Source organism: Flavobacterium gelidicaeli, from assembly GCF_013294005.1.
Classification (GTDB): Bacteria; Bacteroidota; Bacteroidia; order Flavobacteriales; family Flavobacteriaceae; genus Flavobacterium.
The window spans coordinates 230,687-346,029 of sequence record NZ_JABSNK010000002.1 but is presented as its reverse complement, the minus strand read 5'-3'; the positions used below and the strand labels follow the sequence as shown (position 1 = coordinate 346,029).

99 protein-coding genes and 1 tRNA gene (2 of these 100 running past the window's edge) are annotated in these 115,343 nt (G+C 32.5%); 59 read left to right on the top strand and 41 right to left on the bottom strand.

Translation table 11 applies throughout. The features are described from left to right. The 3 genes from HNP99_RS04200 to HNP99_RS04190 form a co-directional block, all read right to left on the bottom strand. Window positions 1–9,145 carry the 5' portion of a T9SS type B sorting domain-containing protein gene (locus HNP99_RS04200; protein WP_173851596.1) on the bottom strand. 8,540 nt of this gene lie to the left of the window's left edge, so 9,145 of the gene's 17,685 nt are visible here — the first part of the coding sequence; the start codon lies at window positions 9,143–9,145; the stop codon falls past the left edge of the window. A 119-nt stretch (window positions 9,146–9,264) separates the two neighbouring features. Next, window positions 9,265–13,056 (bottom strand): PorP/SprF family type IX secretion system membrane protein, encoded by a 3,792-nt coding sequence (locus tag HNP99_RS04195; protein ID WP_173851594.1) that lies wholly within the window; start codon window positions 13,054–13,056, stop codon window positions 9,265–9,267. 1 nt (window position 13,057) lies between these two features. Next, window positions 13,058–14,539, bottom strand: coding sequence for a gliding motility-associated C-terminal domain-containing protein (locus HNP99_RS04190; protein ID WP_173851592.1), 1,482 nt, complete (start codon window positions 14,537–14,539; stop codon window positions 13,058–13,060). Between HNP99_RS04190 and HNP99_RS17765 the strand changes: the two genes are divergently transcribed. Then, complete coding sequence (locus HNP99_RS17765; RefSeq protein ID WP_256434525.1) at window positions 14,527–14,655, top strand: hypothetical protein; 129 nt, start codon at window positions 14,527–14,529, stop codon at window positions 14,653–14,655. The two genes, HNP99_RS04190 and HNP99_RS17765, sit on opposite strands and share 13 nt — an antisense overlap. A 28-nt stretch (window positions 14,656–14,683) precedes the next feature. On the opposite strand, the gene HNP99_RS04185 is transcribed toward HNP99_RS17765, so the two are convergent. Both HNP99_RS04185 and HNP99_RS04180 read right to left on the bottom strand, forming a co-directional pair. Further along, window positions 14,684–15,976 (bottom strand): hypothetical protein, encoded by a 1,293-nt coding sequence (locus HNP99_RS04185; protein WP_173851590.1) that lies wholly within the window; start codon window positions 15,974–15,976, stop codon window positions 14,684–14,686. Between the two features lie 130 nt (window positions 15,977–16,106). After that, entirely contained in the window at window positions 16,107–16,553 is a 447-nt protein-coding gene (locus HNP99_RS04180) for a hypothetical protein (RefSeq protein ID WP_173851588.1), read from the bottom strand. Between the two features lie 512 nt (window positions 16,554–17,065). Here HNP99_RS04180 and HNP99_RS04175 point away from each other — a divergent pair. From HNP99_RS04175 to HNP99_RS04140, 8 genes are all read left to right on the top strand, one after another. Beyond that, on the top strand, window positions 17,066–18,214 hold the full coding sequence (locus HNP99_RS04175; RefSeq protein ID WP_173851586.1) for a DNA polymerase III subunit: 1,149 nt from the start codon (window positions 17,066–17,068) through the stop codon (window positions 18,212–18,214). 4 nt (window positions 18,215–18,218) lie between these two features. Next, window positions 18,219–18,602, top strand: a complete 384-nt coding sequence (locus HNP99_RS04170) for a DoxX family membrane protein (protein ID WP_173851583.1) — start codon at window positions 18,219–18,221, stop codon at window positions 18,600–18,602. Window positions 18,603–18,635: 33 nt separating this feature from the next. Next, complete coding sequence (locus HNP99_RS04165) at window positions 18,636–19,145, top strand: acyl-CoA thioesterase (RefSeq protein WP_173851581.1); 510 nt, start codon at window positions 18,636–18,638, stop codon at window positions 19,143–19,145. A 185-nt stretch (window positions 19,146–19,330) separates the two neighbouring features. Further along, entirely contained in the window at window positions 19,331–20,338 is a 1,008-nt protein-coding gene (gene recA / locus HNP99_RS04160) for a recombinase RecA (RefSeq protein ID WP_173851825.1), read from the top strand. A gap of 132 nt (window positions 20,339–20,470) precedes the next feature. After that, window positions 20,471–20,878, top strand: a complete 408-nt coding sequence (locus tag HNP99_RS04155; protein ID WP_173851579.1) for a hypothetical protein — start codon at window positions 20,471–20,473, stop codon at window positions 20,876–20,878. 164 nt (window positions 20,879–21,042) lie between these two features. After that, entirely contained in the window at window positions 21,043–21,462 is a 420-nt protein-coding gene (locus tag HNP99_RS04150) for a hypothetical protein (RefSeq protein ID WP_173851577.1), read from the top strand. Between the two features lie 5 nt (window positions 21,463–21,467). After that, complete coding sequence (locus HNP99_RS04145; RefSeq protein WP_173851575.1) at window positions 21,468–22,010, top strand: RNA polymerase sigma factor; 543 nt, start codon at window positions 21,468–21,470, stop codon at window positions 22,008–22,010. Next, entirely contained in the window at window positions 22,007–23,635 is a 1,629-nt protein-coding gene (locus HNP99_RS04140; RefSeq protein WP_173851573.1) for a porin family protein, read from the top strand. The genes HNP99_RS04145 and HNP99_RS04140 overlap by 4 nt, the downstream gene beginning before the upstream one ends. Here the strand turns inward: HNP99_RS04140 and HNP99_RS04135 are convergent. Then, a complete protein-coding gene (locus HNP99_RS04135) occupies window positions 23,619–24,365 on the bottom strand; it encodes a lysophospholipid acyltransferase family protein (protein WP_173851571.1) in 747 nt (248 codons plus the stop codon). The two genes, HNP99_RS04140 and HNP99_RS04135, sit on opposite strands and share 17 nt — an antisense overlap. Before the next feature lie 436 nt (window positions 24,366–24,801). Between HNP99_RS04135 and trpS the strand changes: the two genes are divergently transcribed. Next, complete coding sequence (trpS, locus tag HNP99_RS04130) at window positions 24,802–25,779, top strand: tryptophan--tRNA ligase (protein WP_173851569.1); 978 nt, start codon at window positions 24,802–24,804, stop codon at window positions 25,777–25,779. Window positions 25,780–25,835: 56 nt separating this feature from the next. On the opposite strand, the gene dprA is transcribed toward trpS, so the two are convergent. Next, window positions 25,836–26,936 (bottom strand): DNA-processing protein DprA, encoded by a 1,101-nt coding sequence (gene dprA / locus HNP99_RS04125; RefSeq protein WP_173851567.1) that lies wholly within the window; start codon window positions 26,934–26,936, stop codon window positions 25,836–25,838. 103 nt (window positions 26,937–27,039) lie between these two features. Between dprA and HNP99_RS04120 the strand changes: the two genes are divergently transcribed. Next, entirely contained in the window at window positions 27,040–27,984 is a 945-nt protein-coding gene (locus tag HNP99_RS04120) for an HU domain-containing protein (protein WP_173851565.1), read from the top strand. A 256-nt stretch (window positions 27,985–28,240) separates the two neighbouring features. On the opposite strand, the gene HNP99_RS04115 is transcribed toward HNP99_RS04120, so the two are convergent. The 6 genes from HNP99_RS04115 to HNP99_RS04090 all read right to left on the bottom strand — a co-directional run bounded on the left by HNP99_RS04115 (window position 28,241) and on the right by HNP99_RS04090 (window position 32,725). After that, window positions 28,241–28,909: a hypothetical protein gene (locus HNP99_RS04115; RefSeq protein WP_173851563.1), complete on the bottom strand. Its 669-nt coding sequence runs from the start codon at window positions 28,907–28,909 to the stop codon at window positions 28,241–28,243. Between the two features lie 39 nt (window positions 28,910–28,948). Further along, the gene (locus HNP99_RS04110) at window positions 28,949–29,263 is read right to left on the bottom strand and encodes an EthD family reductase (RefSeq protein ID WP_173839004.1); all 315 of its coding nucleotides are present in this window, start codon (window positions 29,261–29,263) and stop codon (window positions 28,949–28,951) included. Window positions 29,264–29,460: 197 nt separating this feature from the next. Continuing rightward, on the bottom strand, window positions 29,461–30,012 hold the full coding sequence (locus HNP99_RS04105) for a carboxymuconolactone decarboxylase family protein (protein WP_173851561.1): 552 nt from the start codon (window positions 30,010–30,012) through the stop codon (window positions 29,461–29,463). Between the two features lie 75 nt (window positions 30,013–30,087). Beyond that, a complete protein-coding gene (locus HNP99_RS04100; RefSeq protein WP_173851559.1) occupies window positions 30,088–30,651 on the bottom strand; it encodes a TetR/AcrR family transcriptional regulator in 564 nt (187 codons plus the stop codon). Between the two features lie 167 nt (window positions 30,652–30,818). After that, window positions 30,819–31,688 (bottom strand): nuclear transport factor 2 family protein, encoded by an 870-nt coding sequence (locus tag HNP99_RS04095; RefSeq protein WP_173851557.1) that lies wholly within the window; start codon window positions 31,686–31,688, stop codon window positions 30,819–30,821. Between the two features lie 101 nt (window positions 31,689–31,789). Continuing rightward, window positions 31,790–32,725 (bottom strand): helix-turn-helix transcriptional regulator, encoded by a 936-nt coding sequence (locus HNP99_RS04090; protein ID WP_254596819.1) that lies wholly within the window; start codon window positions 32,723–32,725, stop codon window positions 31,790–31,792. Between the two features lie 175 nt (window positions 32,726–32,900). On the opposite strand from HNP99_RS04090, the gene HNP99_RS04085 reads away from it, so the two are divergent. After that, complete coding sequence (locus tag HNP99_RS04085) at window positions 32,901–33,533, top strand: SDR family oxidoreductase (RefSeq protein ID WP_173839008.1); 633 nt, start codon at window positions 32,901–32,903, stop codon at window positions 33,531–33,533. A gap of 143 nt (window positions 33,534–33,676) precedes the next feature. Here the strand turns inward: HNP99_RS04085 and HNP99_RS04080 are convergent, their stop codons facing one another. The 9 genes from HNP99_RS04080 to HNP99_RS04040 all read right to left on the bottom strand — a co-directional run bounded on the left by HNP99_RS04080 (window position 33,677) and on the right by HNP99_RS04040 (window position 46,323). Continuing rightward, entirely contained in the window at window positions 33,677–34,873 is a 1,197-nt protein-coding gene (locus tag HNP99_RS04080; protein ID WP_173851555.1) for a multidrug effflux MFS transporter, read from the bottom strand. A 125-nt stretch (window positions 34,874–34,998) separates the two neighbouring features. Continuing rightward, on the bottom strand, window positions 34,999–35,403 hold the full coding sequence (locus tag HNP99_RS04075) for an OsmC family protein (RefSeq protein ID WP_173851553.1): 405 nt from the start codon (window positions 35,401–35,403) through the stop codon (window positions 34,999–35,001). Window positions 35,404–35,525: 122 nt separating this feature from the next. Next, the gene (locus HNP99_RS04070) at window positions 35,526–36,050 is read right to left on the bottom strand and encodes a hypothetical protein (RefSeq protein ID WP_173851551.1); all 525 of its coding nucleotides are present in this window, start codon (window positions 36,048–36,050) and stop codon (window positions 35,526–35,528) included. Window positions 36,051–36,067: 17 nt separating this feature from the next. Beyond that, on the bottom strand, window positions 36,068–38,338 hold the full coding sequence (locus HNP99_RS04065) for a helix-turn-helix domain-containing protein (RefSeq protein ID WP_173851549.1): 2,271 nt from the start codon (window positions 38,336–38,338) through the stop codon (window positions 36,068–36,070). A gap of 181 nt (window positions 38,339–38,519) precedes the next feature. Then, complete coding sequence (locus HNP99_RS04060) at window positions 38,520–39,101, bottom strand: OmpH/Skp family outer membrane protein (protein WP_173851547.1); 582 nt, start codon at window positions 39,099–39,101, stop codon at window positions 38,520–38,522. 245 nt (window positions 39,102–39,346) lie between these two features. Further along, window positions 39,347–40,195, bottom strand: a complete 849-nt coding sequence (locus tag HNP99_RS04055; RefSeq protein ID WP_173851545.1) for a class I SAM-dependent methyltransferase — start codon at window positions 40,193–40,195, stop codon at window positions 39,347–39,349. 307 nt (window positions 40,196–40,502) lie between these two features. Further along, window positions 40,503–42,374, bottom strand: a complete 1,872-nt coding sequence (gene mnmG, locus HNP99_RS04050) for a tRNA uridine-5-carboxymethylaminomethyl(34) synthesis enzyme MnmG (protein WP_173851543.1) — start codon at window positions 42,372–42,374, stop codon at window positions 40,503–40,505. Window positions 42,375–42,625: 251 nt separating this feature from the next. Then, complete coding sequence (gene ybeY, locus HNP99_RS04045; RefSeq protein WP_173851541.1) at window positions 42,626–43,045, bottom strand: rRNA maturation RNase YbeY; 420 nt, start codon at window positions 43,043–43,045, stop codon at window positions 42,626–42,628. Beyond that, window positions 43,042–46,323, bottom strand: a complete 3,282-nt coding sequence (locus tag HNP99_RS04040) for a DUF4175 family protein (protein ID WP_173851539.1) — start codon at window positions 46,321–46,323, stop codon at window positions 43,042–43,044. The genes ybeY and HNP99_RS04040 overlap by 4 nt, the downstream gene beginning before the upstream one ends. 156 nt (window positions 46,324–46,479) lie before the next feature. Between HNP99_RS04040 and gltX the strand changes: the two genes are divergently transcribed. Then, complete coding sequence (gene gltX, locus HNP99_RS04035; RefSeq protein ID WP_173851537.1) at window positions 46,480–47,985, top strand: glutamate--tRNA ligase; 1,506 nt, start codon at window positions 46,480–46,482, stop codon at window positions 47,983–47,985. 203 nt (window positions 47,986–48,188) lie between these two features. After that, entirely contained in the window at window positions 48,189–49,187 is a 999-nt protein-coding gene (locus HNP99_RS04030; protein ID WP_173851535.1) for an SPFH domain-containing protein, read from the top strand. A gap of 28 nt (window positions 49,188–49,215) precedes the next feature. On the opposite strand, the gene HNP99_RS04025 is transcribed toward HNP99_RS04030, so the two are convergent. From HNP99_RS04025 to HNP99_RS04010, 4 genes are all read right to left on the bottom strand, one after another. Then, entirely contained in the window at window positions 49,216–49,470 is a 255-nt protein-coding gene (locus tag HNP99_RS04025; protein WP_173851533.1) for a DUF6327 family protein, read from the bottom strand. Window positions 49,471–49,476: 6 nt separating this feature from the next. Continuing rightward, a complete protein-coding gene (locus HNP99_RS04020; RefSeq protein WP_173851531.1) occupies window positions 49,477–49,824 on the bottom strand; it encodes a phage holin family protein in 348 nt (115 codons plus the stop codon). A 38-nt stretch (window positions 49,825–49,862) separates the two neighbouring features. Then, window positions 49,863–50,192 carry a YtxH domain-containing protein gene (locus tag HNP99_RS04015; protein WP_173851530.1) on the bottom strand — a complete coding sequence of 110 codons (330 nt, stop codon included), beginning with the start codon at window positions 50,190–50,192 and terminating at the stop codon, window positions 49,863–49,865. A 290-nt stretch (window positions 50,193–50,482) separates the two neighbouring features. Continuing rightward, window positions 50,483–52,585, bottom strand: a complete 2,103-nt coding sequence (locus HNP99_RS04010; RefSeq protein ID WP_173851528.1) for a glutamine--tRNA ligase/YqeY domain fusion protein — start codon at window positions 52,583–52,585, stop codon at window positions 50,483–50,485. Between the two features lie 146 nt (window positions 52,586–52,731). Here HNP99_RS04010 and folB point away from each other — a divergent pair, with 146 nt between their 5' ends. Continuing rightward, window positions 52,732–53,091: a dihydroneopterin aldolase gene (gene folB / locus HNP99_RS04005; RefSeq protein WP_173851526.1), complete on the top strand. Its 360-nt coding sequence runs from the start codon at window positions 52,732–52,734 to the stop codon at window positions 53,089–53,091. A gap of 125 nt (window positions 53,092–53,216) precedes the next feature. Beyond that, window positions 53,217–53,287: transfer RNA gene (locus HNP99_RS04000), tRNA-Cys, on the top strand. Window positions 53,288–53,820: 533 nt separating this feature from the next. Here the strand turns inward: HNP99_RS04000 and HNP99_RS03995 are convergent. From HNP99_RS03995 to rnr, 3 genes are read right to left on the bottom strand one after another with little or no spacing between them, the layout of a single operon-like run. Continuing rightward, window positions 53,821–54,504: a LysE family translocator gene (locus HNP99_RS03995; protein ID WP_173851524.1), complete on the bottom strand. Its 684-nt coding sequence runs from the start codon at window positions 54,502–54,504 to the stop codon at window positions 53,821–53,823. A 37-nt stretch (window positions 54,505–54,541) separates the two neighbouring features. Continuing rightward, the gene (locus HNP99_RS03990) at window positions 54,542–55,210 is read right to left on the bottom strand and encodes a head GIN domain-containing protein (RefSeq protein WP_173851522.1); all 669 of its coding nucleotides are present in this window, start codon (window positions 55,208–55,210) and stop codon (window positions 54,542–54,544) included. A gap of 6 nt (window positions 55,211–55,216) precedes the next feature. Then, window positions 55,217–57,406, bottom strand: coding sequence for a ribonuclease R (gene rnr, locus HNP99_RS03985; protein ID WP_173851520.1), 2,190 nt, complete (start codon window positions 57,404–57,406; stop codon window positions 55,217–55,219). A 123-nt stretch (window positions 57,407–57,529) separates the two neighbouring features. Here rnr and HNP99_RS03980 point away from each other — a divergent pair, with 123 nt between their 5' ends. The 4 genes from HNP99_RS03980 (at window position 57,530) to HNP99_RS03965 (ending at window position 62,932) form a co-directional block, all read left to right on the top strand. Continuing rightward, a complete protein-coding gene (locus HNP99_RS03980; protein WP_173851518.1) occupies window positions 57,530–57,769 on the top strand; it encodes a DUF2007 domain-containing protein in 240 nt (79 codons plus the stop codon). A gap of 693 nt (window positions 57,770–58,462) precedes the next feature. Beyond that, the gene (rpiB, locus tag HNP99_RS03975; protein WP_173851516.1) at window positions 58,463–58,894 is read left to right on the top strand and encodes a ribose 5-phosphate isomerase B; all 432 of its coding nucleotides are present in this window, start codon (window positions 58,463–58,465) and stop codon (window positions 58,892–58,894) included. Window positions 58,895–59,162: 268 nt separating this feature from the next. After that, window positions 59,163–61,025, top strand: a complete 1,863-nt coding sequence (locus HNP99_RS03970) for a DUF3857 domain-containing protein (protein WP_173851514.1) — start codon at window positions 59,163–59,165, stop codon at window positions 61,023–61,025. Beyond that, window positions 61,022–62,932 carry a DUF3857 domain-containing protein gene (locus tag HNP99_RS03965; RefSeq protein WP_173851512.1) on the top strand — a complete coding sequence of 637 codons (1,911 nt, stop codon included), beginning with the start codon at window positions 61,022–61,024 and terminating at the stop codon, window positions 62,930–62,932. Before HNP99_RS03970 ends, HNP99_RS03965 begins: the two co-directional genes overlap by 4 nt. Before the next feature lie 63 nt (window positions 62,933–62,995). Here the strand turns inward: HNP99_RS03965 and HNP99_RS03960 are convergent, their stop codons facing one another. Next, complete coding sequence (locus HNP99_RS03960) at window positions 62,996–63,265, bottom strand: DUF1294 domain-containing protein (protein WP_173851510.1); 270 nt, start codon at window positions 63,263–63,265, stop codon at window positions 62,996–62,998. A 54-nt stretch (window positions 63,266–63,319) separates the two neighbouring features. On the opposite strand from HNP99_RS03960, the gene HNP99_RS03955 reads away from it, so the two are divergent. Beyond that, window positions 63,320–65,443, top strand: coding sequence for a Tex family protein (locus HNP99_RS03955; RefSeq protein ID WP_173851508.1), 2,124 nt, complete (start codon window positions 63,320–63,322; stop codon window positions 65,441–65,443). A gap of 78 nt (window positions 65,444–65,521) precedes the next feature. Here the strand turns inward: HNP99_RS03955 and HNP99_RS03950 are convergent, their stop codons facing one another. The 4 genes from HNP99_RS03950 to HNP99_RS03935 all read right to left on the bottom strand — a co-directional run bounded on the left by HNP99_RS03950 (window position 65,522) and on the right by HNP99_RS03935 (window position 68,563). Next, window positions 65,522–66,037: a PepSY domain-containing protein gene (locus HNP99_RS03950; RefSeq protein ID WP_173851506.1), complete on the bottom strand. Its 516-nt coding sequence runs from the start codon at window positions 66,035–66,037 to the stop codon at window positions 65,522–65,524. A gap of 219 nt (window positions 66,038–66,256) precedes the next feature. Next, window positions 66,257–67,600: an alpha/beta hydrolase family protein gene (locus tag HNP99_RS03945; protein WP_173851504.1), complete on the bottom strand. Its 1,344-nt coding sequence runs from the start codon at window positions 67,598–67,600 to the stop codon at window positions 66,257–66,259. A 106-nt stretch (window positions 67,601–67,706) separates the two neighbouring features. After that, entirely contained in the window at window positions 67,707–68,294 is a 588-nt protein-coding gene (locus tag HNP99_RS03940; protein WP_173851502.1) for a YIP1 family protein, read from the bottom strand. 2 nt (window positions 68,295–68,296) lie between these two features. Next, window positions 68,297–68,563 (bottom strand): DUF2089 family protein, encoded by a 267-nt coding sequence (locus tag HNP99_RS03935; RefSeq protein ID WP_173851500.1) that lies wholly within the window; start codon window positions 68,561–68,563, stop codon window positions 68,297–68,299. A 163-nt stretch (window positions 68,564–68,726) separates the two neighbouring features. Between HNP99_RS03935 and HNP99_RS03930 the strand changes: the two genes are divergently transcribed. Beyond that, on the top strand, window positions 68,727–69,353 hold the full coding sequence (locus HNP99_RS03930) for a hypothetical protein (protein ID WP_173851498.1): 627 nt from the start codon (window positions 68,727–68,729) through the stop codon (window positions 69,351–69,353). Between the two features lie 71 nt (window positions 69,354–69,424). Here the strand turns inward: HNP99_RS03930 and HNP99_RS03925 are convergent, their stop codons facing one another. Beyond that, the gene (locus tag HNP99_RS03925) at window positions 69,425–70,819 is read right to left on the bottom strand and encodes a glycosyl hydrolase family 8 (RefSeq protein WP_173851496.1); all 1,395 of its coding nucleotides are present in this window, start codon (window positions 70,817–70,819) and stop codon (window positions 69,425–69,427) included. 134 nt (window positions 70,820–70,953) lie between these two features. Next, complete coding sequence (gene tatA, locus HNP99_RS03920; RefSeq protein ID WP_173851494.1) at window positions 70,954–71,127, bottom strand: twin-arginine translocase TatA/TatE family subunit; 174 nt, start codon at window positions 71,125–71,127, stop codon at window positions 70,954–70,956. Between the two features lie 216 nt (window positions 71,128–71,343). Between tatA and HNP99_RS03915 the strand changes: the two genes are divergently transcribed. From HNP99_RS03915 to HNP99_RS03880, 8 genes are all read left to right on the top strand, one after another. After that, window positions 71,344–71,835, top strand: coding sequence for a peptidase (locus HNP99_RS03915; RefSeq protein WP_173851492.1), 492 nt, complete (start codon window positions 71,344–71,346; stop codon window positions 71,833–71,835). 37 nt (window positions 71,836–71,872) lie between these two features. Next, entirely contained in the window at window positions 71,873–73,360 is a 1,488-nt protein-coding gene (locus HNP99_RS03910; protein ID WP_173851490.1) for a GH3 family acyl-acid amido synthetase, read from the top strand. A gap of 35 nt (window positions 73,361–73,395) precedes the next feature. Continuing rightward, window positions 73,396–75,075, top strand: coding sequence for a DUF6909 family protein (locus HNP99_RS03905; RefSeq protein ID WP_173851488.1), 1,680 nt, complete (start codon window positions 73,396–73,398; stop codon window positions 75,073–75,075). Window positions 75,076–75,082: 7 nt separating this feature from the next. Continuing rightward, the gene (locus tag HNP99_RS03900; protein WP_173851486.1) at window positions 75,083–76,072 is read left to right on the top strand and encodes a hypothetical protein; all 990 of its coding nucleotides are present in this window, start codon (window positions 75,083–75,085) and stop codon (window positions 76,070–76,072) included. 74 nt (window positions 76,073–76,146) lie between these two features. Continuing rightward, the gene (locus HNP99_RS03895; RefSeq protein ID WP_173851484.1) at window positions 76,147–77,457 is read left to right on the top strand and encodes an MATE family efflux transporter; all 1,311 of its coding nucleotides are present in this window, start codon (window positions 76,147–76,149) and stop codon (window positions 77,455–77,457) included. A gap of 10 nt (window positions 77,458–77,467) precedes the next feature. Then, on the top strand, window positions 77,468–78,490 hold the full coding sequence (locus HNP99_RS03890; RefSeq protein ID WP_173851482.1) for a glycosyltransferase family 2 protein: 1,023 nt from the start codon (window positions 77,468–77,470) through the stop codon (window positions 78,488–78,490). Between the two features lie 34 nt (window positions 78,491–78,524). Then, window positions 78,525–79,583, top strand: a complete 1,059-nt coding sequence (locus HNP99_RS03885; RefSeq protein ID WP_173851480.1) for a hypothetical protein — start codon at window positions 78,525–78,527, stop codon at window positions 79,581–79,583. 109 nt (window positions 79,584–79,692) lie between these two features. Beyond that, complete coding sequence (locus HNP99_RS03880) at window positions 79,693–80,859, top strand: O-antigen ligase family protein (protein WP_254596818.1); 1,167 nt, start codon at window positions 79,693–79,695, stop codon at window positions 80,857–80,859. On the opposite strand, the gene HNP99_RS03875 is transcribed toward HNP99_RS03880, so the two are convergent. After that, the gene (locus HNP99_RS03875; RefSeq protein WP_371810430.1) at window positions 80,828–81,925 is read right to left on the bottom strand and encodes a glycosyltransferase; all 1,098 of its coding nucleotides are present in this window, start codon (window positions 81,923–81,925) and stop codon (window positions 80,828–80,830) included. The two genes, HNP99_RS03880 and HNP99_RS03875, sit on opposite strands and share 32 nt — an antisense overlap. A gap of 147 nt (window positions 81,926–82,072) precedes the next feature. On the opposite strand from HNP99_RS03875, the gene HNP99_RS03870 reads away from it, so the two are divergent. From HNP99_RS03870 to HNP99_RS03860, 3 genes are read left to right on the top strand one after another with little or no spacing between them, the layout of a single operon-like run. Next, the gene (locus HNP99_RS03870) at window positions 82,073–83,056 is read left to right on the top strand and encodes a UDP-glucuronic acid decarboxylase family protein (protein WP_173851476.1); all 984 of its coding nucleotides are present in this window, start codon (window positions 82,073–82,075) and stop codon (window positions 83,054–83,056) included. A 33-nt stretch (window positions 83,057–83,089) separates the two neighbouring features. Then, complete coding sequence (locus tag HNP99_RS03865; protein ID WP_173851474.1) at window positions 83,090–84,457, top strand: undecaprenyl-phosphate glucose phosphotransferase; 1,368 nt, start codon at window positions 83,090–83,092, stop codon at window positions 84,455–84,457. A gap of 1 nt (window position 84,458) precedes the next feature. Continuing rightward, a complete protein-coding gene (locus HNP99_RS03860) occupies window positions 84,459–85,241 on the top strand; it encodes a glycosyltransferase family 2 protein (RefSeq protein ID WP_173851472.1) in 783 nt (260 codons plus the stop codon). Here HNP99_RS03860 and HNP99_RS03855 read toward each other — a convergent pair. Next, window positions 85,225–86,532 carry a phenylacetate--CoA ligase family protein gene (locus HNP99_RS03855; protein ID WP_173851470.1) on the bottom strand — a complete coding sequence of 436 codons (1,308 nt, stop codon included), beginning with the start codon at window positions 86,530–86,532 and terminating at the stop codon, window positions 85,225–85,227. The two genes, HNP99_RS03860 and HNP99_RS03855, sit on opposite strands and share 17 nt — an antisense overlap. Window positions 86,533–86,664: 132 nt before the next feature. Between HNP99_RS03855 and purD the strand changes: the two genes are divergently transcribed. Beyond that, a complete protein-coding gene (gene purD, locus HNP99_RS03850; protein ID WP_173851468.1) occupies window positions 86,665–87,939 on the top strand; it encodes a phosphoribosylamine--glycine ligase in 1,275 nt (424 codons plus the stop codon). Window positions 87,940–87,985: 46 nt separating this feature from the next. Here purD and HNP99_RS03845 read toward each other — a convergent pair whose 3' ends face one another. Further along, window positions 87,986–88,216, bottom strand: a complete 231-nt coding sequence (locus tag HNP99_RS03845) for a DUF6341 family protein (protein WP_173851466.1) — start codon at window positions 88,214–88,216, stop codon at window positions 87,986–87,988. Between the two features lie 134 nt (window positions 88,217–88,350). Here HNP99_RS03845 and HNP99_RS03840 point away from each other — a divergent pair, with 134 nt between their 5' ends. Next, the gene (locus HNP99_RS03840) at window positions 88,351–89,280 is read left to right on the top strand and encodes a DUF6427 family protein (protein ID WP_173851464.1); all 930 of its coding nucleotides are present in this window, start codon (window positions 88,351–88,353) and stop codon (window positions 89,278–89,280) included. Here the strand turns inward: HNP99_RS03840 and upp are convergent. Then, window positions 89,275–89,928 (bottom strand): uracil phosphoribosyltransferase, encoded by a 654-nt coding sequence (upp, locus tag HNP99_RS03835; protein WP_173851463.1) that lies wholly within the window; start codon window positions 89,926–89,928, stop codon window positions 89,275–89,277. The genes HNP99_RS03840 and upp overlap by 6 nt on opposite strands. 134 nt (window positions 89,929–90,062) lie before the next feature. Here upp and HNP99_RS03830 point away from each other — a divergent pair, with 134 nt between their 5' ends. The 4 genes from HNP99_RS03830 to HNP99_RS03815 all read left to right on the top strand — a co-directional run bounded on the left by HNP99_RS03830 (window position 90,063) and on the right by HNP99_RS03815 (window position 95,549). After that, entirely contained in the window at window positions 90,063–90,668 is a 606-nt protein-coding gene (locus tag HNP99_RS03830; protein ID WP_173851461.1) for a DUF4254 domain-containing protein, read from the top strand. A gap of 70 nt (window positions 90,669–90,738) precedes the next feature. Beyond that, window positions 90,739–91,746 carry a glycosyltransferase family 9 protein gene (locus tag HNP99_RS03825; RefSeq protein ID WP_173851458.1) on the top strand — a complete coding sequence of 336 codons (1,008 nt, stop codon included), beginning with the start codon at window positions 90,739–90,741 and terminating at the stop codon, window positions 91,744–91,746. A 191-nt stretch (window positions 91,747–91,937) separates the two neighbouring features. Beyond that, window positions 91,938–94,697, top strand: a complete 2,760-nt coding sequence (locus HNP99_RS03820) for an outer membrane beta-barrel protein (protein ID WP_173851456.1) — start codon at window positions 91,938–91,940, stop codon at window positions 94,695–94,697. An 87-nt stretch (window positions 94,698–94,784) separates the two neighbouring features. Beyond that, window positions 94,785–95,549, top strand: a complete 765-nt coding sequence (locus tag HNP99_RS03815) for a GLPGLI family protein (protein ID WP_173851454.1) — start codon at window positions 94,785–94,787, stop codon at window positions 95,547–95,549. Window positions 95,550–95,727: 178 nt separating this feature from the next. Here HNP99_RS03815 and HNP99_RS03810 read toward each other — a convergent pair whose 3' ends face one another. Beyond that, window positions 95,728–96,780, bottom strand: coding sequence for a ferredoxin--NADP reductase (locus tag HNP99_RS03810; RefSeq protein ID WP_173851452.1), 1,053 nt, complete (start codon window positions 96,778–96,780; stop codon window positions 95,728–95,730). A gap of 128 nt (window positions 96,781–96,908) precedes the next feature. On the opposite strand from HNP99_RS03810, the gene HNP99_RS03805 reads away from it, so the two are divergent. The 20 genes from HNP99_RS03805 to HNP99_RS03710 form a co-directional block, all read left to right on the top strand. Then, window positions 96,909–97,250 (top strand): PadR family transcriptional regulator, encoded by a 342-nt coding sequence (locus HNP99_RS03805; protein WP_173838208.1) that lies wholly within the window; start codon window positions 96,909–96,911, stop codon window positions 97,248–97,250. A gap of 10 nt (window positions 97,251–97,260) precedes the next feature. Continuing rightward, window positions 97,261–97,914 carry a hypothetical protein gene (locus tag HNP99_RS03800; protein ID WP_173851450.1) on the top strand — a complete coding sequence of 218 codons (654 nt, stop codon included), beginning with the start codon at window positions 97,261–97,263 and terminating at the stop codon, window positions 97,912–97,914. A gap of 3 nt (window positions 97,915–97,917) precedes the next feature. Next, window positions 97,918–98,586, top strand: a complete 669-nt coding sequence (locus HNP99_RS03795; RefSeq protein ID WP_173851448.1) for a hypothetical protein — start codon at window positions 97,918–97,920, stop codon at window positions 98,584–98,586. A gap of 10 nt (window positions 98,587–98,596) precedes the next feature. Beyond that, entirely contained in the window at window positions 98,597–99,268 is a 672-nt protein-coding gene (locus HNP99_RS03790) for a hypothetical protein (RefSeq protein WP_173851044.1), read from the top strand. Between the two features lie 2 nt (window positions 99,269–99,270). Beyond that, the gene (locus HNP99_RS03785; RefSeq protein WP_173851446.1) at window positions 99,271–99,978 is read left to right on the top strand and encodes a hypothetical protein; all 708 of its coding nucleotides are present in this window, start codon (window positions 99,271–99,273) and stop codon (window positions 99,976–99,978) included. Window positions 99,979–100,027: 49 nt separating this feature from the next. Further along, window positions 100,028–101,491 carry a DUF5687 family protein gene (locus HNP99_RS03780; RefSeq protein ID WP_173851444.1) on the top strand — a complete coding sequence of 488 codons (1,464 nt, stop codon included), beginning with the start codon at window positions 100,028–100,030 and terminating at the stop codon, window positions 101,489–101,491. 44 nt (window positions 101,492–101,535) lie between these two features. Beyond that, complete coding sequence (locus HNP99_RS03775) at window positions 101,536–102,231, top strand: ABC transporter ATP-binding protein (RefSeq protein ID WP_173838191.1); 696 nt, start codon at window positions 101,536–101,538, stop codon at window positions 102,229–102,231. 311 nt (window positions 102,232–102,542) lie between these two features. Next, window positions 102,543–105,167 carry a type IX secretion system periplasmic lipoprotein PorW/SprE gene (gene porW / locus HNP99_RS03770; RefSeq protein ID WP_371810429.1) on the top strand — a complete coding sequence of 875 codons (2,625 nt, stop codon included), beginning with the start codon at window positions 102,543–102,545 and terminating at the stop codon, window positions 105,165–105,167. Window positions 105,168–105,170: 3 nt separating this feature from the next. After that, complete coding sequence (locus HNP99_RS03765; RefSeq protein ID WP_173851443.1) at window positions 105,171–105,578, top strand: bactofilin family protein; 408 nt, start codon at window positions 105,171–105,173, stop codon at window positions 105,576–105,578. 13 nt (window positions 105,579–105,591) lie between these two features. After that, entirely contained in the window at window positions 105,592–105,771 is a 180-nt protein-coding gene (locus HNP99_RS03760; protein WP_370566985.1) for an AtpZ/AtpI family protein, read from the top strand. 518 nt (window positions 105,772–106,289) lie between these two features. Then, window positions 106,290–107,432 carry a F0F1 ATP synthase subunit A gene (gene atpB, locus HNP99_RS03755; protein WP_173851438.1) on the top strand — a complete coding sequence of 381 codons (1,143 nt, stop codon included), beginning with the start codon at window positions 106,290–106,292 and terminating at the stop codon, window positions 107,430–107,432. A 40-nt stretch (window positions 107,433–107,472) separates the two neighbouring features. Next, window positions 107,473–107,673: an ATP synthase F0 subunit C gene (atpE, locus tag HNP99_RS03750; protein WP_031453874.1), complete on the top strand. Its 201-nt coding sequence runs from the start codon at window positions 107,473–107,475 to the stop codon at window positions 107,671–107,673. 83 nt (window positions 107,674–107,756) lie between these two features. Beyond that, window positions 107,757–108,248, top strand: coding sequence for a F0F1 ATP synthase subunit B (locus HNP99_RS03745; protein ID WP_173851436.1), 492 nt, complete (start codon window positions 107,757–107,759; stop codon window positions 108,246–108,248). 4 nt (window positions 108,249–108,252) lie between these two features. Beyond that, window positions 108,253–108,786 carry an ATP synthase F1 subunit delta gene (gene atpH / locus HNP99_RS03740; RefSeq protein ID WP_173851434.1) on the top strand — a complete coding sequence of 178 codons (534 nt, stop codon included), beginning with the start codon at window positions 108,253–108,255 and terminating at the stop codon, window positions 108,784–108,786. Window positions 108,787–108,824: 38 nt separating this feature from the next. Further along, window positions 108,825–110,402 (top strand): F0F1 ATP synthase subunit alpha, encoded by a 1,578-nt coding sequence (gene atpA / locus HNP99_RS03735; protein ID WP_173851432.1) that lies wholly within the window; start codon window positions 108,825–108,827, stop codon window positions 110,400–110,402. 85 nt (window positions 110,403–110,487) lie between these two features. Continuing rightward, window positions 110,488–111,348 (top strand): ATP synthase F1 subunit gamma, encoded by an 861-nt coding sequence (atpG, locus tag HNP99_RS03730; RefSeq protein ID WP_173851430.1) that lies wholly within the window; start codon window positions 110,488–110,490, stop codon window positions 111,346–111,348. Between the two features lie 129 nt (window positions 111,349–111,477). Then, window positions 111,478–111,882: a GNAT family N-acetyltransferase gene (locus HNP99_RS03725; protein ID WP_173851817.1), complete on the top strand. Its 405-nt coding sequence runs from the start codon at window positions 111,478–111,480 to the stop codon at window positions 111,880–111,882. 293 nt (window positions 111,883–112,175) lie between these two features. Then, a complete protein-coding gene (locus HNP99_RS03720) occupies window positions 112,176–113,642 on the top strand; it encodes a lipopolysaccharide biosynthesis protein (protein WP_173851428.1) in 1,467 nt (488 codons plus the stop codon). A 150-nt stretch (window positions 113,643–113,792) separates the two neighbouring features. Continuing rightward, entirely contained in the window at window positions 113,793–114,227 is a 435-nt protein-coding gene (gene dut / locus HNP99_RS03715) for a dUTP diphosphatase (RefSeq protein WP_173851426.1), read from the top strand. Window positions 114,228–114,334: 107 nt separating this feature from the next. Further along, window positions 114,335–115,343, top strand: partial view of a sugar phosphate nucleotidyltransferase gene (locus tag HNP99_RS03710; RefSeq protein ID WP_173851424.1) — the 5' portion only. It continues 8 nt past the right edge of the window; only the first 1,009 of its 1,017 coding nucleotides appear in the window; its start codon is at window positions 114,335–114,337; its stop codon lies off the right edge, out of view.

The window sequence follows — 115,343 nt, the reverse complement described above, 5'->3', positions numbered from 1 at the left end:
CTTTTAAAGTCACTGTATATGTTCCTGCCGCTAAACCTGTAAACGTATTTGATGTTTGGAAAGTGGTACCACCATCAATACTATAAGTAAATGGTGCTTGTCCCTTTGTAGCGTCAATTTGAACACTAAATGCTCCAGTTGTATCACCATTACATTTAATAGTTTGTGTTGGTGTAGTTCCAGTTATCAAAGGATTTACAGCTGCTACAATAACAATTGCTGTAGTTGTAGTAGCAGTACAGCCGCTAGCACTAGTATCAGTAACTGTAAAAGTGTAACTACCTGGAGTACTTGTAGTAAATACATTAGCTACAAAAGTTCCTGTATTAGGTGTTGCAGTATAGGTATAAGTACCGTTACCTCCATTTGTTGTCAATGTAATTTTAGCATCAGCAGGTAAAGTACACGTAATATTCTTATCTAATTTAGCACTAAGTGTAAGGATTGGGTTTACGGTAATCGTATTACTTATAGCAATACAACCGTTTCCATCTTTCATTCTAATGATATAATCACCAGCTGCTGTAACTGTAAAAGTATTCCCAGATTGATACGTACCATTGTTGATACTGTATGTAATAGGGCTTACAATACCTGTTGCTGGAGTCGTTGTATTTAATGCAGTAATAGTATAGGTTCCTGAACCCAAACATTGACTTGTAGCAGAAGCTGAAACTGTAGGTACAGGATCAAAAGCTATAGTAACATCTACTCGAAAAGTACAACCATTAGCGTCTTTAGCCCAAACGTCCCATTCTGTGTTTGTTGCTGGATCTAAATTAGCTGTTTTAACAGTACTATAATTTGCTGCAACTGGTACAACATTATTTTGTACAAAGGCATAAGTATATGTTGCAGTACCTCCTGATGCACTTACTGTAACCGTAGAAGTAGCAACATTACAATTTGCATTACTATTTGAAATAATACTTGCTGTTAAGCCACTTGCAGGTTGGTTAATTGTAACCGTTGCTGTTGCAGTACAGCCTGTAGCTTCGTCAGTAACCACAACTGCATAATTTCCAGCAGCTAACGCTGTCAAATTAATTGTTTTTGCACTTTTCCCTGTAATTGCAGTTCCTGCATTAACTGTATAACTATAAGTTGTAGCAAAACCACCTACTGTATAGTTAGCACTTCCTGTACTGTCACCAAAACATTTTACATCCGTTAATTTATTTCCTGAAAGCGTTATTGGTGTTGCTGGTTTAACTTCAAATGATTCAGTGTAGAAACATCCGTTAGCATCCGTTACTTTAAAGTTGTACGTATTTGGCGCAAGCCCAGCAAAAATACCATCTGTATTCGTTGCACTAGCAGTTGGAGAAGTGATTTGATATGTTAAAGGAGTTTTTAAAGTCCCTGAAGCAACTGTTGCCGTAGCAGTAACTGTTGTTGTAGTAGCTGTACATGTAACTGCCGCTGCTGCAAAAGTTAAATCTGTTGGCGGATTAAGTGCTTTTAGTACAAGTGATCCCGTAACGATACAACCATTTTTATCTTTAATGGCATAATTAACAGTTTGATCAGCACCAGTATCAGTATATGTTTGAGTATTTCCTGGAAGATAATTTAAACCATTATCAAAACTATACGTATAAGGAGATGTTCCTGTTCCTGCATTAGCAGTTAGAGTAACAGTTGCTATTTGTTTAACATTTGTAGTACTACAAGTAAATCCAGTAACATTTGCGGTTACTGCTAAACTATTAGGCTCTACAATTGTTACCACAAACGATTCTGTACATTCTTTACTGTCTTTTACATAAAAAGTATAAGATCCAGCTGCTAAACCTGTAAAAGTAGCATTAACACCATAAGTTGTTCCGTCATTACTATACGTATATCCAGTTCCTGAACCACCTGACCCAATAAGAGTAACAGATCCAGTTGCAAGTCCGTTACATGTTACATCAGTTTGAGAGGCTATCGCCAAGGTTGGATTTGTACGTGCATCGATTGTTGCTGTAACGGTAGATTTACAACCGTTAGCATCAGTAATTACAAACGTATAAGAACCTGCATTTGCAACAAGTACAGGGTATGTAAATGTTGGCCCTGTAACTCCTGTAATTGGAGCACTAGCTGTTGCAGTACCTTTTTTAACAGTATAGCTATAATTTGCTTTTCCGCCCGCAATGGTCACTGTAATTGATCCATCAGGAGTAGTAGAACAATCTAATTGTTTAGTTGTAGCCGCCGTTGTTAATTTAGGATAAACAGTAATTGGAGCCGCTGTATTTGTACAACCGTTTTTATCCTTAATTGTTACTGTATAAGTTCCTGGAGCCACATTGAATGTGTTTCCTGTTTTAAAGTTAGTTCCATCAATACTGTAAGTAAATGGAGTAACTCCTGTAGTTCCTGCAGTTGCAGTAATTGTAAAGTTAGTTCCAGTTGCTGTACACTGGTTGCTTACCACAGCAGTTACAGTAGGTGTCGCATCAAGAACAATAGTAATCGTTCTAAATGTTGTACAACCATTTGCATCTTTAGTATAAACATCCCACACTAGGTCAGCTCCAGAGTTAGTATCAACAATTACAGGATTTGTACCATAAGTAGTAGGTGCTGTAGTAGTTGTTTTTACTGCTGCATACTCATAATTAGCTGTTCCGCCTCCAGCAGTAGCTGTAATTTGAGACAAGAAGTTATTACAGTTTACATTAGTTCCTACAGCTGTAAGTGTTAATGCCGCTGGTTGTGCAATAACTACAGTTGTTGTAGCGATACATCCTGTAGCGTCATCTTTTACATCAATTTTATAAGAACCTGCAATTAATCCTTTTACATTAATCGTATTATTTGTTTTTACAGCAACTCCTGTTGCTGGTGTAATGGTATAAGTATATGCTCCTACAGTTGCATTTCCTGAAACTGTGAAGTTGATTTCTCCATTTGCATCTCCGTTACATTTTACATCACTTACTTTATTTCCTATAACAGCAATAGGAGTAACTGCTTTAATTTCGTATGATTCAGTGTAGAAACATCCGTTAGCATCGGTTACTTTAAAGTTGTAGGTATTTGGCGTAAGCCCAGCAAAAACACCTGTTGTATTTGTTGCTATAGCAGCCGTTGGAGCCGTAATTTCATAAGTTAATGCACCCACACCATTAGTAGCCGTTGCTGTAACAGTAGTCGTTGTAGCGTCACAAGTTACTGCCGCTGCTGCAAAAGTTAAATCCGTTGGTGTATTTAATGCTTTAAGTGTAAGTGTTCCTGTAGCTATACAACCATTCTTATCTTGTACGGCATATTGAATTACTTGATCGGTACCGTTATCAGTATATGTTTTAGTATTTCCTGCTAAATAAGGAGTGGCGCCGTTATCAAAACTATAGGTATAAGGAGTTGTTCCTGTTGTAGGCACAGCAATGGTAACTGTTGCGGTTTGTTTTACATTAGTTGCACTACAAGTAAAAGTTGTAGGAGTAGCTGTAGCTACTAATTGTGTAGGTTGAGTTAAAGTAATAGTACCTAAACCAACGCAACCTTTGCTGTCTTTTACTTCAAAAGGGTAAGCAGTACCTGCACTTAAATTTTTATAAATTGATGTAGTTCTGAAAGGAGAACCATTAAAACTGTAAGTATAGCCACCAGAGCCACCTTTACCTAAAAGTACAACTTCACCGTTTGCAAGTCCAAAACAAGTAACTTGTGTAGGAGTAGCATCAACGGTTGGGTTAACAATACTGTTTATAGTAGCTGAAATTATTTTTTCACAACCAGTAGCATCCTTAATTGAAAAAGTATATACACCTGCTGCACTAGCTGAATAGCTGAAAGCATTAGCTGTAACATTTACAGAAGTACCATAACTACCGCTGTCTTTTTTAACAATGTAGGTATACGGTGCAGTTCCTTCGGTAATTACAACATCAATAGTTGCATTAGGCGTCGTAGCAGAACAATCTAATGTTTTGCTCACAGTAGGAGTTGCGTTTAATTCTTTAGCAATTATAATTCCAGCGATTGTAGCAGTACAGTTATTACTATCTGTAACTACAATATTATGTGTTCCTGGAATAACATTTGTAAAAGTATTTGTGTTTTGTCCTGGAGCACCATCTAAACTATAGCTTAATGTTCCTGTTCCTCCGGTTACACTAACCACTAATTTAGCTTTGTTTACTGAGTCATAACATAAGTCAGATGCCGAATCTAAAGTAGCGACTGGCGGTGTAGGAGTATCAATAACTACAGTAGCTGATGCTGATGAAGTACATTTATTTATATCTCTTGCAACAACAACATAGCTTCCTGAAGCTACATTATTAAATACCGCTGATGTTTTGAAAGCAACAACAACAGTACCGTCTGGCTTTCTTAATTCATATTCATATCCTGGAGTTCCATTTGAGGCTACAGCTGTAATTGTTGCACCATTAGTACAAGTAGGTTTAGTAGTAACCGTTGCAGTAACCGTTACTGCTGTTGGTGCTGTAACTTTTGCATTAAAAGGAAATTGACATGTTCCTGCAACGTCATTTTTAACAATTACTTTATAATCACCTGCTGGTAAAGTAACTTTAACAGGTGAAGTAGTAGCATTAATAAACGTTACTCCGTTATCAGTTGAGTAATAAAAACCATTAATAGGATCAAAATTTTGAGCATTAATTTGTATTGATCCATCGCCTCCATTACAAAGTGCGTTTTGAACAGTAGGTTGAGTTGAATTAAAAGCTTTACTACTATCAATTATAATAGGAAATGATCTTTCATTACCACATGATTTAGGAATTTGTCTTACCCAAATATCATCAATTAATACGTCATTACCGTTAAATTCATCACTATAAGAACGAATTACAAAACTTAAGTTTTTATAAGTTCCAGGGTTTAACTCTAATTGTTTGTATTCCCATTTTTCTGATTTTGGAACTACCCATGGATTCGTTGTATCTGTCGTTGCTACAATAGTTTCACTACCACCTATTCCATTTAAATTATTAACTAATTGAATGGTTAATTTTGGATCATTTAGGGTTGATTTTGAAGCTCTAATTAAATTTTCTGCCCACAATGATATAATTACTGGTTGATTTGGCAATACATCAGTTATAGGTTTACTGTATAATATACCACCTATACCCGCTGATCCACCAACATTTACACATAAAAATCGTCCTTTAGGATCCTTAGGCAATGTATGATCTTTAGCAACTATCCAACTACCAAAAACGGTTTCAATAGCACTTGCAACCGCATATTCACCATCATTAATCCATTTATCTTTATTACACTTGTATCCTGGTGCTAAGTGAGTTGTAGACTCATCTTCAAAACAGTATGCTGGATTAATTCCAGGAGTAGTTGTAAAGCCACCTTTACCAAAATCTTCTTGAAGTAAATTACTATAACTAGAAACCGTTTGCACATTGTATTTTACAATTACGGTATGTGTACCAGAAGGAACATTTGTAAATATATTATTATCAATTGGAGTATTAGCAACTGGTGTACCACTTCCTGTTTTTAAATAATATTCATAAGTATAAGTAGTACCAGTTGTAGATGTTGGCGTAGTAACTTTTACAGTTGCTGTTGCACTACCATCACAATTATAAGTTGTGTTAACATTTTCATCAATAATAGGATCAGCTGGTTTTGGATCTAAAATTACTGCCGGGATCGTAAATGTACATCCTCCTTTATCTCTAATTACTAAAGTATAAGTACCTGGCGCAACGTATTTTTCAGGAAGGTTTTGAAAAGAAGCACCTCCGTCAAAACTATATTCATAAGGAGTAGTTCCACCTTGTGGGTTGGTAAACCTTAATTTACCTGTATTAGCCGTACCACAACCAGCCAACTCAGCTACTCCTCCAGAAGCAGTTAGCGCCGTTGCAGGTTCAGTAATTGTAATTATTGTTGCTGTCTCAGTACAAACTTGTCCACCTAATGAATATTTAATAACTGGTATGTAGGTACCTGCAGCTAAATTTGAGAAAGTTCCATTAGTAGTAAAAGTCACACCATTATCAATACTGTACGCTAATGTGTATCCATTAGCTTTAGTTATGTTAAATTTAATCTCACCAGATTTATCCCCGTAGCATTTAATATCCGTTTTAGTAACGGTATAAGTAGGCTTAGCCACTTCAACAACATTAATAGTAGGAAGGGTTACGCGACAACCTGATGCATCAACCACTACAATATTGTAAGGGCCAGCAGTTGGAACTGGAATGATAGGATTAGTTACTGCAGTAGTACTTCCGTTGATAAAATAGTAATAATAAGGAGGTGTTCCTACAACAGGAGTTCCTCCAGATGCAACAACCGTAATCTCTCCGCTTCCGCAAGTTAAATTTTTAGTTAAACTAGCAGTTGCTTTTAATTCTTTCGCAAAAATTTCTACACTCTCTTTTTTATAACAACCATCAGATGTTTTTGTGACTACATCATATTTACCAGGGTCTATTCCTTCAAAATTTTTGAAATTATCATCAATTAAACCTGTATCTCCTACAATGTTAGTAGTTCCTTGTTTATATACAATAAATTGATACTGTTTATTAACATCATTTGCCGTTACTTTAATTGATCCCTTTTCGCCCGCACAAAGAGGGTTAGTAGTTAATACAGTTGTAGTAAATATTTGGTTTAATACTGAAGCAGTAACTTTAAAATCACATAATTTAGAATTTGCAGTAGTTACAGGAACTGTTTGTTTAATAGATACTGTATAATCTCCAGCAGCTAAATTATCAAATACATTAGAACTACCATAAGTAATTCCATCCAGACTGTATTCATAACCACTACCTATAGATGGGTTTGTAACAGTAATTCTACCTTTAGTATCACAAGTAATATTTCTAACAGTTGCTTTTGGATCTAAAGGGTTTTGATATACATTAAAGTAATAGGTACTAAAACATACATCAGTAAAATTAATTATCACTTTAAAAAAACCAGGACGATCCGCTGTAAAAGTATTTCCATTTTTTACTGTAGTCCAAGTAGCAGCTGCTGTCTCGTTAGGACATGAATCTGGTAAGGTAGGACTAACTGTTTTTGTTTCTTGCCATACAATACTTTTGAACGCAGTTAATTTAATGGTAAGATCACGTGTATCATTTTTACCACACAAGAAAATTTTCGGGAATGGTTTACCGTTGTTTACACATATATAAGGTAATTTAGTAGTACTATCAATATTATCAGCATACTCATTAATAGGGTTACTTTCTTTACTACTTAAAGGGTCAATAACCTCAAATGTTTTAGTAATATCAACGCAAGGATTTGCTCCACTTGCAACTACAACATAAGTTCCTAATTTAGTTGCCGTAATAGTTTGATTGTTTCCTCCTACTGTAGCCCCAGTTGGATCTTTCCAAGTATATACCGGAAAACCATTAGGTCCTTTTATATCAATTGAAGTTCCACAAAGAGATACCGTTTCTTTAAAAACACATTTATCAAGTCCAACTAAGAAGTTTGTAGTACTTGGAGATCTATCACAACCTGTAGTAGAATCAAAACTTCCATCTCCAAATGAATCAGTATTAATAACACCGTTGTATTTAGAATACGCTATGTTTTTAATAATGTTAGAACATGGCTCAGTAAGTTCATCACAATTAGCAACTTTAACTCTAAATTTAATTGTGTATAAACCACCCTTAGCTTTTACTAAATCTTTGTTTACAGTAAAAACTATTGTACGTGTTGCAGCATCATAATTATGAGTTACTCCTTTAGGTAAAGGTAACAATATATCTTTAGTGATATCAAATTTAACATTTGCAGGAAGCTGATCAGTAATGGTGAAATTTTTAGCATCATCATTTCCTTTATTTTGAAAAGAGATCGTGTACTTTAAATCATCCCCAGGTCTTACATCTGCACCACCAGCTGGTTTATCATCTTTATCTAAGACAGCTTTAGTAAGTACAATATCTGGAGCAATAATTTCTACTGCAAAAGCAGTAAAATAGAAATAATACAAATCTCCATCACTACCTAGAAAAATATTAGCCGATGTTTTATTGTTGTCTAGAACAGATCCACCAGGTGCATTTTTTGTATCATTAATTGGATTATCAATCTCAAATACACCTGCATCAAAACCTAAAGTATTTGTACTTGAAGGATTACGTGCAGATACAACAGACCCCATAGAAGTTACTGTACTGTTAAAAAAATTATTTTTCAACACTTGTTTAGCAACATAATAATCTTCAAGAACCCATCTACCGTTTCTCCAAACGTATCTTTGTTTTATATCGTACTCAGTAAAATATTCATCAGGACGTTCAGGCGGAGTCATTTTTACATTATTTATTGACAAATAATCACCTCCAATACCTCTATCCCCCTCAATTGCCGAAAAGGCAAATTTAGCCTTAACAGGGCCTTTAGGAATTGTTCTAAAACCCGAAACAGGTATTGTTACATTATTATCTTCATTAATAACCCAAAAACCATCAAATGAAGTAATTGATTTTCTAGGATAATACACGTTTTCGTAAACAATAAATAGTGACCAACCTGCAGATAATCCAGTCTTTAGAGTAGGCGAATTGTTAGTACCCTGAGCCGTAGAAACATTTGCTACAGTATAGGTACCTGAAGCAGAAGTAGTAGCAAGGCTTTTTATTAAAGTTGTTACATCAGCATAAGAAGTATATGGCTTACTACTACCTATGAGTCCTGTACCTGTATCGTGTATAACTGTCCCCTTGACGTTGTTATAACCACCAGTAGGCATTTTAAACTTGACATCAGTAATAGATTCATCACCTCTTGTAACAGCACTCCAATACAAGCCAGCATAAACAATTCTAGAGCATAAAGGATCTGGTAAAGTTAAGGTTGCACTACTTGAATTATAAACACCCGCCTCAGGAGATATGTTTACATAATTCATTAAGTAATCATTATCTGAATTTAACTTCTCTAGATCATTATTAGCCGTATTTGGATCATCCGATGGTGTAGCAATACTCTGTCTGTTTAATATATTATTTCCAATTAAAATAATATCACCATTTATATCTTTATCGTATCTCGCAGAGAAATCGACTTGCTTTTGAGCAACAGAAAGTAATGATTGTAAAAAGATGAATACAAACAAGATTGACTTCAAAAATGTAACTTTTTTCATGGTATTTAAGTCTGAATTATTCATTTCTTTTTTAGTGAGGCAGCTAAAAAAGAAACAAACTTTTCCTTTATATTATATATTTTCGCACGTACTCTTATTCAGAGTTGCCATCCATGCTAATGCAAATTATTTCAAAAAATCTCTTACTCGTTTTCTATTTTTACAATAGACATTTTATCATTATAAGCTGCATTTCCTTTAGATTTTAATGCTAATGTTGCTTGTTCTAAGCTATCGTATTTCTGATAATAAATATAATACTTACTTGTATTTACATTATAAAAGAAATTAACATCTGTACGTCCAGAAGCAACAGTTTTAGTCAAAAATTCATCACGTTTTGCAATATCATTATGAACCGCAATAGTTAAGTAGTAACCACTTTTTTCATTCTTAACATTCTTAACAATTTGAATATTTGATTGCTCTTGACCAAAATCAAAATCACTCACTTGTAAGGGTGTCGTAGTTAACTTAGTCGTTTCTTTAATGCGTTTAAGAGTAGCTACATCTTTAGCATATCTACCTTCATCATTCTCAAAATTAGCACGCTTGATACGACGTTTCTTTTCAATCTCAGTTTCAACTTTAATTTTTTCTAAAGTTGCTAGCAATGATGTATTCATTTGATCTAATCTTGCTTGACCCGCTTTTAACTCATTAATTCGCGTTAAGTAAGAAAGTGTAAGTGCATCATTTTTATTTGGATTCTTTTTAATTCTATCGTTATATAACCTAGTCAAATTATCCAAGGCTGTTTTTTGACTTTTGTTAAGATCTTCTAGTTGCGCTGTTAAAGCTGCTAATTTTGCATTTTCGTTAGCGATACTTTTAAATGGTTTAGGTTCTTTAAAGATACCCTTTTCACTTAAGTCATTTTCCTCACGAATATCGTCCAAGTCTTTTTGTTTACTTGCAACAGAAGCGTTTAATTCATCTATTAAATTATCTTGTTTTTTAGATTCTGTATCAAAATTTTGTACAATGTTATCCATTGTTCTCGCATTATCATCTTTAGATGCCTCAATTGCTAATTTCGCTTTACGTGCTGCTTCAACTGCATTTCTCTCACTCTCTTCAGCATCAACTTTAGCTTGGGCTGCAGCAGCAATTTTTGCTTTAGCAGCAGCTTCAGCATCCGCTTTCGCTTTTGCAGCTGCAACTAATTTAGCCTGAGCTTCAGCATCTGCTTTCGCTTGTGCATCTGCAGCTAGTTTAGCTTTTGCAGCTTCGGCATCCGCAGCTAGTTTTGCTTTCGCAGCTTCAGCATCTGCTTTCGCTTGTGCATCTGCAGCTAGTTTGGCTTTTGCAGCTTCAGCATCCGCTTTCGCTTGTGCATCCGCAGCTAGTTTGGCTTTCGCAGCTTCGGCATCCGCTTTCGCTTGTGCATCCGCAGCTAGTTTGGCTTTTGCAGCTTCGGCATCTGCTTTCGCTTGTGCATCTGCAGCTATTTTGGCTTTTGCAGCTTCAGCATCCGCTTTCGCTTGTGCATCCGCAGCTAGTTTCGCTTTTGCAGCTTCAGCATCCGCTTTCGCTTGTGCATCCGCAGCTAGTTTCGCTTTTGCAGCTTCAGCATCCGCTTTCGCTTGTGCATCCGCAGCTAGTTTGGCTTTCGCAGCTTCGGCATCCGCTTTCGCTTGTGCATCCGCAGCTAATTTGGCTTTCGCAGCTTCGGCATCCGCTTTCGCTTGTGCATCCGCAGCTAGTTTGGCTTTTGCAGCTTCGGCATCCGCTTTCGCTTGTGCATCTGCAGCTAGTTTGGCTTTTGCAGCTTCGGCATCCGCTTTCGCTTGTGCATCCGCAGCTAGTTTTGCTTTCGCAGCTTCGGCATCCGCTTTCGCTTGTGCATCTGCAGCTAGTTTGGCTTTTGCAGCTTCGGCATCCGCTTTCGCTTGTGCATCTGCAGCTAGTTTGGCTTTTTCAGCTTCAGCATCCGCTTTCGTTTGTGCATCCGCAGCTAGTTTGGCTTTTGCAGCTTCGGCATCTGCTTTAGCTTGTAAATCTGCAGCCATTCTTGCGTTGGCAGCTTCAGCATCCGCTATAGATTTAGCATCTGCGGCTAGTTTTGCTCTCGCAGCTTCGGCATCCGCTTTCGCTTGTAAATCTGCAGCCATTCTTGCGTTGGCAGCTTCAACATCCGCTTTCGCTTGTGCATCTGCAGCTAGTTTGGCTTTCGCAGCTTCAGCATCTGCTTTCGCTTGTAAATCTGCAGCCATTCTTGCGTTGGCAGCTTCAGCATCCGCTTTAGCTTTAGCATCTACATCTAGTTTTGCTCTCGCAGCTTCAGCATCTGCTTTCGCTTGTAAATCTGCAGCCATTCTTGCGTTGGCAGCTTCTGCATCCGCTATAGATTTAGCATCTGCGGCTAGTTTTGCTCTCGCAGCTTCAGCATCAGCTTTAGCTTTAGCATCTACAGCTAATTTCGCTTTCGCAGCTGCGGCATCGGCTTTCGCTCGTGCATCTGCCGCTAATTTTGCTCTCGCAGCTTCGGCATCTGCTTTTGCTCGTGCATCTGCAGCTAGTTTGGCTTTCGCAGCTTCGGCATCTGCTTTTGCTTTTGCATCAGCAGCTAATTTTGCTTTCGCAGCTTCAGCATCAGCTTTTGCTCGTGCATCTGCGGCTAATTTTCCTCTCGCAGCTTCGGCATCTGCTTTTGCTTTTGCATCTGCAGCTAGTTTGGCTCTCGCAGCTTCGGCATCCGCTTTTGCTTGTGCATCTGCGGCTAGTTTTTCTTTTCCACTTGGTTGTGCATCCGCTTTTGCTTGTGCATCTGCAGCTAATTTTGCTTTGGCTGCAGCCTCAGCATCTGCTTTCGCTCTTGCATCTGCAGCTAGTTTTTCTTTTGCGGCAGCTTCAGCATCTGCTTTTGCTTGTGCATCAGCAGCTAATTTAGCTTGAGCATTTGCAGCCCTAGTTTCTGCATTTATGTAAGGGGCTCTATTGCTTCCCTGTATTGTTTTAGCTTTTGATATTGGGGCAAGTAAAGCGCCTTCTTCTTCATCATCACCATAGTAATAACTTTTAGACTTGAATCTATATGCAATTAAGAACTCATGTGAAGCTCCAAAATTAGCAAAGTTTCCTGTTCCTCTCTCGTAATTATATTCAATTGAAATAGAAGGAGTGATATTTGCTCCAAGTCCAGCAGACATACCATATACTGTATTATAACCTGCTTGAATCCAAGCACCTTGCGGAATAGTAAGCATTCCTACACCTGAAATAACTGTTTTCTCTTTCTTAAATTCAGAGCGAACTAAAGCAGAGAATTTACTTTTATCAAAAAAACCATAAGTATCTAGGAAACCTGTGTACATTAAATGTACTTGTAAACTTTGTTCAGGATCGTCTTTAATAATTTCAGAAGTAGCGAAATTATATAACGCAAGATTATTCATTGCTAGTCCGATATCGAAAAAAGCATTTCCATAATTAATTCCTGGACTAACTGATAAAAGGGTATTTGAAGGAATATTATCTAATGCAGGATCTGGCGTGTTAACAATAACTTTTCCGTTATTTAATCCACTTTTATAACCTGCAACATTAATACCTAAAGTTAAATTACTATCTTCTTGAAGTACTATGTTATGAGCAAAATTTCCTATTGCACCAAAGGTTGTTAGTAAACCATAGTTTTGTTGAAAAAGTCCAATTGCCATACCCTCATTCTCTCTAAATCTACCTGAGTAACTCACTAAATACGTTTGTGGAGCATCTTGAAAAGTAACCCATTGTCTTTTATTATAAAAAGAGGCATAAGTAGCGTTTTGTCTAACAAAACTGAATGCAGGATTTATAGTGTATAGATTATATTTTAATGAATTTCTAACAGGTAGGGCAAACGACACAACTCCATCCCCAGCAGTATCCTGAGAATAGATTTTTTGTGTGAAGCCATAAAATAAAGTTACAAAAAGTAAAATTTTCTTCATATTATTTTATTACCGTTATTGATCCTTTTATCATTTTATTATCCTTTGTTGTTATAATATAATAGTAAACTGGATTTATATTTTTAAAATCTATATTTGATAAAGGCCACATATCTAAATTTACATTTGGCCAATTATATGAATAATCATCAGTTTGGTATACTATGTCACCATTTGCACTGATTATAATTACTCCTACTCCTTTATTTAAAACTTCCGGAGGTGTTTTCAGCTCTGGTTCTGGTAGCTGAAAAAACCATTCTTTATTATTCTTATAAACACTACTCAGAATAATAACATTAGGAATATCAGTAACATCTGGAAAAGGATCACTAGTCAACCTAACAGTAAACGGAAGTTCTTGATTTATATTACATGAACCTGCTTGAGAAATTATAATTTTATAATTTCCTTTACTAGAAACCTCATAAACATTAGTAGTTGCGCCAGCAATTGGATTATTATTAAGATACCATTGAAAGGTAGGAGAGCTTGCATCAGTAGTGGCAGTTACAGTTAATTTGTCACCAACTTCAATAACATTATCGTCTGGAACATCTATAGAACTATTTATTGCTTCTCCTTGTAACTCAATTGTAGCTGTGGCTTGACAACCACCAAAATCAACTTTAACATCATATTTACCAGCAACAGTAGCTTGATAATTGATAGCTGTTGCTCCATCAATCTTTACACCATCTTTAAACCATTGATAGCTATTTCCAGCAACTGCAGTTAGTGTTGTTGCACCTTCAGAAGGACAAAAAGGATTTCCCTTACTTGATGTTATTGATGCACTTGCACTCGTTGCAGATTGAAAAACTTCAACAATATTAGAATACGAATCAGAATCAGAAGTACAGGCACCATAATTAGTCTTTACAAAATACGAACCAGGTGATGTTACCGTATAACTGCTACTACTAGCAGTTGCTACAGGTGTTTCAGGTAACAAAGGGCCATTATATTTAAACCAATTATAAGTTAATGATGGAAATTGTAAAGGGGAATTAGTAACTCCATTACCATTAGGATCAACACTTAAAATATAGCTTCCGCCAGCACAAAAAGTGGCGTTAGGGATAGCATTATTAATAGTGAATTGTGTATCGTGTTGCTTATAGTAAGCTGGAAAAACAATAGATTTTTGCGGAGACAAGGGCAAAGAAGCAGTGGTACTTTTTACTCTAATTTGGTATTTTTCTCCTGAAGCATTTGTAGGAATAGCAACCTTTACTTTACCTGGAGCGTTAAGTTCTCCAACTGCTGTTGTATAAATAACAGTAGGACTAGAAAAATCGCCATCAGCTGACGACAACTCTACTATAAACTGATTCGCAGGATCTAATGAAGGAGATGCTGAAAAGTTTATTTGTACTTCAAATGAATTGAAGCCAGGATTAGCACAAGCTTGACTAAAAATAAATGTAGGCTTACCAATTATTAATTGGGCATATACAGCATTAGTTAATGGTAATACCAAAAACAAAATATAAAGAAACTTTTTTATCATTAGGGGCGGCTATTATTCCTACTTTAAAAATAATTCTAAAACAAACGCAAGGAATTGATGAACCAGATCATCAATTCCTTGCTTAAAACATTGAAAATTAAACAGATACAGTAATTAATATTTACTTGAAGCTGTTATTTTACCAATATTTAATCTATAATCAGGACGTTTAGGGTTGAAAATATCAATAAACGTCTCTTTATTATCTCCTTGAGAATAGTAGTTTAAAAAGCTACCGTTTCCGTACCAGCTTTCTAAATCCGTGTTATCAGAATTGTATTCGGTAAAAATATTTCCTTTACATAAGTTGAAATACATTTCTTCAAATTTAATTTTCTTCAAGTTATTCTCATTAATTTCAATTCCGTTATTTAAAACAACAGCAGGATTAAAACCTGAAATAACCGTTCTTTTCATTTCTAAACTTGCATCATTACCTACGTAAACAGCTTCTTTAACTAATCCTGATTGAATATCAGCATTAATATTTTCGCTATCATTTAACATTGTAATGTTATAAGCAACAACTGAAGTATGTTTTTTAGAAAAATCAGTTTCTTCTTTTTTATCATAAGAAGCAATTTCCATACAACGAGAACCATCTTTATTACCTGATAGGTAAGAAGAACGTACCGCTAATGAATTAAAAATTTTACTTTGAACTCCTTGTGTATATTTAAAGTCATCGTTTATAGTATGAAACGACACTAATTTTGAAGCATTAACTTCTCCTCCAATGAAAGTAAATGAATCTCCTCCAGAATAGCTAACCATCACATTTTCTAATACCGTTTTATTACCTACACCTGCAAAAGTAATTGCATTTAATGGTTGAGAACCTTTCACTCTTTTACCAGCAAACTCTACCCTTACATAACGCATAACTCCTGAGTTGCTTTCTATGTTGTTCCCACCATAAATAGTCATGGCTGGATTAAAGTCATAAATAAGTGAAGCCATGTTTCCGAATTTATTAATTGGTGCATCACCAAGAAAAACAATTCCTCCCCAATCTCCAGATTTTTTCACTCCTCTATTAGAACTAAACACAATAGGGTCTGTTTCTAAACCATCCGCCATAATCTGGCTTCCTTTAGTAAAGATTAAAGTTCCTTTTGTATCAAAATCACCAATAATTACTGTTCCTGGTTCAATTGTTAATACTGCATTGTTAGTAACATAAACATTTCCTTGAATTAAGTAAACGTTTCTTTTTAACAATTTAGTATTTACTGAAATAACTCCAGCAAGTATTTGGTTTGCTTCTCCAAACTCTACTTTATTAGGCTTGAATTCAGTCCAGCCATACAACCAGTTTGTATACCCCATAATACCTTTTTCTTGCTGAGCATTTGCGCTACAAACAATAAAAAAAGCAATCCAAATAAAATGTAATGTTTTTTTCATGAGAAGTTTAAATTTTAATAGATTAATTGCAAATACCCTTGTGAGGTAATTGATACAGTTCAAAAAAATAGTAATGAACTGTATCTAACATTTAACCTAAATAGTTACAATAAATAATTTTATTGAAATTTTATTTGTATTCATTAAATAAGTGCAAAGACTTAATAGTGCTTTCGTAAAATAAAATTCCGGCAACAAGGTTTTCAGTATCAGCATAAGGGATAATCCTTCTTTGATACTCAATTGTTGATGTTAAATAAGCCTCTGTTGCCTCAGCTTGTCCATCTTGTAATTTCTTTTTATCACCATCAAATGGTATTCCTAAGTCAATCATTGTTAGACCCGGTTTTGTTGCTAACGCTATAAAAGGTAGCGTTTTTGTCAATACTTTTATTCTTTCGATATATAATTCTAACAATTCCCCTTTTTGCATCCCTCTCAATTCATCTTGAGTGTGGTAACCTCGTATAACTGCTGTTGTACTAATAATACTTTGAGGCGCATTTCTATTTTGCGATAAAATAACCTGACTAGTAAAAAACATACATAGCCCTAAAAAAATAATTTTCCCTTTCATAAAAATTGTTTTGTTTTTGTTATAATTAAACAAATTTATACAAATTAATTCAACAAACAACTATAATACAATAAATTATAATTTTTTGTTAAAAAAAACCTTAAAAATCATTAACAATCAATGTTGATAAGTTTTTCTTGTACTCCTACTATTTAATTACTTTTTGTTGATTTTAAAATTTAATAACTCCAATTTAATTAATTACTTATTTTGTAAAACTTTGTTTACCAATAACTAATAGCGACTAAAGCTTATTGAACCCTTCAATAAAACTAGTGCTAATATTAAATAAACAATATCCATGCCACTAATAATACATCCAACTAAAAAACAAACTAAATTGTTAAAAAACAACTGTAAATAAATTATTTACACAATTACTTCAAATACAACAATAAGTAATTTAACTACAAAAAACTGATTTTATTGTACAGACAATAAACAAAAAGTATAAAATTTAAACTTTCCTTATGAAAATTTTCGTCTAATCCATTTTCTATTATCTTTGCTCTATGCAATTTTCTGAAATACTAGGACAAGAACACATTAAGAACCATCTGACAAAAAGTGCCGACTTAGGAAGGATTCCGCATGCACAATTATTTGTTGGACCGGAAGGTAGCGGAACTTTAGCCATGGCAATTGCCTACGCACAATACATATTATGTAGCAATCAAAATGGTGAAAACAATGGTACAAATGAGTCCTGTAATATAAAATTCCAAAAATTATCACATCCCGACCTACACTTTGCTTACCCAACAGTGACTACTGACTCTGTAAAAAGAAGTCCAAAAAGTATTGATTTCATTACAGAATGGAGACAATTTGTCTCTCAAAATCCTTACGGAGGGTTGTTTGACTGGTATGCCATTCTAGGAGTACAAAATAAACAAGGTGAAATTAGGGTAGATGATGCGCAAGAAATATTAAAGTCACTTTCGCTTAAAGCGTATGAAGGTGGCTATAAATTCATGCTGGTTTGGATGGCTGATAAATTAAACATCGCTGCCTCCAATAAATTATTAAAATTACTAGAAGAACCGCCAGAAAAAACAATATTCATTCTGATTTCAGAAAATGAAGAAGATATTATTCAAACTATTCGCTCGCGTTGCCAAATACTACACTTTAATGGTTTAACCGAACCTATAATTGCCGAAGCGCTTGTAGCACGTGAACAAGTAGATCCTAAAATTGCTGCAAAAATTGCGCATCAAGCACAAGGAAATTACAGTATTGCTTTGCATTTATTGCATGATGATAGCGACGCTCATCCTTTTGAACAATGGTTTGTTACTTGGGTTCGTGCCGCTTTTAAAGCTAAAGGAAATGCTGCAGCAATACAGGACTTAATTCTATGGAGCGAAAAAATAGCTGCACTTGGTAGAGAAGCTCAAAAGAAATTTTTGGAGTTTTGTATCGAAATGTTTCGCCAAGCACTACTCATTAATTATGAAACAAAAAGTTTAGTATATTTTGAACCCAAAGTCGAAAAATTCAAATTAGAGAACTTTGCTCCTTTTGTTAATGGAAATAACATACAAGAAATTTTCACTGAAATCTCTGATGCCATGTATCATATTGAGCGTAATGGAAATGCTAAAATTATTTTAACTGATTTATCGATAAAACTCACACGCCTCATCCATAAAAAATAACGATATGAATAATGTAGCCTCCATGTTAATTTTAGTTTTTCTAGCCGTATCCTTCATCCAATCAGGATACGATAAAATATTTTATTGGAAAGACAACCTAGAATGGTTAAAAGAGCATTTCGCTCAAACTAAACTAAAAAATCATGTTCCCCTGGCGCTATTGAATGTATTAATTTTAGAAATGATCTCAGGTATACTTTGTATTGTAGGTTGCATTCAGTTAATCGTAAATAACGAAAGATTATTTGGATTCTATGGAGCTATATTTTCTTGTATTACATTGATCATGTTACTTTTTGGACAACGATTAGCAAAAGACTATGACGGAGCAAGAACCATTGTAATCTATTTTATTCCAGCTGTAATGGCTGTTTTTTGGTTAAACTAAAAATAAAAACACTCAATTTACATTTATAAAAACATGACACCAAAACATCCTTCAGAATCTATAACAATCTTAACCGATTTAGTTTTACCAAGTGAAACAAATCCGTTAAACAATCTTTTTGGTGGCGAATTGTTAGCCCGTATGGATCGCGCAGCAAGCATAGCAGCACGCAGACATTCGAGAAGAATTGTAGTAACAGCATCAGTAAATCACGTGGCTTTTAATAGAGCAATTCCTTTAGGGAGTGTGGTTACGGTCGAAGCCAAAGTATCGCGTTCGTTCAAAAGTTCGATGGAAATTTACATTGATATTTGGGTAGAAGACAGAGAATCCGGTAATAAAACCAAAGCAAATGAAGCAATTTATACCTTTGTAGCCGTTGATGACACAGGAAGACCTGTTGAAGTACCCCAAATTATACCCGAAACTCCTTTAGAAAAAGAACGTTTTGATGCCGCATTAAGACGCAAACAATTGAGTTTGCTACTAGCCGGAAAAATTAAACCCGAAGACGCCTCAGAGTTAAGAGCATTATTTATTTAAATCGTATAGAACAAGACTTTTTATCTTTAATTATTCTGAAAGGAGAAAAATTTAATTAAAAAAAAAGAACTAATTTTACGAAACATTAATCTTAAATGTAAATGAAATTTGACGAAATCAAGATGTTTCTGCTAATTTCTTAGAGCAATAAAAAAATACAAATGAAAGAAAAGGTAAAAGAGAAGATGAGTACAGAGAAAGAAGCCAAATTAAAAGCCTTACAGTTAACGCTTGACAAACTAGACAAAACTTACGGAAAAGGAACCGTAATGAAAATGGGAGATAAAGCCATTGTTGAAGTAGAAACTATTTCATCTGGATCTCTAGGAATCGATTTAGCATTAGGAGTTAATGGCTATCCAAAAGGAAGAATCATTGAAATATATGGTCCAGAATCTTCTGGAAAAACAACCTTAACATTACACGCTATTGCCGAAGCTCAAAAAGCAGGTGGAATTGCTGCTTTTATTGATGCAGAGCATGCATTTGATAGAAACTATGCTGAAAAATTAGGTGTAGATATTGAAAACTTAATTATCTCACAACCAGATAATGGAGAACAAGCATTAGAAATTGCTGAAAACTTAATTCGCTCTGGCGCAATTGATATTGTGGTTATTGACTCGGTTGCTGCTTTGACTCCTAAAAGTGAAATTGAAGGAGAAATGGGAGATTCTAAAATGGGTCTTCATGCACGATTAATGTCACAAGCATTAAGAAAGTTAACTGGAACAATTAGTAAAACCAACTGTACTGTTTTCTTCATCAATCAATTGAGAGAGAAAATTGGAGTTATGTTTGGAAACCCTGAAACTACAACGGGTGGTAACGCTTTAAAATTCTACGCTTCAGTACGTTTAGATATTCGTCGTTCTACTCAAATTAAAGATGGTGACAACGTACTAGGAAACAGAACGAAAGTTAAAGTGGTAAAAAACAAAGTGGCACCACCATTTAAAATAGCTGAATTTGATATCATGTACGGAGAAGGAATCTCTAAAACTGGTGAAATATTAGACCTTGCAGTAGAATTTGAAATTATTAAAAAAGCAGGTTCATGGTTTAGTTACGGTGAAACAAAATTAGGACAAGGACGTGATGCGGTAAAATCTTTAATTAAAGACAATCCAGAATTAGCGGATGAACTTGAAGTTAAAATCAAAGAAAGAATAAAAGAATTAGCTGATGCTTAATCTTCTATAATCGAATAATTTAAAAATTCCCGGATGAAAATTCGGGAATTTTTTTTTATAATTATTTTTGTGAAGCAACCTTTTAAATAAATTGGTATCTAGAAAGAGTATTAACCAATAAAATTTCAAAAAATGAAAAATTTAAAATTAAAAGTAGTTGCATTAGTATTATTTGTTTCTGCTGGATTTACTTCCTGTAGTAAAGATGATGAACCATCACTGGTAACCAAAACAGCATTTGTAACAGTGGTTGAGGGAGCCGAAACTGCAACTGTAAATCAAGAACTAACTTTCAATCTTACTTACAGCGTTGAAAACAACTGTGGTGTTTTTAATAAATTTATTGAAACAACTGCAGAAAAAACTACAACTGTAGTAGTTCAAACTAAATACGAAGGAAGCAATTGCACAACTGATGCGGCTACAAAAACAACAACATATCAATTTAAGGCTACTGCAGCTGGAACTTATATGTTGAAATTTCAAAAAAATGCAACGGAATATATCACTAAAACAATCGTTGTAACTACTGCATCTTAAAAAATTAATAGCGGCCGGACAATTTTCGGTCGCTTTATTTTTTATGTTTCTCAATTTCAATTTATAGCTTTAAAAAAAGTTGCTTTTTTAACGCAACCTTTTTTGTTTTATTGACTCTTTATAAAAGACCTACAGGATATCTTAGCAATTATAAACTTTGTACTATGAAAAAAATTATATCATTTTTAGCTTTAATCGTTTCCTTATCAGCCTGTACACTTGATAATGATAACAACGATTACTACACATACCAAGTCCTTCCAGTAACAAGTTATGTACTCCCTGAAACTTTTACATTAGGGCAAACCTACACCATTACCTTAAAATATCAAAGACCAACGGCTTGTGATCTATTTCAGGGCATTTATTACAGTAAAGACTTAAATACTAGAACAATAGCCATACAAACTGCTACTAAAAATAATCAAGCCTGCACACAGGAATTACCTGAATTATCAGAAACCAAATTTGATTTTAAAGTAACTAATACGGGATCGTATATTTTTAAGTTCTTTAAAGGGAAAGATATTGAAGGAAAAGATACCTTTGAAGATGTTGAAATTCAAGTTGTTGACAAAAATTAAAACCTGTGATATTAGAGCAACTCATAGCTGAATGTAAAAAAAACAATCCCAAAGCACAAGAACAATTGTATAATTTGTTCTCAAGAAAGTTCTTTGGTGTTTGTTTAAAATATTCTAGCAACTATGCTGATGCACAAGATAATTTACAAGATGGTTTTTTAATTATTTTTCGAAAAATAGAACAGTACAGCGGTAAAGGTTCGTTTGAAGGATGGGCCAAAAGAATTCTAATCAACTCGGCACTACAAAAGTTTAAAGGTGTTCGTTTTATGGAAGTATTAAACGAGAACATTCCAGAAATTGAAGTCGAAATTGATGAAGAAGGGATACCGTTAGATTATTTGATGCAAATCATACAAGAGCTTCCTGACCAATACCGCATAGTGTTCAACTTGTATGTTTTAGACGGCTATTCACACAAGGAAATTAGCGAAATGCTCAAAATTTCGACAGGAACAACCAAATCAAATTTACATAGAGCCCGATTATTACTAAAAGAAAAAGTGGAAAACCGAATAGAAAACAAGTTAGAATCGTCGGCAAAATGAAAGAGAAAAAAAACATAGACCGCTTGTTTCAAGAACAATTGAAAGATTTTGAATCGGTACCAGATCCCCAAATTTGGTTAAACATTGAAGCCGAGCTAAAGAAAGATAAGAAAAAACGAATGGTTATACCGTTCTGGTTTCGCTATGCAGGAACAGCAGCAGCCTTACTATTAGGCTTTTTGCTATTTCACAATTACACTACTTCCCCAACTGATATTAATAGCACTACAGTGGTAACTACTATTGATACTATTAATAAATCGAATGCGCTTACTAATGAAAATAAAGAAAAGTCCCCGTTGCTTCCCATCAAACAAACACAGCAAGTTGTAGTAACTAATCCTAAAAACAGTAACGATGATGAAAAAGAAAACACAGTTGTTGTATCCGCTAAGGAAAACAAAAAATCAAAAAATACTAAAGCGAATTCTCCGTTTCATATCCCAAAAAATAATACATCGGTAAATCAAGCTATTGTAAGTAAAACTGAATCGAAACAAAATATTTCGAGAAAACAACCCACTTTAAAACACTCTGAACAAACTAATGATTCCGTGCTAGATCAAGCAGTTGTTAATCGATCTGAATCGAAAGACAAATTTTTGGTAAAAAAAGCAGTTATAAATCACTCCACTTCAAATACTGATTCAGTGACAAAGGAAGGAATCGCTACTAAAAATGAGTTAAAAAAAGAGACCGTAAATACTACCACATTAGCCGAAAATGCCACACATTCGAATAACATAAAAGATAATGCAAACGTTATTATTCAAGCATCAGTAGCCAACAACAAAATCGATGAAAATGTAGCAACAACCGAAACAAAAAAACAAGAAGAAAATAACGCTACAACTCCCAATGAATTAGAAGCGATTTTAAAAAGCAAAACAACTAAAGATACACAAATAGCTCAAGTTGTATCTAAGAAATGGGAAATAGCACCTAATATTGCGCCTATTTACTTGCAATCAAATTCTGGTGGATCGCCTATTGACAATAACTTATCAGAGAACGCAAAAACTGCTGACAAGACAATGAGTTATGGGATTGGGATTAAATATGCTTTAAATCGCAAAATAGCGCTTCGTACAGGGATAAATAAAGTGGTTTTAGGCTACAACACTAATGACGTCTATTATTCAGCTGGATTCGCCTCTAATAACATGGCGAATATTACTTATAGTCCTACTGCTGCGGTTGAATTGAAAAGTGCAACGCAATACAACTCCTTCTCTCCAACTGAAAAAGAAATCCAGCAGACAAATCTAGGTAGCATCAATCAAAAAATGGGGTATTATGAATTTCCATTAGAAGTATCGTATGCACTCTTGAATAAAAAAATTGGCGTAAGCGTTATTGGCGGATTCAGTACTTTGTTTCTCAATGAAAATAGTATTGCATTAGAGTCTGCTCAAGCTAATATTTCATTAGGAGAGGCCAATAACTTAAACAAAGTGCATGTTAGTTCTAATTTTGGAATTGGTTTTAAGTATCAATTTTTAAAATCTTTTCAGTTTAATTTTGAGCCAATGGTTAAATACCAACTCAATACTTTTTCTAAAAATGATAATGATTTCAAACCGTTATTTATTGGTTTGTATTCCGGAGTTAGTTACCGTTTCTAAAACGATTTAATTGATTTAAAATAGTTTCTCTAATTCCTTCGCGAAGGTCTTTCCTATCCAAACTCGTTTTGCCTAATGTGTGTACCACTTTACTAACATGAACACGCATAATTCCTGGGCCACCGCTAAGGAAGGTAAACGAAAAACGTTTTTTATTATCGGCAAACGTAATGGGAACAATTGGGATTTGGTGCTCAATTGCAAGTCTAAAAGCGCCGTCTTTAAAACTGTCTAACTCGACCGATTCATCATCAGGAACGCCACCTTCAGGAAAAATACAAACACTTAAACCGTTGTCAATGCGCTTTTGCGCCTGCTTGAAAACTTCTAATCGACTTTTTGAAGAACCTCTATCCACTAAAATACAGCTGCGTTTATAGAAAAATCCAAATAATGGAATCTTTGACAATTCTTGTTTTCCAACAAAAACAAAAGGATTTTTTATAACTGCCAGCATCAACATAATATCAGTCATTGAAGTATGGTTTGCCACAATCATGTAACTTTTATTAGGTTCAAGCTTTTCTTCTCTTTCTATTTTATAGTAAAACCCCATTCCGAATAGAATGAATTTTGACCAAATACGGGCCATTTTAAAAAAATAAGGATATCCTTTATCTGTGCTGATAGAAGCTACAAGTAACGGAAACATGATCAAAATAGGAATGGCCATTAATACATAAAACCAAATGCGCCAAAGTGTCCAAAGAATAATTTTTATGCCTTTCATGTGTCCAAAAATAGGAAATCAAAAGTTATATTGCGTATAAATTTTTAATTTGTAGCAAATTTCTGTGTTACGACATAATGAGAGGCAATTCGCTTGCTTTATTTTAGATTAAAATAAAACGACTATCCGCTACAAGATTTCTAATTAGAAAGGCGATCACATTTCACAAATTTTCGCAGAATATTTATAAATGATCTACTGAAATCTCCAAAATCTGTGTACTCTTTTTTTACTGCCCAAAACGGAAAGCCATAAAATTAATTTAAAATAGTTTGTACAACGATTTACAAATTGAGGCTGCTAGTTGTGCAGAGTCATAATAGCCCTAAGCAAATTCTTTGCATTCAATTTCAGCTAATGTTTGCGTAAGTTTTCAAAATTTACCTCTAAAATAGAAAAAAATTTGGCGAACTTTGCGCATAAGAAAAAAATCATAATGGCAAAAATACTTACTGGTGTTCAAAGTACAGGAACACCTCATCTAGGAAACTTATTGGGAGCAATTATTCCAGCGATTAAATTATCAAATGATCCTAAAAATGAATCATTTCTATTTATAGCTGATTTACATTCGATTACTCAAATAAAAAACGGAGAAACTTTAAGAACAAATACCTACAGCACTGCCGCAGCTTGGCTTGCTTGTGGATTAAATGTTAATAAAGTCGTTTTTTACCGCCAGTCAGATGTGCCACAAACAGCCGAATTATCTTGGTATTTGAGTTGCTTTTTTCCATTTCAACGCTTGACATTAGCACATTCCTTTAAAGACAAAGCAGACCGTTTAGAGGATGTAAACGCAGGTTTATTTAGTTATCCAATGTTAATGGCAGCGGATATTTTATTGTATGATGCAGAGGTAGTTCCGGTGGGAAAAGACCAATTACAGCATTTAGAAATTACTCGCGATGTTGCATCTCGTTTCAATCACCAAATGGGTGAAACGTTTGTTATTCCTGAAGCTAAGATTCAAGAAGACGGCATGTTGATTCCGGGAACAAATGGTGGAAAAATGAGTAAGTCAGCCAATAATTTGATTAATATATTTCTTGATGATAAAGCATTGCGCAAGCAAGTGATGTCTATAGAAACAGATAGTACGCCACTAGAAGACCCAAAAAACCCAGATACTTGCAATGCTTTTGCCATTTATTCATTGATGGCAAATGAAGAGCAGTTAGCAGCGATGCGTGCGAATTATGAAGGCGGAAACTACGGATACGGTCACGCTAAACAAGCTTTGTTTGAATTAATTTGCGAAACCTTTAAAACCGAAAGAGAGAAATACAATTATTATATTAACAACCTTCCTGAAGTAGACGTTTTATTAAAAATAGGTGCTAAAAAAGCATCGTTAGTTGCTGATGGTGTTCTTGCAAAAGTAAGAGGGAAACTAGGTTTTGAGGCGCTTTAAATAGTATTTAAAATTATAATAATCCCCTTTCTGTTTTCGAATAGAAAGGGGATTTTTTATATCGCCTCAAACAATTTCCCTGGCAGCGGCCTTACAACGCCTTTCAATTCCATATTGAGTAGTATTCCTGAAATCCTGTAAATAGGAAAATCACAGTGCAATGCAATAATATCCATTAATTCTTTTCCCGTTTTCAATAGGTAATCATATATTTTTTGTTCATCATCATCTAGCGTGACAAACAATTGTTTTTGGACCGGTTTTACTTTTTTCTCAATATCCCAATTTAAGATATACACAACATCCGCAGCGCTGGTGAGTAAATTTGCTTTTTGAGTTTTGATTAAGTTATTGCAACCTTGACTGTACTTATCAGAGGTACGACCAGGCACCGCAAATACATCACGGTTGTAATCATTTGCCATGTTTGCTGTAATGAGTGATCCGCCACGGTCAGCTGACTCTATGACAATAGTTGCTTCACTCATTCCAGCAACGATGCGGTTTCTACGCACAAAATTTTCTTTATCTGGATTCGACGTGCTCCAAAACTCAGTCATAAAACCGCCGTTCTCCTCTACTCTAGCCACATATTTTTTATGTGTTTTAGGATAAATTTGGTTCAAACCATGTGCCACTACACCTATCGTTTGCAATTTATATTCCATCGCTAATTGATGGGCCACAATATCTACACCATAGGCAAATCCGCTTACAATTATGGGGTCAAGTGGTGATAAGTCCTCAATAAGCTTTCGGCAGAAGTCAGTTCCGTAAGACGTGATTTGCCGTGTACCGACAATACTAATTATTTTTCGGTTTTTTAAATTGATGTTTCCGGAAGAGAACAGTAAAACTGGTCCATCAATACAATGTTTCAAGCGATCTGGATAATTCTCATCTAGAAAAAAAGAAACTTTTATATTATCAGCAGCTATGAATTCTAATTCTTTAGTGGCTTTATCAAAAACCGTTTGGTCTTTTAAGTTTTTAAGTAATGCAGCGCCTACGCCATCAATGGCAGCAAGTTGGGAGGTTTTAGTTTTAAAAACAGCCTCGGCATTACCACAATGCGTCAACAATTTTTTGGCTATTATGTCTCCTACACCCTCTACTCTTTGTAATGCTAGTAAATAAAATAAATCTTGTTCAGTCATGTTAAATTATTGGTGCTGAAATATATACATAATTTATGGGAATTGTTAATAAAAATTGTGAATAAAATTTTGATAACTATTTTCATTGCCTAACTTTGTAACTATGAACATCGACTCTTATATATCTCAGCTTTTATATCGTTATCAATGTGTTACCGTTCCTGGTTTTGGTGCATTCCTTACAGAAACACAGTCAGCACAGTGGGTTGAAAGCGCAAATTCATTTTTTCCACCAAAAAAAATGATTTCTTTCAATACCAATTTAAAAAATAACGATGGATTATTAGCTAACCACATTGCGTCTAGCGAAAACAAATCGTACAACTATGCTGTAAATGCTATAGAATACCAAGTAGTAAAATGGAAAAAAGCATTAGAAAGTAATGAAGTTTTAGTTTTAAACAACATAGGAACTTTACGTCTTAATGCCGACAGTAATTTGGTATTTAAACCATCTGAACAAACTAATTACTTATCAAGTTCGTTTGGTTTAGCCTCTTTTGTTTCTCCGGTAGTTAAAAGAGAATTATTTGAACAAAAAATAGAAGCAATTGTTGAAAGAGCACCAATCACTCTGGAAACTGAAGAGGAAGAAGCAACTTCAAGTCGTTCTTACTTAAAATACGCAGCTATTTTTGTATTAGGTTTAGGCTTGACAGGAAGCATAGGCTATCCGCTTTATCAAAACCAAATTGCAACTGAAACTGTTTTAGTAGAATCGGCTGTTCAAAAACAAGTTGAAACTAAGATTCAAGAAGCTACTTTTTTTATCAAAAATCCTATGCCTGCTGTAACACTTTCTATCAAAGAAGGAAAGTTACCATACCACGTAGTAGCTGGTGCTTTTAGAGACCAAAAAAATGCTGAAAAGATTTATAAAAAATTATCAAACGAAGGTTTCAAAGCCCGTTTACTAACTGTAAATAAACATGGTTTGTATCCAGTAGTTTATGGAAGTTATGCTACACTAGCAGAAGCTGAAAAAGCAAAACGTGAAATTCATGAAAGTAAAAACCCAGAAGCTTGGGTTTTAATTGAAGCGCTTTAATTTAAATCGAATACTATATAAAAACCTCCAATGGCATTAATTTGCTCTTGGAGGTTTTTAATTTAACAGTGTTTTTATACTTGCGTCAGTTGCGTTTAATAAGCTTATTTAAGTGCTTTATTTTAATAAATTATTGAAAGTTATATTAGTTATAGTTATAATCGAAATCTTCTCTAAAATGACTTAAAAAACTACTAAAACAGCAAAGGCGATTTAGAACTTTCTAAATCGCCTTTGTTATATGCATTGATGTTGCTTATTTACTTACTAAAGTGGTATTAATAAAATTCTCTTCATCAATTACGTTCTTTAATTTTTCATTCCTTGGGATCAGGTTAAGCATCATAGAATTGACTACTCTACTCTTAGTTAAATCGGGTTTGATAATCCTTGCTTTGTGGTACAGTCCTAGCATTTCTCGATTGCTTCTTGAATTGCTATTATTGATTACAAGCAATCTATAATTGTTATTATCGAATGGATCCAGCTTTATACTGAAAGGTAAAATCTCATCGTCTGACTCTTGAATTATAGGTTCGTATAGCGTTCCCTCCTCTTCTACTCCCTTTTTTTTACTGCGAAAGTAACTATCATAATCAGCTAAGAACATCTCACTTTTAATTTGGCTTGGTTCATAACCCAGCATTAGTATCGATTGTTCAGAAGCATTGTCTAAATGATAGGCCGTATTTACTTGTTGATCGAACCTTCCCAGCCATTGATAATCGAGCTGCTTGTTATATCGTTCTTTAATAAATGTTGCCAAACCTTGTTTTAAACCTATCATAACGGCTCTAAATTGAGCGCTTTTAATTTGTGAACCAAAATCAAAGAGTACATAACCAGGCGTGCTGGTATTTGTTCTAAATATTTTTTGAATACTGTGGTTTACTAGGTCTTCAATACTAATTGTTTCTACTTTCATACTGTTGCTTTTAACTTGTGAAATAGAAAGCTATACTGCTTACAAATTCACGATTTCACTAATTTGTAAGTCCCCTTTTACATTAGTATAATTAGGAATATCTGCAGCAAATTTCTCAGCGTGCGGGAAAAATGATGCTTGAAAAGATTCCATAGTATCAAATTTTAAATCTACGATCACTGCAAAAGGAGCTGGCTCTCCAGGAGCTCTTCCTGCTAAACCTACTGTTAATTCCATTCCTTTTAAGGCGTCTCCTAGAGATTCACTAATCATAGGAAGGTGAGAATTTTTATAGTAATCTAAGTCAAATGTTGTGTCAGCACCGCTAGGGTACATTACGCTTACTTTTATCATGGTATTTTTTATTTAAAGTTATAAAAAAAACCTTATTTTAATTACTAGAACTTTCTCCTGTTACGTATTCCCGCAGCCCGACTTGAGTGGAGCTCTTTTTTATGTAGCGTAGCGCAGTAAAAAAAGCGGGAACGGAAGGCGGAATAGCTGCCCAAATAATTAAAATAAGGTTTTATGGAAATCTATCTAGTGACGAATTATTTTTTTGACCAAGCAAATTTTTGGAATCCAGCGTCAACAGGCGTATTTGCAATGTGATTTGTATAGTTACTAATCACTTTTTGAGATAAACCTAAGATGATATCTAGTACTTGTTGTTCCCCGTATCCTGCAGCATAAAATGCATTTAATTCATCTTCAGAAACGTTTCCACGGTTGCGAACCATGCTTAATGTAAAGGTACGTAAAGCTTCTAATTTAGCATCAGCTAATGGAGTTTCGTTACGTAAAGACTCGATAATATCGTTGTCTACTTTCATCATGTGAGCGATTCCTGTGTGTGCTGGAACGCAGTAATGACAGGCGTGCTCTACGTTGATTGCTTGCCAAACTACTGTTAACTCATCGTTGTTAAAAGACGAAGCTACAAATAATTCATGTAAAACTTGGTATCCTTTTAAAGCGCTTGGAGATGCAGCTAATACACCGTGTAATCCTGGAATCATTCCGTATGCTTTTTGAGAATCTTGTAATAATGCTTTGCTTTCTTCTGGAGCAGACTCGATAGAGTGAATTTTTAAAGTTGTCATAATTGTAATTTTTAAATTGTTGTTATTTTAATATTATATTTCTAAGCATTTGCTTAGAAATAGCACAAAAAAAAGCTAGAGGTTTTTGAACGTTAATTCAATATAATCTTCTATTTCTTGTTTATCGTTGACTCTTGATGCTGCGGCAAGTCCGTGCTTTGCTAGTAGCAAATAATTCGCTTGCTTCAATACCGTTTGTTCGTCTTTACTTTTATCAGTTCGAATTTTTTCTATGAATAACTGCTTGATGCCACCCATAAATTCTACCATTTGTGTATTAATGATTTGGTCTTCTGCTTCTGAAAATTCGTTATAAGTATTGGTCAGGAAACATCCTTTGTAATCCCCTATCTCGATTGGAACTTGAACCGAATCATAGAAAAAATCTTTGATGTCTTCGATTCCGTTTGTGCCGTTTTTAAACTTATCAAACATGCAGCTTACTTTGCTTTTATAGCATTTTAAACTTTCTAAAAAAAGCCCTTGCTTGCTACCAAAACTAGCATAAATCGAAAATTGGTTGATTCCCATTTCCTTCTCTAACATACGAACTGAGGTGTTTTCATACCCATTGCGCCAGAACACAGCCATTGCTTTTTCTAATACTTCTTGTTCGTTATATTGTTTGCTTCTTGCCATTACTATTTTAATACGGTACAAAACTAAGCAGATGCTTTGAAATAAAAAAACAATTAACAATCTTTAACATTATAATATAAAAAAGCGGCTTGAGTACGTTTCAAGCCGCTTTCTAAAATTTTGGTTTACAAATTATATAACCTGCAAGTTAAGCAAGCTGATGAAAATTAAAACTTACCGTTCGTATTTTTCCATGTGTCTTGAGCTGCAATCTTCTCTACAACATCCCAGTGTTCAGCAATTTTGCCATTCTCTACTCTAAACAAATCATAGAAGGCATTATGGTCTGTGCCAAAGTGACCTTCACTAACAACTAGTACAAAATTACCTTGACCTATAACTCTATGAATTGTATCGTATTTCATAAAAATACCTTGTTGTGCTAATGCTCCTAACGCACCACCTAAACCTGATAATTGGTCAGGTATGTTAGGATTGTGTTGGATATAATCATCACCATTAAAGTACCCTGCTAACTTTTCCATTTTACCATTAACTAAAATATCTGAAACGAAATTCTTTACTAATGCTTTATTTTGTTCTGTTTTATCAAAATCTTTAAGTTCAGTTGCACCATCAATCATTGAATGTCCGCTTGGGTTTGCGGCCGCTGGAGTTTCTTGTAAGTTATCCCAATGTTCGACGATTTTTCCGTTTTCGAATCTAAAAATATCAAAACCTATTTTTGGTCCAAAGAAATTATAATCTGTTTGTGTGAAAATAAAATCACCATCTTCAAAGGCACGAACTGTATTTACTTTAGCTGAATTAGCAGGTACCATTTGTAAAAGTGCGCCAAAACCAGCTACTCCATCTGCTACGCCTAGATTGTGTTGAATGTATTTATCAGGATTTATGTAAGAAGCAGGTTCGTGAGCTCCTGTTTCGATGCTTTTCAATAAGGCGACTACTTTTTGTTTATTTGAAATTTCCATGCTGTTTTCTTTTTTAATTTTTGATTTTTTAGCTGTTTGGCTGTACGAAGTCGTTAGACCTAAGCCAAGAATTAATGCTGCGCTTACTATTACTTTGTTCATTTTTTTATTGTTATAAATTGATGATGCAAAGGTGCGACGGTAATCAAAAAATAAAAGGATACAAAAAGCACTTTCAATGGTAAATTTGTGCCAAAATAAAATTAGTGCAAGAAACTTTCTCTAAATTCAATTGGAGTACTTAAATGGTGCTTGCGAAAATATTTCACGAAGTTAGTAGGTTCGTCAAAGCCTAGACTATAGCTAATTTCTTTTACAGACTCGCTAGAATGTGCCAATAGACGCTTAGCTTCAAGCATAATACGATCGTCAATAATTTTCTTTGGGGTCGATCCCAAGATTTTTGAAGTAGCTGTATTTAGTCTTTTTTTTGTGATGTGCATTTGGTTTGCATAATTCACCACTAACTTATTATGGTTAAATTGCATCTCTAACAATTCCTTAAATTGCATAACCAAATCTAAGTCGGCTCCTTTTTTAACTTCTATAAAATCACTTTTACGACGTTCACGTTCTAAGAGCATGAGCAAACTTCTTAAATAATTACGCAAAATAGAAGCTTGGTACTCATCATTATCGTGCCTACTTTCATTTTCTAAAACAGCTACACTATTTTTAAAAAGCATTGTGTTATCAGTCAACGAGAGATGAGCCGTCTCAAACAAGTCGTTAAAGAGTATACTGCTTTTTAAAAACTGAATATCTGACGCCTCTTTACAAAAAAACCGATCTGTAAAAAGAATCACTTTCCCTACGGCGGTATAGGTAGTATCAAAATGTTGTACACTGTTTTTGGCTATAAAAACGAAAGTATCAGGTAAAATTGTGATGGGTTTAAAATCTACATAATGTAGCACTGCTCCTTCTTGAAACCAGAGCACTTGATAAAATTCTGCACGATGTGGTATGGTGAGCTCTGTTTTGAATTCACCATACAGTTGGGTCATATCAAGAACTTCAAACTCATGAGGCAAACCTTCTTTAAAATCGTATTTTACTATTGTTTCATTACCCATGTTCCCTTTTCTAGTCGCTATATAATTGTAAAGAATATATCCTTTAATAATTGAAGCAAACATACAATATACTTAGTGCAAATTAAAATCGAGCGCAAGAAGCGTTATTTTAATATTAAGCACAGTAGACAACATAATTCACTAAATCGTTTCTTAAGGACTGTTAAAATGTATTAAAATAGCGTTAAACGATGAATTGCAACAAGCTTGATTGCAACATTTATTGTAATTTTAGAATATGGAAAATATATTAGTAGCAGGTGCAAACGGCACCACCGGAAAACAAATAGTAGCCCTTTTACATAAATCTGAAAATTTTAACCCAATTGCAATGGTTAGAAAAGAAGAGCAACAAACCTTTTTTAAGAATCAAAATATTGAGACTGTATTAGGAGATTTAACAAATAACGTCGACGCTGCATTTAGCAGTACTATTGATAGAGTAATATTTGCCGCTGGATCAGGTGGTAAAGACGTAATAGGTGTTGATCAGGAAGGCGCGAAGAAAATGATTGATGCTTCAAAGAAAGCAAATGTAAAAAAATTTGTAATGCTTAGTTCGATGGGAGCAGACAAACCTGAAGAAGCAACGCAATTAGTTGAATACTTAAAGGCAAAACACAATGCCGATGAATATTTAAAAACGAGCGGATTAGAATACAGTATTGTTAGACCTGGAACATTGACAAACGAAGCGCAAGTTGCAAAAATAGAATTGGCTCCAAAATTAAATAAAAGAGGAGAAATTAGTCGTGCTGATGTAGCACAAACCTTAGTGCAAGCGCTAGAAAGTAATACAGCAACAAATGCTTCCTTTGAAATTATTAAAGGACAGCAAAGTATCACAGAAGCATTGTCACAAGTGAAATAAAAATTAGAGTTTACAATTCATTAAGAATACCGTTATTAATTCAAACAAGAAACCGAAAGCATGCTAAGATATAGCGTACTTTCGGTTTTTTAATTTAAAGATTTTAGAGTGTTAAGCACATTTGCGTTGCCACTTTATAACGATTATGCTTTTTCTTTTTTTAAATAAAAAAGTAGTATTAATGCTAAGGCAGAGCAAACAGAAAACCCTATAAATAAGGGTAAAGCTGTAGTATCTATAAAACGACCAATAAATATACTCACAGGCACAGCCATTATAGTAGAAATACAACCCGTCACAGCAGCAGCAGTTCCTGCAATATGACCAACTGGTTCCATGGCCATTGCGCGAACATTACCAAAGAGAAATCCTATGCTAAAAAACTGTAAACCAAAAAATAAGATTAAAATACGGATATCAGGATTGGGTTCATTGAAAAACAGCCCCACATAAATCGCTGAAACGGCAAAGAAACTAATTAAGGCAGTAGTGATTAATTTTTCCATTCCGTACTTGATCACTAGTACACCATTAGAAAATACAGCCGCTCCAATTGCAATAGCTAAACCCGCAAAAATAAGCGGAAATTCATCCTTTAATTGATACTGCGTTTCAAAAATTTGCTGTGAACTACTTAAGTAAACCATGAATGATCCCGTTACAAAACCTGAGATTACGGTATAGCCTATTGTTTTTTTAAATTTGAAAAGTTCTTTGAACTCACTTATAAATCCTTGCAACGAAAATTCTTTTTTGTTGGTTATCGATAACGTTTCTGGTTGGCGTCTCCAGAACCACAGTGAAACCAAAAGACTAATGAGTACTTGAATATAAAAAATGCCATGCCAGTTGTAATAGTCTAAAACAAATTTACCTAAAGCTGGCGCTATTACGGGAATCAAGATAAAAACTACGGTAACAAATGACATTATTCTTGCCATATAATCACCACTAAATTGATCTCTAATGATGGCAATACTTATGGTTCTAGGTGCCGAAAGTCCCATACCTTGAAGAATACGCCCTAACACCATAACTTCTAGACTTGGCGCGTTAACACAAATAAAACTTGCTCCAATGAATAACGCAAATCCCATATAAACAACTGGTTTACGCCCAATACTATCAGACAAAGGACCAAATAATAAGGGACCAAAACCTAATCCTAAAAAAATCATTGTGATGAGTAATTGATTATCAACTACATCTGTGGTTCCTATACTCACACCTATGATATCTAGTGCGGGTAACAAAGCATCGATTGCTAATGCTACTACTGACATTAAAGAAGCCATTAATGCGACAAACTCAAATTGGGAAGTGCGGATATTATTTTGCATCTGGCAAAAATACAGTATTGAAATGGTTTCAGCATGGTTTCCTACTATTCCAAAGAGTATAACTTTGTTTTTTTAAGTACCAATACTCCTTTGAAATCACAAGTAGTACTAAACCGAATCCATAACTACTCAGTTATTTTTTTAACGGTACCACTTATTGAGCAGCACAATTTGACTGTGTTGTATATGGTTCCAAACTTTTCAATATTCTTTTGTAGCAAATCAATATTTAAGCTTTCGTCTTGACTGTAAACCACTAATTCATATTGAATTTCGTCCATTCGTGGTGGTTTATCAAGACGGACGGCCTTTATCGTAAGTTCTGCTTTTGTGTACTCGAATTTCATCATTACTGAAAATCGCGCTACATTTTTAAGAATACAAGCAGACAAGGACCCAAGAAAGATTTCGGCTGGATTAGGTAAACTAGCCTCGGCATCAGGAGAAATACCAAAACTAATCTCTGAATCCTTGATATGTATCTCTGCATCTTTAATTGCGGAAATGCTTGCATTTACTGAATAGTTCATAAATGATTGGTTTTAGTTTTAGCGATGCCTTATATAAACGCAGTGATTTATATCTATGAAGACTATATTCACCAATGAAAATTATTGATTTCTAACACTTTAACTATACTGCAAAAACAATACTAGAAGCAAGCTATTTTACCATAAGGATTAGATTCAAAGTCAATTGTAAAGTTAAACTTTTTATCATCTTTGCCTCTGGTATATTCCACATAATCCCAATTTCCTGAGTGAGTTAGTTTATATTCTCCGTTTATCTCTGAACCTATTTTTTCAGAATAGTATTTTATAATTGTAGGATACGAACCACCTTTAATGAATTCTTCTTTAATAAAAATCAAATCTATAGGCGCTTTTTGACCTTTGTATTTAATTTGGATTGCATCCTCTTTATCTGTAAAGCTTATCCATATCATTCTTGAGGCCACTTTATCATCTTTGTAACAGATATAATGATCAATAATCGAACTTATACTATCCAATTTTGGTGAGTCCGTTTTTTGATTCTTTACCGTAGTTTCTAAATCTACTTTATCAGAAGTACTTTTTACTTTATTTTCTAAAGTAGCTGAAGGAGTATTTTCTGTTTTTTCTTTGCAGGAAAAGATGAAAAACAGAATCATTAATGTCAATACTAGCTTTTTCATAGTGATTATTTTTAAATTTAATTCAAACTTGCTTTAAACATGCGTAATTCGTCCCAACTGTATTTATCTCCAAGTTGTTCTTTCATTCCGTTCAAGGATTCTTCTTTATAATGTTTGAAAGCTTCAGTTAATTCTTGGATTTTATCTTGTGGGAGAATGTCTTGCACTTTAACTTTTTTGGCTTGGATGAGTTTAACCAAGTGACTCTCGATGGTTGCGACAGTTAATTTCCTTAAAGTAGCAATGTCTTGTATGGAATTTTTGGCTACCCAAAGTTCGTATGTTTCCTCAACTGTAGATTTTTTTGGTGCTTTTTTAGTTGATTTTTTAGAGGTATAACGTGTAGCATCGGCTTCATCCTCAATCAAAGTCACATGGGTATCTTTGAACTGACTTTGAATCGCCTCGGTTTTTCTACTAATGTATTTCTTAATTTCATCAGAGGTTAGTTTCTCTTTAGAAATAGTTTCGCCAGCCACAACAGTTTCTATCAGTAATTTTGCTTTCATCAACCTCAAAATAGCTTTGGATTGTAACTCTTCTAAAACCATTAATTCATCATAAAATGCTTTCCCTTTTTTAACGCGTTTTACCTCTTCAATTTTCCAGAGAATTTCAAAAACCAACTCGTCCATAGGTTTTAAGAAATAGTCAAATGCAGCTTGAATTCTCTCAGAAACATGTATCAAATCAACCGTTTCATTATGGAACATTTTGTTGAGTTGCAGAATGAATTTTTTGGATGGGTCCAAAAGGGCATCTATAGCTTCCATTTGCTTTGTAGCCCAATTAGCATGTTTAGATTTAGTTGAATTTTCAGACATATCGCCGTAGCTGTACTTATGGTTACGCCATTCTTGAGCTAGATCAGCCCAATCAAAACTGTTAATCAAATAGTTATGGATAAAATTCTTAGTTTCAAAATGCAAAGAATTTTTCAATAACTCATCCGTTGCTTTATTCAAAGCATAATCCATGACATCTTGATCATTAGAAATTCCGTTCATTCGCAACGGAGATAGTAAAATAAGGCCTTCTAATGAACGTAAACGTGATAATGCAACATATGCTTGTCCAGGCATAAAAACCTGCGAAACATCAATCGCTGCTTTGTCAAAAGTTAACCCTTGGCTTTTATGCACAGTAATTGCCCAAGCTAATTTTATAGGATAGTGCACAAAAGTTCCTAAAACCTCCTCCTCTATTTCCTTTGTGGTAGGATCAATTTTATAACGAATGTTTTGCCATTCGTATCGATCAACCTCAATAGTTTTGTCTTCTTCAGGAAAATAAACAGTGATTTCCTGCATGCCTAGGGACTTGATAATTCCCATTTTTCCGTTAAAGTAATTTTTTTCGAAAGACAAATCATTCTTAACGAACATTACCTGTGCGCCTATTTTAAGCTGCAAGCGTTCCTCAATTGGGTAAATTTTTTCTGGAAAATCACCTACAATATCTGGTTTATAAGTAATTAACTCCCCTTTTAGATCTTCTAGCGCTTGAGCGTTCATAGCATCAGCCTTAGCATTATGGGTTGTTAAAGTAATATATCCTTTGTTTTCCTTAAGATCAAAGTTGGGTTTTACATATTTATTCAAAGCCGCAACATCAGCAGCAGTGATTTGGTTGTTTCTTAAATTATTTAAAACCGAAATGAATTCGGTGTCTGTTTGACGATAAATTTGCGATAATTCAATATACAATGGCGGACTCAATTGTACAGCGTGAGAGTGGAAAAAGAATTTACCTTTGTAATAATTACGCAGTGTACGCCATTCTTCATCCCGAATTACTGGTGGTAACTGTAGTAAATCTCCTATATATAAAACTTGTACACCTCCAAACGGTGTTGCTTTTTTACGGACAGTTTGCATCATGTAATCCATAGCGTCCAATAAATCAGCGCGCAACATACTCACTTCATCAATTACAAGTAGCTCCATGTTGCGTATTACTGATTTTTTTAATCCGCTCATTTTAAAATGCCTGCGCAACGTATCTTTAGATTCAAATTTGACGGTATCTGTAAACTGTGAGTCCACATTGAAAGCAGGAATGAAACCACCAAAAGGCAATTGAAACATGGAATGTATTGTTACACCGCCCGCATTTAACGCTGCAATACCTGTAGGAGCCACAACAACTGTGTTTTTATGTGTTGTTGCAATAATTTCACGCAATAGTGTTGTTTTACCAGTCCCTGCCTTACCAGTTAAAAAAACGGATCGTTGGGTTTGATTGATAAACTGTAAAGTATAAGCAGCGGCTTCGGATATTGTTTGCATTAGGCGTGTAAATTAAAACTGAAATTAGGTTGAAACACGTAAAAAGTGCTTTCCTTATTAAAAATAGAAGTAAAAGTAAGTTTTTTTAAACTCACACAGTTACTAAGGCTTTATTTAACCAAAAAAAAACCTCCATTCTAGCAATAGAATGAAGGTTATTTACATTATAAAAAAACAAAAATTATTTTTTTGCCTCTTCTTTCTCTTCTACTTTTTCTTCTGTTTTAGCAGTAGCTGTAGATTTGTATTTATCGTTTAATGCTTTTACGATTTCTTTAGTGATATCGTATTTTTCCTCAGCATATAAAACTGAAGCTGCATCTCCTGTACCGTAGATGTAAGCGTATCCTTTTTCTTTACCGTAAGCTTTGATGAATTTTTTTACTCCAGAAACTAAAGTATCCATTTCTGCTCCACTCTCTTGTTGCAATTGTTGAGATAAAGCTTGTTGTGCATAGCTCAATTGTTGCTCTCTTTTTTGCAATTCAGCTCCTTGTTTTTGAGCCCACTCTTGACCGTTAGCTTGTGCTTGTTTTTGAAAATTAGCAGCGTCTTGTTTAAAGCGATTAATTTCTGCTTCTAGTTGTCTTCCTTTTTCTTCCGACTGTCCTTTATATTTTGCTTCAAGATCTTTTGCTTCTGTGTATTCTTTCATTAATACCGAAGTATCTACATAAGCAGTTTTTACTTCTTTAACATCTGCAGTTTTGTTACAAGCAACAACTGAAATAGAGATTGCGATAATTAATAATACTTTTTTCATTTTGGTTTATTTTGTAATTTAAAGTGTTTAGACAAAAATATAAAAAAATAGCTCGTATCCTAAAAAACTTTAGAATTTCCCTATTTTTTATACTATTAGATTTTACTATTGTTATTAAAATTTAGATAATTTCAGCTTATTAAAACCGACATCAACAGCTCTTCTTAGCGCGATTTTAGAAAAAAAGGACACCTAAGACATGTTTAAAACTAAAATCAAGCTTTAAAACCACCTTAAAATCATTTTTACCTATTTTTAAGCACATAAATGTGTGATGAATACTCTAAATTTCGTTTTGCTTTTAAATTGGACTGCAATCCAATAAAAAATGCTTTTATGTAATTCATTTTTCCTGATTGGTATTTTTCAGAAAGTAAACTCACATAAAAAGAATCAAATTTCATAGGAAGTACTTTTTCTAATTCCATTCCCTCTTTTTCGAAAAGCATTTTTATTGCCTTTTTAGAAAAATGCCAAAAGTGAATGGGCACATCATAAGCTGCCCAAAATGTTTTGTAATGTTGTGCATCGAAAGATTTAAAATTGGGAACTGCAATAATTAAAGATCCATCAGGTTTCAACAATCTTTTTAGTTCTTTTATTTGTTCATCTAAATTAGGAACATGTTCTAAAACATGCCACATACTAATTACATCAAAAGAATGATTTCCTAACTCAGATGTTTTCTCTACAAATGAAACACCTTTACTGCTGGCAATTTGTTTTGCTTTTTCACTTGGTTCCACTCCTACCGTTTTCCAGCCATTTTGTTTTGCCACAGATAAAAAATCGCCGGTCCCTGCGCCAATGTCTAAAATGCTACCTTTTTGAGGCTGCAATGAATTAATCAGATTCAGTTTATTTTTTAAAGCAATATTTTTTACAAAGTGATACGCTTTTTCAAATAACGAACGTTTAGAATCTGTATGCGAAATATAATCTGGACTTTCATAATATTTCCCTAAAGTCGCTAAACTTGGTTGTGGAGATGTGATTAACATATCCAATTCTTCGTCGTAGTACAATTCGAAAATTTCTTTAGAAACAGAATGATCCTTTACAGTAAGGAAGTGTTTTTTATTGGCAATATCCATTAATTGAATTATATAATTTATTTATACTTTTTATACCAAACCCCAAAAATACAATTGCATTTTCAGGGTTGTATTATTTTATTTCCTAAACTATCCAGTTATAGCTAAGCTTTAGCCAATAGTTTCACGTGGAACAATTTTAACTATTCGAATTTTTTAATTCAGTATTTTATTCAGAATACTGTATCAGTTATTAATTCTGTATTACGATAATTTCATTACTCCTATTGAAATTGTTTAAGAATTGATTTCAACTTTTATAACGCGGTATAACTGTTTACCAATACCAGAAAAACTAAATCAATATTTACCTACCCATATAAATCAATAAAACCGAAATATCACTTGGAGATACCCCACTTATTCTTGACGCCTGTGATATAGTTACAGGACGAATCTTTGTAAGTTTTTGTTTTGCCTCAATTGACATTGATTTAATTTTATGGTAATCAAAATCATCTGGAATTTTCACATCTTCTAAACGTTTCAATTTATCTGCATTATTTCTTTCCTTTTCAATATAACCAGAATATTTAACTTGAATTTCTGCTTGTTCAAGAATTTCTTGATCGACATCATTCTCTTCGATATAGGTTTTAACTTTCTCGAATTTCATTACATCTTCTAATTCAATTTGAGGACGAGAGAAAATTTTAAACATCTTATCACCTTGCGAAATCAAGGCTGTACCTTTTGATTCTAAAATTGGATTTGCTTCAGCCATAGTAACACTAGATTCTCTAAAAAAAGAAACCATTTTTTCAGACTCTTTTAATTTGTGTTCCATACGGCGCAATCGCGCTTCAGAAGCCAAACCAATTTCATAACCCATAGGTGTTAATCTAAAGTCGGCATTATCTTGACGCAACAACGTTCTATATTCAGCACGAGAAGTAAACATTCTATAAGGCTCTTCTGTTCCTTTAGTAATTAAGTCATCAATTAAAACACCAATATACGCTTCGTCTCGTTTTAAAATTAAAGGAACTTTTTCATGTACTTTTAAATGTGCATTAATTCCCGCCATCAATCCCTGAGAAGCGGCTTCTTCATAACCAGTAGTTCCATTAATTTGACCAGCAAAATACAATCCCTCAACAAGCTTTGTTTCTAAAGTATGTTTTAGTTGTGTAGGCGGAAAGTAATCATATTCGATTGCATAGCCTGGACGTAAGAATTGCACTTTTTCAAAACCAGCAACAGCACGCATTGCTTTGAATTGAATATCGGCTGGAAGTGAAGTTGAAAAACCATTTACATAAACCTCACAAGTTTTCCAACCTTCAGGTTCAATAAATAGCTGGTGTCTTTCTTTATCAGCAAAACGATTTATCTTATCTTCTATAGACGGACAATATCTTGGCCCAAGACTTTTAATACGACCGTTGAACATTGGAGAACGATCAAAACCTTCTCTCAAAATATCATGAACATCAAGAGAAGTGTACGTCATGTGACAAGACCTTTGATGAACCAACGGACTAGTCATATCAGAATAAGAAAACTTATCTGGCTTTGCATCTCCTTTTTCTTCATTCATTTTTGTAAAATCCAAAGAACGTCCATCAACACGAGGAGGTGTACCTGTTTTCATTCTACCAGATTCAAATCCGGCATTAATCAAATCTTCGGTAATTCCATAAGCAGCACTTTCACCAGCTCTACCTCCACCAAATTGTTTGTCCCCAACATGAATAACACCATTTAAAAAAGTACCGTTTGTCAATACAACAGATTTTCCTTTGATCTCAATCCCTAGAGAAGTACGCACTCCTTTTACTTTTCCATCTTCAATAATTAGTCCTTGAACCATCTCTTGATAAAAATCCAAATTAGGAGTACCTTCTAACATCAACCTCCATTCTTCAGCAAAACGCATGCGATCACTTTGAACTCTTGGAGACCACATTGCAGGACCTTTTGATTTATTCAACATTTTAAATTGAATTGCCGTACGGTCTGAAACAATTCCTGAGTACCCACCAAGCGCATCAATCTCACGAACAATTTGCCCTTTTGCAATTCCACCCATAGCAGGGTTACAAGACATTTGCGCAATGTTCTGCAAACTCATTGTAACCAATAGTGTTCTTGAACCTAAATTTGCGGCTGAAGCAGCAGCTTCAGAACCTGCGTGTCCAGCACCAACTACAATAACATCGTATTCTTCTTGAAACATTTTCTGTATAAATTAACCCAACTTCGTTGGGAATAGTATTAAATTCTATTCGTAAATTTGCTTCCCAAATTTACTATTTACTTGTTCCACGTGGAACTTTTAGATTGATTCTAAAAAATTAAAATGTTCCACGTGAAACATTTAATACATCAAAAATTAAACTGAATAATTGTTTCACGTGGAACAATATTGATCTACAAAAAAAACAGTTTAAATGTTTCACGTGGAACATAGGTTTAATCAAAAGTTGTTTAATGTTTCACGTGGAACATAGCTAACTTCTCATCTTCTTTAGAACGCATTAAACGTTCGTCTTCTTCTCCTTTGTCTTTGTAGCCACAATAATGTAACATTCCGTGAACTAAAACACGTTTTAACTCTTCTTCAAAAGTTACTTTGAAATCAATAGCATTATCAGCAACACGTTCTACAGATACAAAACAATCACCGCTAATTTCATTACCCATTGTGTAATCAAAACTAATAACATCAGTTAGTGTATCATGGTCTAAGTATTCTAAATTGATTTTATGTAAATACTCATCATCGCAAAAGATATAATTTATCTCCCCTTCTTTTTTATTTTCTGAGATAATAACCTGAGACAACCAATCTGCAATAGCAGTTTCATTATCTAAATTAAACTCGTTTTCGTAATTAAAATTGATCATTTTTTATTAAAATATTCTTGAACCTTTTGGTCAAAATTGGAGCGCAAAGGTAATGATTGTCTGTTTAAAATCTCTATGCTATTTAAATAATCTAACAAAGCCTTAGGCAATGGTTTAGAATCATTAGTAAACTGTTTCTTGTTACTCTCAGATTGTCTTTTATTATCTTCACCTTGTTCTTTAATTGCAGTCTCTAATTTTAATAATTCTTGCTTGATATTAACGGCTTTTTGTAATGTTTCGTTTTTAAAACCTTTATTTAATAATTGCTTTTCTAACTGTTTCATTTGCTCTAAAGCGTTTAAACCTTCTCTGGATAATCCTTGTTTTTTTAATTCATTTTCTAAGGACTCTCTTAGTTGTTGTTGTTGCTTATAAATTTCAAGTATTGCTTTAGCATTTCCTTCACCATCTTCTCCCCCATTACCGTCTTTACTATTACCAGGGTTTTTATCTCCGGGGTCTTTACCAGACTCCATTCCTTTTTTAATTTTATCACCTAAACTTTCTTGTCTTTTAATTATATCCGGTAATTGCATACCTGATCCTTCACCAGGTTTTGGTTTCCCTGATCCTGGATTAGATAATGAGGATTGTAGATTACTTAGCACATTACTTAGAAAATCACCTAATTTATTGGCTGCAGCAATAGTGTATTGTTGGTATGAAAGCCCTTTACTAAATTGTGTTTCAGTAAAACTGTCTAGAGACTTGTCAATGTTATATTGCATATTACCTATTTCCTTAGTGACTTGTTCTGCTATTTGAGGATTGCGTAGTGACATGGCAAACAAACTATCATCAATATGTTTGAACTGTTGTTTTAAATCTTGTTGCCATTTAATGTTTTTACTAACTGCAGCTGAACCAGATTTAATATTTTTAAACTGATTCATCAACTCCTCTTGTGACATAGAAAAGGCTAGTAAATTATCTAGCACTTGACGGAGCATTTTTACATCCTCTTCCATTTGCTCTTTTGAACCTTCGGCTAGACTTTGAGACATTTTTGAAGACATGGACTTCATGCTTTTAGCAGCATTCTTTTGCTTTGGTTTAGCTTTACTTTTATTGTCTTTTTGTAATTCCTCAACTGCATTCTTTAAATCATCATCAATGCTTTTTTCTTTTTCAGTATCATTAGGTAAATCAACAGGTGCTTTTAATTCCTCATTATCCTTTTTTAAATCTTTTAATTCTTCTTGAATTTTATCAAATTCTTTATTTATTTCCGCTTGTTTTTCAACAGCATTCTTATCAGCAGACTCTGCTAATTTATCTTGCTTGTCTCCTAGCATGTTCAATTTATCTGCAATTTGTTCTGCTTTCTTTTCTACGTAATACTTTTTAGTAAGCTCTACTAACTGCTTTAAATTTTTGACTTGGTTTTTACTATTCTGTTTGAACTTGTCTAATTTAGTAAGTAATTCATCATTCTTTATCTTATCATTAAGATCCTTTAACTCCTCTAAAAGTCTATTATTTTCTTCTAAATCTTTATTGGCATTATCTAATCTTTTTTGCAAAGACTCTTTCAATACATCATTCTTGTCCGATTTAAATTGATCTAAATTCTCTTTCATCTTATCAGAGAATTGTTTCATTAAATCATCTTGTTGTTTTTGACGTTTAATAAAATCCTTAACTTCCTGTTGTTCTTTAAACTCAAATTTATCTTTTTCTTTACCTGATTTTTGAAGTTTATCTAATTCAGCTATTTGCTTGTTTTGTTTATTCAAAGAGTTTTCTAAACCCTTAATGTTATCATTTTGTTCTTGCAAAATTTCATCTTGCTTTTCAGTATCTGTCAAAATACGACTTGAAAAAACCGTTGACTTAGTACTTTTAAAACTATGCAATACGTCATTATCAAAAACCTCAAAGTAGTAATCATAAACTACTCCTTGCTCAATTGAAAGATTACTTGGAAAAGAAAATACAAATTGTGCTACACTTCCTGATCCACTATTAATTGTTCCACGTTTAACACTATTAGGTTTTGACTTTGGATAATATACAATTTGCAATTTTGATATTCCATAATCATCAGCAATTTGACCTAGCACAAACGATTTATCTACCTTTAAACTATCAGGCGCGGTGCTTACTTGTATAGAAGGAAACTGATCCTTGATCACTGTTAGCTGATAATTGAGCTTTTCATAATTTTTTACCTTATAATTAGACGTAATAATTTGATAATCTGTGTTTTGAAATACATTTTTGTTCAATACAAAGCTATTTTCTGATTTATTGAACTTTGAATCATTATGATCACTAGACCAAACCACATTTTGAGTTGCTTGAGTCTTAATTTTCCAAGTTACACGAGTTCCTTCAGGAATAACTGCATTACCTGTACCCTTAATAATCTCAGATTTTCGATGTAAATAAGATGGGAAATTCAACAACATTTCAAAGTCAGCTATTGCGGGAACCTGAACTACTTTCAATTCGTAATCTTTAGAATATACTTTATTTGCTTCTAAATGAAAAGAGACAGAACTCGACGGATTGGTAATTTTAAATTGATATTCTCCAGCTATAGTGTTTTCTAGAAAGTAACTTTCGTTATTAATAAAAATCATCACATTTTCAGGAACAACATTACCTATTGTTTTTACACGGATAATAAAATCTTTATTCTGTTCCGTTTGTAAATTGTTATTTAAAACCACAAAAGAAAAAGGTGCTGGCGGAGAAAAAGCGGTATTAAAATGCACTACCCTATTTAAACTTTGAGAGATGATTGCTTTATTTCCTGTTAAAAAGAAAACTGCAAATAGCAAAATTGGAATAATAGCTAGCGGTAAATATTTTTTATTAGTGTTGAGATTAATTGCATTACCAAAAGGAATTGGTTGCAATGCATTTGCTTTTTGATTAATCGATGCAACTAACAATTCAGATTTTTCATGAGAAACACTACCTGCTGAAAGCTGTAAAAAGTTTGTCAAAGTATCCTGTACATCATTAAAATGATTTCCAATAATTTTAGAAGCGTCGTTATAAGACAATCCTTTTTGCAGTTTAAATAATTTAAAAACTGGGAATAGTATAAAACGCAACAATAAGAATGCTTCAACAATTATAAAAGTCCAAAATAATAAGGTCCTTGCCATTGGCTGTAGCCAAAGAAAATATTCTACAAATAGCGTAAATAGAAAATACAATAATCCTAAACCAATAAAGAAAATGATTCCTCGTATCAGTTCGTTCCAATAAAATTTTCTAATGAATGCTTCTAGCTTTTGATAAATAAAATTTGATCTCTCCAAAACTTATAATTCTTTTTATATAACCAATAAAAGTAACAATTTATATGATACTAAAATGGTTAAAAAGAAGCAATCTAATTATTGTTGTAATTATCTCATAATCTGGTTAACTAAATGCGTATTTGAAATTGTATCTTTGCATCAAAAATTACAAAAATGTCAAAGCAAGTTCGTGTGCGTTTTGCACCAAGCCCAACGGGACCATTACATATTGGCGGTGTACGTACTGCCCTATTTAATTATTTATTTGCCAAAAAAAATGGCGGAACATTCTATTTAAGAATTGAAGATACAGATCAAAATCGTTTTGTACCTGGAGCTGAAGCTTATATCATGGAAGCATTAGAATGGTTAGGAATAGCCCCTGATGAAACTATTGGAAAAAATGAAAAGTTTGGTCCTTATCGTCAAAGCGAAAGGAAACACATGTACAAAGAATATGCTGATCAGTTAATAAATTCTGATTGGGCATATTATGCATTTGATACTCCAGAAGCTTTAGACGCTCAAAGAAAAGCAGATGAAGAACAAGGTAAAACTTTTATTTACAATCATACAAATAGAGAGAAACTTGATACTTCCTTAGTTTTAACAGCAGATGAAACTGCTGCTAGAATTGCAAAAGGCGATGCTTATGTAGTTCGATTTAAAACACCTGTTGATGAAACACTACATTTAAAGGATATTATTCGTGGCGATGTGAAGTTTGAAACAAGCTTACTTGATGATAAAGTTTTATTTAAGAGTGATGGAATGCCAACGTATCATTTAGCTAATATAGTTGATGATCATCTAATGGAAACGTCACATGTTATTCGTGGTGAAGAATGGTTGCCATCAATGCCATTGCATGTTTTATTATACAGAGCCTTTGGTTGGGAAGCACCAGAATTTGCACACTTACCTTTAATTTTAAAACCTGTAGGAAACGGAAAACTATCTAAACGTGACGGAGATAAATTAGGGTTTCCAGTATTTCCTTTAGAATGGAATACTGCTGAAGGAGTTTCTAGCGGGTACAGAGAAAAAGGATTTTTCCCAGGAGCAGTTGTTAACTTCTTAGCTTTACTAGGTTGGAATGACGGAACCGATAAAGAAATATATTCGTTAGAAGAATTAGTAGCCGCTTTTGACTTAAATAGAGTCCATAAAGCAGGAGCTAAATTTGATCCAGAAAAAAACAAATGGTTCAACCACCAATATTTGATTACTCAAAAAGACGAAGATTTGGCGAAAGCCTACTCCCCTATTCTATCAGATAAAAATATTGATGCAACTAAATTTGATCTTGTTAAGATAGTTTCATTAATAAAAGAAAGAGCACATTTTGTATCAGAGTTTTGGGAAATGAGTGATTTCTTTTTTCAAGCACCAACAGAATACGATGCTAAAGCAAGCAAAAACTGGAAAGAAGAAACACCAGCTTTAATGAAGCAACTAATAGAAATAGTTGAAAGAATTGAAGATTTTACATCAATAAATATTGAAACTGTTGTAAAGGAATGGATGACCACAAATGAAATTGGTATGGGAAAAGTAATGCAGCCTTTTAGACTTAGTCTTGTAGGAGCTTTAAAAGGTCCTCACCTATTTGACATTATTGAAGTCATAGGCAAACCAGAAACGATTAGCAGAATTAAAAAAGCAATTGAAAAATTATAATTAAATCAGGCTCCTTTACAAAGGGGCCTTTTTTTTATAGAAAATCTAAAGACTAGAAATTTAAAATTTCGTTTTTAATACAAGATAATAAGCTAAACTTAAATAAAGAAAAAGTTACGCTTTGGCGAAAGCCTAAATAAATGATTTGAATACTAAAGAAATTTCGTAATTTAACAGTAAATTTTAAACTAAATATCAAAACTATGAACACTGCATTAGTAATTATTCTTGTATTAGGACTCTTTATTCTATTCTCCTCCTTCTTTACTGTTAGACAGCAAACAGCTGTAATTATAGAACGATTTGGAAAATACTTAAGCATTAGACAATCTGGATTACATCTTAAAATTCCGTTGATTGATAGAATTGCAGGACGTGTAAATCTAAAAATCCAACAGTTAGATGTTATTATCGAAACAAAAACTAAAGATAATGTTTTTGTAAAACTTAAAGTATCCGTACAATTTATGGTTGTTAAAGAAACAGTTTACGATGCCTTTTACAAATTAGAATATCCACATGATCAAATTACTTCTTACGTTTTTGATGTAGTACGTGCCGAAGTTCCTAAATTAAAACTAGATGATGTATTTGAAAGGAAAGATGATATTGCCATTGCGGTAAAAAGAGAATTGAATGAAGCAATGACTACTTACGGTTATACTATTATCAATACATTAGTAACAGATATTGATCCAGATATTCAAGTTAAAAACGCGATGAATAGAATTAATGCTGCTGATAGAGAAAAAACAGTTGCTGAATTTGAAGCAGAAGCATCTAGAATTAGAATTGTAGCTAAAGCAAAAGCGGAAGCAGAAAGCAAAAGATTACAAGGTCAAGGTATTGCTGATCAAAGAAGAGAAATTGCTAGAGGATTAGTAGAAAGTGTAGATGTATTGAACCGTGTGGGTATCAACTCACAAGAAGCCTCTGCCCTAATTGTTGTAACACAACATTATGATACATTACAAGCTATAGGTGCTGATTCAAACTCTAACTTGATATTATTACCAAATTCACCACAAGCAGGAAGCGAAATGTTGAATAATATGGTTGCTTCATTTAGTGCATCAAACCAAGTAGGTGAAATGATGAAAAAAGGAAATCGAAAAAAGTCTAAATCAAAATCAGATTATAAAGAGGAAACTCCTGTAATTGAATTGAATGAAGATGAACAAGAAAATGATGATGAAGATTAAATTATCATTTAAATAGAAAAAAGAGGCTTTAACGGCCTCTTTTTTTGTTTATGTACCATTTAACTACAAATGGAATAACAATATTTATAATTTGTGAATAAGAGCCTGTAAAGCCACTTTTAAAAGATCCTATGAAACTGTTCACAATATGTTTAGGCTTTAATGCTTCTTTGGTTTTTTGAAAAGTTAAAACTAACCTTTGATGGCTAATTTCCTTTTCTAACTTAAGAATTTCTAATTCACTATCAATTTGATCGTAAGAAGTATATTTTTTTATCTCCATAATGTATTAGTTAAAAAATATTTTAGAGAATTTTGTTAATATCGGACCTTCGATAATTTTATCTTTAAGTAAGTATAAAATTAGAGTAACAACTAAATATATAGCCCCTACCAATAAGAAACCATACGCATTACTATCTAACATATTTCCCAAACCAAGCGCTAATGCAATTGAACAAAATAATAGTACCATACCAAAACACAGGGCAATAAGTATAAACTTTAAAATTGCCGTTGTTGATTTCATGGCTACTCTAAATATTCTTAATTTGTGGTAAGCAAGATTAGTATCAATATAAGATTGTACTTGTTCTTGAATATGTTCCGTATTTTCTTTTAATTCTTCAAAAGCCATACATTAATTGTTTATTATCAAATTTTAAAACTTCTAAATTATTTTTGAAGCTTTGCGTTTTTATCTTTCAGTTCAGCAAGTTTACTTTCAAGAAAAGTAATTACATCTTCAGTTTTATGACTCATGCTTGACACTAGATCTTCATAACTTCCTTCAAAATCAACTTTTGCAGATGAAAATTTTGTTTTTACTTCTTCAGATAAACTATCGTATTTTTTTTGTAAATCTTTTTGTGCGTCTTTGTAACCGTCTTTAATTTTAACTCTAGTTTTTGAACCTTTATCCGGAGCAAATAATATTCCTACACCAGCTCCAATTGCTGCACCAGTTAAAATCGCTAAAATCGTGTTACCTGTATTCTTTGACATAATATTTTTTATTTAATTAATAATACATTAAAGATACGAATAATTTTAACATTTTCAGGCTAACAAAGAATTAAATTCATCTAAAAATCAAAATAAAGCTCATTATTAAACGAAAACACTACTAGATATACTAATTAGTAGCTTAAATTTTAAAATAGCTTAATCATTCGCTATGAAGCTTGTTTTTAATATAAAAAATCAATGTAATAATATATATCTATAGATTTTAACAATAATAAAAAAGCACCCTAATAAAGGTGCTTTAAATTGATTAAATCTATTATTGTAAATTATAATGTAATGGTATCTAATAAAGCTAAAACTTTTTCATTTTTCTCTTTTTCTATCATTTCAAGAATTTGAGTTTTGAAATCTTTCAAATTAATATTTTCAGATTTTAAATTTTCAAGACCTAAAATTCTAACAGCAGCTAACTGACTTTTTAAAGACATATTAAATAACTTAGTTAATGAGTCGGCATCAATATCATTAGCGGTAATTTTATCAGAATTTTGTAAAATCAATTGTGCAAATAACAAAGCATTATTGTCATTCTTTACATTTTTTACAATAGTTTGATTAATTAAACTGTAATTATCAATACTTTTAATGTTTGTAATGATGCTTAAAAGGATATTTTGAGCAGCATTTTCATCCTTTTCTTTTACATATTTATTGATCTCTTTTTGTGTAGCCATCAATAAATTAGCTTCTTTTTTTCCTTTTTCTTCCCAAGCATCTTTTAATCCTACCGTTTTATTAAACACTAAATTAGTACTTGTGGATGCTTTATCAACATTAAAATAACCCAAGCGTTGAAATTGGAATTTATCCTCAGGATTAGCAGCAGCAAGGCTTGGTTCCATATACCCTACTACAGTTTGCAAAGAGTTTTTGTTCATAAAGTCAAGAAAATTTTTCTCCTTATGACTGTCTGGTGCTTCATCAATAAATAAACGGTCGTACAATCGAACTTCGGCCTTTACAGCATGTGCAATTGAAACCCAATGAAGTGTACCCGCTACTTTACGTTGGCTTGCTTCACTCCCACTTCCGCTACGACTATCTTCATCATAAGAAACATGAATTTCAGTAATATTTCCATCAGCATCTTTTACAACTGATTCTCCTTTAATAATGTAGGCATTTTTAAGACGCACTTCATTACCAAGACTCAATCTAAAAAATTTAGCTGGAGCTTCTTCTAAAAAGTCTTCTCTTTCTATGTATAATTCTCTTGAAAAAGGAACTTGTCTATAACCAGCAGCTTCATCTTCTTGATTATTTTCAGCTTCTAATGATTCTTCTTTTCCTTCTGGATAATTAGTAATTACCACTTTTACTGGATCTAAAACTGCCATAACTCGTGGAGCTGTCTTGTTTAAATCTTCGCGTAAGCAAAATTCTAAAAGAGAATAATCAATAACATTTTCGCGTTTAGCAACCCCTATGATTTCGCAAAATTTACGAATAGAATTAGCTGTATACCCTCTTCTTCTTAATCCAGAAATAGTAGGCATTCTAGGATCATCCCAACCATTTACAATGTTTTCTTGAACCAGTTGCAACAGCTTACGCTTACTCATAACGGTATAATTCAAGTTCAAACGTGCAAATTCATATTGATGTGGTCTTACCTTATTATCATCATAAATTTGATCTAGAAACCAGTTGTACAACTCTTTGTGCATTACAAATTCAAGCGTACAAATAGAATGTGAAACTTGCTCGATGTAATCACTTTCACCATGAGCAAAATCATACATAGGATAGATTTTCCAATCGTTACCCGTTCTATGATGATGACGGTGTAAAATACGATACATCAAAGGATCACGCATTAACATATTGGTAGATTTCATATCAATTTTAGCACGTAAAACATGACTTCCCTCAGGAAAGTCACCATTTTTCATTCCTTCGAATAAAGCTAAATTCTCGTCTATAGAGCGGTTTCTATAAGGCCCATCAACACCAGGTTGCGTAGGAGTTCCTTTTTGAATAGCCATATCTTCAGACGATTGACTGTCAATATAGGCTTTTCCTTTTTTAATCATTAAAACAGCCCAATCATACAATTGTTGAAAGTAATCAGAAGCATAACGCTCTTCGGCCCATTGAAAGCCTAACCATTGCAAATCTTCTTTGATAGCATCAACATACTCCTGCTCTTCTTTGGCTGGGTTAGTATCATCAAAACGTAAGTTTACTGGTGCATTGTAACGCAATCCTAAACCAAACTGCAAGCAAATTGACTTGGCATGGCCAATGTGTAAGTACCCATTAGGCTCTGGTGGAAAACGAAAACGTAAATTATCTTGAGGAAAACCGTTTGATAAGTTCTCTTCAACTATTTGTTCTATAAAATGGAGTGATTTTTCTTCTGTTGACATCATGTTGTATTAAAAAAGCAAAGTTATCAAAAATGTTGGTTAATTAACGAAACAGTGATTTGGTTATTTCAGAATAAGTACATAAAATTTAAAAAACTTCGTACTTTTATCAAATAAACGAATATCAAAATTATAATTACGCTCAAATGGGAACAATAAAACTTAAAAACATACGCACTTATTCATATCATGGTTGTTTAATTGAAGAAGGAAAAATAGGATCGGATTATTCCGTTGATCTTGAAATAAAAACAGATTTAAGAAAATCATGTGTTTCAGATGAATTAAGCGATACAGTAGATTATGTACTACTTAACCGCATAGTTGAAGAAGAAATGGCAATTCGCTCGCATTTATTAGAGCATGTAGGACATAGAATTATTACCAGAGTATTTAATGATATTCCAGAAGTATCAAGAATTTTATTAGCTGTTTCTAAACTAAACCCACCTATTGGTGGAGATGTAGAAGCTGTAACGATAGAATTAGAGGAATACAGAAGCTAAAACTAAACGAATTACTAAAATTAAAGTATTCATTCTCTGTGAGATACTATATATTTTTAAAAAAAGTACTTAATAACCTTTCAAATAGTAAAGATTTTAAGTACTTTTGCCATCCATTCAATTATGGCGTCGTGGCCGAGTGGCTAGGCTGGGCTCTGCAAAAGCTCCTACTGCGGTTCGAATCCGCACGATGCCTCTAAAACCTCCAAAGCAATTTGGAGGTTTTTTTTATGTTTAATTTTTATAAAAAATTAGATAAAGATAAACTGCGGTTCGAATAATTTACTGCAAATAAGATACTTATAAAACCTCCAAAGCAATTTGCAAGTTTTTTTATATTTAATTTTTATAAAAAATTAGATATAAAAAAACTGCGGTTCAAATAATTTACTATAACTAAATATTCTTCAATGCTTTAAAATAAATTTAAAGGTTTTTTTATGTTAAATTTATAGAAGACGGTTAAACTGACCACCGCAAAGAACACTCACATAATCATAAAAAATAAACATTTTTGACTTAAAAATTAATTAACACTAATTAAAAAATTTAAAGAAAACTGTTACATACTTTCTCAAAGTAAACGCAAAGATTCACAAAATCAAATGATAAAAATTGGTTTATAAATCTTAATTATTGCTAATTTCTTAATGTAAAATAAAAAAATTAATTTTTAAACATAAAAAAACCGCTCAAAGTGAACGGTTTAAATTTATTATATATTAAATACTATTCTTGTTTTTCTATTTTTTGGAAAGCTTTTTTAACCATTTCTTTTTCTTTTGGAAACCATCCCTGAGTGATTAAAACCAATCCGAAAACCATAAGTACAATACTAATTCCTTTTTTAGTTTTTAGTATATTAGTTGGTGTCATCTTAGTTTTTAACTGCTTAGCTAAAAGTATTTTAATGCAATCAATCAACAAATAAGTAATAATTACAGCACTAAAAAAAGTAATCATTCGCGAGTTTTCCATTTCTAGTTTAGGACCTACTGATATAATAACAGCCATCCAGAAACCTAAAACACCTATGTTAATAACATTCAATAAAAAGCCTTTTATAAAAAGACTCATGTAGTTTTTCTTTATTATTTCTTTGTCGATTTCGTTAGTATTTATTTTCTTTTCTTTTCGTAAACTTAAGAAAGAAATCACACCATAGGCTAACATTAAAATACCTCCAAAAATAAATAATGCCGGTTTGTCTTGTAAACTTTGGATTAATCTATAACTTCCTAAATAAGCCACTGCAATAAAAAATACATCACCTAGAACTACGCCTAAATCAAAAACTAAAGCTGCTCTAAATCCTTTTAAAATACTAGTTTCTAGTAATATAAAAAATACAGGTCCAATCATGAAACTTAAAAAAATTCCCCAAGGAATACCTAATAAAATATCGTTAATCATTAATAATTGAAATTTAGATAACTAAAAAGAATGCAATTTAATTTTTTTCTTCAATTGTTCCGCCAAGTACCGTCTTTTTATTAATTTGCTTAGGCTTACCGTAAATATATACAGACCCTCCTGCTTTGACTTTTGCATCAACTAATACACTAGCATTAACTTCGGCAGATCCTCCAGCAGAAACGCTTATAGTGGTTTGATTGGTAATTAAATTTTTGGATTCTAAAACACCACCTGTCATAATCGTAACTTCTTGATTAGTTGCTTTTCCTTCTAAAGCAATTATTCCGCCAGTAACCGACTTAATATTTACTTTATCAACATCTAAAATTAAATGTATCTCTGCTCCTTCTCTAGCATTCAAATCCATTATCGTAGCATCAAAAGTATCGTCACTAGAAACATAAGCTCCTTCATTAGCATCCACTCCATCAATTTTTTTATAATACAGCTGAATTTTTATATCATTACCTGACAAAAGTTTTGGAAAAGGCATTCTTAGTTTTAATTCGCCATTATTATTTACAGCTTCCACTTCTTGTTCTCTAGAACCAGTGATTATCACTTTGTTTTCTGATCCAGCAATTAATTTTACATTTAGTTTATCATACACTTTTACTGTATTAAAATCTCCTAAATTTTTAGTAACCTGAGCAACCGCAGTTTGCATGACAAACGCGATTGCAAGAATGAACACTTTTTTCATAATTTTTTAATTTACGGATTCTCCACTACGTCTTAAAAAATTAAAATCTAATTGTTTTTTAACTAAATCAGCGTTTTTAACTTTGACGTAAATTTCGTCTCCTAATTGTAATAATTGATTAGAAGTAGCTCCAACTAATGCGTATTGTTTTTCATCAAAAGTATAATAGTCATCCTTTATATCTCTAATTCGAACCATACCTTCACATTTATTCTCTATGATTTCAACATAGATTCCCCACTCGGTAACACCAGAAATAACTCCCAAAAACTCTTGATCTTGATGGTCTTGCATGTATTTAACTTGCATGTATTTAATCGAATCTCTTTCGGCATTTGTTGCTAATCCTTCCATGGTTGAACAATGCAAACATTTGGTTTCATACAATTCCTCATCTACTGATTTACCACCGTCTAAATAAAACTGTAGCAAACGGTGTACCATAACATCAGGATAACGACGAATAGGTGAAGTAAAATGAGAATAATAGTCAAATGCTAATCCATAATGACCAATATTATCCGTTGAATATTTGGCTTTACTCATGGAGCGAATAGCCAATGTATCAATTAAATTTTGTTCTTTTTTACCGTTTACATCAGCCATTAACTGATTTAAAGCTTTGGAAACATCCCCTTGTTTGAAATCAATTTTATACCCAAATTTTGATATAACAGCTTGCATAGCAAAAAGTTTGTCTTCATTAGGTTCATCATGAATTCTATAAATAAAGGTCTTCTTTTGTTTACCAATAAATTCAGCTACTTTTTTATTAGCCAAAAGCATGAATTCCTCAATCAAATGATTAGCATCTTTAGAAACTTTAAAATAAACACCTTCAGGTTCACCGTCTTTATTTAAGTTGAATTTTACTTCTACTTTATCAAATGAGATGGCACCATCATTCATTCTTTTACGTCTTAAAATTTTAGCTAGCTCATCTAATTTAAGCGTCGCTGCGACAATTTCAGGCGAAACTTGATAAGAACTACCCGTTATCGAAGTTTCTTCCGGAATAGTATCGTCTTTTGTCTCTATGATGTATTGTGCTTCTTCATAAGCAAAACGTTGGTCAGAGAAAATTACTGTACGACCAAACCATTGGTTTACAACCTCTGCTTTTTCGGAAATTTCGAACACAGCAGAAAAAGTATATTTCTCCTCTTGTGGACGTAATGAACACGCAAAATTAGAAAGTACTTCTGGTAACATGGGTACTACTCTATCTACAAGATATACAGATGTTGCACGTTGATACGCCTCATCGTCTAGAATAGTTCCTTCTTCAAGATAATAAGAAACATCGGCAATGTGAATTCCTATTTCATAATTACCATTCTCTAGTTTTTTGAATGACAAGGCATCATCAAAATCTTTTGCATCTTTTGGGTCAATAGTAAAAGTTAGGGTATCACGCATGTCTCTACGATTAGCGATCTCACTTTCAGTAATTGAGGTATCTATTTTTTGTGCATAAGTCTCTACTTCAATTGGGAATTCAGATGGTAAACCATATTCGGCTAAAATAGCATGAATCTCTGTATCATGTTCTCCTGGTTTCCCAAGTACTTTGATTACTTTACCAAAAGGACTATCGGCTTTTTTAGGCCAATCTTCAATATGTACTAAAACAACATCTCCTTGCTCAGCATCACCAATGTTATCCTTTGGAATAAAAATATCGGTGTACATTTTTGGGTTGGCTGTAGATACAAAAGAAAAATTCTTTTGAATATCAATCACCCCTACAAAGTCGGTTTTATTTCTTTCAACTACTTCAATAACCTCACCTTCAGGACGTTTTCCTTTACGGCGGTTATAAACATATACTTTTACAATATCCTTGTCTAGTGCATGGTTTAAATTATTGGTAGGTATAAACACATCTTCCTCTAATTCAGCACATACAAAATAGGCGGTCTTGCGTCCTGTCATGTCAATTTTACCTTCGTAGTAATCTTGGCTTGCAGCTTTTATTAAATATTTACCTGGTTCACTCTCTATAATCTTGTCTTGAGCGGCAAGAATTTTTAAATCTTTTATAATTTGATTTCTACTTTGTGTATCATCAAGCTCAAGCTTTGCTCCTATTTGTTTATAATTGAATGCTTTATTAGCACTTTGCGATAGTATTTTTATAATTTTATCTGAGAAATCTTTCTCTTTCTTTACCGGCTTTCTTAATCTTTTACTCATAAATCTTTTCTTAAAGGTCGAAAATTACAAAATAGTTAACAGTTATGATAAAATAACAGTGAGTTTTAAACAAAATATAACTTTCAATAGGATAATTGTATCTTTATAAAAAGAAAAAATACTATGGAAAGATTTATCACTATTGCAGTCTTTGACTACATCCATGAAATTGAAATTTTGAAACACAGATTAGATCAAGAAGAATTGCAGTATTTTTTTGCAAACGAAATCATGTCTTCGTTTGCTCCAATGTATTCAACAGCCTTAGGAGGAATAAAACTTAAAATTCATCCAAATGATTTTACAACCGTAAAAACAATTCTTCATGAAATGAAATACGATAACAATCTTAGAATTGTTTAATTTTTTTGAAAGTTGTCAACACATATATAATTAAACAAAAAGAAAAATTAAATTTAAATTATTTATTAATGGGTATTATAGCTTGTTAATAGTGGCTATAAAATTATTAGAAAAAGGTTTGAATTGTAGTTTTACTCTTTTATATGGAGTTATTAACAATTATATTTAGATTTAAAACGCTTATTTACAACTGTTATCCCAATTTAATTAACAACGGTTGATAAACTAAAACACTTTAAAATTGTAAATAAGTATTTTTAAATTTTATGTTGATAAACCTGTTTTAAGTATTAATAACTTTTATAAAAATTCAATAAACTAAATTAGGTTTTTAAAAGTGGGTTTTGGATTAGTGTTTTTTTAGAAACTTCCAAAAAATAGTTCTTATTTTCTTTCTCAACTTATCAACAATTTGTATTAACATAACGTTAACTGAATATCAAGCAATTAGCATACGCTATTAACAATGGAAAAATTTAAGCCTTTTAAAAATAATTAACTACTGATTATCAGTTAATTAGATACTTATTAATATTGTTGATAACTAGTTAAACAAATGTTAATGTGTTAGTTACAAAATTTCTTGCGCTTTGTTTGAATAGTAAAGTTATTTTTTACCAAATAAATAAATTCAAATTTATAAATACAAAATTGTTTTGGTAAATTTGCCCCACACAACTTAATACATATACAATGAAAATTTCAATAGGAAACGATCACGCAGGTCCAAATTATAAAAAAGCAATCGTTGAAATGCTTAACGCCAAAGGGTACCAAGTTACTAATTACGGTACAGATACAACAGATAGTGTTGATTATCCAGATTTTGGACATCCTGTAGCCACAGATGTAGCTGAAGGTAAAGCAGATTTTGGGATTGTTATTTGCGGAAGCGGTAACGGAATTGCTATGACAGTAAACAAACACGCAGGAGTAAGAGCTGGTTTATGCTGGACAAAAGAAATTGCTTATTTAACACGTTTACATAACGATGCTAATATTGTAAGTATTCCAGCGCGTTTTACGTCAATTGAACAAGCGGTTGAAATTGTTACCACTTTTTTAGAAACAAAATTTGAAGGAGGAAGACATCAAAATAGAGTAGATAAGATTGCTTGTAAATAAGTGATTTTGGATTTTAAATTTAGACGCGAATAGACTTTTATTATAAGTTTGTTCGCGTTTTTTTTATTAAAAAATTTAATTTTTTGGGTTTTAAATGCTAGAACTTTTAAAAGTATCTTCTATATAAAATCGTTTAGTTGCTGCTGTTTCAATTGCTATTCTAGCAAAAAAATATCAAAAATATCTTTGTAATAAAAGCCTTAAATTTTGTTAATATTAATGCGTCATTTTATAAAACTAAATTTATATTTTTGGCAAAAAAATATTGATGAGACTTTTAGCGGTTACTTTATTATTTTCGACGTTGATATACGCTCAGGAAAAATCTAAAATTATTACTAGTAACGAAACAATTGTAATAAGTTATAATAAAAATTTCGACATAGAATCATCGGTAAATGAAAGCCGCTTGATTGCTAAAAGTAAAAATACTGAAGAATACAATATCCAGATTCCGTTTGATAGTTTCAATGAAATATCAGACATCAAGGGATCTACTTTTATAGTTAGCAAAAGCAAAAAAAAGAAATTATCCTCAGCTTTTATAGGCACTTACGATGTTAAACAAGATGATATTTTTAAAAGTGATTATAAATTTAAAAATTTTGTATTACCTGATGTAGAAGATAATTCGGTTATTGAGTATTCTTATAAAAACAAATATAAAGAACCACGATTTTTATCTTCTTTTCGTTTTCAAAACTATCTAAAAACCGAAGTATCGAGTTTTATAATTAAGTGTGATTCTAAAATTGAAATAGGATTTAAGTTATTTGGAAATTTTCAAGATAAAATTGTTTTTACAAAAACTAAAGAAGGTGATTTAGATGTATACACCTGGGAAGCTAAAGATTTACCTGAATTTGAGCCTGAAGAGGACATGCCAAGTAGTAGTAATTTTATGCCTCATATTATTTATTATATAAAATCTTATAATGATAATGGTGTTACAACTCCATTGTTAGGTACACCCGGAAATTTATATAATTGGTATACCATGTTATTAAAAGACATTAATAAAGTGGATGAAAAGGCTCTAAAAGAAAAAACATTAGCTTTAATCAAAGATGATAAAAATGATTATGATAAAGCAAAAACTATTTATAATTGGGTACAGTATAACCTTCATTATGTAGCGTTTGAAAACGGAATGAATGGTTTTGTCCCTCGAGATGCTGCTGCAGTTTTTGAAAAACGATATGGGGATTGTAAAGATATGGCTAATTTATTGAATCAAATGCTTCATTATGCAGGTTTAGAATCAAGCTTAACTTGGTTGGGTACAAGATCAAAACCATATACTTATAATGATGTGCCTACACCACAGGTTGATAACCACATGATAGTCAATACACAAATAGGAGGTAAGAGTTATTTTCTGGACGCCACAGATAAGTTTTGCCCTTTTGGATACCCTTCATCAATGATCCAAGGTAAAGAAGCATTAATTGGTAAAGGAAACAAGGATTTTAAAATTGAAACTATTAGTGTTGTAGATCCTAATAAAAATAAAATCGAAATTGCTTTGCAATTAGAATTCATAGATACTAACCTGGTTGGTGAGGCAACTACACTTACTTCAGGTTTATTTAAAAGTGATTTATTAAATAGTATTAGTGCTTATAATCAAAAAACTACTGAATTATGGAAATATGCTATAACTGCAAATAATAAACGTATTGCATTAGAACCTAAAGAAACCATAAAAAATGACTATTCTGAATTACCTTCTAAAGCGGTACATCAATTAAAACTAGAGAAAGGATTGATAACGTTAAATGATAAATTATTATTTAAACCCATTATTATTTTACCTTTTAAAGATGCAAATATTGATACTCAAAAAAGAAAATTTTCTATAGAAAGTGATTACGCTCAAACGTATGATATTCAATACCAAATTAAATTACCAGCAGGCTATAAAGTAGAATTACTACCTGAAAATAAAAAAATGAGTAATGATCTTGCCAGTTTTGATTTTCAATACAAACTAGAAAAAGGAATTTTAAAGGTGAGTCAAAAAATACAAACTAAAAAAATAATTTTAGAAAATAAAGATTTTGATCAATGGAACACCTTCATAAAAGAATTAAATAAACAATATAACCAATCAATATTACTCATCAAATGATAAAAAAAGCAATTGCAGTTTTGGTGCTACTTATTTCTATTGTAGCTAATAGTCAAGAAATTAAAAGTTATACTTGGGATGAAAAACCCGTTTTTAAAACCATTCCTGAAGAGTATAAAAATGAAGCAGCAGTAGTGTTGCTAGACAAGCGCTGGATACATACCAGAGTAGGTAATTATGCATTTGCCAGTTTCGTAATGAATCATTTTGCTATAAAAATTAATAAAGCCGAAGAGATAAACAAATATAACAAAATTAAAGCTGAGGATAACGGTTTAGTTCGTACGTTACGTGATTTTCACGCTCGTATTATCAAACCTAACGGTGAAATTCAAGTATTACCAAAAGAACGTATTGTTGAAACCGAATCAGATAAAATAAAATCAATTGTTTTTGAAGGAGTAGAGGCAGGAGATATTTTGGAGTATTATTTTATTCTAAAGGAAAATCCTAATCCTAGTGGTGTAGAAATTTTTCAGAAAGATATTCCCGTTTTAGAAGCTCAATTTTCTCATAGTGCTGAGGGGGCAATTATAAATACATTTCAATCACCAAATTTTACCTATACGTCTTCAGGTAGAATATACACTTATACTGCCACTAATATTGCCCCATACAAAGAGGAAAAATATGCAACAAATATTAAAAATCTAGTAAAACTAATTTATCTTGTTTATACTCCTGCTTATGATAATTATAACTGGAGAAAGCATTTTCTTGCCTATTACACAAAACCTAAGTTTCAATATTTTAAAAAAAATCAAGCTAGAGAGTTTATAGAAAATTTAGACATTAAAGATATTCCTACCGATGAAAAAATGATTAAAATTGATAATTATATCAAAGAAAATTTTGATTTTGTATGGAGTGGAGAGAAAGCGAATAAAGTAACAGATCTTAATGACGGAAAGCAAAAATTGAAAGCATCAGATATTTTTGATTTATATGCTTTTGCTTTCAAAGAACTAAAAATCCCCTATCAAGTAGTTGTAGGTATGTCTCGTTATATGGGTGATGTTGATAATGAATTTTACGTAATGCCTTTAACTCACGAGTTCATGTATTATATTCCTGAAACTAAGAAATTCATTTCTCCTTATGAAAAATATTTATCTTATGGTTACCCAATGTATGAAATTCAAGGAAGCCATGGTGTTGCTTACGACCCAAAAGAAAAAGTAGTTTCTAATCAATTCTATTTTCCAACAGCTCCAGCTAATTATACAGTAAATGAAACTATAAGTACCGTAACTTTATCTAAGGATCTAAGTGAAGCAACTATTGAAAAAACCTATTCAAATTCAGGTTATGAAGGACAATTAGATCGAAACCGAATTCGTTATTTTAAAGAAAACAAAGAAGAAAAAGACTTGAAGGAGTATTTCCAAAATAGAATTTTTGGTGAAGACAGCGGTTTAAAATTAGACAATTACACACTATCTAATGAAGAATTTAAGTACAATCAAGACAACACGCCATTTATTGTAACTACAAATGCTTCAGCAAATGAAGGTTTAGTAGACAAAGCAGGAAAACTAGTTTTAATTAATCTTGGAAAAGTTATAGGTAAACAATCTAATTTATATCAAGAAACTATAAGAACACATGATATAGCAATTGACTATACTAAAACATACAAGCATAAAATAGTATTTAATATACCAGCTGGCTATGTTGTAGAAAGTTATAAAGATTTAGTAATTGATCGAAAAATGAAAGGTGATGAAAGTAAGATTTGTTCTTTTAAATCTACCGTATCTGTTCAAGGAAATCAATTGATAGTTACAATTTTAGAATCGTATAATGCAATAGATTATCCTAAAGATCAATACCAAGAATACCGTAATGTAATTAATGCAGGCTACGATTTTTCTAAAGCAGTTTTGGTTTTAAAACCAAAAAAATAATAGTAAACGAATTAGAATATAAGTAAATAAAAAAATGGCATGATTTTATTAAAATCATGCCATTTACTTTTTAAAATAAAACCAATAGCAACCTGTTGCAATTTGCAAAATGACTATTCCCCAAAACTTTAAAAGATAACTTCTCTTTGCTGTTTTATGTCTAAAAATTTGCATTGCTAATCCAGAACCAATTGTACCACCAATCAATACAAATAAAAGAAGTGTTCGTTCAGGAATGCGTCTTTTTTGGTTTTTGGCAAGACTTTTATCATAGCCAATTAGTATAAAAGCAGTTGCATTAATAATTAAAAATAGGTAGAATAAAAATGTCATTTAACTTAATTTAAGTTTCAAAGATATTATTTTAGCTGTTCGAAAAAAACTAAAATGACTAACATACAATACATATCCAAATCGGTTGCTACGGCAGCAATCAATATTCAAAAAACCGTTCAATTATTACAAGAAGATTGTACTATTCCGTTTATTTCTAGGTATCGAAAAGATACTACCGGAAATCTAGACGAAGTGCAAATCGAAAATATAGCCAAGCTTCAAAAAGAGTACGAAGTGGTAGTAAAGCGTAAAGAAGCCATCTTGAAATCCATCATGGAACAAGGCGCGATGAATGAAACTTTGTTTGCTAAAATTGATAAAAGTTTTGATTTACAAGAACTAGAAGATTTTTATTTACCGTATAAAAAGAAGAAAAAAACCAAAGCCGATGTCGCTCGTGAAAACGGATTAGAACCTTTAGCTAAAATCATCATGGCGCAAAACAATGATGATGTTGATTTTCTTTCGACTAAATATCTAAACGAAAATGTGATCAACGAAGACGCTGCTTTGCAAGGTGCTCGCGATATTGTAGCCGAATGGATTAACGAAAATATTTATGTTCGAAAGCAATTGCGTCGCTTATACGAGCGTAAAGCAACCATTACTACTAAGGTTGTCAAAAGCAAAAAAGAGGACGAAGCAGCCCAAAAATTCAATCAATATTTTGAGTGGTCAGAGCCGTTGACCAAAGCGCCTTCGCACCGCTTAATGGCTATGTTACGTGCCGAAAATGAAGGTTTTATCAAGTTTAAAGTAGAAGTAGATGTAGACGAAGCTTATGATATTATTGATGCTTTGGTTCTAAAAGGTCAAAGCGCGAGTACGCCACATGTGCAATTAGCCATTGAAGACAGTTATAAACGATTACTGAATCCAGCGATTTCTAATGAAGCGCTGCAAGAAGCAAAAGCTAAGGCCGATGCCAATTCGATTCAGGTTTTTGCTAATAATTTAGGGCAGTTACTTTTGGCACCTCCTTTAGGTGAAAAACGTATTTTGGCTATCGATCCAGGATTTAGAAGCGGTTGTAAAGTAGTCTGTTTGGACGAAAAAGGAGATTTATTATACAATGAAAATATCTATCCGCATGCGCCACAAAATGAAACAGCCATGGCGATGAAGAAAATAAAATCGATGGTGAATGCCTATAAAATTGATGCCATCTCGATAGGAAACGGAACCGCATCTCGTGAAACCGAATTTTTCATCAAGAAAATCGCATTTGATAAACCAGTACAAGTTTTTATAGTTTCAGAAGCTGGAGCTTCGGTATATTCAGCATCTAAAATTGCTCGTGAAGAATTTCCAGATTATGATGTGACTGTTAGAGGTTCGGTTTCAATAGGTAGACGACTTTCAGATCCATTGGCAGAGCTGGTAAAAATTGACCCAAAAGCTATTGGAGTAGGGCAGTACCAACATGATGTGGACCAAAATAAATTAAAAGATGAATTAGATAGCACGGTAATTCGTTGCGTGAATTCGGTTGGAATCAACATTAATACGGCAAGTAAACATTTGCTAAGTTACGTGAGTGGAATAGGAGAGAAGCTAGCTGAAAATATTGTCACTTATCGTTCTGAAAACGGACCTTTCGAAAACAGAAAACAATTGAAGAAAGTGCCTCGCTTAGGCGAAAAAGCCTACCAACAAGGAGTAGCATTTATCCGAATTTCGAATGCTAAAAATCCGTTGGACAACTCGGCAGTGCATCCTGAAGCCTATTCGATTGTTGAAAAAATGGCCAAAGATTTGAAACTTACAGTTAATGATTTGATTGCTAATAAGGAGAAGACAGCTTTAATTAAACCCGAAAATTACATTACTCCAGAAATTGGTTTGTTGACGCTAAAAGACATTATTAAAGAATTAGAAAAACCAGGATTAGACCCAAGAAAAGCCGCTAAAGTTTTCGAATTTGACCCGAATGTAAAAACCATAAAAGACGTAAAATCAGGAATGATTTTACCTGGAATTGTGAACAATATCACTAATTTTGGTTGTTTTGTCGACATCGGAGTCAAAGAAAGTGGTTTAGTACACATCTCTCAACTAAAAGTAGGCTTTGTAAGCGATGTAAATGAGGTAGTGAAGCTACACCAACATGTAACCGTAAAAGTAACTGAAGTGGACGAGGATCGAAAGAGAATTCAGTTGACGATGGTGATTTAAGAATTGAGTTACTATAAGTATAAAAAAACCATCTTTACTAAAGATGGTTTTTTCATTTAAAGTTATAAAAGTATTGTTTTACAAAAACAACATGATTAAAGTCAGTACAATTCCGGCTGCGGTAAAGTACATACCTTTTTTGAAAATGGTAGTTTTTGGTGTAAACATCCAGAAGGTTGAAATCACAAAAAAGAATAGGGATACTCCAAAGAAGATGTTTAAAAAGAACAAAGGATCACCAGTTTTTGCTTTGTGCAAATGGTTCATCTTTTCGATTATGAAGGGTTGGCTTGTGGTTTTGTAATCGGCAACTCCTGTTTTTTTATTGTAGGTTCCTTCTTTGAAAAAAACGATATCTCCTTCTTCACGTTCTGCTTTTAATTTTTTAAGATGCAATTCTTTTCCTAAATCTTCCTCATTCAAATTGGGAGCTATGGTTTTGACAATATTCTTGTCTTGTTTTAGAAAATCAGTATCTCTAAAAATTAAAATAATTCCGCTTAAGGCATAAACTGCCATTATTCCAGCGAGGAAAAAGCCTAAATAACGGTGGATGATGCGCATTAAATTGCTTGATTTCTTCTTCTTTGTCATTTGAATATAAGATTGCTTGTTTGTATTTATTTTTTTCAGGGGCTAAAATAGGTAATTAAGATTAATTCTAGATAAGACTTAAGGAATTTTAAAAGGTTTAATTGACTTTTTATTTTATGAATAAATAAACAATCCATCTGATTAAGAATTATTCTATTGTAAACAATTTAAAAATAGCTAACAAAATAAGTTTTTGAAATAGAAACTAGCAATTCTCATTTACTTTTTAAGTATCCAAGCACTCATTTTATCCAGCACTTTAGGTGAAATGGTTTGTTCAATTTCACTATATTCAGAGAAAGCGCCTGTTTTGCACTCTTGAAAAAGATGGTTCATGCCTTCAAATTCGTAGGTTTCAAAGTTTTTATTTTTGGCCCTAGTCAATGAATTTTTAATTGCTGCTAAATTATCTTTTGCAGGAACTTGAAAATCCAAACTACCGTTAATTGCTAATACAGGTATTTTTATTTTTGATAAATAGGCATCTGGATTGAATGCAATAAAGTATCGGAACCAAGGAGCTGTATATTGCTTCATAGCTTGCTCATTTATTTCTTCATCTTCATTTGTTAGGAACAATCTCAGATCTTTGTCTAAATCTAATCCAGAATAGTTTTTAATGAAAGTGTAAATTTTTTGATTGGAATCCCTATCTTTTTTTAAATTTTCTTCACTTATTCCACTTAATTGCTTTCCTAAGTAATTTTGTTTGACCAGTAATGCATCGATGGCTGTTCCTGGTCCTGCCATCAATACCATGAAATTGACACTTTTATTTATAATAGCAACAATAGGAGCGATCATTCCCCCTTCACTGTGACCTACTAAACCAATATTTTTATAACCTCTTTTAATCAAGAAGTGTACGGCAGCATCAATATCAGTTGCGTAATTGTAAGTAGTTTCGTTTTTAATTCCTTTAGAGGAACCTCCTATGCCGCGATCATCTATTCGCAAAGTTGCAATTCCCTTTTTCGCAAAATCATCAGCAATAACTGCAAACGGTTTGTGTCCAAATAGTTCTTCATCGCGATTTTGACTTCCAGAACCGGTGATCATTACAACTATTGGGGCAGTTTTATTAAAATCCTTAGGTTGGGATAGCGTTCCAGCCAAGGTGTTTTTGTCAGTATTATTTATAAAGCTCACATCTTCAGTTTGGTAGTTAAAAGGCGGTTTGGGGGTTTGAGGACGCTTAATGGTTTGATTTGCTTCGTTTTCGTTTAATTTGATAAAGGTAAGTGGCAGTTCATTTGGACCTTGCTTAAAAATTCCAGTGATAACTTCATTATCTAATTTTCCTGAGTAGTTAAGACCTATAGTAGGTACGACAAATACGAGTTCATTTTCTACAAAAGTTGTTGATGCAACAGCAATATTTGTAGCTCCTTGTTTGGGACTATCAAGGGTAGAGGAGAGTATGTTATTCTCATTTTTGATGTGAATTATCAACGGAAGTTTCATTCCTTGCACATCTAACTCGCCTTTCCAGGAACCGGTTATTTGTTGTGAAAAAATAAATTGAAAGCTGAATAGTAAAAGGAGTGTCATTTTTGTTTTCATAATAGATGTTATTTAATTAGTAGTCAATAGATTGCTAGCCTTGACAAATTTTTAAATTTTGAAAAGGAAATTAATTAGAGGTAAAATTTTAAAATATAATGCTAGATTACAGGTCTAAATATTTAATATATACTTGATGAATTAATATAAAAGCGAATAGTAAAATTACAAATAAGGTAATGTGTTGCCATTTTTTAAAATTAGTAGCCGTTTTAAAACCATTGTATAGCAAAACAAAACCATAAACCGCTATAACTAGTAGTATCAAAATAAAAATTATTAATGAAACCATATCAAATGAATTTAAAATTTGATGATTAGCGGTATCATTGTTTATTTTAAGGCTTGGCGCCAAAGTATCTATTTTAATAAATTTAATAGTTAGCATCACTATAAAGTTGGGTGCTTGAGATAGTAATATAGTATTTGCAATATCAATAAAACGTGTTTTTTTATTGAAAATAAGTGCTAATAAAAAAAGAAATACTATTGCAGTAACTGTGCTAAATGTTACGTACATAAACGCAGTTTTAATTGTTAAATTTTCGTTTGGTGTAAAATGAAAGATACTATCAATTTGTACTTTAGTAAAGTAACTGACTAAAGAATTAATAATAAAAAATAATAATCCAACAAGCAATAATTTTTTTTCAGAAAACTTTGAAAACGGATTAAAAACAGTTTGCCAGTTCATAGTTATAGTTTTAAATTTTTAATTTTCTCAATAAGATCATCCATTTTGTTTCGCATCGTTGGGTATGAATTACCAGCTTGTTTTGCCATTTCTTTTATACTGCCGCTGCTTAAAAAAAATTCTAATATAAAATCTTGCTCTTCTCTACTTAATTTTAAATAAAGGGGTAAGTCGTAATTTCCGTTTACTTCGGTTGTGCATTGGTCGCATTTCATCTGACTAACTCGGAGTGCGTTTTCACAACTTGGACAAACAATAGGTAGTTTCATTTAAATAAAATTAAAATAATTTTTAACAAAGTTAAATAAATATTCTTTTTAGTTTAATATTCAGTACTTTTTTTTGTTAAAATAAATTTAGTCTGTCCATTAGAGATCAATAAAGTAAGTTTAATACTAAAATAAAAATCTATATTTGCAAAAAAACAGAATTATGAAAAAAACAATTTTTTTATTTGTCGCACTTTTGATGGTTAGTGCTGCGCAAGCAAAATATATAAAAGCAATTTTATATATGAATGATGGCAGTCAAAAAAAGGGTTTAGCAGAAATGGTTGAATATAAAGACTCTAATGTTAGATTTAAAGCAGATGAAAATGCTAAAAGTGAAAAATTTTCAAGTTCATTAATTAACAAAATAGAATATCCTAATGAATCAGGTTTTATAACAACGATGGAATTTCTGTATTTAACATCTGCAAATGGTTTTTCAGGAAAATTTTCTAATGCTAAAAATAAATTTTGGTTTAACATTATTTACGATAATGGAGTTAAAATAGGTCAAATACTTGATAAAGGAAGTATGCAAACAAATAATTTTCGAGCCACTAATACGTCCTATTATTTTGGAAATATAGGGGATGAAAATTTAGTTTTCGGCTTTAATTCTATGGGTAATGTTATTAAAAAGTATGCTTCAGATTCTACTATAAAGAAAATGTCAAAAGTCGTTTTTGTTAATTGTTCCAACATAAATGAAGCGATTGAAAATAAAACATTTAAACTTGAAACTGCATTAGACCAACTGATCACAATTTTTGACAAGATAAAGTGTAAATAAAGTGAATTAATAAATCATAAAAAAACCCAAATTACGCTAGTAATTTGGGTTTTTTTAGTTTTGAAAAACTATTAGTTCAATATTATTTTTTTTGTAACTGTTTTACCTTCAGAGGTTATTTTTATAAAATAGATTCCTGCTGCTTGATTACTAAGATTAATTTCAGTGGTTTCAGTTTTTGTTTTCAGTTGAGAGATTATAGCGCCTTGAGTGGATATAATTGTTAACTGGGCATTTTCGGGTGCCGAAACCATAAATGTGTTTGTACTTGGATTTTGGTATACCGTTACACTCGATTTTTCTAAGTCAAAGTCAGTTGTTGCCAAAGTTGTTGAAGGAGGTAAATAAAAGTTACCAGTTAGAGTAAACAAATACAAAGTTTTAAGTGTTTGATTAAAGTAACTGTTAGGTTCATTTAAATTTTTCAAATCTGTGTAAGAAGCATCTAAATGGGTTTGATTTTCACCTGCCATAGCTGCCGTTGCAAAAGCACCTACAAAAGTTGCATTGTGATACTGCCCTTTCAAACTTCCGTCTTGATTGTAACCGTCTTTAATATTTGCAGTTCCGTTAAGTGTGACTCTTACAAAATCAGAAGATTTTTTAGCATACGTTTTCGCATCAGCAGTACCATACCATAAATAATCAAGAGCAATACGCCAAGGTGTTCTAGCAGCATCATAGGTATATGATTTACCTCCGTTTGCATAACCACTAGCTTGAGAGGAATACGCACCTGACTCCATACACCAGTCAGAAACTAATCCGCCAGCAGCATTATTTGTTGTTAAGTTTTTATTGATAATGGTGTATGCTTTTGTGGCAACTGAATTCCAAAAATTTATATCGGCAGTAAAATTTCCAAAAGCCCTATAATAAGCAGGAGCAAAATAAGAAGGATTTGTGATTGCGCTTCCGCCAAATACATCTCCAGGTTTTAAAACGAAAGTACTTGCTTCGATCTCATGCGTTTTAATTGCAGTTATTAATACTTTAGCATCACTTTTATAATTTTGAGAGCCTAGACTTCCCCATTGATAGTCAGCAATGATAAGTGCAAACGCAGCATCTAGTTCGGCATCAGTAGCTCCATTTTGACCATCTGTACCAGAGCAACCATTAATTTTCCAATTCATTACCCCGTTGCCATTTCTATTGTCTTTATAATACAACCAAAGTCCATCAAATAATGTTTGATCGCCTTTATATGCAGCTAATAGCATTCCGTATCCAATTCCTTCAGAAACGGTCTTAGAACCATCATCAAATTTTACACGATAACGACCGTTTGAACAGCCTTCTACAAAGTTAGTTTTCCAGATATCATAATTATCTGATGCGTCTTGACTATTTTTAGTAGTAGCCATGGTACCATTAGTATAAATTACATTAGCGGGAAAAGGTTTTGTTTGCGCATTACCACACAAACCCGTTGCAAAAAGGACACTTAAGATGAGCTTTTTCATTTTTATAGTTGATTTAGGTGTCACAAAAGTAAGTTTTTTTTGTAATAACCATAAAAAAATCCCAAATACCAATAATTGGGATTTGGGATTACCTTATTTAAACGGACTTAGCTGTTTAAATGCAATAGTAAGAATTACTCTTTAGTCTCTTCTTTTTTATCAGCAGTCTGATCATCTTTAGCGGCATTCTTGAATTCTTTAATTCCGCTTCCTAATCCTTTCATTAATTCTGGAATTTTTTTACCTCCAAAAAGTAATAAAACAACTGCTAAAATAACTAGGATTTCTGTAACACCAAATCTTCCCATGATTGAATAATTTATTGCCGAAGCAAATTTTTAATAAATGTAGCGACAAAGGTAAATAGAATAATTTTACGTGAGCTCATATTAAGTCATTTATTTATTATAGGTAAAGTTAAATATATATTAAAAAGAGTTTATTCCTATGCTTTGTATGCGAAGTAAGCCTAGGAAGTCCTTTGATTGACTTTAATTATTATATTTGTAACATAAAGAAAAAAAATGGCAGGTAAAAGATTAAAAAGAAAGAAACTTCACAATAAATTATTCAATAAAAACCGTTTGGTGATACTGAATGAGGATACTTTTGAGGAAAAATTTTCTTTAAAACTAAATCTGATGAATGTTTTTGTAGTCGCCTCATTAGGCGCTATAGTATTGATTTCGATTACAACACTTATTATTGCCTTTACGCCACTACGAGAATTTATACCTGGTTATTCTTCAACTAAACTAAAAAAAGACGCTACAGAGCTCGCTTTAAAATCAGACTCTTTGACGATTGCTTTAAAGAAAAATGAAGCATATATAAAATCAATTCAAAAAGTACTTAATGGCGAATTAGAGTATGCAAAATTCAATAAGGATTCTATTTTAGTTGCTGATCAAGAGCCTATTGCTCCAGTAAAGCTGTCAGCGTCTGAGGCAGAAATAGAGTTGCGTAAAGAAGTAGACAAAGAAGATAGCAAAATCCCTTCAAAAAAATCAAAATAAGAGCAGTTGCCTCTATATTTAAAAGACCCAAACCAAAATGTCAATAAAATCAATTGCTGCAAAACTATTTGCTAAAAAAATATATAACGAGACTCAAGCTTGGTCAATGCATCCTGTTGCAAGTCAAGAGACTGTTTTTAAAGCATTAATTAAGCAAGCAAAAGAAACAGAATTTGGTAAAGATCATCATTTTGATACCATAAAAACTTTTGCTGATTTTGCTAATCAGGTTCCAATAAGAGATTATGAAGACTTAAAGCCGTATGTTGAAAAAGTGGTAAAAGGTGAGGAAAATATTCTCTGGAAAGGAAAACCACTTTATTTTGCCAAAACATCAGGAACTACCTCTGGGGCAAAATATATTCCGTTGACTAAGGAATCGATGCCTTATCATATTCAAGCAGCTCGAAATGCTATTTTAAATTACATACACGAAACCGGTAAAGCTGATTTTGTAGACGGTAAAATGATTTTCTTGCAAGGAAGTCCTATTTTAGAAGAAAAGCAAGGCATACAATTTGGACGCTTATCTGGAATTGTAGCGCATTTTGTTCCCAAATATTTACAAAAAAATCGCATGCCATCATATGAAACCAATTGTATTGAGGATTGGGAGAAAAAAGTAGACGCTATTGTTGCCGAGACCTACAATGAGGATATGACGGTAATATCTGGAATTCCGTCTTGGGTTCAAATGTATTTTGAACGTTTGCAACAAAAAGGAGGAAAACCAGTAGGGGATATCTTCAAAAATTTCAATTTGTTTATTTACGGAGGAGTAAACTACGAACCTTACCGAGCAAAATTTGAAAATTTAATAGGTAGAAAAGTAGACAGTATCGAATTATTTCCTGCTTCAGAAGGGTTTTTTGCTTACCAAGATTCGCAAAAAGATAAGGGAATGTTACTGTTGTTGAATGCAGGAATATTTTATGAATTTGTCAAAAGCGACGAATTTTTCTCTGATAAACCACGAAGGTACACTATTGGAGAAGTAGAATTAGCGGTCAATTATGTTATGATTATTTCTACAAATGCGGGGCTTTGGGGATATAATATAGGTGATACGGTTCAGTTTACCTCATTAAGACCCTATCGTGTGATCGTTTCTGGAAGAATAAAGCATTACATCTCTGCTTTTGGAGAACACGTAATTGGTAAAGAAGTAGAGTGCGCTCTTCAAGAGGCAATAATTGGGTCTACGGTTCGCGTAAATGAGTTTACTGTGGCACCCCAAATTACGCCCGCAACAGGATTGCCTTATCATGAATGGTTTATTGAGTTTGAAGAGGAACCACAAGACGAAGTAGCTTTTGCGGAAGCGATAGACAATGCTATGCGCAAACAAAACATGTACTACGATGATTTGATCGTGGGCAATATATTGCATAAAGTAGTCGTGACTAAAGTAGTCAAGAACGGTTTTCAAGACTACATGAAATCAATAGGAAAACTAGGCGGTCAAAATAAGATTCCGCGATTATCCAATGATAGAAATATTGTTGATTTATTAAAGACAAAATAAAAAAATTACCTTTGAAGGTTAGAAAATTATAAGAAATGAAAGAGACTAAAAACATATCAAGATCAAGAGCACAAGAATCATCAGCTGCTATTGAAAAAATGTATATCACCATGCGCCATTTATTCAATAGAGGTTTTTACAAACCAATGGGGATTTCTGGAGATACTTTGCGTGAAGCTTTATTAGCATTACGTCCTGAAATTTATGGAAATATAGCAGAAGAAAAAGTGGAATTAAACGGACTTTTATACGTTATTGAGCGTTTGCCAATGGGAATTGAAGAATGCCGTTTTATCAATTTAACATCTGATGAAGGGTATTCAAGATCACACTTTAAAGCAATCGTTCCTCCTAAAAGAAGACGTAATTGTTACCGAATTGATGAAGAACAAATGAACGTTGAAATCACACGTGGGCGATCAGATATTTACGATATTTTGACACACTTAACGTTTATTTTTATCGAATCACACAAGATTAGAAATAGAGTTTTATTAGATGACGCAGGAGAGGTATCTCGTGACTGGATGAAACTAGAACAAGCGGTTTCACAAACTAAAAAATTGTCGTTAATCGATAAAGAAAAAGCCATTTCGCATGCGGCTAATATACTAGGAAGAACTTTTGAAGATGTCTTAAATATTTACGACGCTTTTGGTTCAGAGGTGGCTCCAGATCGATTTTTACAAATAATATTTTGGTTAGGAAAATTAGCTATTGAAGAAATTGTTAGCAATAAAAAGCGTACAATTACTTTTAGTCCTATTTTAAGAGAACGTTTAGGGCACCATATTCATGGAGAAATTTGGGCAACAAACATCAAAGAAGTTTTAAAGGAAAAAGGACTTTTAGACCGACCAATTCATGTGATTAGTGCTAACATGCACTCGGTTATGAATTCTATTTTTGCTACTACGGTATTGAAAACACAGTTCAAAGATAAATCAGATTTCTTTATCTATGAAGAGTTAAGTAAATCTGGCGCGCATGAGGTACGTAACAAAGTTGAAGAGGTAGCACTTAAACACGGAATGATCTCATTGCCGGATACTTCAGGAACAAATATTGATGTTCAAATTTTTGATACATCCAAAGTTGATTGGGCTAAATCTTCATTTCCAAGTGCAAAGTTTGGTGATAAAGAGCCAGTACTTATTGTAATGGATTACGCTTTTGGAGAGCAAGCTTATGAGACAATTGACGAATTGTTAAAACCATTCAAGAAAGACATTTTACTGAATGTTGAGTCGGTTTCTATTATGGGTAAAGCTGGAATTCTAGAAGGAGGAAAAGGAGATATCATGATCCCTAATGCCCATATTAACGAAGGAACTGCTGATAATTATTTTTTCGAAAATGAATTAACCGCAGATATGTTTGAAGGAAATGACATTGCTGTTTTTGCAGGAGCAATGGTTACCGTTTTAGGAACCTCCTTACAAAACAGGGATCTATTAAAATTCTTTCATGAGTCTACTTGGGGAGTGATTGGTTTAGAGATGGAAGGGTCTTATTATCAAAAAGCGATTCAGTCAGCGTCAAAAATCAGAAAAAGTGTACCGCACGATATCAAAGTAAGATATGCGTATTACGCATCAGATAATCCTTTAGAAACAGGAAGCACACTAGCTTCTGGAGGTTTAGGAACTACCGGGGTCAAACCAACGTATTTGATTACCATTAAAATTTTGGAACAAATTTTTAACGTAAAATAAGCCATAAATGAGTACAAACGTACCCCAAAATCAAGAAAATCAGGAGATTGATTTGTTTCAGGTTTTTACAAAAATAGGCAGTTTTTTTCAGTGGCTAAACACATTAGTGTTCAAAAGTATTCAGTTTTTGTTAAAAAACGTGGTGCTATTAATTGTTTTAGTTATTCTTGGTTTTGGGGTGGGCTTGTATTTAGATACTAATTATAAAAGTTATAAGCAACAACTAATTGTAGAGCCTAATTTTGAAAGTACTGATTATTTGTACAGTAAGATTGGTCTAATCGAGTCTAAAATTGAAGAGAATGATGTTGCTTTTTTAAAGGGGATAGGTATTAAAAATCCTTCCGTTATAATGGGTATTAAAATTGAACCTATTGTTGATATATACAAATTCATCAATTCTAATACACAAAATATTGAATTGTTGCAATTGATGGCTCAAAATGGAGATTTAAAAACTGTAGTTGAAGAAACCGCTACCAGCAAGAATTATGCTTACCATACCCTTATCATCGACACTAATACTAAAGTTGATCAACAAGATATTCAACCTATTTTAAATTATTTAAATACAAGTAATTATTATAGTTCTTATCAAAAGATTTACAAGCGTAACACGGCTCAAAAGATAAAAGTTAAAGAAGAGGTTATTGTACAAATTGATGCTGCTATAAATCAGTTTACAGCGGTAGATAATAAAACTTCTAAGAACGATAAATTGGTTTATTACAATGAAAACATCCAATTAAATAATATGATTAGAACTAAAGATTCTTTAGTTAATGTTTTGGGATATTTAAATCTAGCACTGCTTGATTATGATAAAATTATCAATGATAAGTCATTGATTTTAAATAAAATAAACAATAAATCTACTAAAGGTAAATTGAAATTACTGCTTCCTATATTCTTTGTTTTCCTATTTATCTTTATGCGCTTTTTCATTTCTTTTTATCGTAAGGAATCGCTTAAAGCAAAAGAAGTTTCGGTAATTTAATGTGTTGAAGTAAATGTTATAACGATTTTAAGATTACTAAGGTTGATAAAGAAACACAGATAGTAAAGATAAACATGTTGAAAACAATTAAGCACTATCTTCAAAAAGTAGAACAGAATCCATTTGTACTACAAAGCTTAATCACCTTGATATTGAGAGTTTTTGGTGTACTTATTCTGTTTGGATTTACTTTATTTCTTACTAAAAATTTTAGTCCAAAAATAGTTGGGCAATATGACTTTGTTCGTTCATTTCTATTAGTAATTGGTAGTATTTGTTTATTGGGTTGTGATCAATCGATCCTTTATTTTAGAGGACGTATAAAAGCAGAAAGTAAGCTAAATGACTTAAAAGCAATTTACAGGAAAATGGTCGGAATATTATTCGTCATGTCGATCCTTGTTTTTTTGATCGTTTTAAGCATAAACGAGCAGATTGTAAATAGCTTTTTTTTAGATCAAAGTGTGTATGCACTTTTTTTAAAAGCATCAGGTATTTTGTTCTTTTATGGGATAATGACATTAAATATTGAAGTTTTTAGAGCGCTAGACCATATATACATTGCAGAGCTATTTAGAAATTCGATTAAGTACATTCCTTTAATTATAGGGGCATTATTTCTATATTATTCTAATAATGAAGGTTATCTCGTAGATGTGTTTTTGATTGGTTTCGTGCTACTTTCAATACTTACAACCGCTCTAATTTTATATTATTTTAATCGAATTGACAACAAGACTAAAACATACTCCATTTCATATAAAGAAATAGTGACCAAGTCATATCCTATTGCTATAAGTGGGATGGCGTTGTTTTTATTGATGAGTTTTGATGTTATGTTTTTAAAAAAATATAGAAATGACGAAACAGTGGCTTTTTATTCGTTAGCCATAAAATTAATGACAATGCTTTCGATGGTAATTGTAACGGTAAACATCACTATTTCGGCTCAAATTTCAGAGTTTTTTTCGATAAATAATAAGCAGGAATTGAATAAAATAGTCCGTAATAGTTCTCGTTTGATTTTTGCATTTACATTGCCTTTAGTCTTATTAATTTGTGTTTTCTCAGAGTATATTTTGGGGTTTTTTGGCAAAGATTATGTTGTAGCGAGAGAGGCATTACTAATTTTGATTATTGGTCAAGGAATTTGTTCCGCTTTTGGATCGGCATCTGTGTATTTAAACATGACAGGAAGACAACATATTTTTCAATTGATATTATTGCTAGCAGTTGCAGTAAATTTTGTGCTCAATAGAATTTTAATACCAGATTATGGAATGACGGGTGCTGCCACAGCATTTGTTTCGAGTTCTTTTTTATGGAATGTTATTGCGGCAGCAGTAATCTATTATAAAGATAAAGTAAAAGTTTTTTTGAATTAATAAAACGGTAATGGTGAGTAAATCAAATGAGAACATACTGTTTAGTATCATAATTCCTGTTTATAATGTTGAGCATTATCTGGAGCAATGCCTAGATAGTATTTTATGCCAAAGCTATAGTGCTTTCGAAATTATTTTGGTAAATGATGGTTCTACCGATTCCTCTTTGAAAATTTGCATTCAATATGAAACTAAAGATGCGAGAATCAGTATCATAAATAAAGCTAATGGCGGATTGTCTGACGCTAGGAATGTGGGACTATTAATTGCCAAAGGAGATTACGTCCTTTTTACGGACAGTGATGATTATTGGGTTGGAAAACAAGTGCTAGAAGATCTAAATTTTTTGATAAAAAAGTCAAACCCAGATGTAATAATTCATGAAGAAAGTCGGTTTTTTTCAAAAAACAACATAAAAAACAAGTTTAATCAACAATACTTAAACGTTACATATGGAGATTTTAAAAAGGAGTCTGAGGCTTTAGTATATTACGATTTATTTGCGGCTTGTGCTTGGGACAAAGTTATAAGGCGGGTTATTTTAATTGAAAACGATTTGTTTTTTCCTCTTGGACGAAAGTCAGAAGACATGGAATGGTGTAGTAGATTAATGATGCATTTAAAGACTTTTGTGGTTTATCCAACATCCTTTTACACCTACAGACAAGCAAGATCTGGTTCGATCACACAAAACATTTCTGAGCAGCACATTATGGATGTGTATGAAATGATCAAACAGGGATTGCGTAAAACAAAAGCAGATGGGAGTAGTCTAGACAATGCTTTAATTAATTTTTGGGCAGCTAATTATGTGATTTTATTAAAAGACTTCTATATATTGTCATCAAATAATAGGAAAGCGATCTGGAACGAGCTGCTTTCTTGGAAATATTTGCTTACTAAGGGTCGAAATATTAAATTGGATAAGGTGATGCAATTTTACCGTTTTATCCCTTTTAAAATATTACCCAATTTACTATATGTTTTCAGAATATTAAATGAGTTGAAAAAAAAATACAAAACCATTAGCTAAGCCTGCATGACCCTATTTTCTTCATCTTTTTATCATGAAAATTAAAAAAAGCACCGCTACATTTTTACTGTTATTTACTGCTAACTTATTAGTAGCAGTTGTTGCGTTTTACATTTTACCCAAACGATTTTTTTATGATTCTGCTATAATCACTTTTGATAAAGGCAATGAAATAGGATATTTTGGAAGTTACCCACTTACCATTTTATTTTATAAGATATCAGGATTGCGCTATTTACCTTTTCCTGTAATAGCCTTAATTCAATACCCTATTTTGGTCTATATTTTATACAAAATTGGGATTCCTACTAATTTTGAAAAAGTGAATATCAAGAACCTTTTAGTATATCTAGGTTTTTTTATGATGGCTATTTTCATGTCAATGCCGTCTAAGGAGTTCATAACGTTTATTTACCTTGCTATAATTGTTTTTATTTATCAAAATCAGGCAATCTCCTTCAAAAAATCGATCTTGCTATCAGTTGTGCTGTTGTTTGTTTTTGGAGCTTTTTACAGACCTTATTTTGCATTGATTCCCATAATTGCTGTTGGGATGTACGGTGTGAGTTTTGTTAATTTTAAAAATAAAACGATTACAACTTTATTCTATGGAATCGTAATTGCCATTTTTTTATCATTAAGTTATGGACTAGTAAAAGGAGCTTTTTTATCAGAAAGTAGTAGAGAACTCGTGAATAATGGCCGACTATTTTCTCAAGATGCTAATTCAATGATTGTTTCGCCTGTTAAAGTAGATACGTGGTATGGGGAAGCAATTGGGATTATTTATGGTTTTTTTAGTGTCAATGTACCTATAAATGGATTAAAACATTTTTTATCGCCGCAAATTGTTGCTTTTATCACTTGGCAATTGCTATTGTTTTATATCTTGTTAGTTCGGTTTTCAAAGTGTATTAAAGAGCGAAAAAAGTACCAATATGAAATAGCAGTTTTACTAATTCTATTTGCTTATTTTATTGTTCAAGGTGTTTTTGAACCCGATTTAGGAACAGCAATTCGTCACAAAATTGGCGTCTTTCCACTGATTTATTATGCCTTATATTATGAAAATTTCCGAAAAGAACTTCGATAAAATATTTTTCACTTTCCTTTTTTTGATTGCTAGTACAGTGATTTTTAGAAAGCAATGCACCATTTTAATGGGTCTTTTTGCGTTGTTTAACGTATTGTTTTATAAAAATATGGAATTTAAAAAACAATCTTGGATAATGATTTTGTTAATTGCTAGTCCGTTACTGTTAGAAATTCTGTTTTTTTGGAATAATGATTCGTATGCCAATGGAATCAAATCATTAGAGAAAAGCACTTCTTTATTACTATTGCCTATTTGTATTTTAGGTAATTATAAACGAGTTCCTTTTGTAAAATTATTACAATGGTATGCAACAGCAACTACGGCAATAATGGTCGTTTTCTTAATAAGGTTTGTGACTGTATACCCGGATTTGATTGCTAAATATAATAACGGAGTCGATTTGTGGGAATTGGGATATCGCTTTGCAAATAGTGTAGGGACTCATGCACCTGCGCTCAATATGCACCTTGCTTTTGTGACGATTATTAATTTGTACTTGGTGGTGCATTCATTTCAAAATTTAAAAAGTAATATTGTAAAGCTTTTTAGAATATTAGTTTTTCTTATAGCTATTTTCATGGTGTTATTGGTTAATACACGTGTGGCTTTATTGAATGTTTTCATCGGTATTGGCATTGTTTTTTTCTTCGAAATTATTAAAAAATATCCGTTGAAAAGTGTCGTTAAGGCTTTGGCCACAGCCTTAATATTAATAGGTACTATACTTTTTTTCTATATCCAAAATAACCCTTACATGATGGAGAAATATTCCACAGTGACTTTTGCACATATGGATAAAATAGGGAAACTTGACCAAATAAAAGACCCTGAAATTCATGTTTTTAATGCGGCTGTTACGCGGTTATCCATCTGGAAATCTACTTGGGAACTGTCCTTAAGGAACCTGCCTTTTGGAACCGGTTCATCTGATGGGAAACCAGAATTGTTTAAATATTATAAACAAACCAACCAGCATTTTTTATCTAAATTTGAGTTTCCAGTTCACAATCAGTTTTTAGATTTTTTATTAAAATTTGGATTTCTAGGCCCTTTAGTAGTTTTGCTTTTTATTTTTGGAATCGCCTATTTAGGGTTTGATTTAAAAAATGCCATAATCATCTCGTTCTTTTGTTTGTTTTTAACTTCAAACTGCACTGATGATTTTTTAATTCGTTTTGACGGAATTGCATTCAGCGGTTTTTGGTATGCAATTTTTGGTAGTTATTGGTTGCAGATGAAAATTATTTACGATAAAGCGCTAATAGTTGACTGAAATTTTTAGTACTATCAAATAAATCTTGACAGCGTTCCAATCCATTTTCCCCTATTTTATGCCTTGTTTTCTCTGCTTCTAATATTTCAAAATAGTTTTTAAGCTCTGATATATCATCAAATAAAAACCCCGTTTCACCAGGTATGACTACATCTTTATTACCAATAATATTAGTAGCTACAACCGGTTTTTGTAGCGCCATGGCTTCTAGAACAGCAATGGGTAAACCTTCCCAAAGTGAGGTTTGTAAATACACATCAAGGTTAGCCATGGCTTTCAAAGCGAGTTCTCGATCCAGAAACCAACCTGTAATTTTGATATTGGGAGCCGTTAGCTCTAGCCCTAGTTCGCCGCCACCTATCCAAATAAAAGTATAATTGTGAAATAATTCAGCAATCTTATTAAACTGGATTGGATTTCGTTGGGTGGTAGCTCTACCCACAATGCCAATTGTTAGTTGATTATTTTTTTCTGTTTTCTGTTTTGTAGCAATTTGTGTGACGTTAATTCCATTTCGTATCAATGCGCTTTTCCCTAATGTTTTGGCAATTGCATATTCAGTATCCCCGCACGCAATGGTAGTTCCACCAAAAATAGTTTGAAATTTTTTTTCGATTGCTTTAAAAAGTTGTTGTTTTAATTTAGAGATATCATTTCTAAGGAAATAATATCCATGAGGTGAGTAGAATATTTTTGTTTTTTTAAAAGATAAAAAGTTAGCTACTCTACCTAAAATCCCTGCTTTTGAAGAGTGAAGGTGAATTACATCAGGCTGTATCTCAAGTAGAATTTGTCTTAATTTAAAGATTGCTTTTAAATCTTGCAGCGGCGCAATCTCCCGTTGCATGTTCAGCTCGATAAGTAGAACGTTTTTTGAAAACTCTTTTTTTATTCGATCCGTATCAACTTGTTCGCGGTTACTACTGTAAATAATAGTAGTTTGAATGTTCTTATTTATCTGCTCTTGACCAAAAAAATGGGATAAATCATGTAGATAAGTATGAACACCGCCAGCGAGTGCTTCAACAATGTGAACAATTTTCAAAAGAAATAATTTTAGTAACACAAACATAACTAAAATAGAAATAATTAAAGCCTTATTTTAAAACAGACTGATTTTTTAATACAATTTTCTTTTTTTACATTATGCGATTAGAGTTTTATTATACTATTGTTATATGTTTTTTATACCTTGCAGCAGTAAAATTTAGTTATGAAAAGAATACTGATCACTGGAGCTGCGGGATTTTTAGGATCACATTTGTGTGATCGTTTTATTAAAGAAGGCTATTCTGTTATAGCAATGGATAATCTTATTACAGGTGATTTAAAAAATATAGAGCATTTGTTCAAATTAGAACATTTTGAATTTTATCACCATGATATTACAAAGTTTGTTCATATACCAGGAAAGTTAGACTATATTTTACACTTCGCTTCACCAGCAAGTCCTATAGATTATTTAAAAATCCCTATTCAAACTTTAAAAGTAGGATCATTAGGAACACACAATCTTTTAGGATTGGCTCGAGTTAAAAGTGCGAGGATATTAATTGCTTCTACTTCTGAAATATATGGAGATCCATTAGTACATCCTCAAACAGAGGAATATTATGGAAACGTAAATACTATAGGACCAAGAGGAGTTTATGATGAAGCCAAACGTTTTCAGGAATCAATCACTATGGCCTACCATACTTTTCATGGTGTAGAAACTAGAATTGTACGTATTTTTAATACCTATGGACCTAGAATGCGACTGAATGATGGTCGTGTAATTCCAGCATTTATTGGGCAAGCATTGCGTGGTGAAGACTTAACAATTTTTGGTAACGGTTTACAAACTCGTTCGTTTTGTTATGTAGATGATCAGGTAGAAGGGATTTTTAGATTATTACATTCTGATTATGTATATCCTGTAAACATAGGAAATCCTGATGAAATCACTATTAAAGATTTTGCCGAAGAGATTATCAAATTAACAGGAACAAATCAAAAAATTGTGTACCACCCGCTACCAGAAAATGACCCTTTGCAGCGTCAGCCAGATATTACTAAAGCCAAAGAAATATTAGGTTGGGATGTAACTGTAAATCGTGCAGAAGGAATGAAAATCACCTACGATTATTTTAAATCCTTATCTAAAGAAGAGCTGTCTAAAGAAGAACATAAAGACTTTACTGATTATATTAAATAAAATAGTAAGCTTTAGTAGAATTGATAATCATATATGATAAAACCCCCAATTACTAGATATTCAAAATATTTAAGACCAATCAGTGCTGTAACAGATTTAATTGTTATTGCATTTTTTGTTATCTTATTATTTGATGATAGTAATTTAAATAAAGGCTATTTTTTATTATACCAACTTACTGGATGGCTTATTATTGCTTTGCTGACAAAGTTTTATGATGTTTATCGTTTTACAAAACCCATTGCAATAGTATCCAAAATTACCAAGCAGTCATTACTCTTTTTTTTAGTAGTAATCGCTTTTTTTCCTATTTCAAATTCAGCAATTTTTAAAGGTAATATTACGATACTTTTCTTTGTATTAACTACCTCTTTTGTCACATTATTCAAGTTTTTGCTGTTTTATTATCTAAAAAAATACCGCATACAAACGGGTAGTAATTATCGAAATGTAATCATTATTGGATACACTGAAGAAGCATTAAGATTAAAAGCACTCTTTGAAAATAAAATTGAATTTGGATACCGTTTTTTAGGATATTTTTCAGATAAAAAAGATGCTGACGCTATTATGGGGAAAGTTACTGATATCAATAAATTTGTAATCGAAAATGAAGTAAACGAAATCTACTGTTCCTTAAAAGAACTTTCTAATGAACAGTTAAAAGGACTAATTGAATTTGCTGATGAAAATCATAAAAACATTAAGTTTATTCCAGATTCAAAAGAGATTTTTTCAAAAAATTTAAAAATAGATTATTACGATTTTTTTCCAGTTTTGTCTTTAAAACAAACACGCTTAGATGAACCAATAATAAAATTATTAAAACGTATTTTTGATATTGTTTTTTCGTTGATTGTTATAATTGGACTGTTATCTTGGCTGGTGCCATTATTAGCTATTTTAATTAAATTAGAATCTAAAGGGCCTGTTTTTTTTAAGCAAGGTAGACCTGGTATCAATGAAAATGAGTTCAATTGCTATAAGTTTCGTTCAATGAAAACAAATAACGACTCAGAGATTGAAACGATTAAAAATGATCCTAGAGTGACTAAATTAGGGCGAATTATGCGTAAAACCAGCCTGGATGAGACACCACAATTTTTAAATGTTTTAATAGGTGACATGTCTGTTGTGGGACCGAGACCACATTTATGGTCACAGAATAAGATTTACGGTAATAAAATTAAGAAATACATGAAGAGGCATTATGTAAAACCTGGAATTACTGGTTTAGCTCAGGTGAGCGGCTTTCGAGGAAGTATCGAAAAAGATATAGACATGATTAACCGAATAAAATTAGATGTTTTTTATATCGAAAACTGGTCATTCCTACTTGATTTAAAGATCATTTTTCAAACAGTTGTCAACATTTGCAAAGGCGAAGAAAAAGCTTTTTGATATGAACAAAGCATTGGTCTCCATAGTAATCCCAACATACAATTCTGATAAATTTATTTCAGACAGTCTTGAGTCGGTTTTAAACCAAAGTTACATATATTGGGAGGTAATTCTTGTTGACGATGCTTCTATAGACACGACCGTTGCTATTGCACAAAAATATGCAGATGTTGACAACAGAATCAAAATTATTCAATTAAGTAAAAACTCAGGTACTGGAGTGGCTAGAAATAAGGCTTTGGCTGTAGCCAAAGGGAAATTCATTAGTTTTCTAGATGCTGATGATTTATGGAAACCCACAAAACTAGAACAGCAGCTAGCCTTTATGGAAGCGCACAAATTGGTTTTCACTTTTTCTTTTTATGAATGTATAGACGAACAAGGAAAATCACTGCATAAAAGGGTAGAGGCACCAAGAAAACTTACGTACAGACAATTGTTCTTTTGCAACTATATAGGGAATCTTACAGCAATATATGACACTGATTTCTTTGGCAAAATCCCTATTTCTTCTATTCGAAAACGTCAAGATTGGATGTTGTGGTTAACCGTACTAAAAAAGATAAAAATAGCACAAGCTGTTCCAGAAAGTTTAGCATATTACCGCATTAGAAATAACTCAATTTCTACATCTAAATTGGATTTGATAAAATACAATTTTGCTGTTTATAGACAATTTCATGGTTTTAATTTTCTTAGAGCAGCTGTATGTATGACGTTGTTTTTATTCACACAATTGTGCGTCAAACCATTTTATAGTAAGCAAATTAAAGCAATGAAGTAAATTGTTTCAACTTACCACGATTAGTTCTTTGTAGGGTTTCTTTTCGAGAAAAAATAAATTTTAAGTTGGGCTCTAGATAACGATCAATGGCTTTTTGTATTTTTTGAATGGCAACTACATCTAATTTGGTTTCACTTACATATTCTACTTCAAAAAGAGCAATTTTAGATTGTGTGATGACAAATTCTTTTACATTTCCATTGTCTTCAATAATGCTTTTGGTTACATAATAAAAAGTCAATCCAGGTGATTTTTTACCGCTTGGTAAAATTGCCATATCATTAGTACGCCCGATTAATTTTTTAAGAATGGGTTTTGCAAGGGTACTTTTTTTATCTAATATTCCAATGTCACCTATGTCGTAACGAATAAACGGATTGGCTTTATTGAAAAGGGAGGTGATTACAATACGTCCTTCTTCGCCGTAAGGTAAAACTTGATTGTCATGGTCTAGAATTTCCACAAAAATAGTTTCGGCGTTTACAAGCCATTCACCTTGTGCATTTTCAAAAGCAATTAAATCTAGTTCAGATGCTCCGTATTCGTTGATTACAGGAATACCAAATTGTGTTTCTAAAAGTAGTTTGTCATCTTCAAAAAGCATTTCGGAGGTCACGACACAAACTTTTAAAGTAGGGCATATTTTGTTTAAGTATAGGTTTTTATCCCGTAAAAATTTAGCAAATAAAACAATAGCACTGGTATAGCCGTTGATGTAGTCAAATTTTTTATGTTTAAAATCATTGAGTATTTTTTCTAAAACTACATCTGATAAATCAAAAATCGGAAAACGGTATCGGTTGCTTATAAAATCTTTAAAACGCTCTTTTTTATTGGGTAAAAATTCCATAGGAATACCATAAAAACGAGCTTGATAGGAGGAGTTGAGGTCAATGTTATGCCAGCCAAATCGCATGAAATTTGATGCCCAAGTGAGTGCATGGCAATACTTGTCTTTTGCAAAAACAAACGGAGTTCCGCTAGATCCCGAAGTTTTATTACTATAAGAATTGGTAGTTGTATAGCCATCAGAAAAGCGATTAACTAAAGGAACTTGCAAGTTTTTTTTGTTTAAAACAGGAAGCGCTTCCCAGTTTATAGGATACACAGGAACCAGAGAACGATAAAAAGAGTTGTTTTTTATATGAAAATCTACAATAGCTGCTTTTTGTTGCTCTATAAAAATTTCTTTTTCTGCAGGAGTGTAGTTATTTATTTTTTTTAATGCCGCCTTTGCGCTTCGTATTGGGAAACGATTTATTTGAAGCGTTAAGTCAAAAATAGGGAACATTGTAGGTGTTTATTTCTTCAAAAATAATATTTAGAACGTAGTAATGATACACAAACAATAACTTTTTAAAAATTAATTATTATTTACGTCCAAAAGCAATTATTTTTGCCAAACAACTAAACAACACAACACATGACAATTTTACTACTGGGTTCAGGCGGAAGAGAACATGCATTTGCATGGAAAATGATTCAAAGCCCACTTTGTGATCAACTTTTTGTAGCACCAGGAAATGCTGGAACCGCTGCTATAGCTACAAATGTTAATATTAGCCCAACAGATTTTGATGCCATAAAAACATTAGTTCTTCAAGAAAATATTACCATGGTTGTTGTAGGGCCAGAAGATCCTTTAGTAAAAGGAATTTTTGATTTCTTTAAAAATGACGATAAATTAAGCCATATTCCAGTAATTGGACCCTCAAAAACAGGTGCGCAATTAGAAGGAAGTAAAGAGTTTGCTAAGGAATTCTTAGTAAAACACAATATTCCTACTGCTGCTTATGACAGTTTTACTGCTGAAACGGTGGAGCAAGGTTGTGATTTTTTGGCAACACTAAAAGCGCCTTATGTTTTAAAAGCAGACGGATTAGCTGCAGGAAAAGGAGTTTTGATTATTCATGATTTGGCCGAAGCAAAAGAAGAATTACGCAACATGCTTGTAGGTCAAAAATTTGGTGCTGCAAGTACTAAAGTCGTAATCGAGGAATTTCTTGACGGAATCGAGTTAAGTTGTTTTGTACTTACTGACGGTAAAACCTATAAAATTTTACCTACCGCAAAAGATTACAAACGCATAGGCGAAGGAGATACAGGGTTGAATACAGGTGGAATGGGAGCCGTTTCTCCAGTCCCTTATGTTGATGCTGTTCTAATGGAAAAAATTGAAACACGCATTGTAAAACCAACAATTGAAGGGTTCCAGAAGGATGGTATTGAATACAAAGGTTTTGTCTTTATTGGATTAATCAATGTAAACAATGAACCTATTGTTATTGAATACAACGTGCGTATGGGAGATCCAGAGACAGAAGTTGTGGTACCTAGATTGAAAACTGATTTAGTTGAATTGTTTTTGGCTGTAGCCAATGAAAAATTGGATGAAATTACACTTGAAATTGATGAGAGAAGTGCAACAACAGTGATGCTTGTTTCAGGAGGTTATCCTGAAGATTATGAAAAAGGAAAAGTAATCACAGGATTAGAAAACATTACAGATTCTATTGTTTTTCACGCTGGAACAAAATTAGAAAATGATACTGTTATCAGTAATGGCGGTAGAGTACTGGCTATTACTTCATATGGAAATGACTTTCAAGAGGCCATAAAAAAATCTTATCAAAACATAGCTAAATTAAGTTTTGATAAGATGAATTTTAGAAAAGATATTGGTAACGATCTTCTATAAATAAATAGTCTTCCTTAATCCTAAATAATTAGGGTTAGGGGAGTTTTTATTTTAAGAAAGAATGCGCTGTAGTATCTTGCTCTTCTGTACCTGCTTGGTCAAAGATTCTTAATTGTTTGATCCAGTAAACCATTGCAGCTGCGCAAATAGCCATGAAAATCCAGTTAATTGTATTAGCACCAAACCAAGTTTTTAGTTCTAAAGAACGTAAAAAGTCAAGTGGAGCAAATAAAATGTTTACAAATAAGTATTGAATTCCTTCAAAAAATGCTTTCATATCGTTAAGAATTATGTTGTTTTTTATATTTTTTCTCAAAAACTAAAAACTCTTTATCAGAATCTTTATGAACTTGAGCGTTTCCTTTTTAAACAAGTATTATATTTACAGTCACAAAAGTATAAAATATCCTTATGATTACAAGCATTTTTAAAAAATCTACACCATTAAATTTCTCTTTAGTAGTATTTTTAATACTGAGTTTCTTTTTTATCTATCAAATTCAAGATTTGGCATGGACTAAATCCTTGTTGGCTGTATCTGAAAAAATTGGAATTTTAGTCGTTTTGCTAGGTTCTGTTTTTATAACGAATTTTATCTCTAACAAGAACGGAATCAGCAAAGAGAGTGGTTACGTCGTTTTTTTTTACTTCCTCTTTTTAATTTTCTTTCCGTCGCTTTTAGATAATCCTAATTTAATATTTTCGAACTTTTTTATCCTATTGGCACTTAGAAGATTGATTTCGTTGCAGTCTCTAAACGCCTCAAAAGAAAAGATATTTGATGCCTCATTATGGATATTTGTGGCTTCAATGTTTCATTTTTGGAGTATACTTTATATAGTACTGGTTTTTATCTCTATTATTTTTCATGTTTCAAGAGATTATAGAAATTGGATTTTACCGTTTATAGCATTCTTTTCAGCAGGGATTTTATTTCTACTTGTCAGCTTAATTTTTAATATTGACTATGTAGGGTATTTAAATAAAAATACTCAAATAAGCTTTGATATTAGCTATTTTACCTCTGTTTATCAAAACGCAGCTTTGTCAATTTATGCTACCGTGGTGTTATTCTTTGTTGTGTCGAATTTTGCTAGTTTGTCGAATCGCCCTTTAGTATTGCACGCGACCTATAAAAAAATTATTGCTTCCTTATTTATTGGGATAATAGTTTATGTTATTTCAGCAAATAAAAGTAATGATTTACTGGTATTTACCATTGCACCACTAGCGATGTTAGCCACAAGCCACATCGAATTACCTCAAGTGAAGCTAAAGCAAGAAATGGTGCTAGTAGTGCTTATTATGTGTAGTTTTTTTACTTTCTTTTCACAATTATAATTTAGACCCGTAAGCTAAATCACCAGCATCACCTAGTCCTGGTACAATATAAGAGTGCTCGTTTAATTTGTCATCAATTGATGCAACCCATAAATGACAGTTGTCAGGTAAGTTCTTTTCTAGAAATTCTATTCCCTCAGGTGCGGCAATTACTACTGCAATATGAATATTCTTAGGAGTTCCTCTTTCCATTAATTTATTATATACTGCTACAATAGATTGTCCAGTGGCTAACATAGGATCAATTAGCAGTAAGTCTTTGTTGTTTAGATCAGCAATAGCTTGATACTCTACTAATATATCAAATGTGTCGTCATTATTAGGGTGATGTCTGTAGGCAGAAACGAAGCCGTTTTCAGCATTATCAAAATAATTTAAGAAGCCTAAATGCAATTGTAAACCCGCTCTTAAAATAGAACAAAGAATTAGTTGGTCTTTTATTTCCGTAGTATGTTTTATCCCAAGTGGTGTTTGTACTTCAATGGGTTTATATTGTAATTCCTTACTTAATTCATAGGCCATTATTTCGCCTATGCGCTCAATGTTTCGTCTAAAACGCATGCTGTCTTTATGTGTATTGACATCTCTAATTTGCGATAGAAAATGATTAAGAACACTATTTTTTTCTGATAAATTATGAATTTGCATGATGTTTTTATTAATAACTTTGGTTTGATGTCAATATGTTCAATAATTGCCCTAAAACCAAAATAGATTTACGTTTTGTAATTTTTTTATAAAAGTATAAAAAGTATCTTTGTAACTATAAAAATATAAAAATTATGTTTTCAAAATTAGCGTATTCCGTTTTTGAAGAAAGTATCAAGGATTATCATCAATTTGATAATGTTGATCAACCTATAAATAATCCTTTTCCTAAAGATAAATTTGAACATTTATTATACTTAAAAAACTGGATTGATACGGTTCAATGGCACTTTGAAGATATTATTCGTGATCCAAATATTGATCCCGTTGCAGCCTTGACCTTGAAGCGTAGGATTGATGCTTCAAATCAAGAGCGTACGGATATGGTGGAATATATTGATGGTTATTTTTTACAAAAATACAGTAATGTTGTGGTGAAAATTGGAGCAAAAATCAACTCAGAGAGTCCTGCATGGGCATTTGATAGACTGTCAATTTTAGCGTTAAAAATCTATCACATGAATGAAGAAGCTACTCGTGCGGAAGCTTCACAAGATCATAGAGATAAATGTCAAGCTAAATTGAATATCTTATTAGAACAAAGAACAGATTTGTCTAGTGCAATTGATGATTTATTGTCAGATATTGAAAACGGTGATAAATTCATGAAAGTGTACAAACAAATGAAAATGTACAATGATGACGAATTAAACCCTGTTTTGTACCAAGGAAAGAAGTAGTAAAAATCAATTCCGATTTTATATTTAAAGTACAATAATATTGTCAGATAAAATTAAACATATAGCCGTCATGAGACTATCCGCTATGGGAGATGTCGCCATGACGGTTCCTGTTTTACGCGCCTTTGTAAAACAGTATCCTCATATTAAAATTACAGTAGTTTCTCGACCGTTTTTCAAACCTTTTTTTGATACGATTCCTTCGGTTTCCTTTTTTGCTTTCGATGAAAAAGACAAGCACAAAGGAGTTTTAGGTTTGTTTCGATTATTTAAAGAATTGAAAGCGCTTAATGTGGATGCTTTTGCCGACTTACATAATGTCTTGCGATCTAAAGGAGTGCGTATTTTTTTCGCTTTAAGCGGAAAAAAAATTGCTGCAGTAGATAAAGGCAGAGCCGAAAAAAAAGCACTTACCAGAGGTGAAAATAAAATTTTCAAACCTTTAACCAGTATGTTTAATAGGCATCAACTTGTTTTTGAAAGTTTGGGTTTTCCGGTTGATTTATCACATCCTACCTTTCCTGAAAAAGCCGTACTTACTGAGAATATATTAAATGTAATAGGAGGTAAGAGTGCGGTTCTTATAGGGATTGCACCATTTGCACAGTACGGTTCTAAGGTTTATCCTTTGGATTTAATCCAAAAAGTAATCAATGAATTAGCAGAAGATAGCAGTTATAAAATACTACTTTTTGGTGGTGGAAAGAAAGAGTCAGAAATATTAGATTCCCTTTTGCAACAGCATAAAAATGTGGTGAATATGGCTGGAAAAATAAAATTCACCGAAGAATTAGAGTTGATTAGTAACCTTGATGTGATGCTCTCTATGGACTCTGGCAATGCGCATATTGCCGCTATGCTAGGAGTGAAAGTAGTTTCGCTCTGGGGTGCAACGCATCCTTATGCCGGTTTTGTTCCATTTAATCAGCCGCTAGAAAATAGCTTAGTTCCTGATAGAGAAAAGTATCCTTTACTGCCTACTTCTGTCTATGGTAATAAAGTCGTTGAAGGCTATGATGAGGTAATGCGAACGATTACTCCTGAAGCTATTTTAAAAGTTTTAAAAGATTGTAAATAAGTTTATTTTTAAGTATGTAAATTTAATAAATTTTTAACACTTGGTGTAAACTTAATATTGTTAAAAAATCTATTTTTATTTTTGGTGTATTACCTATAATAATAAAGAGATATGAAATAAAGTAAAATGTATTTCTGACTAATTTTCTATGTTATTTTATGTATGCTATAACATTTAAAATAGAAAATTCTATGCAAAGAATTACAATCTTAATTACCTTTTTATTCTTTTTTTCTTTTACTGCTTTTTCTCAAAAAGGCGCTATATCTGGGGTTTTAACTGATGCTAGTGAAAATAAACCTGTATACAACTCTGTTGTAGCACTACTAACTCCTGTAGATTCTATCCTTTATAAATTTACTCGATCTGATAAACAAGGGAATTTTAATTTCAAAAATTTGAAAGATGGAAGTTTTATCTTGATGACTTCTCACAATCAATATGCAGATTATTTAGATACCATTCTCATTAATGGGGATGAAAAAAACATCAAAGATATTTCATTGTTAAGTAAAATAGAACTTTTACGAGAGGTGATTATAAAAACAGGATCAATTAGGATTAAAGGGGATACTACTAGTTATAGGGCAAGTGATTTTAAAGTTGATGCAAACGCAAACGTAGAAGAATTGCTAAAAAAATTACCAGGAATACAAGTTGATAAAAATGGTACCATAAAGGCTATGGGAGAAACGGTACAAAGAGTTCTTGTTGATGGTGAAGAATTTTTTGGGGATGATCCAGGGATGGCAGTAAAAAACTTAAGGGCGGATGCAGTAAGAGAAGTTCAAGTATTTGATAAAAAAAGTGACCAAGCGGAGTTTACCGGTATTGATGATGGAGATACCAAAAAAACTATTAATCTAAAATTAAAAGAAGATAGTAAAAAAGGTTATTTTGGAAAAGTTGATCTCGCTAACCAGCCATTTACCGATGCTGATTCTCGCTACAATGGTAATATAATGGTCAGTAGTTTTAAGGGTAAAAGAAAATTATCTGGATATTTATTAAATGGTAATACTGGTCAAGATGGCCTTAGTTGGGATGATGGTAATAATTTTGGAGGCAATGACAACATTAGTATGAGCATGGATGATGATGGAAATGTGAATTATGAATGGACTGATGATACAGATGACGAACCAACAGTGAATACTCAAAATGGGTTTATAAAAAATACTAATGCAGGGTTGCAATACAGTAATAAATGGAATGATAAACAAACTTTAAACTTATCTCCTAAATACAATCAACAAATTTACACCAATAATAAAAGTAAAATTTCTCAAACGCAAGTAGGAGATACTCAATTAAACGAAATCAGTTCACAAACTAGTAATGTAAATAGAAGTAATTTTAAGCTTAATGCAATTTATGATGTGAAGTTAGATTCGATTAATTCATTAAAAATTACAGCTAAGACTAATTTTTATCAAACAGAAAGTGACGAATATACTAATGCTACCATTACGGGAGCAGAAGATGTATTAAAAAATAAACAAGAAAAAACATTTACAACCGATTCTGATAAAACATCCTTGTTTGCAAGTATTTTGTACAAACATAAGTTTGCTAAACCACGTCGTACTTTTACCTTAAGTAGTAGTTGGAGTACATTGAACACGAACACTAATAACTTTTTAAAATCTTTTAATGATAGTTATTCAGATGGTGTTTTTTCATCACGAGAAGATGTTGATCAAAATAAAATAGGTGAAAAATCAACTCAAAATCTTAGTTTAAACATGACTTACTCTGAACCTATATCTAAATCATTAGCACTACAATTAGCATATCAAGTAAGTCTTAATACAGGTGATAATGATTATAATACCTATGATTATTCTGATGTAGATGATAAGTATAATGTGGTTGTAAGTGCCTTATCAAACCAATTTAGCCAAAAGATTATAACAAACAAACCTGCAATAAAATTAAGTTATAATTCCAAGAAAATAAATTATAGTGTTGGTAGTGGTTTTGGAATAACTTCGTTTGATTTATTAGATGAAACTTTAGACAACCAGTATAAAAGGAGTTATACTAATTTCTTTCCTTCAGCTAGTTTTTCTTATAAATACAAGAGTAATAGCAACTTTCGAATTAATTATCAAGGAGCTACAAAACAACCTACTATTGATCAATTACAACCTTTGAGAAATAATCAAGATTTTTTCAATCAAATTGTAGGTAATCCAGATTTAAAACAATCTTTTTCAAATAGTATAAATATCTTTCAGAACACCTACAATATGCTGACTGAGAGTTATTTTTATCAAAATATTAATCTAAAGACTACTTCTAATTTAATTTCGTACAGTCAAGTTATTGATCCAGAAAACGCCAAGACGATTACCAAACCTATCAATACAAATGGAAATTTTTCAGGAAATTTTTATTTCGGATACGGTTTTAAAATAAAGAAGTTTGATATGAGTGTAAATCTGAGTCCGAATTTCAACTACAATAAATCGGTGATTAGTATTAATGATGTAATCAGCGATACTAAAACTTTAAATTCAGGTTTGTCAATCTATTTAAACAAATCAAAAGAAAAGAAATACGATTTTAGTTTAAGAAATAGCTTTTCGAACACAAGAAATGTGACTTCGCAAAATGACGAAGTGAAATCATATAATATTAATGATTTTGAATTGACAACGGGAGTTTATTTAAGTCCAAAATGGAAGTTATCTTCAGAGTATAATTTTTTAGCTAGACAAAAAACAACAGACTTCAAAGATAATTTGACTAACCATTTGTGGAATGCAAGATTAGAGCGCACTTTTAAAAACGATGAGTTCACAGCATATATTATGGTAAGAGATATATTAAATCAAAATATAGGTATCAGCAGATCAGTATACGGAAATACCATTATTCAGGAAGAAAATGATAGGTTGAAAAGATACGCTATGATTGGTTTTTTATGGAATTTTAAAAATAAATAATTTTAAATCAAATTAAGGATATAGATAGTTTCAAAGTCATATAACCCAAACAAGTCAAACAATACTGGCAACTAATAAATAAAACAGATGAAATCAATATTTTACTTTTTAACCATTCTAATGTTTATGACCGCTACAGCTTGGTCTCAACAGTTTGTAGATAAAGCTGTAATTGAATATGAGGTTAGTACTAATTTAAAAAAAACAATGAGTAATGACAATTGGGATGAGATGATGAAAGAAAACTTATCAGATCTTAAAATTTCTTATTTTACTTATTCATTCGAAAATAATAAAAGTATCTATAAATTTGATAGATGGAGTCCTAAAACAAAGATTCCTAAATATAAAAAAGATGCGGATGAAGAAAGTGTGTGGTATTTTGATTTTGAAGCTGGAAAGATGAGCATGCAAAAACAAATTGCAGGAACCAACTTTGTTATAGCAGATAGCATTTCAGATATCGAATGGAAAATCACAAATGAAAATAGACAAATCGCGGGTTATAATTGCCGAAAAGCTGTAGGTAAAATAATGGGAGATGTCTATGTATTTGCTTTTTATACTGATGACATTACTATTTCTGGCGGTCCTTGTTCAATAAATGGATTACCAGGTATGATTTTAGGTGTTACTATTCCAAGATTATATACATCATTCATAGCTACGAAAGTAGATGCAAGTTTTAATAATGCCTCAGAGATAAAGCCTATCGCTGCAAAGAAAACTTATGATTTAGTGAGCTTAAAATCACTGATAAAAGAAAAAACTAAAGATTGGTACTCTTATGGTGATGACAAAGAGGAAAATAAAAGGCAGAGCGATTTGTTTTTTTGGAATTCATTTCTATAAAAAGTAGTTATTCAAGGAGCTATATATCCATATTGCATTTTACGATGTTATAGCGTTTAAAATATCGAATATCTAAAAAAATAAACCATTAAAAAATTAAGATTGATGCGGGTTTGACCTACATTATTTTAATTTTTTAATGGTTTTTATATAAACGTATAATTGCGTTTAATTTATTTTAAACATCATCATAATCTACTTTTAACGAAGCAGAAGTAGGGTGTGCTTGACAAGTCAAAATTAATCCACTAGCAATTTCTTTATCGGTTAAAATCGAGTTTTTAGTCATTTCAGCAGTTCCTTCAGTAACACGAGCAATACAGCTACTGCATATTCCGCCTTGGCAAGAATAAGGCGCATCAATACCTTGTTTTAAAGCCGCATCAAGAATCGTTTGTTTTTGAGACATTTCAAATGAAGTTTCTTCATCATCAACCATAACAGTAATTTTCGAATGTCCTTCAAGTGATTCTGATATAGTATTTTCTTGTGTAGAAGAAGTAAAAAGTTCAAACTTAATAGCCGATTCTTTTACATTATTTTCTTTTAATACAGCAGAAACCGTTTCGATCATAGCCTCTGGACCACATAAATAGAATTTGTCAAATGATAATTCTTTGTGTTTGTTATTCAAAACAAAGTTTACAGTTGATTTTTCTATACGTCCAAAAAGTGATTCGTCCACTTTAGCTTGACTGTATACATAATATACAAAGAAGCGTCCTACATACTGCAAATGCAAGTCATGTAACTGTTGGTGAAAAATAGTTTCTTCAATAGATTTATTTCCGTAAACCAATACAAAACTACTTTTTGGTTCACTTATTAGAACCGACTTTATAATAGAAAGAACGGGTGTGATTCCGCTTCCAGAAACAAAAGCGGCATAATTTTTTTGGCGATCTGCTTGAGGTTCAAAGATGAAATTTCCCTCTGGTTTTCCTACTTCAAGGACATCTCCAGCTTTTAACTTCGTGTTTGCAAATTGAGAGAAAGCACCGTTTTTTACCGCTTTTACCGCAATTCGCAATTCGCCACTATCTGGAGCCGAACAAATAGAGTAGGCGCGTCTAATTTCTTGACCGTCTAATGTTAGTTTGATATTTACATATTGCCCAGCTATAAAGCTATAATTAGGTTTTAATTCCTGAGGAACATTAAAAAGTATAGAAACTGAAGTGGCAGTTTCGCGTTTTACTTCTTTTATAGTTAGTTTTAAAAATGATGACATGAGATAATTTTTTTACAAATATACTAAAGAGATTAGGTTTCTTTAAATCAAAATATTGAAATTTTATATACATAGGATTGTTATGTATAAGAAACTTATGTATATTTGTTATTCAAAATTTGATCGAAATGAAAAATTCACAATTATATAAGGGAAGTTTGAATACCATTATCATGAAGCTGCTGGAAGAAAATGGCAAGATGTACGGTTATGAAATCACCCAAAAAGTAAAAGCAATTACTGCTGGAGAACTCAATATTACCGAAGGAGCCTTATATCCCGCTTTACACAAACTAGAAGCAGAGGGAATTCTAGACGTTGAAATCGCTAAGGTTGATAATCGAATGCGCAAGTACTATAAACTCACCGAAGCAGGAACCAAGGAAACAGTAAACCGACTAGCTGAGTTAGAGGATTTTATTAAAAACATGCAGAGTTTAGTGAACCCAAAGCCGAGTTTAGAATTTTAATTTATAGAACATGCGATTAACTAGCGAACAAATAGAATGTATCAATCAAACCTTAATCGAAAAAGGAGTGAATTACGACGATATAAAGTTAGAAGTTTTAGATCATATTGCTACAGAAATTGAAAGCGAAATGGAACTTTCTAATAATGACTTTCCAATGGTTTACAATCAAGTTTTTGACAATTGGAGTGGGGAGTTCAAAATAAAAAAAGATTTTTTTTCATTGCTATCAACTTATCCTAAAATAGTTCAAAGCAAAATGAAAAATCAGTTTAAAAAGGAAATAGTATTCGTGGTAACATCATGTGTGCTATTAATTACTGGTTTTCAATTTATAGCAGACACACATTCAAGATTATATTTTTTAAAATCAATCAATAACATTTTATTTTATACCTATTGTACTACTGGAGTTATTGCACTTTTGATCAAATTATGGAATTTAAAATCTAAAGCCACTTCTACTTACAAACATCTGTTTGACACTCGTTTTACGCTTCTGATTATTTTTTTAACAATTATTATAAAATCTACAGTTCCTCATAATTTAATAGATCAAAATTTATATGTAGGAACAGCAAGTTGTTTTTTTGTGTATTTTTTATCCACCATTTACGTAGGAGTTAAGCACGTACAATTTCAAAGAAAATTAGCAATTCAATAGACCATGAAACTAACTAACCAGCAAATAGAATACGTAGAGAATTATATCATTTCTAAAGATATCAAATGGTATGAGTTACAAGTAGAACTCACTGACCACATGATTAATAGTATGGAGGAATTTTGGGCGGAAGACCCAGAACTTACTTTTCATCAGGTAAAATATTATGCAGAGGAGAAGTTCGGAAAGAATGGTTTTAAAGCTATTGAAGAAGAACGCACACATATTTTAAGAAAAGAATATAGAAGAGTGCAGTGGAAAATGATTGCTGATTATTTAAAGTTTCCAAAGATATTTGCAAGTGCACTAACGCTTATCGTTATTTATAAATCTTCATTTTATTTTGAAAAGCCAGTGAAATTTATTGCTGTGTTTTATGTTTTTCTCTTGATAGCATATATCCCTTCTGTTTACTCCTACTTTAAAAACAGGAAAATCAACGGTAAGCGTTTTCTACAAATTGAAATTAGTAATCCCATGGTAATAGGATTTGGTTTTTTAAATTTGGGTCTAAATGTAGGAAATCTGTGTAAGGAATGGATTGAACAATATAGCATTTTAAGGCTACTATATTGTGCAGTGTTGTTCTTAGGAGTTTTAGCTCTAATTACAGGTAAAAAAATCTATGAAAAGTCCTTGTCCAATATCAAAAAACAATACCAATTAAATTAATTCTTCTATAATGAAACTAACCAACCAACAAATCGATACCATCAACGAAACGCTAGTTTTAAACGGTCTCGTTTACGATGATATTAAACTAGAATTAGTAGATCATATTGCTTCAGAGATTGAACTTGCAATGGATCATAAAGAAGTACTGTTTGAAGACGCCTTAAAAACGGCATTCTCAAACTGGCAAGGACAATTACATGGTAGTAGATCTTATTGGATAAGAGGATATGCATTTATTCCAAAGATTATTATTAAAAAAGCATTAAAAATGGTGAAGCATATTTTTCTGATGTCTTTAGCTATGGGGATTATTACTGCAGTTGCAGTTACTTTTATTTTCAAGTTTAATCCACAGCAAGAGGTGCTTTTTGTATTAAACAGCATGCTTCAAGGAGTTAGTGTAATTGGAATTCTATTAATTATCTATTTAAAATTCAAATTGCGTCAATCTAAACATAAATCTACCTATAGCTTTTTATTCAATCAAAATGGATTTATACAAGTGATCACTTTAATTATGCTGGCAACAGGAATTTTTAATCTTAAAGGATATAGCAATTTTAGCGATTTTCATTTTATGAGCGCTTTGTTACCAATTACGTGGTTGTTTATCTCAGGGTTTTATTTAAACGTGGGTTTCCAACATTTGAGATTTGAAAAAAAAGTATCTAAAGTATAAATATGCAACTAACCCAATCACAAATTGACCAACTTTACAATTTCACTCAGCAGCATTATGTGGAGTACTACGATTTACAAACCGAACTGGTAGATCATCTTGCAAATGCTATCGAAGCAAAAATGCAAGAGCTACCATCACGTACTTTTGATGAGAACTTGCAAACCGAATTCAAGAAATTTGGTGTTTTTGGTTTTATGGAAATAATAGAGAAAAGAAAAGCAGCGTTGCACAAAAAATACAATGGATTAGTATGGCAGCATTTTAAAGATTTTTTTAGTTTTCCAAAGTTATTGCTGACGGTACTCTTAACCCTTGCTGTATTCACTTTATTTAAAATCACCAACCATAAAGAAATTGTTCTGTTTGGCATTTTTGTAGCATTATTTGGTTTTTCAATCTATAAAATGATTCAATCCAGACGACAACAACAACAAAACAGCAAGCAAAGTAGTAAGAAATGGCTATTTGAAGAAATCATAAATCAATATGGCAATTTTTCTGTAATCGTTTTTGTGCCATTTAATTTGATTACACAAGTGTATACTAATGTTCAAAATATTTTTGCAAACGACTTTTATATTTGGGGACTGAGTATTATTGTGGTATTATCTTCATTTTTTGTATTTATCATTTTCAAAATCATCCCATCAAAAACAGAAGCATACTTAATAGCTACTTATCCAGAATATAAATTACTTTCTGTGTAACGTTTTACACTTTTTACGTACTAATTTTATAAACCAAAAAACCAAACCAATGATTAACAAGTTTATTTACTTAGAGTGGAAAGCTTTTTCAAGATCAGCATCCTTTGCAACTAGTCTTGGGCTCAAGATATTAATGGGCTTCGTAGCGCTTTATTTTATCCTGATTTTCTTAGCCCTAGGAGTAGGTTCTTTCTACATTATGAAAAAGTCAAATTTAGACCCGCTTCTTACCATCAATAAATTCCTGATTTTTTATTTTGCTTTTGATTTAATAATTAAGCTATTAATGCAAAAAATCCCAGTGCTTAATATCAAACCCTTATTACTATTAAAAATTAATAAACCTACCATAGTTCATTTTTCATTGGGTAAAACCATGATTTCGTTTTTCAATGTTATTCATTTTTTTCTATTCATACCTTTCACAATTGTTTTATTAATAGAAGGTTATGACGTGATCTCTGTATTGATGTGGTTTATGGCTATCTTTTCATTAATATACATCAGCAACTTTATCAATATTTTGCTGAGTAATAAGGACAACTTACTGGGTGTGTTTATAGCAGTAGTAGCAATATTTGCTGGACTACAGTATTATAATTATTTCAATATCACTGATTATTTAGCACCAGTATTCAATGCTTTTTTTAATACAAGTTGGGCATTTGCAATTCCTGTAGTTGCACTTGTAGCGATTTACTATATTTCGTTTGAATTCTTGATGAGTAACCTTTATTTAGATGCAGGACTTTCATCTAAAACCGCTGTAGCAAGAACAGAGCAACTTACATGGTTAAATCAATTTGGGAATACAGGAACATTTCTTAAAAACGACATTAAATTAATAAAGAGAAACAAGCGCTCAAAAACAACTGTAGGATTAAGTGTTTTATTTTTATTCTACGGATTGTTATTTTTCACGAATACAGAGATGTATGGTTCTGCCATGAAAATCTTTGCAGGCGTCTTTGTTTCAGGAGGGTTTTTAATTGCATTCGGGCAATATGTACCTGGTTGGGACAGCTCGTATTATCAATTACTAATGACACAAAATGTATCCTATAAAGATTACTTAAAATCAAAGTGGTCGCTTATGGTTATTGCTACAATTGTCAGCACAATTTTGGCGTCTTTCTACTTGTATTTTGGTTGGGAAACCTATTTAATTATAGTTGTAGGAGCCATTTATAATATTGGTATCAACTCGCAATTAGTGTTATTAGGTGGTGCGTTCAACAAAGCCCCTATAGATTTAAGTTCATCAAAAGGAGCTTTTGGAGATAAAAAAGCGTTTAACGTTAAGACCATGATTATATCCATTCCGCAATTAGGACTGCCTGTTTTTATTTATTGGTTAGCAATGAAATATGCTTCTGCAAACACAGGGCTTATCATCATTGCAGTCTTAGGCGTATTAGGCTTATTATTAAAAAGCAAAGTATTTGTCTTAATCGAAAAAATTTACAAGAAAGAGAAATACGCAACTATTGCGGCGTACAAACAAACTAGCTAAAACCGACTTAAATAAACTTATCAACAACCGATTAATTTCTAACCATGATACACGCACAAAACCTTTCAAAAAAATACAATAGCACCACCGTTTTAAATATAGAAAATCTCGAAATCCCAAAAGGGCAAAGTCTAGGATTAGTAGGGAATAACGGAGCAGGAAAAACAACCTTCTTTAGTTTATTATTAGATTTAATTCAACCTACAACAGGACAAATTACTAATAAAGGCATTCAAGTAAATACTAGTGAAGCTTGGAAATCCTTCACTGCAGCTTTTATCGATGAGAGTTTCTTGATAGGCTATTTAACTCCTGAGGAATATTTTTATTTCATAGGCGATTTACGTGGGCAAAACAAAGCCGATATAGATGCTTTATTAGCTAAATACGAAGAGTTTTTTAACGGTGAGATTCTTAAAAACAAAAAGTACTTACGTGATTTGTCTAAGGGAAACCAAAAGAAAGTGGGAATCATTGCCACTTTAATTGGGAATCCTGAGGTAGTGATTCTAGACGAGCCTTTTGCAAATCTAGATCCTACAACAGTAAGTAGATTAAAGAAAATAATCAAAGAACTAGCGGATAATCCGGAGGTTACCATCTTAGTTTCTAGTCACGATTTACAACACACCGTTGAGGTTTGTTCTAGAATTGTAGCGTTAAACAAGGGCGAAGTGGTCAAAGACATACAAACATCTCCAGAAACATTACAAGAATTAGAGTCCTTTTTTGCAGTTTAAAATATAATTTATTTGGGCATGACCACGCAAAAAAATGCGTGGTCGGGCTTTCATTCCCAATCTTTTTTATTTTAGAAAAATAAAATAAAAAAGATTGGGCATGACCACGCAAAAAAATGCGTGGTCGGGCTTTCATTCCCAATCTTTTTTATTTTAGAAAAATAAAATAAAAAAGGATTTCCATTACATCCCTCATGCGGCAGTAGTCAAATAACTACATATAATTTTCACTTTCTCAAAAAGAAACGTATTTTTACCAGTTACTATACTAAAAAGCTTTTTAAAAAGTTTAATGATAAAAACGTTTACCATTGAAAACGCCCATACGCAAAGTTATAATCACATTTGGAATTTTGTTTTTTTTGGTAGCTTGTTCTACTAAAAGGAATACATTTCTAGCCAGAAATTCTCACGCCTTAAGCACCGAGTATAATATTTTATACAACGGACAAATTGGCCTAGATAAGGCAATTCAAGATATTAAAGCAAATACAAAAGATAATTTTTGGATGCGTTTGCCTATCGAAAAAATGCAAGTTACTGAGGAAGTATCTGGTATTGAAAAGGCTAAGAATCCAAATCTTGAAATTGCTGAAGCAAAAGCAACAAAGGCGATTCAAAAGCATTCAATGAATATTGACGGTAAAGAGAGAAATACACAAATAGATGAAGCGTATTTACTTTTAGGAAAAGCACGTTACTTTGATCAACGTTTTATTCCGGCGCTAGATGCTTTTAATTTCATTTTATACAAATACAGCAACAGTAGTAAAATTTACGAAGCAAAAATTTGGAGAGAAAAAACCAATATGCGCTTAGGGAATGATGCTTTGGTAATTAATAACATCACGCGTTTACTTGGCGATAAGCAATTAAAAAAACAAGTTTTCTCTGATGCAAATGCACTTATGTCCGAAGCTTTTTTAAACCTTGAAGAAAAAGATAGCGCAGTGGCTAAATTAAAATTAGCCATACAATTTAGTACTAAGAATGAAGATAAAGCGCGATACCATTTTATTTTAGGACAGCTTTATGAAGAATTAGGAAAAACAGATAGTGCAGGATACAGCTACAATGCAGTGATAAAAATGAACAGAAAATCCGAAAGGAAATATGTTGTTCAATCTCATGTTCGCAAAACACAATTATTTGATTATAAAAAAGGCGATACCATTTTATTTTTAAAACATTACAAAAAATTATTAGCTGACCGTGAGAATCGTCCGTATCTTGATGTGTTAAATTATCAATTAGGTGTCTTTTATGATAAACAAAACAAGCAAGAACAAGCTAAAAAATATTACAACATCTCTTTAAACAAAGCCACTACAGATGATTATTTAATGGCGTCAGATTACAGGAACTTAGGAAATATGTATTTTAAAAATACTAAATATCCTATGGCAGCAAAGTATTATGATAGTACTTTGGTTAAGCTAAACCCTAAAACGCGCGAGTTTGTTAAAATTAGTAAAATTCGTAAAGACCTAGATGAAGTAATTATGTATGAGGATATTGCCGTTAAAAATGACAGTATTCTAAATTTAGTTTCTTTAAATCCAGCAGACAGAATTGTTTATTTTCAAAATCATATTGATAAATTAAAAAAAGCTGATGAAGCTAAAAGAATTTTAGAAGAAAAAGAAAAGGAAAAACAAGCAAATATTGATAGAAATAGTGCCGTAGCGGCGGTTAATCCTGCTGTTTCTACGCCAGGTTTTGGACCTAACACCATTGGGCCACCAGCGTTACCGTCAGATAATACTGCAAGTACGTCAACAAGTGTTTTTTATTTTTACAATCCTACAACAGTAGCTTATGGTAAAGTAATTTTCAAAAAAACATGGGGAAACCGAGCTGCTAATGGAAACTGGAGGTTATTAAATACAAAAAACACGAGTACTGTACCTGAAGATAGTGCTATAGACACTACTAAAACTGAGGAAGCCGTAGTTGTTGAAGAAGTGGTAAAGGAAGAATACAAACCTGATTTTTATCTTAAGCAAATCCCTACTGAACAAAAAGTTATTGACAGTATTGGTAAGGAACGCAATACAGCTTATTACCAATTAGGGCTGATTTATAAGGAGAAATTTAAGGAATACGACTTGGCTTCTACTAAATTAGAAAAGCTACTACTAAATAATCCTGAGGAAAAATTAATACTTCCAACAAAGTATAATTTGTACAAAATTTATCAAATTACAAATAAAGCTAAGGCATTAGCCATGCAAAAAGAAATCACGGCTGAATATCCTGATTCTCGTTACGCACAAATTATAAACAATGTTAACCAAGACGAATTAACATTTGAGGGAACTCCTGACAATGTTTACAATAAGTTGTATAAACTATATGAAGAGGAACAATATGTGACTGTTCTTGAAAGTTTAGAGAAACTAATTACGCAATATTCTGGAGAGGAAATTGTTTCAAAATTTGAATTGCTAAAAGCACAAACTGTAGGTAAACTGCAAGGAGTGGCAGCGTATAAAACGAGCTTACAATATGTAGCTACAAATTACCCAAATACTGATGAAGGTAAAGGTGCGCTAGAGATGATTAACACTCAAATTCCTGTTCTAGAGAAAATTGCTTTTACAACAAAGGATTCCTACAATTGGAAAATTCTATATAAAGTAGGCACTAGAGATGAGGAGGCTACTAAAATATTAGAAGAGAAAATTAAAAAATGGATCATTGCGGAGGACCGTTATAGCCGAAAATATTCCTTTGATGTCTATACAGGATTAGAAAATTTCATTACCATTCATGGTGCTATTACAGAAACTGAAGCAAGTAAAATTGTTAAGTTTTTAAGAGATGATAAAGAGTATAAAATTACTACCGAAGCTGTTTTAATCACAAACGAAAATTACAAAGTAATCCAAATCAATAAAAATCTCAAAGACTTTTTAGAATTCCAAAAACAATAAATTATGTTTAATAAAAAAACAACACCATACACAGAACTGCTAGGTAAAACCAATAGAATTGTAGAGGGAACAGTTATAAAAGGAGACATAGATACTCAAACTGATTTTAGGTTTGATGGCGAGCTTATAGGCAATTTTAAATCTACAGGAAAATTAGTTCTAGGTCCTACAGGAACAATAACGGGAGATGTTATTTGTAATAATGCTGATATTGAAGGTAAACTAAATGGAACCATTCAAGTAAATGAATTACTGAATGTAAAAACTAAAGCGAGTATTAAAGGAGAAGTAACTGTAGGAAAATTATCAGTTGAACCTGGAGCCGACTTTAGTGCTACATGCATAATGAAAGATAATTCTAGTAATTTATTAATAAATGATGGAAAAGAAGCCAAACAAAAAAACAAATAATAAATGGATCGTAATGATGAACATTCCTTTTCAAATGGGAGTGATTATCTTTGCCTTTACTTATCTCGGGATTTGGCTCGATAAAAAATATACTCAATCATCAGTATTTACCATAGTACTATCTCTTTTATCTGTTTTTATAGCATTATATAATGTAATTAGGCAGGTTAAAAACTTAAACAAAGAAGACTAATGCAAGCGTTTTTAAACTTTTCAAAATATTTAATTCCATTTTCAATACTGCTGTATTTAACACAATACTTAGTTGTTTCTACTCTTTTTGGCGATATAAGTTTCTTTTATTCGCTTTGGAGCATTTATATTTTTCACATTGTCATAACGTTACTTTCCTATCTTTTTCTGTTATTTGTACACAAATCATTTCCAGATTATACTGGTTTTGCTTTTATGGGATTTAGTTTATTGAAAATGCTGGCAGCAGTTGTTTTCTTGATTCCGCTCCTGCAATCAGATAGAATTAGCAAGATTGGAGACGTTGGAATGTTCTTTATTCCGTATTTTTTATATTTGTTTTTTGAGACATTTTTTGCGATTCGTTTAATAAACAAGCATTAAATAGTATATTTATTGAAAATTATAGTGGCATTACAGACATATTTTTTAAAAACTAATTGATATATTTTCAATTCTGAATAAATTATGTACATTTGCAAAAAATTTTAAAACCTAAAATTAGACAACAATTTAATAATGATTATTTCAAATAAACCACTTCAGTTCTTGTTAGTTGCTTTTATGGCTTGTGTTCCTTACATCAGTAACGCAAATCCTTTGATTGATACCGTTCATGTTGCTAATGAAGCAGTTGCTGAGCATCATGTCGAGGCAACTCACGAAAAGAAAGAATTCAATGCTACAGATTTAATCAATGAGCACATTAGAGATTCTCACGAATTTCATATTGCTGATTGGGATGGTCATCCTATTTCGTTTTACTTGCCTGTAATTTTATGGACAAACAATGGTTTAGAGGTTTTCTCTTCAGAGGCATTTCATCATGATAATGAGGGAGCGCATGTAATTGACGTAAATGGTCAAAAACTAGTTCGTTATAACGAAGTTGTTTTTTACGCTGATAAATACGAGAAATTATCTAAAGAGGATAGAGACCTAGGAGCTTTTGCATTTGATGCAAGACCATTAGATTTTTCAATTACTAAGAATGTTTTCTCAATGTTCATGTCGGCTATTATTATGTTCTTGTTGTTTCTTGCGGTTGCACGTTCTTACAAGAAAAATAAATTAGCGCCTAAAGGAATTGCAGGTTTCTTAGAGCCGCTTGTAACATTTGTTAGAGATGACATTGCTAGACCAAACATTGGAGAAAAGAAATACGCAAAGTACATGCCGTACTTGTTGACAATCTTTTTCTTTATTTGGATTAATAACCTTATTGGATTGATTCCGTTTTTCCCTTTTAGCTCGAACTTAACTGGAAATATATATTTCACATTTGTAATGGCGTTGATCACTTTCATCATTACAACATTAAGTGGAAACAAAGATTACTGGGGACATATATTCAATACACCAGGGGTTCCATTTTGGTTAGCACCAATTATGATTCCTGTTGAGGTTATCGGAATGCTTACAAAACCATTTGCATTAATGATTCGTTTATTTGCTAACATAACTGCAGGTCACATTATCATTTTGAGTTTGGTTTCTTTAATCTTCATTTTTGAAACGGCATGGATTTCTCCAGTTTCTGGAGCCTTCGTTTTATTCATGAGTGTATTAGAAATGTTAGTAGCAGCTTTACAAGCATACGTGTTTACGTTGTTATCAGCATTATTCATTGGTCAAGCCGTAGCAGAGCATGATCATCACTAAAATGAGTTTTAATAATTATTAACTATATAAATTTACTATTATGGTATTAGCTGGAATTGGAGCTGGATTAGCAGTAATCGGAGCAGGACTTGGAATTGGAAAAATTGGTGGATCTGCAATGGATGCTATCGCTCGTCAACCAGAAGCTGCTGGAAAAATCCAAACTGCTATGATTATCGCTGCTGCACTTATTGAAGGTGTTGCACTTTTCGCAGTTGTTGTTGCGTTAATCGCAAAGTAATTACAATCTAAAATTTCCTGTAGCGGTTGGCTACAGGAAGTTTTTTACAAAAACAAAAAAACAATTTTTAAATATATAAGTTTATGCAATTAACTTCACCAGAGAGTTTAATATTTTGGACAACAATTATCTTTGTTGTTTTCTTTATTCTTTTAAGAAAATTTGCTTGGAAACCAATTTTAGGAGCTGTACAAAGTCGTGAAGAATCGATCAACAATGCATTAGCATCTGCTGAATCAGCTCGTCTAGAAATGCAGAATTTAACAGCAAGTAACGAACGTATTTTGCAAGAAGCAAGAGTAGAACGTGACGCTTTGTTAAAAGAAGCTCGTGAAATGAGAGAGAAAATGATCGCTGATTCTAAAGCTGAAGCACAAATTCAAGGAGAAAGAATGATCGAGCAAGCTAAAACGGCTATTGCAGCTGAGAAAAATGCAGCTATGGCTGAATTAAAATCTCAAGTTTCTACTTTATCATTGGATATCGCTGAAAAATTATTGAAAAACGAATTATCTAACAAAGAAGCTCAAACTAAATTAGTTGAGAACATGTTAGGTGACGTAAAATTAAACTAAAATTATGTCAGGAACTAGAGCAGCAATTCGTTATGCAAAAGCAATTTTAGAGATAGCACAATCAAAAGGTGTGGCTGAAGCTGTTAGTAACGACATGAAAACGATCGCTTCAACTATTAAAGGAAACTTAGAATTAAGTACTTTTATTCAAAATCCAACTTTAAAAGTTGATCAGAAAGAAAATGCTTTATTAGAAGTTTTTGCAAGCACTAATGGTGTAACTAAAAGTTTATTTCATTTGTTGTTTGAAAACAAAAGATTTGAAATTCTAGAAGCAATTGCATTAGAGTATAATGTTTTATTTGATATTTTGAATGGTGTTGAAGTAGCTAAGGTTACTACGGCTATTCCTATGGATGCAGCTTTAGAGGCAAAAGTTTTAGCTAAGATTGCAACCTTATCGGATAAGAAGATTACAATTGAAAATATCGTAGATCCAGCAATTATTGGAGGATTTATTATAACAATAGGTGACAAGCAGTACAATGCTTCTGTTGCTAACAGATTACAAGTTTTAAAAAGAGAATTAAGTAACTAGTTTTTATTACACATTAAGTGTCTAAATTATAAATTAAGATGGCGGAAATCAAACCTGCTGAAATTTCAGCAATATTAAGAAAGCAAGTAGAAGGTTTTGAATCTGGTGCTACACTAGAGGAAGTAGGAACGGTACTTCAAGTTGGAGATGGTATTGCTCGTATTTACGGGCTTTCGAATGTGCAATACGGAGAGTTAGTAGAATTTGACAATGGTCTTGAGGCTATTGTATTGAACCTTGAAGAAGACAATGTTGGTGTGGTACTTTTAGGACCATCAACAGGAATCAAAGAAGGCTCTATTGCTAAAAGAACACAACGTATCGCTTCTCTTAAAGTAGGAGAACAAATGGTAGGGCGTGTAGTAAACACACTTGGTTTTCCTATCGATGGAAAAGGACCAATTGGTGGAGAATTATACGAGATGCCATTAGAAAGAAAAGCTCCTGGAGTTATCTTCCGTCAGCCAGTTACTGAGCCGTTACAAACAGGAATAAAAGCAGTTGATGCTATGATTCCAGTTGGTAGAGGACAACGTGAGCTAGTTATTGGTGACCGTCAAACAGGTAAATCAACTGTTTGTATCGATACTATCTTAAATCAAAAAGAATTTTACGATGCAGGAAAACCTGTATTTTGTATATATGTTGCAATTGGGCAAAAAGCATCAACTGTTGCAGGAATCGCTAAAATGTTAGAAGAAAAAGGTGCAATGGCTTATACAGTTATTGTTGCTGCAAATGCTTCTGATCCAGCTCCAATGCAAGTGTACGCTCCTTTCGCAGGTGCTGCAATTGGAGAGTACTTTAGAGATTCAGGTCGTCCAGCTTTAATTGTTTATGATGATTTATCTAAACAAGCTGTTGCTTACCGTGAGGTTTCTCTTTTATTAAGAAGACCACCGGGACGTGAGGCATATCCTGGAGATGTATTTTACTTACACAGTCGTTTATTAGAGCGTGCTTGTAAAGTAATTGCTGATGATGGAATTGCAAAAAACATGAACGATTTACCAGATTCATTAAAAGGTATCGTTAAAGGTGGTGGTTCATTGACTGCTTTACCTATTATCGAAACTCAAGCTGGTGACGTTTCTGCATATATCCCAACAAATGTAATTTCGATTACAGATGGTCAAATTTTCCTTGATGGAGATTTGTTTAACTCTGGGGTTCGTCCAGCAATTAACGTAGGTATCTCGGTATCACGTGTTGGAGGTAATGCTCAAATTAAATCAATGAAAAAAGTAGCAGGTACTTTGAAACTAGATCAAGCACAATTCCGTGAATTGGAAGCGTTTGCTAAATTTGGTTCTGACTTAGATGCAGTTACTTTAAATGTAATTGAAAAAGGTAGAAGAAATGTTGAGATCTTGAAACAAGGTTTAAATGATCCTTATACTGTTGAAGACCAAGTTGCAATTATCTACGCTGGTTCTAAAAACTTATTGAAAAGTGTTCCTGTGAATAAAGTAAAAGAATTTGAGAAAGATTTCTTAGAATTCTTAAACGCTAAACATAGACCAACATTAGATGCTTTAAAAGCAGGTAAGTTAACAGATGAAATTACTGAAGTAATTCAAACTGTAGCTAAAGAAGTTTCAGCAAAATATAACTAAAAAAGTATTAAGTATTAGGTAGTAAGTATTAAGGTTTTGCCTTTACTTATTACTTAATACTTACTATTTAATACTTAAAAAGACAATGGCAAATTTAAAGGAAATCCGTAATAGAATTACTTCCGTTTCATCTACGATGCAAATCACATCTGCGATGAAAATGGTTTCTGCTGCAAAGCTGAAAAAAGCACAAGATGCGATTACTGCAATGCGCCCTTATGCCGAAAAGTTAACGGAATTGCTACAGAATCTTTCTGCTACACTTGAAGGTGAAGTAGGGGGTGACTTTACTACACAACGCGAGATTAATAAAGTGTTGCTAGTAGTGGTTACTTCTAATAGAGGATTAGCTGGAGCTTTTAATACTAATGCAATTAAAGGTGCTAAAAGCCGCATGGAATTCTATGCTGGAAAGCAAGTTGATATTTTTGCAATAGGAAAAAAAGGAAACGATGTTTTGACTAAAACGAATACTGTAATTGCTAACGAAAGTGCCGTATATGACAGTTTAACTTTTGATAATGTAGCTGCTATTGCTGATACATTAACAGAGAAATTTGTTACTGGTGAATATGATAAAATTGAGTTGATCTACAATCAATTTAAAAATGCAGCAACACAAATTATTCAAATAGAGCAGTTTTTACCGTTAGCACCAATACAATCTGATGTTGTTGCTTCTACTGGAGATTATCTTTTCGAACCTTCAAAAGAAGAAATTGTATTAACTTTGATTCCTAAATCATTGAAGATGCAATTGTACAAAGGTATTCGTGATTCATTTGCTTCTGAGCACGGAGCACGTATGACTGCAATGCACAAAGCAACTGATAATGCTACTGAGTTGAGAAATCAATTGAAATTAACTTACAACAAAGCACGTCAAGCTGCCATTACAAACGAGATCTTAGAGATTGTTGGTGGAGCAGAAGCTTTGAAAGGATAATAAAAATTTTTTTATAAGATATTTAGAGTCTCGCAATGCGAGACTCTTTTTTTTTGATTAATTTTATAGTTCTTAAATAATTTAATTCAGCACTCCTTGTTACTAAAAGAACTTACCACCGTAGCCGAAATGGTTGATAATATTGAACTAATGCGATTTCTGTATCCAACTTTCGCTATTGAAAAATACGAATCCTATCTTCAAGAAATGGTTCCGCACAACTACAAACAGCTTGCAGTATATGAAAACGATATTTGTATTGCCGTTACTGGGTTTTGGACAGGAACTAAGTTATGGTCAGGTAAGTACATTGAAATCGATAATTTTATTGTTCATCCTGAACATCGCTCTAAGGGTTTAGGAAAAATGATGACTGATTATTTAGCTATGAAAGCTAAGGATGAAGCTTGTACGATGATCGTTCTTGATGCTTACACTAATAACTTTACTGCGCAACGGTTTTATTTTAATCAAGGATATATTCCTAAAGGGTTTCATTTTATAAAAATGATAAATGAAGAGGGATTAAGCTAAATCAAAAGAGTTACTAAAAATCATAATGATGCTTTTTTACCGTTAGCTTTTTATCTGATTATAAACAATAGAACTTTTGAAGGGTATTTTAAAGAGGATGCAATTACGCCTACCAATAAGTAAATCTAAATCCAATTTTAAACCAAATCAATCCATGTTGGTCTCTTAAATTAAAAGGAAAACCTTTTTTTATAGAATCATTAACATAAATGAAAAAGAATGATTAACGATCGTTCCGTGTTTAAACCAAAGATTTAGTTATTTTTGTTCTCTAAAAATAAATAAGACAACCATTGGGATTATATAAAAATCTTTTTAAGCAAACTGCTATCTATGGGCTGGCAACAGTTTTACCTAGAATGTTCAGTTTTTTGCTTGTGCCACTTTATACTAATTTATTACCAAAAGCAGAATATGGAAAAGTTTCCATAATCTTCGCTTACATGATATTCTTCAATGTGATCTTAGCATACGGGATGGAAACTGCTTTTTTTAGATTTTATAATAAAGAAAAAAATAAAGATGTTGTCATAGAAACTACCATGGTTTCAATCTTTTGGACTACTATAACATTTTTGTTCGTTGCATTACTTTACCGTACAGCGCTGGCTGATTGGTCAGGAATAGATGCTCAATATATTGGTTACACAATTTGGATATTGGCATTAGATGCCTTAGTAATCATTCCGTTTTCAAAATTAAGAGCGACCCAAAAACCAATGGTTTATGCGGCAATCAAAATTGGGAATGTTTTTGTAAATTTAATACTGAGTGTGTTATTTTTACTCTACTTACCCAAGATTGTTCACAATAATCCTGATGGATTTTTAAGTTCGATATATATTGAAAATTTCCAAATAGGATATATTTTTCTAGCTAATATTATTGCAAGTCTGTTGACTTTTTTAGTATTGTCACCCAATTATTTTTTACTTAAATGGAAATTCGATTTTGTGCTTTGGAAACAAATGATGCGCTATGGATTACCTATTTTGGTGGCTGGAATTGCATTTGCAATCAACGAACAATTTGATAAAATATTATTAGCTAAATTATTACCCGCTAACATAGCTGACTCTGAAGTAGGGGTATATTCGGCCTGTTATAAACTAGGGTTGTTTATGGTTTTGTATAGAACGGCCTATACTTTAGGTATTGAACCCTTTTTCTTTAGTCACGCTTCTGATAAAAATGCACCACAAACTTATGCCATGGTAACAAAATATTTTGTCATCTTTGGTTCGTTTATATTGTTATCGGTAATTGTTTTTGCTGATTTGTTCAAACTACTAATGATTCAAGATTCTTCGTATTGGGTGGCTATGAAAGTGGTACCTTTAATAATCTTAGCTAATTTCTTCTTAGGCATTTACACAAACCTTTCTGTTTGGTACAAATTAATAGACAAAACACATATAGGGGCCTACATTTCTATCGTAGGTGCGCTAATCACCTTAGTGCTTAATTACCTCTTAATCCCCAGTATGAGCTACTACGGTTCAGCGATTGCAACCATTGCAGCTTATGGGAGTATGATGGTAATCTCCTATTATTTAGGTAATAAATACTATCCAATACCCTATGATTTAAAAAAGATTGGAGGTTATCTATTTGTTTCAATTTTGTTTTCAGCAATATCCTTTTATGGATACAGAGAGAATTATTATGTTGGAATTGGGTTGTTAATAAGCTTCCTTTATTTTATTTATCACAACGAAAAAGCAACATTACTAAAAATAATTAATAAAAAACCTTCCTAATAGCGCTGTAGTTTTTAGGAGCTATTTCCTGCTGTACGCTATATCTTTTCTTTCCTAAAAAGTCAAGAAAAGGATACCGCTTCCATCAGGGCTAAAATAAAATACAAAACGGGCACACAGAAACCAGTCCCTTTAATAAAAAAAATTATAATGAAAATAAACATCATCAATAAATCGCAACATACCTTACCAAACTATGAAACCATAGCATCGGCAGGAATGGATTTAAGAGCTAATTTATTAGAGTCAATCACATTAAAACCATTAGAAAGAACTGCTGTAAAAACGGGACTTTTTATCGAACTACCTATTGGCTACGAAGCACAAGTAAGACCACGAAGCGGTTTAGCATTCAAAAACGGAATTACAGTTTTGAACAGTCCTGGCACGATTGATGCTGATTACCGAGGAGAAATTGGCGTGATTTTAGTAAATTTATCCAATCAAGATTTTGTAATCAACAACGGCGAGAGAATCGCACAGCTAATTATTGCAAAACACGACCGCGCTGAGTGGATTGAAGTACAAGAATTATCAGAAACTTCAAGAGGAGAAGGCGGTTTTGGTAGCACAGGAGTAAAGTAATCCCCTAACCCCCGAAGGGGGAAGTAAAACGTATATAAAATAAATATTAACATAAAGCCTATTGACCCCTAATAGGAGTTCCCCCTTTGGGGGCTAGGGGGATAAATATGAAAATAATAGTTCCTATGGCTGGACGTGGTTCGCGTTTACGTCCACATACATTAACAGTTCCTAAACCTTTAATTCCGGTTGCAGGTCAACCTATAGTACACCGTTTAGTTCAAGATATTGCCAAAATATTAAAAGAACCTATTGAAGAAATTGCTTTTATCCTTGGTGATGAAGCATTTTTTGGTGACGATGTAGTAAAAAGTTTAGAAAATCTTGCTGAAGGATTAGGTGCCAAAGCATCAATCTACCGCCAAGACTTACCATTAGGAACTGGTCACGCGATTATGTGTGCCAAAGAATCTTTGTCAGGACCAGCGGTAATCGCTTATGCAGATACTTTGATCAGGGCTGATTTTGATCTTGACCCTGCTGCTGATGCTGTTATCTGGGTAAAACAAGTTGATGAGCCAGAAGCTTACGGTGTGGTTAAAATGAATGCCAATAATGAGATCACAGAACTAGTTGAAAAACCAGCGAAGTTTGTTAGTGATTTAGCTGTTATTGGGATTTACTATTTTAAAGAAGTGGCTGATTTAAAAAAAGAATTACAAAACGTATTGGATAATAATATTCAAAACGGAGGCGAATACCAAATCAATGATGGTATCAAAGCCATGATGAACAACGGTAAAGTTTTTAAAACAGGTAGCGTAGACGAATGGATGGATTGCGGAAATAAAAACGTAACGGTAGAAACTAATTCTAGAATGTTAGGATTTTTAGATAAAGATCAAGTAAATTTAGTTGCTGCAAACGTACGATTAGATAATGCAACAATTATTCCCCCTTGTTATATTGGTGATGATGTTATATTAACTAATGCTACCGTAGGGCCTAATGTATCACTTGGTAAAGGATGTCACGTGACTAACAGTACGATTGTGAATAGTTTAGTGCAAACACATTCGCATATTAGTAATGCTAAACTAGACAATGCCATGATAGGAAACCATGTTAGTTATGATGGTGATTTCACGAGTATTAGTATTGGAGATTATTCGGTTT

Coding starts and splice junctions, on each gene's coding strand:
- HNP99_RS04195 (WP_173851594.1), bottom strand. CDS start 13,056: ATGAAGAAAATTTTACTTTTTGTAACTTTATTTTATGGCTTCACACAA.
- HNP99_RS17765 (WP_256434525.1), top strand. CDS start 14,527: ATGGTAATACCAAAAACAAAATATAAAGAAACTTTTTTATCATTAGGG.
- HNP99_RS04185 (WP_173851590.1), bottom strand. CDS start 15,976: ATGAAAAAAACATTACATTTTATTTGGATTGCTTTTTTTATTGTTTGT.
- HNP99_RS04180 (WP_173851588.1), bottom strand. CDS start 16,553: ATGAAAGGGAAAATTATTTTTTTAGGGCTATGTATGTTTTTTACTAGT.
- HNP99_RS04175 (WP_173851586.1), top strand. CDS start 17,066: ATGCAATTTTCTGAAATACTAGGACAAGAACACATTAAGAACCATCTG.
- HNP99_RS04170 (WP_173851583.1), top strand. CDS start 18,219: ATGAATAATGTAGCCTCCATGTTAATTTTAGTTTTTCTAGCCGTATCC.
- HNP99_RS04165 (WP_173851581.1), top strand. CDS start 18,636: ATGACACCAAAACATCCTTCAGAATCTATAACAATCTTAACCGATTTA.
- recA (WP_173851825.1), top strand. CDS start 19,331: ATGAGTACAGAGAAAGAAGCCAAATTAAAAGCCTTACAGTTAACGCTT.
- HNP99_RS04155 (WP_173851579.1), top strand. CDS start 20,471: ATGAAAAATTTAAAATTAAAAGTAGTTGCATTAGTATTATTTGTTTCT.
- HNP99_RS04150 (WP_173851577.1), top strand. CDS start 21,043: ATGAAAAAAATTATATCATTTTTAGCTTTAATCGTTTCCTTATCAGCC.
- HNP99_RS04140 (WP_173851573.1), top strand. CDS start 22,007: ATGAAAGAGAAAAAAAACATAGACCGCTTGTTTCAAGAACAATTGAAA.
- HNP99_RS04135 (WP_173851571.1), bottom strand. CDS start 24,365: ATGAAAGGCATAAAAATTATTCTTTGGACACTTTGGCGCATTTGGTTT.
- trpS (WP_173851569.1), top strand. CDS start 24,802: ATGGCAAAAATACTTACTGGTGTTCAAAGTACAGGAACACCTCATCTA.
- dprA (WP_173851567.1), bottom strand. CDS start 26,936: ATGACTGAACAAGATTTATTTTATTTACTAGCATTACAAAGAGTAGAG.
- HNP99_RS04120 (WP_173851565.1), top strand. CDS start 27,040: ATGAACATCGACTCTTATATATCTCAGCTTTTATATCGTTATCAATGT.
- HNP99_RS04115 (WP_173851563.1), bottom strand. CDS start 28,909: ATGAAAGTAGAAACAATTAGTATTGAAGACCTAGTAAACCACAGTATT.
- HNP99_RS04110 (WP_173839004.1), bottom strand. CDS start 29,263: ATGATAAAAGTAAGCGTAATGTACCCTAGCGGTGCTGACACAACATTT.
- HNP99_RS04105 (WP_173851561.1), bottom strand. CDS start 30,012: ATGACAACTTTAAAAATTCACTCTATCGAGTCTGCTCCAGAAGAAAGC.
- HNP99_RS04100 (WP_173851559.1), bottom strand. CDS start 30,651: ATGGCAAGAAGCAAACAATATAACGAACAAGAAGTATTAGAAAAAGCA.
- HNP99_RS04095 (WP_173851557.1), bottom strand. CDS start 31,688: ATGAACAAAGTAATAGTAAGCGCAGCATTAATTCTTGGCTTAGGTCTA.
- HNP99_RS04090 (WP_254596819.1), bottom strand. CDS start 32,725: ATGTTTGCTTCAATTATTAAAGGATATATTCTTTACAATTATATAGCG.
- HNP99_RS04085 (WP_173839008.1), top strand. CDS start 32,901: ATGGAAAATATATTAGTAGCAGGTGCAAACGGCACCACCGGAAAACAA.
- HNP99_RS04080 (WP_173851555.1), bottom strand. CDS start 34,873: ATGCAAAATAATATCCGCACTTCCCAATTTGAGTTTGTCGCATTAATG.
- HNP99_RS04075 (WP_173851553.1), bottom strand. CDS start 35,403: ATGAACTATTCAGTAAATGCAAGCATTTCCGCAATTAAAGATGCAGAG.
- HNP99_RS04070 (WP_173851551.1), bottom strand. CDS start 36,050: ATGAAAAAGCTAGTATTGACATTAATGATTCTGTTTTTCATCTTTTCC.
- HNP99_RS04065 (WP_173851549.1), bottom strand. CDS start 38,338: ATGCAAACAATATCCGAAGCCGCTGCTTATACTTTACAGTTTATCAAT.
- HNP99_RS04060 (WP_173851547.1), bottom strand. CDS start 39,101: ATGAAAAAAGTATTATTAATTATCGCAATCTCTATTTCAGTTGTTGCT.
- HNP99_RS04055 (WP_173851545.1), bottom strand. CDS start 40,195: ATGGATATTGCCAATAAAAAACACTTCCTTACTGTAAAGGATCATTCT.
- mnmG (WP_173851543.1), bottom strand. CDS start 42,374: ATGTTTCAAGAAGAATACGATGTTATTGTAGTTGGTGCTGGACACGCA.
- ybeY (WP_173851541.1), bottom strand. CDS start 43,045: ATGATCAATTTTAATTACGAAAACGAGTTTAATTTAGATAATGAAACT.
- gltX (WP_173851537.1), top strand. CDS start 46,480: ATGTCAAAGCAAGTTCGTGTGCGTTTTGCACCAAGCCCAACGGGACCA.
- HNP99_RS04030 (WP_173851535.1), top strand. CDS start 48,189: ATGAACACTGCATTAGTAATTATTCTTGTATTAGGACTCTTTATTCTA.
- HNP99_RS04025 (WP_173851533.1), bottom strand. CDS start 49,470: ATGGAGATAAAAAAATATACTTCTTACGATCAAATTGATAGTGAATTA.
- HNP99_RS04020 (WP_173851531.1), bottom strand. CDS start 49,824: ATGGCTTTTGAAGAATTAAAAGAAAATACGGAACATATTCAAGAACAA.
- HNP99_RS04015 (WP_173851530.1), bottom strand. CDS start 50,192: ATGTCAAAGAATACAGGTAACACGATTTTAGCGATTTTAACTGGTGCA.
- HNP99_RS04010 (WP_173851528.1), bottom strand. CDS start 52,585: ATGTCAACAGAAGAAAAATCACTCCATTTTATAGAACAAATAGTTGAA.
- folB (WP_173851526.1), top strand. CDS start 52,732: ATGGGAACAATAAAACTTAAAAACATACGCACTTATTCATATCATGGT.
- HNP99_RS03995 (WP_173851524.1), bottom strand. CDS start 54,504: ATGATTAACGATATTTTATTAGGTATTCCTTGGGGAATTTTTTTAAGT.
- HNP99_RS03990 (WP_173851522.1), bottom strand. CDS start 55,210: ATGAAAAAAGTGTTCATTCTTGCAATCGCGTTTGTCATGCAAACTGCG.
- rnr (WP_173851520.1), bottom strand. CDS start 57,406: ATGAGTAAAAGATTAAGAAAGCCGGTAAAGAAAGAGAAAGATTTCTCA.
- HNP99_RS03980 (WP_173851518.1), top strand. CDS start 57,530: ATGGAAAGATTTATCACTATTGCAGTCTTTGACTACATCCATGAAATT.
- rpiB (WP_173851516.1), top strand. CDS start 58,463: ATGAAAATTTCAATAGGAAACGATCACGCAGGTCCAAATTATAAAAAA.
- HNP99_RS03970 (WP_173851514.1), top strand. CDS start 59,163: ATGAGACTTTTAGCGGTTACTTTATTATTTTCGACGTTGATATACGCT.
- HNP99_RS03965 (WP_173851512.1), top strand. CDS start 61,022: ATGATAAAAAAAGCAATTGCAGTTTTGGTGCTACTTATTTCTATTGTA.
- HNP99_RS03960 (WP_173851510.1), bottom strand. CDS start 63,265: ATGACATTTTTATTCTACCTATTTTTAATTATTAATGCAACTGCTTTT.
- HNP99_RS03955 (WP_173851508.1), top strand. CDS start 63,320: ATGACTAACATACAATACATATCCAAATCGGTTGCTACGGCAGCAATC.
- HNP99_RS03950 (WP_173851506.1), bottom strand. CDS start 66,037: ATGACAAAGAAGAAGAAATCAAGCAATTTAATGCGCATCATCCACCGT.
- HNP99_RS03945 (WP_173851504.1), bottom strand. CDS start 67,600: ATGAAAACAAAAATGACACTCCTTTTACTATTCAGCTTTCAATTTATT.
- HNP99_RS03940 (WP_173851502.1), bottom strand. CDS start 68,294: ATGAACTGGCAAACTGTTTTTAATCCGTTTTCAAAGTTTTCTGAAAAA.
- HNP99_RS03935 (WP_173851500.1), bottom strand. CDS start 68,563: ATGAAACTACCTATTGTTTGTCCAAGTTGTGAAAACGCACTCCGAGTT.
- HNP99_RS03930 (WP_173851498.1), top strand. CDS start 68,727: ATGAAAAAAACAATTTTTTTATTTGTCGCACTTTTGATGGTTAGTGCT.
- HNP99_RS03925 (WP_173851496.1), bottom strand. CDS start 70,819: ATGAAAAAGCTCATCTTAAGTGTCCTTTTTGCAACGGGTTTGTGTGGT.
- tatA (WP_173851494.1), bottom strand. CDS start 71,127: ATGGGAAGATTTGGTGTTACAGAAATCCTAGTTATTTTAGCAGTTGTT.
- HNP99_RS03915 (WP_173851492.1), top strand. CDS start 71,344: ATGGCAGGTAAAAGATTAAAAAGAAAGAAACTTCACAATAAATTATTC.
- HNP99_RS03910 (WP_173851490.1), top strand. CDS start 71,873: ATGTCAATAAAATCAATTGCTGCAAAACTATTTGCTAAAAAAATATAT.
- HNP99_RS03905 (WP_173851488.1), top strand. CDS start 73,396: ATGAAAGAGACTAAAAACATATCAAGATCAAGAGCACAAGAATCATCA.
- HNP99_RS03900 (WP_173851486.1), top strand. CDS start 75,083: ATGAGTACAAACGTACCCCAAAATCAAGAAAATCAGGAGATTGATTTG.
- HNP99_RS03895 (WP_173851484.1), top strand. CDS start 76,147: ATGTTGAAAACAATTAAGCACTATCTTCAAAAAGTAGAACAGAATCCA.
- HNP99_RS03890 (WP_173851482.1), top strand. CDS start 77,468: ATGGTGAGTAAATCAAATGAGAACATACTGTTTAGTATCATAATTCCT.
- HNP99_RS03885 (WP_173851480.1), top strand. CDS start 78,525: ATGAAAATTAAAAAAAGCACCGCTACATTTTTACTGTTATTTACTGCT.
- HNP99_RS03880 (WP_254596818.1), top strand. CDS start 79,693: ATGGAATTTAAAAAACAATCTTGGATAATGATTTTGTTAATTGCTAGT.
- HNP99_RS03870 (WP_173851476.1), top strand. CDS start 82,073: ATGAAAAGAATACTGATCACTGGAGCTGCGGGATTTTTAGGATCACAT.
- HNP99_RS03865 (WP_173851474.1), top strand. CDS start 83,090: ATGATAAAACCCCCAATTACTAGATATTCAAAATATTTAAGACCAATC.
- HNP99_RS03860 (WP_173851472.1), top strand. CDS start 84,459: ATGAACAAAGCATTGGTCTCCATAGTAATCCCAACATACAATTCTGAT.
- HNP99_RS03855 (WP_173851470.1), bottom strand. CDS start 86,532: ATGTTCCCTATTTTTGACTTAACGCTTCAAATAAATCGTTTCCCAATA.
- purD (WP_173851468.1), top strand. CDS start 86,665: ATGACAATTTTACTACTGGGTTCAGGCGGAAGAGAACATGCATTTGCA.
- HNP99_RS03845 (WP_173851466.1), bottom strand. CDS start 88,216: ATGAAAGCATTTTTTGAAGGAATTCAATACTTATTTGTAAACATTTTA.
- HNP99_RS03840 (WP_173851464.1), top strand. CDS start 88,351: ATGATTACAAGCATTTTTAAAAAATCTACACCATTAAATTTCTCTTTA.
- upp (WP_173851463.1), bottom strand. CDS start 89,928: ATGCAAATTCATAATTTATCAGAAAAAAATAGTGTTCTTAATCATTTT.
- HNP99_RS03830 (WP_173851461.1), top strand. CDS start 90,063: ATGTTTTCAAAATTAGCGTATTCCGTTTTTGAAGAAAGTATCAAGGAT.
- HNP99_RS03825 (WP_173851458.1), top strand. CDS start 90,739: ATGAGACTATCCGCTATGGGAGATGTCGCCATGACGGTTCCTGTTTTA.
- HNP99_RS03820 (WP_173851456.1), top strand. CDS start 91,938: ATGCAAAGAATTACAATCTTAATTACCTTTTTATTCTTTTTTTCTTTT.
- HNP99_RS03815 (WP_173851454.1), top strand. CDS start 94,785: ATGAAATCAATATTTTACTTTTTAACCATTCTAATGTTTATGACCGCT.
- HNP99_RS03810 (WP_173851452.1), bottom strand. CDS start 96,780: ATGTCATCATTTTTAAAACTAACTATAAAAGAAGTAAAACGCGAAACT.
- HNP99_RS03805 (WP_173838208.1), top strand. CDS start 96,909: ATGAAAAATTCACAATTATATAAGGGAAGTTTGAATACCATTATCATG.
- HNP99_RS03800 (WP_173851450.1), top strand. CDS start 97,261: ATGCGATTAACTAGCGAACAAATAGAATGTATCAATCAAACCTTAATC.
- HNP99_RS03795 (WP_173851448.1), top strand. CDS start 97,918: ATGAAACTAACTAACCAGCAAATAGAATACGTAGAGAATTATATCATT.
- HNP99_RS03790 (WP_173851044.1), top strand. CDS start 98,597: ATGAAACTAACCAACCAACAAATCGATACCATCAACGAAACGCTAGTT.
- HNP99_RS03785 (WP_173851446.1), top strand. CDS start 99,271: ATGCAACTAACCCAATCACAAATTGACCAACTTTACAATTTCACTCAG.
- HNP99_RS03780 (WP_173851444.1), top strand. CDS start 100,028: ATGATTAACAAGTTTATTTACTTAGAGTGGAAAGCTTTTTCAAGATCA.
- HNP99_RS03775 (WP_173838191.1), top strand. CDS start 101,536: ATGATACACGCACAAAACCTTTCAAAAAAATACAATAGCACCACCGTT.
- HNP99_RS03765 (WP_173851443.1), top strand. CDS start 105,171: ATGTTTAATAAAAAAACAACACCATACACAGAACTGCTAGGTAAAACC.
- HNP99_RS03760 (WP_370566985.1), top strand. CDS start 105,592: ATGATGAACATTCCTTTTCAAATGGGAGTGATTATCTTTGCCTTTACT.
- atpB (WP_173851438.1), top strand. CDS start 106,290: ATGATTATTTCAAATAAACCACTTCAGTTCTTGTTAGTTGCTTTTATG.
- atpE (WP_031453874.1), top strand. CDS start 107,473: ATGGTATTAGCTGGAATTGGAGCTGGATTAGCAGTAATCGGAGCAGGA.
- HNP99_RS03745 (WP_173851436.1), top strand. CDS start 107,757: ATGCAATTAACTTCACCAGAGAGTTTAATATTTTGGACAACAATTATC.
- atpH (WP_173851434.1), top strand. CDS start 108,253: ATGTCAGGAACTAGAGCAGCAATTCGTTATGCAAAAGCAATTTTAGAG.
- atpA (WP_173851432.1), top strand. CDS start 108,825: ATGGCGGAAATCAAACCTGCTGAAATTTCAGCAATATTAAGAAAGCAA.
- atpG (WP_173851430.1), top strand. CDS start 110,488: ATGGCAAATTTAAAGGAAATCCGTAATAGAATTACTTCCGTTTCATCT.
- HNP99_RS03725 (WP_173851817.1), top strand. CDS start 111,478: ATGGTTGATAATATTGAACTAATGCGATTTCTGTATCCAACTTTCGCT.
- dut (WP_173851426.1), top strand. CDS start 113,793: ATGAAAATAAACATCATCAATAAATCGCAACATACCTTACCAAACTAT.